Origin of the sequence: Apibacter muscae, from assembly GCF_007845595.1 — a bacterium.
GTDB classification, from domain to species: Bacteria; Bacteroidota; Bacteroidia; order Flavobacteriales; family Weeksellaceae; genus Apibacter; species Apibacter muscae.
On record NZ_SELI01000016.1, the window covers coordinates 230687 to 323727 of the forward strand.

91 protein-coding genes and 1 other RNA gene (1 of these 92 cut by a window edge) are annotated in these 93041 nt (G+C 29.9%); 42 read left to right on the forward strand and 50 right to left on the reverse strand.

What is annotated here, in order from left to right; translation table 11 throughout:
• Positions 1–2143, reverse strand: partial view of a transcription-repair coupling factor gene (gene mfd / locus ETU10_RS04000; protein ID WP_246118416.1) — the 5' portion only. Its footprint begins 1199 nt before the window's first position; 2143 of the gene's 3342 nt are visible here — the first part of the coding sequence; its start codon is at positions 2141–2143; the stop codon falls past the left edge of the window.
• A gap of 104 nt (positions 2144–2247) precedes the next feature.
• Between mfd and ETU10_RS04005 the strand changes: the two genes are divergently transcribed.
• Positions 2248–3093 (forward strand): beta-1,6-N-acetylglucosaminyltransferase, encoded by an 846-nt coding sequence (locus ETU10_RS04005; RefSeq protein WP_146310074.1) that lies wholly within the window; start codon positions 2248–2250, stop codon positions 3091–3093.
• On the forward strand, positions 3090–3422 hold the full coding sequence (locus ETU10_RS04010) for a hypothetical protein (protein WP_146262029.1): 333 nt from the start codon (positions 3090–3092) through the stop codon (positions 3420–3422). Before ETU10_RS04005 ends, ETU10_RS04010 begins: the two co-directional genes overlap by 4 nt.
• Here ETU10_RS04010 and tilS read toward each other — a convergent pair.
• The 4 genes from tilS to ETU10_RS04030 form a co-directional block, all read right to left on the reverse strand.
• The gene (gene tilS, locus ETU10_RS04015; protein ID WP_146310076.1) at positions 3419–4726 is read right to left on the reverse strand and encodes a tRNA lysidine(34) synthetase TilS; all 1308 of its coding nucleotides are present in this window, start codon (positions 4724–4726) and stop codon (positions 3419–3421) included. The genes ETU10_RS04010 and tilS overlap by 4 nt on opposite strands.
• 40 nt (positions 4727–4766) lie before the next feature.
• Positions 4767–5471, reverse strand: coding sequence for a ZIP family metal transporter (locus ETU10_RS04020; RefSeq protein ID WP_146310078.1), 705 nt, complete (start codon positions 5469–5471; stop codon positions 4767–4769).
• A complete protein-coding gene (locus ETU10_RS04025) occupies positions 5471–6193 on the reverse strand; it encodes a class I SAM-dependent methyltransferase (protein WP_146310081.1) in 723 nt (240 codons plus the stop codon). Before ETU10_RS04025 ends, ETU10_RS04020 begins: the two co-directional genes overlap by 1 nt.
• Positions 6194–6295: 102 nt before the next feature.
• Entirely contained in the window at positions 6296–7765 is a 1470-nt protein-coding gene (locus ETU10_RS04030; RefSeq protein ID WP_146310083.1) for an aminotransferase-like domain-containing protein, read from the reverse strand.
• Between the two features lie 75 nt (positions 7766–7840).
• On the opposite strand from ETU10_RS04030, the gene ETU10_RS04035 reads away from it, so the two are divergent.
• A complete protein-coding gene (locus ETU10_RS04035; protein WP_146310085.1) occupies positions 7841–9691 on the forward strand; it encodes a TonB-dependent receptor plug domain-containing protein in 1851 nt (616 codons plus the stop codon).
• A gap of 91 nt (positions 9692–9782) precedes the next feature.
• On the opposite strand, the gene ETU10_RS04040 is transcribed toward ETU10_RS04035, so the two are convergent.
• The 3 genes from ETU10_RS04040 to ETU10_RS04050 form a co-directional block, all read right to left on the reverse strand.
• Entirely contained in the window at positions 9783–10070 is a 288-nt protein-coding gene (locus ETU10_RS04040) for a chaperone modulator CbpM (protein WP_146262023.1), read from the reverse strand.
• A gap of 10 nt (positions 10071–10080) precedes the next feature.
• Positions 10081–10992 carry a DnaJ C-terminal domain-containing protein gene (locus ETU10_RS04045; protein WP_146310087.1) on the reverse strand — a complete coding sequence of 304 codons (912 nt, stop codon included), beginning with the start codon at positions 10990–10992 and terminating at the stop codon, positions 10081–10083.
• A gap of 155 nt (positions 10993–11147) precedes the next feature.
• Positions 11148–11870: a pirin family protein gene (locus tag ETU10_RS04050; protein WP_146310089.1), complete on the reverse strand. Its 723-nt coding sequence runs from the start codon at positions 11868–11870 to the stop codon at positions 11148–11150.
• A 132-nt stretch (positions 11871–12002) separates the two neighbouring features.
• Between ETU10_RS04050 and ETU10_RS04055 the strand changes: the two genes are divergently transcribed.
• From ETU10_RS04055 to dtd, 5 genes are all read left to right on the forward strand, one after another.
• Positions 12003–12560 carry a hypothetical protein gene (locus tag ETU10_RS04055; RefSeq protein ID WP_246118417.1) on the forward strand — a complete coding sequence of 186 codons (558 nt, stop codon included), beginning with the start codon at positions 12003–12005 and terminating at the stop codon, positions 12558–12560.
• 10 nt (positions 12561–12570) lie between these two features.
• Positions 12571–12942 (forward strand): hypothetical protein, encoded by a 372-nt coding sequence (locus ETU10_RS04060; protein WP_146292359.1) that lies wholly within the window; start codon positions 12571–12573, stop codon positions 12940–12942.
• Positions 12943–13024: 82 nt separating this feature from the next.
• Positions 13025–13792, forward strand: coding sequence for an exodeoxyribonuclease III (locus tag ETU10_RS04065; RefSeq protein WP_146310092.1), 768 nt, complete (start codon positions 13025–13027; stop codon positions 13790–13792).
• Positions 13793–13834: 42 nt separating this feature from the next.
• The gene (locus ETU10_RS04070; RefSeq protein WP_146310094.1) at positions 13835–14746 is read left to right on the forward strand and encodes an OmpA family protein; all 912 of its coding nucleotides are present in this window, start codon (positions 13835–13837) and stop codon (positions 14744–14746) included.
• Positions 14747–14833: 87 nt separating this feature from the next.
• Positions 14834–15286 carry a D-aminoacyl-tRNA deacylase gene (gene dtd, locus ETU10_RS04075; RefSeq protein WP_146310096.1) on the forward strand — a complete coding sequence of 151 codons (453 nt, stop codon included), beginning with the start codon at positions 14834–14836 and terminating at the stop codon, positions 15284–15286.
• An 87-nt stretch (positions 15287–15373) separates the two neighbouring features.
• On the opposite strand, the gene ETU10_RS04080 is transcribed toward dtd, so the two are convergent.
• From ETU10_RS04080 to ETU10_RS04110, 7 genes are all read right to left on the reverse strand, one after another.
• Complete coding sequence (locus tag ETU10_RS04080) at positions 15374–16258, reverse strand: hypothetical protein (RefSeq protein ID WP_146310098.1); 885 nt, start codon at positions 16256–16258, stop codon at positions 15374–15376.
• Positions 16259–16324: 66 nt separating this feature from the next.
• On the reverse strand, positions 16325–17158 hold the full coding sequence (locus ETU10_RS04085; RefSeq protein WP_146262015.1) for a hypothetical protein: 834 nt from the start codon (positions 17156–17158) through the stop codon (positions 16325–16327).
• A gap of 52 nt (positions 17159–17210) precedes the next feature.
• A complete protein-coding gene (locus tag ETU10_RS04090; protein ID WP_146262014.1) occupies positions 17211–18110 on the reverse strand; it encodes a hypothetical protein in 900 nt (299 codons plus the stop codon).
• Positions 18111–18621: 511 nt separating this feature from the next.
• A complete protein-coding gene (locus ETU10_RS04095) occupies positions 18622–19452 on the reverse strand; it encodes a hypothetical protein (protein ID WP_146310100.1) in 831 nt (276 codons plus the stop codon).
• Between the two features lie 101 nt (positions 19453–19553).
• Positions 19554–20315: a hypothetical protein gene (locus ETU10_RS04100; protein ID WP_146310102.1), complete on the reverse strand. Its 762-nt coding sequence runs from the start codon at positions 20313–20315 to the stop codon at positions 19554–19556.
• Positions 20316–20413: 98 nt separating this feature from the next.
• On the reverse strand, positions 20414–21283 hold the full coding sequence (locus tag ETU10_RS04105; protein WP_146310104.1) for a hypothetical protein: 870 nt from the start codon (positions 21281–21283) through the stop codon (positions 20414–20416).
• Between the two features lie 1899 nt (positions 21284–23182).
• Positions 23183–24160, reverse strand: a complete 978-nt coding sequence (locus tag ETU10_RS04110; RefSeq protein WP_146310106.1) for a polyprenyl synthetase family protein — start codon at positions 24158–24160, stop codon at positions 23183–23185.
• Between the two features lie 377 nt (positions 24161–24537).
• Between ETU10_RS04110 and porG the strand changes: the two genes are divergently transcribed.
• The 5 genes from porG (at position 24538) to ETU10_RS04135 (ending at position 30317) form a co-directional block, all read left to right on the forward strand.
• Positions 24538–25401, forward strand: a complete 864-nt coding sequence (gene porG, locus ETU10_RS04115) for a type IX secretion system protein PorG (RefSeq protein WP_146310108.1) — start codon at positions 24538–24540, stop codon at positions 25399–25401.
• A 10-nt stretch (positions 25402–25411) separates the two neighbouring features.
• Entirely contained in the window at positions 25412–26170 is a 759-nt protein-coding gene (locus ETU10_RS04120; protein WP_146262008.1) for an isoprenyl transferase, read from the forward strand.
• 22 nt (positions 26171–26192) lie between these two features.
• Complete coding sequence (bamA, locus tag ETU10_RS04125; RefSeq protein ID WP_146262007.1) at positions 26193–28757, forward strand: outer membrane protein assembly factor BamA; 2565 nt, start codon at positions 26193–26195, stop codon at positions 28755–28757.
• Between the two features lie 72 nt (positions 28758–28829).
• Positions 28830–29750 carry an OmpH family outer membrane protein gene (locus ETU10_RS04130; protein WP_146262006.1) on the forward strand — a complete coding sequence of 307 codons (921 nt, stop codon included), beginning with the start codon at positions 28830–28832 and terminating at the stop codon, positions 29748–29750.
• A 30-nt stretch (positions 29751–29780) separates the two neighbouring features.
• Positions 29781–30317, forward strand: a complete 537-nt coding sequence (locus tag ETU10_RS04135; RefSeq protein ID WP_146262005.1) for an OmpH family outer membrane protein — start codon at positions 29781–29783, stop codon at positions 30315–30317.
• A 126-nt stretch (positions 30318–30443) separates the two neighbouring features.
• Here ETU10_RS04135 and ETU10_RS04140 read toward each other — a convergent pair whose 3' ends face one another.
• The 5 genes from ETU10_RS04140 to trpS all read right to left on the reverse strand — a co-directional run bounded on the left by ETU10_RS04140 (position 30444) and on the right by trpS (position 36143).
• On the reverse strand, positions 30444–31727 hold the full coding sequence (locus ETU10_RS04140; RefSeq protein WP_146310111.1) for a UDP-N-acetylmuramoyl-tripeptide--D-alanyl-D-alanine ligase: 1284 nt from the start codon (positions 31725–31727) through the stop codon (positions 30444–30446).
• Between the two features lie 138 nt (positions 31728–31865).
• Positions 31866–32717, reverse strand: a complete 852-nt coding sequence (locus ETU10_RS04145) for a glycine betaine ABC transporter substrate-binding protein (protein WP_146310113.1) — start codon at positions 32715–32717, stop codon at positions 31866–31868.
• A 5-nt stretch (positions 32718–32722) separates the two neighbouring features.
• Positions 32723–33592 (reverse strand): ABC transporter permease, encoded by an 870-nt coding sequence (locus ETU10_RS04150; protein WP_146310115.1) that lies wholly within the window; start codon positions 33590–33592, stop codon positions 32723–32725.
• Between the two features lie 5 nt (positions 33593–33597).
• On the reverse strand, positions 33598–34815 hold the full coding sequence (locus ETU10_RS04155) for a quaternary amine ABC transporter ATP-binding protein (protein ID WP_146310117.1): 1218 nt from the start codon (positions 34813–34815) through the stop codon (positions 33598–33600).
• A gap of 359 nt (positions 34816–35174) precedes the next feature.
• Positions 35175–36143 (reverse strand): tryptophan--tRNA ligase, encoded by a 969-nt coding sequence (gene trpS / locus ETU10_RS04160; RefSeq protein WP_146310119.1) that lies wholly within the window; start codon positions 36141–36143, stop codon positions 35175–35177.
• 94 nt (positions 36144–36237) lie between these two features.
• On the opposite strand from trpS, the gene ETU10_RS04165 reads away from it, so the two are divergent.
• Positions 36238–37563 (forward strand): HTTM domain-containing protein, encoded by a 1326-nt coding sequence (locus ETU10_RS04165; RefSeq protein WP_317129697.1) that lies wholly within the window; start codon positions 36238–36240, stop codon positions 37561–37563.
• A gap of 4 nt (positions 37564–37567) precedes the next feature.
• Here the strand turns inward: ETU10_RS04165 and bla are convergent, their stop codons facing one another.
• The 3 genes from bla to ETU10_RS04180 all read right to left on the reverse strand — a co-directional run bounded on the left by bla (position 37568) and on the right by ETU10_RS04180 (position 40535).
• Positions 37568–38443 (reverse strand): class A beta-lactamase, subclass A2, encoded by an 876-nt coding sequence (bla, locus tag ETU10_RS04170; protein ID WP_146292384.1) that lies wholly within the window; start codon positions 38441–38443, stop codon positions 37568–37570.
• Between the two features lie 31 nt (positions 38444–38474).
• Complete coding sequence (gene hisS / locus ETU10_RS04175; protein WP_146310121.1) at positions 38475–39842, reverse strand: histidine--tRNA ligase; 1368 nt, start codon at positions 39840–39842, stop codon at positions 38475–38477.
• A 144-nt stretch (positions 39843–39986) separates the two neighbouring features.
• Positions 39987–40535 carry a YagU family protein gene (locus ETU10_RS04180; RefSeq protein ID WP_146292388.1) on the reverse strand — a complete coding sequence of 183 codons (549 nt, stop codon included), beginning with the start codon at positions 40533–40535 and terminating at the stop codon, positions 39987–39989.
• 205 nt (positions 40536–40740) lie between these two features.
• On the opposite strand from ETU10_RS04180, the gene ETU10_RS04185 reads away from it, so the two are divergent.
• The 4 genes from ETU10_RS04185 to ETU10_RS04200 are packed head-to-tail and all read left to right on the forward strand — an operon-like array spanning position 40741 to position 44451.
• Entirely contained in the window at positions 40741–41313 is a 573-nt protein-coding gene (locus ETU10_RS04185) for a CopD family protein (protein WP_146310123.1), read from the forward strand.
• Between the two features lie 4 nt (positions 41314–41317).
• Positions 41318–42055, forward strand: coding sequence for an ABC transporter permease subunit (locus tag ETU10_RS04190; protein ID WP_146310125.1), 738 nt, complete (start codon positions 41318–41320; stop codon positions 42053–42055).
• Positions 42056–42059: 4 nt separating this feature from the next.
• Positions 42060–43733, forward strand: coding sequence for a gliding motility-associated ABC transporter substrate-binding protein GldG (gldG, locus tag ETU10_RS04195; RefSeq protein ID WP_146310127.1), 1674 nt, complete (start codon positions 42060–42062; stop codon positions 43731–43733).
• 16 nt (positions 43734–43749) lie between these two features.
• A complete protein-coding gene (locus ETU10_RS04200; protein ID WP_146310129.1) occupies positions 43750–44451 on the forward strand; it encodes an SAM-dependent methyltransferase in 702 nt (233 codons plus the stop codon).
• A gap of 207 nt (positions 44452–44658) precedes the next feature.
• On the opposite strand, the gene ETU10_RS04205 is transcribed toward ETU10_RS04200, so the two are convergent.
• Entirely contained in the window at positions 44659–45486 is an 828-nt protein-coding gene (locus ETU10_RS04205; RefSeq protein ID WP_146310131.1) for an aminotransferase class IV, read from the reverse strand.
• A 79-nt stretch (positions 45487–45565) separates the two neighbouring features.
• On the reverse strand, positions 45566–45946 hold the full coding sequence (locus ETU10_RS04210; protein ID WP_146310134.1) for an START-like domain-containing protein: 381 nt from the start codon (positions 45944–45946) through the stop codon (positions 45566–45568).
• A 369-nt stretch (positions 45947–46315) separates the two neighbouring features.
• Between ETU10_RS04210 and ETU10_RS04215 the strand changes: the two genes are divergently transcribed.
• Positions 46316–46900, forward strand: coding sequence for a sigma-70 family RNA polymerase sigma factor (locus ETU10_RS04215; RefSeq protein WP_146261990.1), 585 nt, complete (start codon positions 46316–46318; stop codon positions 46898–46900).
• Between the two features lie 255 nt (positions 46901–47155).
• On the opposite strand, the gene ETU10_RS04220 is transcribed toward ETU10_RS04215, so the two are convergent.
• From ETU10_RS04220 to tsaE, 6 genes are all read right to left on the reverse strand, one after another.
• Positions 47156–47854 (reverse strand): DedA family protein, encoded by a 699-nt coding sequence (locus ETU10_RS04220; protein ID WP_146261989.1) that lies wholly within the window; start codon positions 47852–47854, stop codon positions 47156–47158.
• A gap of 79 nt (positions 47855–47933) precedes the next feature.
• Entirely contained in the window at positions 47934–49355 is a 1422-nt protein-coding gene (locus tag ETU10_RS11235) for a nucleoside recognition domain-containing protein (protein WP_221410362.1), read from the reverse strand.
• Between the two features lie 24 nt (positions 49356–49379).
• A complete protein-coding gene (gene accD, locus ETU10_RS04230; protein WP_146310136.1) occupies positions 49380–50222 on the reverse strand; it encodes an acetyl-CoA carboxylase, carboxyltransferase subunit beta in 843 nt (280 codons plus the stop codon).
• Between the two features lie 102 nt (positions 50223–50324).
• On the reverse strand, positions 50325–50687 hold the full coding sequence (locus tag ETU10_RS04235; protein ID WP_146310138.1) for a hypothetical protein: 363 nt from the start codon (positions 50685–50687) through the stop codon (positions 50325–50327).
• The gene (locus tag ETU10_RS04240; protein ID WP_146310140.1) at positions 50684–51886 is read right to left on the reverse strand and encodes an alanine dehydrogenase; all 1203 of its coding nucleotides are present in this window, start codon (positions 51884–51886) and stop codon (positions 50684–50686) included. Before ETU10_RS04240 ends, ETU10_RS04235 begins: the two co-directional genes overlap by 4 nt.
• 9 nt (positions 51887–51895) lie before the next feature.
• Positions 51896–52297, reverse strand: a complete 402-nt coding sequence (gene tsaE / locus ETU10_RS04245; RefSeq protein WP_146261985.1) for a tRNA (adenosine(37)-N6)-threonylcarbamoyltransferase complex ATPase subunit type 1 TsaE — start codon at positions 52295–52297, stop codon at positions 51896–51898.
• A gap of 120 nt (positions 52298–52417) precedes the next feature.
• On the opposite strand from tsaE, the gene ETU10_RS04250 reads away from it, so the two are divergent.
• The 3 genes from ETU10_RS04250 (at position 52418) to ETU10_RS04260 (ending at position 55665) form a co-directional block, all read left to right on the forward strand.
• Complete coding sequence (locus tag ETU10_RS04250) at positions 52418–52621, forward strand: C4-dicarboxylate ABC transporter (protein WP_146261984.1); 204 nt, start codon at positions 52418–52420, stop codon at positions 52619–52621.
• Positions 52611–53498: a PstS family phosphate ABC transporter substrate-binding protein gene (locus ETU10_RS04255; RefSeq protein ID WP_146261983.1), complete on the forward strand. Its 888-nt coding sequence runs from the start codon at positions 52611–52613 to the stop codon at positions 53496–53498. The genes ETU10_RS04250 and ETU10_RS04255 overlap by 11 nt, the downstream gene beginning before the upstream one ends.
• A gap of 322 nt (positions 53499–53820) precedes the next feature.
• Positions 53821–55665, forward strand: coding sequence for an ABC transporter ATP-binding protein (locus ETU10_RS04260; protein ID WP_146292413.1), 1845 nt, complete (start codon positions 53821–53823; stop codon positions 55663–55665).
• Here ETU10_RS04260 and bshA read toward each other — a convergent pair whose 3' ends face one another.
• Positions 55666–56805, reverse strand: coding sequence for an N-acetyl-alpha-D-glucosaminyl L-malate synthase BshA (bshA, locus tag ETU10_RS04265; RefSeq protein WP_146310142.1), 1140 nt, complete (start codon positions 56803–56805; stop codon positions 55666–55668).
• 1 nt (position 56806) lies between these two features.
• A complete protein-coding gene (locus ETU10_RS04270) occupies positions 56807–57436 on the reverse strand; it encodes an alpha/beta hydrolase (RefSeq protein WP_146310144.1) in 630 nt (209 codons plus the stop codon).
• Positions 57437–57672: 236 nt separating this feature from the next.
• On the opposite strand from ETU10_RS04270, the gene ETU10_RS04275 reads away from it, so the two are divergent.
• The 4 genes from ETU10_RS04275 to ETU10_RS04290 are packed head-to-tail and all read left to right on the forward strand — an operon-like array spanning position 57673 to position 60129.
• On the forward strand, positions 57673–58383 hold the full coding sequence (locus tag ETU10_RS04275; RefSeq protein ID WP_146310146.1) for an LOG family protein: 711 nt from the start codon (positions 57673–57675) through the stop codon (positions 58381–58383).
• A 49-nt stretch (positions 58384–58432) separates the two neighbouring features.
• Entirely contained in the window at positions 58433–58921 is a 489-nt protein-coding gene (locus ETU10_RS04280; protein ID WP_146310147.1) for a DUF6702 family protein, read from the forward strand.
• 32 nt (positions 58922–58953) lie between these two features.
• Entirely contained in the window at positions 58954–59427 is a 474-nt protein-coding gene (locus ETU10_RS04285; protein WP_146261977.1) for a lipocalin family protein, read from the forward strand.
• Between the two features lie 24 nt (positions 59428–59451).
• Positions 59452–60129 (forward strand): OmpA family protein, encoded by a 678-nt coding sequence (locus ETU10_RS04290; protein WP_146261976.1) that lies wholly within the window; start codon positions 59452–59454, stop codon positions 60127–60129.
• 339 nt (positions 60130–60468) lie between these two features.
• On the opposite strand, the gene idi is transcribed toward ETU10_RS04290, so the two are convergent.
• The 5 genes from idi to porV form a co-directional block, all read right to left on the reverse strand.
• Positions 60469–60990, reverse strand: coding sequence for an isopentenyl-diphosphate Delta-isomerase (idi, locus tag ETU10_RS04295; protein WP_146310149.1), 522 nt, complete (start codon positions 60988–60990; stop codon positions 60469–60471).
• 5 nt (positions 60991–60995) lie between these two features.
• Positions 60996–61631 (reverse strand): DUF6348 family protein, encoded by a 636-nt coding sequence (locus ETU10_RS04300; protein WP_146310151.1) that lies wholly within the window; start codon positions 61629–61631, stop codon positions 60996–60998.
• Positions 61632–61653: 22 nt separating this feature from the next.
• Positions 61654–62208 (reverse strand): FKBP-type peptidyl-prolyl cis-trans isomerase, encoded by a 555-nt coding sequence (locus tag ETU10_RS04305; RefSeq protein ID WP_146261973.1) that lies wholly within the window; start codon positions 62206–62208, stop codon positions 61654–61656.
• A complete protein-coding gene (locus ETU10_RS04310) occupies positions 62195–63208 on the reverse strand; it encodes a DHH family phosphoesterase (protein WP_146310153.1) in 1014 nt (337 codons plus the stop codon). Before ETU10_RS04310 ends, ETU10_RS04305 begins: the two co-directional genes overlap by 14 nt.
• Positions 63209–63296: 88 nt before the next feature.
• Positions 63297–64460, reverse strand: a complete 1164-nt coding sequence (gene porV, locus ETU10_RS04315; RefSeq protein ID WP_146310155.1) for a type IX secretion system outer membrane channel protein PorV — start codon at positions 64458–64460, stop codon at positions 63297–63299.
• Between the two features lie 316 nt (positions 64461–64776).
• Here porV and gldJ point away from each other — a divergent pair, with 316 nt between their 5' ends.
• Positions 64777–66453, forward strand: coding sequence for a gliding motility lipoprotein GldJ (gldJ, locus tag ETU10_RS04320; protein WP_375762811.1), 1677 nt, complete (start codon positions 64777–64779; stop codon positions 66451–66453).
• 64 nt (positions 66454–66517) lie between these two features.
• Positions 66518–67051, forward strand: coding sequence for a Smr/MutS family protein (locus tag ETU10_RS04325; RefSeq protein ID WP_146310157.1), 534 nt, complete (start codon positions 66518–66520; stop codon positions 67049–67051).
• 3 nt (positions 67052–67054) lie between these two features.
• On the opposite strand, the gene ETU10_RS04330 is transcribed toward ETU10_RS04325, so the two are convergent.
• Positions 67055–68230, reverse strand: coding sequence for a cysteine desulfurase family protein (locus ETU10_RS04330; RefSeq protein WP_146310159.1), 1176 nt, complete (start codon positions 68228–68230; stop codon positions 67055–67057).
• 14 nt (positions 68231–68244) lie between these two features.
• On the reverse strand, positions 68245–68697 hold the full coding sequence (locus ETU10_RS04335) for a protease complex subunit PrcB family protein (protein ID WP_146310161.1): 453 nt from the start codon (positions 68695–68697) through the stop codon (positions 68245–68247).
• A gap of 178 nt (positions 68698–68875) precedes the next feature.
• On the opposite strand from ETU10_RS04335, the gene ETU10_RS04340 reads away from it, so the two are divergent.
• Entirely contained in the window at positions 68876–70429 is a 1554-nt protein-coding gene (locus tag ETU10_RS04340) for an anaerobic C4-dicarboxylate transporter (RefSeq protein ID WP_146310163.1), read from the forward strand.
• Positions 70430–70695: 266 nt separating this feature from the next.
• Here the strand turns inward: ETU10_RS04340 and ETU10_RS04345 are convergent, their stop codons facing one another.
• The 9 genes from ETU10_RS04345 to ETU10_RS04385 form a co-directional block, all read right to left on the reverse strand.
• Positions 70696–72363: a ribulokinase gene (locus ETU10_RS04345; RefSeq protein WP_146310165.1), complete on the reverse strand. Its 1668-nt coding sequence runs from the start codon at positions 72361–72363 to the stop codon at positions 70696–70698.
• 11 nt (positions 72364–72374) lie between these two features.
• The gene (locus ETU10_RS04350; protein ID WP_146310167.1) at positions 72375–74048 is read right to left on the reverse strand and encodes a ribulokinase; all 1674 of its coding nucleotides are present in this window, start codon (positions 74046–74048) and stop codon (positions 72375–72377) included.
• A 40-nt stretch (positions 74049–74088) separates the two neighbouring features.
• Positions 74089–74793 (reverse strand): L-ribulose-5-phosphate 4-epimerase, encoded by a 705-nt coding sequence (locus tag ETU10_RS04355; RefSeq protein ID WP_394344702.1) that lies wholly within the window; start codon positions 74791–74793, stop codon positions 74089–74091.
• 3 nt (positions 74794–74796) lie between these two features.
• Positions 74797–75660, reverse strand: a complete 864-nt coding sequence (locus ETU10_RS04360; RefSeq protein WP_146310171.1) for an HAD-IIA family hydrolase — start codon at positions 75658–75660, stop codon at positions 74797–74799.
• A 10-nt stretch (positions 75661–75670) separates the two neighbouring features.
• Complete coding sequence (locus tag ETU10_RS04365; protein ID WP_146310173.1) at positions 75671–77350, reverse strand: ribulokinase; 1680 nt, start codon at positions 77348–77350, stop codon at positions 75671–75673.
• 15 nt (positions 77351–77365) lie between these two features.
• Positions 77366–78781 (reverse strand): sn-glycerol-1-phosphate dehydrogenase, encoded by a 1416-nt coding sequence (locus ETU10_RS04370; RefSeq protein ID WP_146310175.1) that lies wholly within the window; start codon positions 78779–78781, stop codon positions 77366–77368.
• 67 nt (positions 78782–78848) lie between these two features.
• Entirely contained in the window at positions 78849–80264 is a 1416-nt protein-coding gene (locus ETU10_RS04375) for a sn-glycerol-1-phosphate dehydrogenase (RefSeq protein ID WP_146310177.1), read from the reverse strand.
• A gap of 86 nt (positions 80265–80350) precedes the next feature.
• On the reverse strand, positions 80351–81001 hold the full coding sequence (fsa, locus tag ETU10_RS04380) for a fructose-6-phosphate aldolase (protein WP_146310179.1): 651 nt from the start codon (positions 80999–81001) through the stop codon (positions 80351–80353).
• A 28-nt stretch (positions 81002–81029) separates the two neighbouring features.
• Positions 81030–81833: an MIP/aquaporin family protein gene (locus tag ETU10_RS04385; RefSeq protein ID WP_146261958.1), complete on the reverse strand. Its 804-nt coding sequence runs from the start codon at positions 81831–81833 to the stop codon at positions 81030–81032.
• Between the two features lie 386 nt (positions 81834–82219).
• Here ETU10_RS04385 and ETU10_RS04390 point away from each other — a divergent pair, with 386 nt between their 5' ends.
• The gene (locus tag ETU10_RS04390) at positions 82220–83002 is read left to right on the forward strand and encodes a DeoR/GlpR family DNA-binding transcription regulator (protein ID WP_146261957.1); all 783 of its coding nucleotides are present in this window, start codon (positions 82220–82222) and stop codon (positions 83000–83002) included.
• Positions 83003–83004: 2 nt separating this feature from the next.
• On the opposite strand, the gene truB is transcribed toward ETU10_RS04390, so the two are convergent.
• Positions 83005–83700, reverse strand: a complete 696-nt coding sequence (gene truB / locus ETU10_RS04395) for a tRNA pseudouridine(55) synthase TruB (RefSeq protein ID WP_146310181.1) — start codon at positions 83698–83700, stop codon at positions 83005–83007.
• An 80-nt stretch (positions 83701–83780) separates the two neighbouring features.
• On the opposite strand from truB, the gene rnpB reads away from it, so the two are divergent.
• The 12 genes from rnpB (at position 83781) to argS (ending at position 92750) form a co-directional block, all read left to right on the forward strand.
• Positions 83781–84095, forward strand: an RNA gene (rnpB, locus tag ETU10_RS04400) — RNase P RNA component class A.
• A 78-nt stretch (positions 84096–84173) separates the two neighbouring features.
• Entirely contained in the window at positions 84174–84779 is a 606-nt protein-coding gene (locus ETU10_RS04405) for a hypothetical protein (RefSeq protein WP_146310183.1), read from the forward strand.
• A 150-nt stretch (positions 84780–84929) separates the two neighbouring features.
• A complete protein-coding gene (rpmH, locus tag ETU10_RS04410; RefSeq protein WP_146261954.1) occupies positions 84930–85085 on the forward strand; it encodes a 50S ribosomal protein L34 in 156 nt (51 codons plus the stop codon).
• A 327-nt stretch (positions 85086–85412) separates the two neighbouring features.
• The gene (dnaX, locus tag ETU10_RS04415) at positions 85413–86504 is read left to right on the forward strand and encodes a DNA polymerase III subunit gamma/tau (RefSeq protein ID WP_146310185.1); all 1092 of its coding nucleotides are present in this window, start codon (positions 85413–85415) and stop codon (positions 86502–86504) included.
• Between the two features lie 158 nt (positions 86505–86662).
• Positions 86663–87121 (forward strand): hypothetical protein, encoded by a 459-nt coding sequence (locus ETU10_RS04420; RefSeq protein ID WP_146310187.1) that lies wholly within the window; start codon positions 86663–86665, stop codon positions 87119–87121.
• 131 nt (positions 87122–87252) lie between these two features.
• Positions 87253–87480 carry an FKBP-type peptidyl-prolyl cis-trans isomerase N-terminal domain-containing protein gene (locus ETU10_RS04425; RefSeq protein ID WP_146310190.1) on the forward strand — a complete coding sequence of 76 codons (228 nt, stop codon included), beginning with the start codon at positions 87253–87255 and terminating at the stop codon, positions 87478–87480.
• Positions 87458–87736, forward strand: coding sequence for an FKBP-type peptidyl-prolyl cis-trans isomerase (locus ETU10_RS11420; protein ID WP_146310212.1), 279 nt, complete (start codon positions 87458–87460; stop codon positions 87734–87736). The genes ETU10_RS04425 and ETU10_RS11420 overlap by 23 nt, the downstream gene beginning before the upstream one ends.
• 64 nt (positions 87737–87800) lie before the next feature.
• Complete coding sequence (locus ETU10_RS11350) at positions 87801–87929, forward strand: hypothetical protein (RefSeq protein ID WP_262710347.1); 129 nt, start codon at positions 87801–87803, stop codon at positions 87927–87929.
• Positions 87930–88090: 161 nt separating this feature from the next.
• A complete protein-coding gene (locus ETU10_RS04435; protein WP_146310192.1) occupies positions 88091–88840 on the forward strand; it encodes an FKBP-type peptidyl-prolyl cis-trans isomerase in 750 nt (249 codons plus the stop codon).
• Between the two features lie 29 nt (positions 88841–88869).
• The gene (locus ETU10_RS04440) at positions 88870–89658 is read left to right on the forward strand and encodes an FKBP-type peptidyl-prolyl cis-trans isomerase N-terminal domain-containing protein (RefSeq protein WP_146310194.1); all 789 of its coding nucleotides are present in this window, start codon (positions 88870–88872) and stop codon (positions 89656–89658) included.
• Positions 89659–89774: 116 nt separating this feature from the next.
• Complete coding sequence (locus ETU10_RS04445; protein WP_146310196.1) at positions 89775–90911, forward strand: DegT/DnrJ/EryC1/StrS family aminotransferase; 1137 nt, start codon at positions 89775–89777, stop codon at positions 90909–90911.
• Positions 90912–90983: 72 nt separating this feature from the next.
• Positions 90984–92750 (forward strand): arginine--tRNA ligase, encoded by a 1767-nt coding sequence (gene argS, locus ETU10_RS04450; protein WP_146310197.1) that lies wholly within the window; start codon positions 90984–90986, stop codon positions 92748–92750.
• Positions 92751–93041 lie beyond the last annotated feature (291 nt).

A 93041-nucleotide genomic window follows, 5' to 3' on the forward strand; every position in this document is an offset into this window, starting at 1 on the left:
ATTGCAGGGTTCGTGGAATTGGGGTTGCAGTTAGAGTAAGAGTATCAACAGTAGTTTTTAAAGTTTTAAGTTTATCTTTTACAGAAACTCCAAACTTGTGTTCTTCGTCTATAATTAATAATCCTAAGTCTTTGAAAACTATATCTTTTCCTACCAACTGTTGTGTGCCGATTACAATATCAATTTTCCCTTCACCTAAATCATGTATAATTTCTTTTTTTTGTTTAGCTGTCTTAAATCTATTTAAATATTCCACCCGAACAGGAAAGTCTTTAAGCCTTTTAGAAAAAGTTTTATAATGTTGAAGAGCCAACACTGTAGTAGGAACCATAATAGCCGTTTGCTTTCCGTCAGTGGCAGCTTTAAAAGCTGCACGAATGGCAACTTCTGTTTTTCCAAAGCCCACATCACCACAAACCAATCGATCCATGGCAATCGGTTTTTCCATATCCATTTTAACTTCTTGAGTTGCCTTTTCTTGATCTGGAGTGTCTTCGTACATAAAGGAGGCTTCTAGCTCGTTTTGAAGATATCCATCTGGAGAGAAAGCAAAGCCCTCCTTAGTCCTTCTTTCCGCATATAATTTAATTAAATCAAAAGCAACCTCTTTAACTTTTTTCTTGGCTTTATTTTTTAAGTTTTTCCAAGCGGGAGAGCCTAGTTGGTTTAAACTTATTTCTGCACCGTCTTTGCCTGAAAATCTGGAAATTTTATGTAATGAATGAATGTTTACATATAGAATATCATTATTTTTATAAACAAGCTTGATGGTTTCCTGAATTTTATCATCATTTTTAATTTTTACAAGCCCCATGAATTTTCCAATGCCATGATCTACATGGGTAACATAATCTCCAACTTTTAAGTCAGTTAATTCTTTAAGGGTTAGCGATTCAGATTTAGAAAATGAGTTTCTAACTTGATATCGGTGATAGCGTTCAAATATTTGATGATCTGTATAGATAAGAAATTTAGAGTCATAGTCAATAAAACCTTTACTAATATTTACGTGAATTCCTTTAAAAGGAACTTCATGTTCAATGGTAGAAAAAATTTCTTTTAATCGATCTTCTTGTTTTTCAGATTGGAAGGCAATATAATTTACAAAACCACTTTTTTCTTTACTTAGTAAATCTTCTCCTAATAAATGAAATTGTTTATGAAAACTTGGTTGCTCTGTTTGGTTGAGTTGAATCGTTTTAAAGTTTATAAAATGTGGGAGTGACGAAAACTCTATAAATGAAAACTTCTCAATTATTTTTAAAATATCGTTAGAGTCTATAAATAAATCTTTCGGCTTTCCTCTATTTATAATACTAGTAAGTGATGAATATACCTCTTCAGCTTTTTGAAATTTTTTATCAATTACAGATAGAGAAATATCTAAATCTTTAGCAATAAAAATAATATCTTCAGGCAGATATTCTAAAAAATTAATTTTTGATTCTGAGTTATGATAAGAGGCATCAATATTTGGAACAATAGTAAACTCAGTAACACTTTCTTCTGAAAGTTGTGTCTCAATATTAAATTTTCGTATAGATTCAATTTCATTTCCGAAAAAACCAATTCTATAAGGTTTTTCATCGGAGAAAGAAAATATATCTAAAATTCCTCCACGCAAAGAAAATTCACCCGGTTGAGTTACAAAATCCGTTCGTTGAAAATTGAAACTAAATAAAACTTCATTTAAAAAGTCAGGATTTAATTTATTTCCAACAGAAATATTTTGAGTTACATTTTCTAAAGATTTTTTACTTAAAACTTTTTCTGATAAAGCTTCAGAATATGAGATTATAATTTTAGATTCTTTGTGATTTAATATGCTATTTAAGACCTCAGTTCGCAAAACAACATTTGCGTTCTGCACTTCTTCTACTTGATAAGGAGTAAGATGAGAAGATGGATAGAAAAGCACTTTCTCCTTTCCAAAAATACTTTCTATTTCATTTAATGCAAATATAGCTTCTTCCTTATCAGCAAAATATAAAAAAACAGATTTGTCCGTTACAGAATGTAAGTGGCTGTAAAATAAATTAATAAAGGATCCAACAGCACCTTTAACAGATAATTTTAAGATTTTATTTTCTGATAATAAATGAATTTCCTCATCTAAAAGAGTTCCTTTTAAATGAGAGCTCAATAAGCTTTTAATTAAATTAGTTTTCAAAGTAAAGCAAAGGTAGTAATTTTACCTAAAATTTATTTCCATACAAACAAAACTAGTCGTAGGTATAATTCAAAAGAATGAAAAAAATAATTTTGATTCATGCGCACAAGAATTTAGATCATCTTAATAGATTAATTGATGCATTAGACTATCCTGCTTTTACTATATATGTAAACATTGACAAAAAATCGAATATTAACACTGATAAGATATCAAGTAAAGCTATATTAGTTAAAAAAAGGGTTTCAGTGGTTTGGGGTGAATATTCACAAGTTGAATCAGCCCTAAATTCATTAAGGCAAATCATTGAAGAACAAAAAGATTTTTCTCATGTCATCTTTATTTCAGGACAAGATTATCCAATAAGAAGTAATTTTGATATTGATGAGTTTTTTAATAACAATTTAAGTAATAATTTTTTAGTTACTGAGAATAATAAATATCACGAGTATTTATACAGAGTAGACCGTAAACATTATCCTAGTCATAGAATTATAGAGAGAAAATTCCATACTGCTTTTAAATTAATGTATAAATTTTTAACTAAAAAGGAATACAAGATCAAAATGATTAATAATTATACCTGTTATTGGGGGGCTAATTGGTGGAATTTATCCAAGGAAGTTATAGAGTTTTTATTACAGGTTGCCGAAGATAAAAAAATAATCAATTTTTTTAAAACAACATGGTGTTCAGATGAAGTCTTTTTTCAAGTTGTGCTTCTTAACTCTCATTTCAAAGAAAAAATTATTAATAACAATTTAAGGTATATAGACTGGACAAATTGTATAAATAATCCTAGAAATTTAGTTCCTAATGATTTTGAAAAGATTATAAATTCAGAAGCTTTATTTTGTAGAAAAATGGAAATAGGTTTCAGTGATTCACTAGTAGATCAACTTGAAAAATATAGAAATAAATGATAGTTTATTTACCGTTTATATTTATAGGTAGCTTTCAAGGAATGGCAATATTCCCATTTATTTTTGTGCGTTATAAACATATGTTATACGATAAGCGTCTAATTAATCATGAAAAAATTCATTTGAGACAACAAATTGAATTATTATGGATTTTTTTCTTTTTGTGGTATTTGACAGAGTATTTATACAATGTAGTTAAATATAAAAATCTTCAGTTGGCGTATAAGAAAATTAGTTTTGAAAAGGAAGCTTATGCGAATGATTTAAATTTCACATATTTAAAAACACGTAAAATGTGGAATTTTCTTTCTTATTATAAACGGGTTTAATAAGATGTAAGATTTTTATGTAATCTTAAATTTAGTAAATCAGTAGTATTATTGGTTATTTTAAAACGATCGTCTAAACGATAACCAACCAGCCAAATTATTCGATCTAAGCCGTCACATAAAACGAAAGTTTTATTTTTTTCATAATTGGAAATTTTCAGGTCTTTTAAAAATTTACTTACTTTCTTCTTTCCATTCCCATTAATAGGGTAAAAGAAATCTCCAGATTTCCAATTTCTAAAATATAAAGGAAAAGATATTGTGTTTAAATCTAAAATTTCATGGGATTCACTTTTTTCATGTTTCTTTGAGCTATAGAGCGATACATGTAAAGGATGATCAATTTCCCAAGGGATGGAGTTAATTTTTAAATTTATTTCAGATTCATAAATCGTTCTATTTTGTAATGCCTCGACCCACATCTCGTTCCGATTTACCCATAATTTATGGGTTTTAGATAAAAAAATACTGCCTGTTTTTGATTTAAGTATATTTTCACAATCTTTTTTATTTACGAATCCAAATTCAGCCAGTAATAAATAAACTAATAGTGATTCAGCATTTAAAAGTTTATGTAAATCAATTACAGATACATTTGAATCAGTTTTTAAGGTAATATCATCTTTTAAGAGATTCACTTGCTTTTGAATAAATTTTTGAGATTCATCTATAATTGAGAGGCTTTTTTTAGCTAAATATATAAAATTAGGTTTTATGTCTTCTAAATTAGGAATTATTGTATGTCTAATTTTGTTTCTTAAAAAGTCTGTGCTTTGGTTAGTATAATCTTCACGCCAAATTATACCATTGTTTTGAGCATATTCTAAAATTTCTTTCCGAGAAAAATTTAGCAGCGGCCTTATAATATAATCTCTCTTTTTTTTTATGCCGGAAAGTCCTTTTAGACCAGCACCTCTAAATAAATTAATAAAAAAGGTTTCAATATGATCATTAAGGTGATGAGCCGTTACTAGGTAATTATAATTATATTTCTTTATTAATTCTAAAAAAAAATGATACCTTAAGTCTCTAGCAACCATTTCAATAGATTCTTTTTTTTGCTTAATTTTTAAAGTGTCGAAACTTTTTACGTGTAGTTTTATTTTGTGTTTTTCACAATATTCTCGAATAAATGCTTCATCCTTTAATGAATCCTCCTCTCTTAGATTAAAGTTGCAATGTGCTACGCTAAAAGATAAACTTGTTTGTTGAAATAAATGCAAAAGAACCATACTATCAATACCTCCACTTATAGCTAATAAATATGATTTTTTTATTTCAAGCTGATTAATTGATTTCTGCATTTTTTTCAATAATGAATAAAACAGGGTACAAATTATTATATTATCCAAGAGTTATTAAGTATCCCACCAACATGCCCATGAATACCAAGAATAATTTTTGAAAATTCAAATTGTGTTTCTCATTACTTTCAAAAATGATAACTGAGGATATATGTAGAAATATACCAGATACTATTCCAATAATTTCAAGGAAGTATTTGTTTGGTATAATAGAGCCAACTAATGTTCCAATTGGAGCAGATATAGCAAATAATATCAAAATTAAAAATTTATATAAATTTTTAATTTTAAGTGAAAAAACAAAAGTGGAAAGAACAATAGTCTCAGATATTTTATGGATGCTTAAAGCCCATAAAATATTAGAATGTTCGTGGGAGTGTCCATGGTGATGAGCTTCAATGGGTGCACCTTCTAAAAATGAATGAATGAATAATCCAAGCATTACACTTAAAGGAACAATAGAATCTACCTGACCATGGCTATGAGTATGTACATGTCCATGTTCTATGCCTTTAGGTAAACCTTCCAATAACAATTGTAAAAAAACACCGACAATTACCCATAGCCCGGCATTTACTTTTTCATGGGAAGAATACAGGGTTGGAAACATATCTAGAACAGTAATCGCTAATAGAAGCCCTGCACTAAACATTAAAAGTTTTTTACTGAATCTATGGTTATTTTGAAAAAAATATGCAATGACGGCTCCAATAATTACAGCAACTATTAGTACAACATATTCCATTACTTTTCAAATATTAATATTAAACGAGGAGATCTTTTAGAATCAAACTCATTTAGTTGATAGTCACCGAAAACTCTTTTTAACTTAAATCCAACTATCTTTGCTAAATTTTCAAAATAGTCAAGTTTGAAGGTTTTAACCCTTTCCTGAAAGTGATAATCTTCGCCATTGTCACTAAAATGAATGTCTTTTATTATAAAATCATTTTCAGTTTTTCGTTGAAGATGAAACAATATTCCATCCACTTCTTTATCTTCTTTTTCAACCAGATTAGTTTCCGCTAATGAAGCATTCATGAAATCCATGACAAAAATCCCTTGAGGTTTTAATTGTTCATATACGGATTGATAAACTTTTAGGTTATCTGCATCATCACTAAAATAGCCAAAACTTGTAAAAAGATTTAGAATTGCATTAAACTCATTAGGGAAATTAGTTTCACGCATATCTCCTACAAAAAAATGCAATTTTTCATTCTCTTGTATTTTAGCTTCTTCAATACTTTTAGTTGCTAGGTCAACCCCCGTAACATTATATCCCAACTTATTTAAGAAAATACTATGTCTGCCTTTTCCACAAGCTAAATCAAGAATTTTACTATCAATCGGGAGCGAAAGATATTTAATTAAGTTAATTATAAACTCTTGAGCTTCTTCCTCGTTACGATTTTTATATAAAATATGATAATACGGTGTGTTAAACCATTTTGCAAACCAATCCATAAGTCAAATTTATTGAAAATTTTTTGTAACTATAACATTGCTTAAGTGAAAATGTTTGAATTAGTTAGATAAAAACAACCTTTCACACTATATTATAATTTATTAATAGGTGCATAATTTCAATTTTTCTACGATCATTTCCAATTCATTGGTTGAAAAATTACCAAATCCCATACGAAGAGCGGTAACTTTTTTTGATTGATAAAGCAAAGACTTTGGAATAAAAATATTTTCCTTTTTACAATTTTCTCTTATTTGCATTAAGTTAATGGGGGAATTCCATTCTATCCATGTAGCTAAGCCTCCGCTAGGTGGTGTAAACCGTATTTCTTTTTTAAAATGGTGGGAGAGTAGGTGGGTAAGTGAATTTCTTCTTTCTTTATATATATAGGTAGATTTTTTTAAATGTCTATAAATTTCCCCTTCTTCAATCATTTCACCGAGAGATAAATCCATGAAAACATCTCCTTGCCGATCAATAATACCTAATAATTTATTCATTTCATGAATTAAATTTTGTGGAGCTATAATAAATCCTGAGCGAAAACCAGGAGCCAATGATCTTCCAAAAGAGCCTATATAAACTACCATTCCATCCTTATCAGCACTCGCTAGTGGTAATGTACGGCTATTGGTATAATTAAAATCATAATCATAATCGTCTTCCAAAATTATAAATCCGTATTGGGTTGAAAGTTCAAGCAAAGCAATGCGTCTTTCTGCACTAAGCGTTACCGTGGTAGGGTAGTGATGATGGGGCGTTAAGTAAAGCATTCTTATCTTATTTTTTTTACATAAATGTTTCAAAGGCTCAATTAAAATACCCTCTTTATCAATAGGAACAGTTAGTAACTGTGCTCCTGCCTTTTGAAAAATCATATTAGGAAGAAAGTAGCTTAGTTCTCCAACTATTACTTTATCTCCAGGAGATATGAGTATTTCAGAAGATATGTACAAACAAGTTTCAATGCTTCTAGCAACAAGCATATTTTTTTTGGTAATATGCAAGCCACGGGTAAGATTTAGAAAGTTAGATAAATGAGATTTAAAAAAATCTTTGCTTTCATGAAAAGCCCAATCAATATTTTTTTTTCTTTTCAAACTAGTTGAATATAGTTTAGCCAAAGGTTGAATAGGTAACAAACGTAAATCTGGAATTCCATCATTTAGTATAAATGAATATGTAGGAGTTTCAAAAGGCGAATCTAAAATCATAGATTTTTTAAATCTAAACCCTGTTGAATTTGGGTAGGTCGTATACCTAACAGGGGTTGTGTTTTTAATTCTGTTAACTACATTTTCTTCTTTAGCTAGAATAAATGTTCCTTTGTTAGGAATAATTTCAATCCATCCCAAAGAAGCAAGTTCCTCATAGGCTAAGACTAAGGTATTACGATTTACATTTAGAATTTTACTTAAAACCCTTGTACCGGGAAGTTTCATTCCTTTGTAGAGGTATTGTCTTTGAATGGCGTTGATCATTTGGGTTACTATTTGTAAATAAATAGCAGTATTGGATTTACGATCTATTTGAATAAAACTTTGAAAAGGAATTGTATCCGGACTATCCATTTTTAAAAAAGTGGTATGTTTAAATGATCCGGAAAGTTACTTAATTTGTTTTAAATTTTATATTTAAGTCTTACAATGAAATATATCGTTAACTTTTATTCTTTATCAAGATTAATAAATGTTGTTGCATTCGGTCTTGTATTTACCAACCTTACCTATGCTCAAAAGACAGGAGAATTATCAAAGGTTATTGTTACAGGTAAAAAAACGTCACTAAGTTTAGAAAATATTTCGCAGAATATACAAACCATAGAAAAAAAAGAGATTCAAAACAGTCCTGCTTCTACGATTGAAGAACTCTTGTCTTATTATTCAGGAATTGATATTAGGCAGAGAGGTGCACACGGCATACAGGCAGATATAAGTATTAGAGGGAGTTCTTTTGAACAAGTACTTGTTTTAGTGAATGGCATCCCTATGAATGATAGTCAAACGGCTCACAATATGTTAAGTTTACCACTAGATTTGGCATCGGTTCAAAAAATAGAAATTGTTAAAGGGCCGGCAGCACGTCGTTTTGGTTTAAATGCCTATGCAGGAGTGGTTAATATAATTACTCAACCTTCTACAGAAAATAAACTAGGGATATCAATGTCAGGAGGAGATTACGGTACGTATTCTCTATCTGCAAATGCAAATTTAAACGGTGAAAAATTCTCTCAATTTATACAAATAGGAAATGCACAATCAGACGGTTATCGTTATAATACAGACTTTACTAAAAAGAACATATGGTATCAGAACCAATACACTCTAGATAAAGGAGAACTCTGGTTTCAATCTGGTTTTTTTGAGAAAAAATTCGGAGCCAACGGCTTTTATTCCTCTCCTCAAGCCAAAGAACAATACGAAGAAATTCAAACTTCATTAGTTAGCTTGGGTTGGAACCAGCAATTTTCCAACTTTAAATTACAGTCTCATGTTTTTTGGAGAAGATCTCAAGATGAGTATATATTTAATCGTAAAAATCCATCAGCTTATCGAAATTTGCATTTAGGAAATACAATAGGAGCTAAGGCTGAGGCTTCCTATTTATATTTATTGGGTATTGCAAAAGTTGGTGCAGATGTTAGGAGAGAATTTATTAACTCAAAGAACCTAGGGGATAAAAATAGAACCATTAGTTTATTATTTTTAGAGCATCGCTTTTTGTTATTTAATAATGCTTTAGATATTAGTCCAGGAATCAGCTTTGTAGATTATTCGGATCAAGGAAATTTTTGGTATCCAGGAATTGATATGGGATATAAAATAAATTCCAAAAATAAAATTTTCTTAAATGTTGGGAAAACGTATAGAATACCATCATATACGGATTTATTCTACACAGATCCTTTAAACAATGGAAACCCGGATTTAAAGCCTGAAATGGCATGGTCTTATGAAATTGGATATCAAGCTAATTTAAATAAACTAAGTTCTGAAATAAGTTTATTTAGGAGAGAGGCTAATAATTTAATTGATTGGGTTAGAGAAAACGAGGATAGTAAATGGACGCCTGAGAATATTGCTAGAGTTAATACGAATGGAGTAGAAGTAAAAATAAATTATGATTTTGGATATAAACTTTTTTCGTCCATAAATATTGGTTATACATATTTAGATAATAAGCTGGAAAATTCAACAGCTAATTTTTCAAAATATTTATTAGATAATTTAAAGCACCAATTAGTGGTTAAATTTGAGCAAAGATTGTTTAAAAACTGGACTAATCAATGGATTTACAGATATAATGATCGTTTAACCTTAGATAGTTATCAGTTGTTAGACGCGCGTTTATCTTTTAAAAATCGTAGACTAGAATCGTACCTGCAAGTAAATAATATATTAAACACCCAATACACAGAAACCAACTTGGTTCCTATGCCTGGTAGATGGTTAGAAGTTGGATTAACTTTTAATAATTTTTTTATCAATAATAAGTAGAATAAAACAGAGGAACTTTAGAAACAATAGCAAACAATACCAATCACCATTTCTTAAGTTCTACGGTTTTAAAATATGGATCTATATAGATTTATTCGTAAAGATTTAATCGATTGCGTAAATTATTCATTTCGTTTTCTAAAACTTCAATTTTATTGAGTAAGTTTTTTATAGCATCGATGCCAGCGGTATTAATTTCAAGATCGTAATGCATCCTACTATAGGATTCAAGTTCCTTTAATGAATCCATGGATATAAATCGCTCCTCTTCTTGTTTAAAAACGCGTATAAGACCCATTTCTTCTAGTTCATGAATAAAGGAAGATTCCACTTTATAATGAAAACAATATTCTTTAAGATTGATTAATTCATGTTCCATGAGGTAGCTTTTAAGATTTTGCTAATTCTTCAAATAATTCTTTTTGTTTAGGTGTAAGTTGGGTAGGTATTTTAACTTTATAGGTTACAAATAAATCCCCCCATTGATTCTCTTTTTTATAAACAGGAAATCCCTTACCTTTAAGTCTAACTTTGGTATCGTTTTGAGTACCCGGAGAAACTTTTAATTTAACTTTCCCGCCCAACGTATCAACCATTGTTTCGCCTCCAAGAACAGCCGTATAAAGGTCAATTTCAACCGTAGTGTTTAGATCATCATTCAAACGCTTAAAATTTGAATCCTCAGTGACTATAAAAGTGATATATAAATCCCCCTTTGGCCCCCCATTCATCCCTTCACCGCCTTGTCCTTTAAGTTTTATTTGTTGCCCATTGGAAACACCGGCAGGAATAGTTATTCTTATTTGTTTACCATTGATGTTTAGAGTTTGCTTATGAGTGGTTGCTGCATCCCTTAAAGAAAGGTGCAATTCTGTAGTATAATCTTGTCCCTTAAATTGGGAAGTTCTGCTTCTTTGGTTATTACCAGCTTTCGCACCAAATAAATTCTCAAAAAAATCCGAAAAATCTTCAGTTCCAAAACCTTGAGAAAATCCATCAAAAGTGTTACCGGAATTTTCATAATAATACTGCCCGTTACCTCCCTGTTGCTGTTGGGCTTGTTCAAACTGCTCAGCATGTTTCCAGTTTTCACCGTATTGATCGTATTTTTTTCTTTTCTCAGGATCGCTTAAAACTTCGTTAGCTTCATTGACTTGCTGAAACTTTTTTTGTGCCTCTTTATCATTGGGATTTAGGTCTGGATGATGCTTTCTTGCTAACTTTCGATATGCCTTTTTAATATCGTCAGTAGATGCATTTTTATCTAGGCCAAGAACTTTATAATAATCAATAAATGCCATATATAATCAAATCTTTTTATATTAAAATCAAAAAATTAACTTTAATGTGTTAACTAAACTTGTAATATTCGAATGCAAAATTTAAACCAAAATAAACTTTGTCAGGGGTATATATATTAATTAGAATAAAGCTAAAGAATAGCAATTTTATAAGTTTAATTTATAGAAATCATAGGTACTTCTATGAGTAAAATTTTTGAATTTTCACTTGTTGCTTGTATAGTGACAGAGCCAGCTTCCCATATTCCGATAGCATCTCTTTCATTTAAATTTTCTCCGTTAACAGAAAAACTTCCTTCAATTACCATGAAGTATATGCCGTTGCTAGTTTTATTAAGGAAGTATTTTGCATTAAAATCTTTATCAAAACACCCTAAATGCAACCAAGCTTCTTGGTGAATCCATAGATTCTCATCTTTTGAATCTTTAGGAGATACAATAGATATCCATTCATTTTTGATTGAAAAGTTAAATGATTTTTGATCGTATCTAGGTACTACATCCTTTTTATTTGGCAAAATCCAAATTTGAAATAATTTAAGTTCATTAGCTTCATCAGCATTGAATTCGCTGTGTACAATACCTTTTCCAGCACTCATAACTTGTACTTCCCCGGGTTTAATCACCTCAGTGTGTCCCATGCTATCCTGATGTTGAATGCTTCCTGACAAAGGAATTGTTATAATTTCCATATTACTATGAGGATGAGAACCAAAACCTTTTCCTCCGGCAATTGAATCATCGTTGAGTACTCGTAAAGCACCAAAGTTTATACGATCTGGATGAAAATAATTGGCAAAACTAAAACTATGGTAAGTTTTCAACCATCCGTGGTTGGCGTGTCCTCTACTTTCAGATGGGTATAAAATAGTTTTCATGGTTTTTAAATTTTATTTCACAAATATCTGAAAGTAAAAAGTTGAATTTTGTTGATTTAGGATAAGAAATTCTTGACATATTTGATTAAAAGTTGAAAAATTGATAAATTCGTTTTTATTAATATTTTTACAATGAAAATAACCCTTTTACTTCCGATGAAGGAAGAAAAAGAAAAAATGTTAGAAGCTTTCCAGCAGCATTCTTCCTTAAGACATATTTATGAAATAATTGAAACTGGGGTAGGTAGAGAAAATATGGCTAAAGGATTTCTTAAAAAAAAAGAATCAGACTTGACAGTATTGGTTGGGTTTACAGCCATAACAGGAATTGAAAAAACTTTGCCCGTAGAACTAAAAAAAGGAAAACTGGTAGAAGTTACCTCAACTTCAATTTATGGATATAAGGGAGAAGTTTTTGAAAATGGAGCTATTAAGTTAACAAATTCTAGAACTTCATTACCGTGTTTATCTTCTTTAACTACAGATCAATTTATAAGATCTACAGATTTACCTATAGGAACTCTAATTAATATGGAGGATTATACTTTTATGTGTTTAAAAAAGCCCAAGGATTTAATCATTAGAGTTATTTCTGATTTTTTACCTCATAACAAGGAAATTGATTTTTTTAAAGAAATTGAAGATATAAAGTTTTCATCAGTTGTTGAATTGTTAGAAAAATTAAATTAAATAAAAACACATGCAAAAACTAATTACTATTGGATTACTGTCTCTAGGATTAATTCTTATAGCATGTAAAAATTTAAAGGGCATTGAAGTTCCTAGTGATAAAACTAATTATATAGGAACTTGGATATGCCAAGATCCGGAAATTGTATTATCCATTAAAAAGAATGGTTCAGTGAAATACAGTTTTAAGGATGGGAGCCTAAGCAAAAGTATTGAAGCACCCATTCAACAATTTGATAGCAATGATTTTGTCGTTGGAGCTTTAGGAATAACTACAAAATTTAAAGTTTCAAAACCTCCTTATCAAGAAAATGGAAAATGGAAAATAGTAGTTGATGAAAGAACATTAACAAAAGTTGAGAAGGTAAACGAGGATTTTTAGTATAGTATTATTTTTAAATTAATTAAAAATTTTAATTGTATAAATTAATGTTAAATGTGTGTATTACACTTACATTTGTTCTATGAAACTACTAAGTTATAATGTAAACGGTATAAGAGCAGCCTTAAATAAGGATTTTATTACTTGGTTAAGAGCAACAAACCCAGATATATTATGTTTACAAGAAGTTAAAGCCAATGTCGACCAATTTGATGTTTCTCAATTTGAAGAATTAGGATATCATAACTATTGGTTTCCGGCAGAAAAGAAAGGATATAGCGGAGTTGCTATTCTTTCTAAAATAGCTCCGAACTCAATAAAGTGTGGTTGTGATAATGAATTTTATGATAAGGAAGGGCGTGTTATTCAAGTGAATTTTGAAAATTTTTCAGTTTTAAGTGTTTATGTTCCATCGGCAACCAATATAGATAGATTGGGCTTTAAAATGGATTTTTGTGAATATTTTTTGACTTATGTTAAAGAATTGAAAAAAGAATTTCCAAACTTAATTATTAATGGAGATTTTAATATCTGTCATACGCCAATTGATATTAATGATCCGGTTAGAAATTCGAAGGTCTCTGGGTTTTTACCTGAGGAAAGAGAGTGGTTGGATCGGTTTTTACAAGAATGCAATTTGGTGGATTCATTGCGTTTATTTAATCAAGAACCTTTTCAATATTCTTGGTGGACCTATCGCGTAAAGACAGCTAGAGCCAATAACAAAGGCTGGCGTATTGATTACAATTTTGTTACTCGAACTCTTGAAAAAAAGTTACAAAGAGCTTATATATTAACCCAAGCCATCCATTCAGATCATGCTCCTGTTGGAATAGAATTTGAATTGTAAAATTATAAATGAATAATTGAAATCATACCCTACTAAAATATTATGAAAAAAATAGGTATTTCAATCTTTATATTAGTTGCATTGACCGCTTGTGTACCTCAAGCCAAATATAAAGATTTAGAAAAAAAATATTATGCAGCCCTACAAGGAGAGTCTAAGAACAAACAAGAAATTGAAGCGAGAGAAGCAGATTTAAAAGCATTAACCGATCAATTTTCTTCTCTGCAAGCACAACAAGAAGCTTTAGCACAAAAAAAGGTGCAGTTGGATAACGAATATGCAGATTTACAAATCGAATATACCAACAAGCTTAAAGATTTAGAAGATTTAAAGAATAAAAATTCTCAAATTTCTGAAACTGCCTTAAAAGAAAAGCAGAAAATTGAAGGAAAGTTAGCTCAAACACAGGGGCAATTAAATCAAAAGATTCAAAGAATTAATGAACTAGAAGGTTTAATTAATCAACAAAAAGAATCTGTTTCTCTTTTAAAAAAGAATTTGCAAACCGCTTTGAAAAGTTATGAAGGTAAAGGAATATCCGTTGAAGAAAAAGACGGATATATTTACATTTCTATGGATAATAAATTGTTATTTCCATCTGCGAGTTGGACTGTTGAGTCTCAAGGATTAAAGGCTTTACACGAATTATCCAAAGTACTAGCTAAAGATAAAAATTTAAATATTATTATTCAAGGACATACTGATTCAGACAAATACATAGGAAATGGGAATATCAAAGACAACTGGGATCTTTCGGTAATGAGAGCAACAGCAATTACTAAAATATTACAATCGGAAGGTATATCTCCAGAAAAAATGACAGCTTCAGGAAGAAGTCAATACGCACCAATTGCAAGTAATTCAAATCCTACAAGCAAAGCTTTGAACCGAAGAGTTGATATTATCATTGCTCCTAATTTAAGTGAAATTAATAAGCTTTTAAATCAACTTTAATGAGTAAATTATTTAAATTATAAATCTTAAAGTCAATAGATATTCTAAGATTTCATTTGTAAATAATTAGAATTAAACAAACTTTTTATGAGAGTTGTTCTGCAAAGAGTTAGAGAAGCTTCTGTAGAAGTTGAAAATAGGATTGTAGGAGAAATTAATCAAGGATTATTAGTGTTGCTTGGGGTAGAGGACAAAGACACAGAGGAGGATGTAGAATGGTTAGTAAGAAAAATTATAAACCTTCGTATTTTTAATGATCCCCAAGGGGTTATGAATCTATCAGTTGAAGACATACAAGGAGGTATTTTAATAGTTAGTCAGTTTACACTTTATGCTTCTACAAAAAAAGGCAATAGACCTAGTTATCAAAGAGCCTCTAGTAACAAATTTGCTTATCAAATGTATTTAACTTTTTTACAAATGTTAGAACATTCGTTTACAGGCTTAGTATCTTCAGGTAGATTTGGAGAAGATATGAAAGTTTCATTAATGAATGATGGTCCGGTGACTATTCTTATAGATTCTCAAAATAGAGAATAATACTAATTTTATAATGCATTATATTTATAAACACAATACAAATAAGTATTGTGTTTATATATTAGAGTTGAAATAATTCTCAATAGTTTATTGTGTATAAGCGTTTGAAAGAAAATCTACTTTTAAAGTTGAGTATAGTTGATATATGTTGGAATTTATAGGATTTCTCCATGCATATGTTCCTGCAAGAATTTGTAATGATGAATTTCCGTTTCCATCACTTTTACCAAATACTTTAATTTGATATTGATGATTCTCTTTAACACTATAAATAAAGTCAGAAGATACAAGAGCAGGGTTGTTACTCGCACTTCCTGTACCGCCTCCAGGGATTGATATGGATGCTGCAACATTGCTAGATCCAGAGTAAAAATTTGTAGGTGGAGTACCATCAGTAAGGTCTGTAATTTGAATGGTATAAAAAGTAGGTACAGCTGTAAAATCTGAAATTGGACCTATAGTTATTTTAGAATATATAACTGTTGAAATATAAAATTTTCCATCTTTAGGTGCTTGAACGATAGTTCCTAATGGAACTATTTCTTGATCTATACTATTTAATAAAACAACATTTTTTTGGTCATAAGTTTGAGTTGTGCTAGTATTATCATTGGTTTTATTATTAACTAAATTTATGAAATCTTGTTGTAAACCGTCGTTATTGTATATAATAGTATTCCAATTAGTCCCGTCCCATATATATAATCCCTTTTTAAGTAAAGTATTAGGATTGGTATTAAAGATTAAAGTACCTTCCATAATATCTAGATTTGATAAAGGAGAAGGGTCGTCTGGTTTTAATAATGAGACTTTGTTAGTTAAAAATCCCTTATTATTAGAACCCAATGTTAAATCGGCATTTATTTCAGGATTTTCAGTATTTATACCCACTTGAGTTTTATATATAGTGGGCATTAGAATAAATCCTAATAGAATAATTAATCTTAATAGTATATTTTTTTTTAGATACATAATAATCGTATTAATGATAAATATTATTTTAATTTTATAATTTTTGTTAAAATTGAGGATTTTAATTTAATGAGGATTGGATATAAAATCAACTTTAACCGTAGAATATAGATTATTTAGAGGGGAAGAATTATTGTTAAATGTTCCTACATTTACTTGTATAAATTGATTCCAACCTTCTACTCCCGTTATCTTAATTTCATAATTATAATCTTTTTTAACCTCTAATTTTGAAATTGAGGGAGCTGTAACTGGAAAATTTCCAACAAATAAATTTGTAGTTGGATTATATATAATTAAGGGTGTACATCCTGAATAGAAGGTTGTAACTTTACCAGTTTCAATTTCTGTAGTATTAATAGTAAAGAATGTATTCCCAATAGATGAAAAATTGTAATTGGGGGGAGTTATAACATTGGCATAGGCATAAATCAAAGTAGATATATATACTAAACCATCCAAAGGAGCTTGAAAATTGGTAGTTAATGAACTTATTTCTTGAGGTATATCTTTAGTAAGACTTGTAATGTCTGTAGGTCCTGTTTGTTTATAGACTAGAGTTTGATAATCCTGTCTTTTACCAGGATCCATTAATAATCGATTCCATTGTGTGCCGTCCCAAACATACAATCCATTACCAAGTTCAGAAGTTATATTTGTATTATAGACCACCCCGCCTTCTTTTATGTTAGGAATTGTTTGAATATCATTTAAACCGGTAAGAGAAACTCTATTGGGAACGAATCCTTTATTATTAGAGGTTAAAGTAAGGTCAGTGGATGGATAAGGTTTAACGTTAGGTGTTCCAATTGCCACTTGGCAATTAAATGTTTGGGATATAAATATAAAAATATTTAAAAGAAATAATTGTTTTTTGTTTTTGTATAATTTTATAAACATAGTAAAAATTTTATATATAATTTATAATTAATAATTTTATGATTAATAAATTTTAATATGGATCTGATTGAAAATCAATTTTTAATACTGAATTAGCATTATAAACTAAGCTTGCTGAAGGTCTCCATTGAAAAGTGCCAGCTTTTATTTCAGCAGCTGAGTTCCAGCCTTCTTGTCCTAGTACTTTTACTTCATATGAATGTCCCTCAGTAACTCTCATAGTCGAAAATACTATAGCACTTGTTGGATTATTGTTTATACCTGCTACTGATGCTCCAGGAGTTTGACGCATAGAGATTGGGGTACAGCCAGTATAAAATTTTTGAATCTTTCCCTGATCTGGTGAATTAGGAGTTATATCTGTAACCTGTATGGTGAAAAATGTATTTGCAACTTGTGAGACTCCATATGTTTGTACGTACATTTGAACGTAGATTAAAGCATTAATCATAATATTGCCATTTTTGGGCACAGTAAAATTTGAAGTAAACTTTGCAAGTTCAACACCTGGGCTTGTAGTATTAACATAAGGGATGGTAGTTATGTCATCAGCCCCTACATTATCTCCTGATCCAGTTTGTAAATAAACTAAATTTGAATAATCCTGTCTTTTACCAAGTTTTGTTAATAAAATATTCCAACGGCTGTCTTGCCATACGTGCAATCCTGCTGATAAACCAGGAGCATCAGAGATATTATACACAATAGTACCTTCTTGAATACCTGTTAAATCTTGAGCTAAAGGTAAAGGTGAGTCTAGTGAGATTAATGCCACTCTATTGGGCATGAAGCTTTTATCAAGAGAATTTAAAATTAAATCAGCAGAATTAGACTGCGATATTTTTAGGTCATCTTTAGTTGATGAATTAATAATTATTTGACTAAATAAGGTTGGAGAAATTAATCCCCAAAAAACTGAAAATAAAACTAAACTAAATTTTTTCCTACACATAATTATAATTTTAATTGAGTGCGGTAAAATTATAAATTTTAAATTATATATTAATTATATTGAATATATAAATTATATATTTTTTTTTAATATAAAATAAAAAAAAATTATAATGAATGTTTGTATTATAATTTATTATTTTATTAATAATTAATTAGTATTAAATCAAGGAAAATTAAATTAAAATATTCTATAATTTGATTAAAAAATCATTTATTAACACATACAATATGTTTATAAAACATTTAAATAATTTTTAAAGTTTAATTTTTTGTTTAAATGATGAGGTGTAATTATTAAAAAAAATGTTAATGGAATGATTTTATATTGATTTGCAGAATGCGAAATTCGATGTCTTTGAATTTAATTTGTAAGAATAAATTCTATTTAATAGATATATTACTTAACTTTTTAAGTATAGAATGGTGAGAAATAAATTTGCTCAATTTTAAAAATAAAAACACAATGCCGAATAAGCATTGTGTTTTTATTTGTTGTAATTTTATATAAATTACTGAATGAAGGAATCTGATAGGAAATCAACCTTTAAGTTTGAAAAAAGCATATATTTGTTATTATTCATTGGATTTGTCCAAATATAGGTTCCTGTGTAATTATTTATATAATTTATATTATTGATATCATCTGGCGATCGTGTAGCTATAACTCTAATTTTGTATTGATGTCCACCTTTTGCTGTCGCAATGAAATCTGAAGAAACACTGCCAGGATTACTTCCAGCACTACCATATCCATTAATGGACCCAGGGATTGAAGCAATAATATTAGTGCACACGGAATTAAAATTTACTGGAGGAATTGTAGAATCGGTTAAGTCTGTTAGTTCAATTCTATAAAAAGTTTTTGCGGTCATTAAATCATATGCAACTCCAGTTGTATTTTTAGAATAAAAAACGGTTGAAATATAAAATTTTCCATCTCTTGGAGCTGTTAATGTGTCACTTAAAGATTTGATTTCTATGCCATCTGTAGTTGTAAGAATGTATAATTCTTCACTAGGATCAGTACCAGTTTGTTTGTTTACTAAATTTATAAATTCTTCTCTTGTTCCATCATTAAACAAGATAGTATTCCATTGAGTACCGTCCCAAACATATATTCCTTTATTTAAGGTTGCATTAGTATTATAAATAGTTGTACCCTCCTTAATATCTGTACTTGATAAGGGCGCAGAATTGTCTATTGAAACTAAATTTACTTGGTTAGGTAAGAAACCCTTATTGTTAGACCCTAACGTTAAATCCGTGCTAGAATCTGGATTTAAAGTGTTAATACCTACTTGTGCTGAATTAATGATCGGCAGTGTAGAAAATAACAACAAAAATGACTTTTTTTTGAGAAAGATATTTTTTTTTAAGAACATAACTATAATTATTAAAAGTGAATAATATTTTCTTATTTAAATTGGATGTTTATTAAGGTTTAATGAGGGTCAGAAATAAAATCAATTTTAAGGGTAGAAGAATTATTTTTATTGTAAGTACCTGCATTTATTATCATATCAGCATTCCAACCTTCAATTCCAGTTATTTTAACACTATAATTATAATCTTTAACCACCCGCATAGTTGAAATTGAGGACGCAGTTGAAGGGAAACTTCCTTTAAAAACTTTTGCTTCGACATCATACATAATTACAGGGGAACATCCTGAATAAAAGGTTGTGACTTTACCCGTTTCTACCTCTGTTGTGGTTATTGTGAAGAAAGTATTTGCTACTGTTGAATATTTATAGGTGGGTGTATCAATAAAATTAGCATAGGCATAGATCAAGGTTGAAATATATATGATACCATCCCATGGAGCTACAAAAGACGTTTGTAAAGCTTTTATTTCCGTAGGATTTGGAGTCATCTTTCTAAAAGCAACCACATCACTTGGTCCCGTTTCCTTATATACTAAAGTTTGGTAATTTTGTTTTTTTCCATATTCCATAAGCAAACGATCCCATTGAGTTCCATTCCAGACATATAATCCTTTGCCAAGATCAGCAGTCTCTTGAATATTATAAACTACAGCTCCCTCTTTAACATTAGGTACTGTCTGTGAATCTGTTAAACTCTTAAGAGAAACTCTATTAGGAAGAAATCCTTTATTGGGTGAAGTTAAAGTTAGATCAGTAGAAGAATTTGGTTTTATGTCTTTATCACCAATAGTTATTTGAGATTGCAGTAATTGAGACATGAAGAATAAAAGGTTAAAAATAGTTATATGTTTGATAGATAGATTGAAATTTAATAACATAGTAAATTTTTTTTTTTTTTTAATTTTAAAACAATTAATTAATAAGCATCAGATTGGAAGTCTATTTTAAGAGCAGAATTTGCTTCATATATATTCCATTCAAAATTACCCGCATATACAGTTGCTGCTTGATTCCATCCCTCTTCACCTAAAACTTTAACTTCATAACTGTGATTTGCAATTACCCTCATAGAAGTAAATGCAGTAGCACTTGTTGGGTTATTGTTTATACCAATAGAAGAACTTCCTGGAATGGGTCTCATAGATAGTGGAGTACATCCAGCATAAAATTTTGTAACAGTTCCTTCTTCGGCTGTTCCTGGAGTTATATCAGTAATTTGTATTGTAAAGAAGGTATTGCCAATTTGAGCAAATGTGCTAGCATCTGCAGACATTTGTGTATAAATTAATGTAGAAATTAGTATTGTACCATCCTTAGGTACAACAAATTTCTCAGTAAAAGTTGGTATTTCAATTCCTGCACCATTACTACTTACATAGGGTAATTTATATAGTTCTCCTTTCTTTGTTTGTTTGTAAACTAAATTTGAAAAATCTTGTTTTTTACCATGACTAGTTAGCAATACATTCCATTTATTATCTTGCCATAAATATAATCCAGAGGAAAAGCCAAGGTTGGTTGTGGTATTATATACAATTGTTCCGTTTTGAATTTCAGTTAAATCTTCTGCCAAGGGTAAAGGAGAATTCAAGGAGGATAAAGCCACTCTATTAGGTAAGAAACTTTTATCTGGCGAATTTAATATTAAATCGGCAGATTTAGAAGTTGTTTTACTATCAGCATTGACATTTGAAGAAGTTATAATAACTTGACTTAATAAGGATTGAGAAAATGTTCCTCCCCATAAAAGTGTTAATAATATAAGTTTAATTTTCTTTTTATACATAATAAGTGATTTATTGAGCGGCTGTAAAATTACAATTTTTTAATTATGTGTCAATTTATTTTTATTTATTTTTAAGTATGCAAAATTTAAATTATTGTTTAAAATAGTTGCAATATTGTGGAATTGAATATCAATCTATGTTATACAAAAAAAAATAAATTAAATCATCAATATAAAATTTTATATACATAATAGTTCTCTATTTCTTGTTTGTCTTAAATAGATCAACAATAAATAATAACTATTAGTTAGTATTATAAATTTAGAATAATCTAAGTTGAATTTTTTTTAATGATTTAAAATGTTATCTTATAAAATAAACATTTAGATAATATTATCAAATTATTTAATGTAAATCGTAATCTTATAATCATTGATGGCTGAAAATTTATAAAAATATATAAATTTGATTTTCTTGAAGAATTATAGCCTAATTCACAAGAATAAACTACATAATTATATCTAACTAATGAAGATTTCCTGACGATTATTAGTAATTTAAATATTTTACTTAAATCTTTTTAAGTTCGCTTTTTATTTGACAAATTTCTGATTTTAATTATTATATTAAGTTTTTATAGGAATTGAATTATTGTAATCATCTGTCTCCTTTAAAATAATAAATTTATTGTTTTTTTTGCAACAATTTTAAAGTTATTGATATTATAAGCTATATTTTTTTTGAATTAGCTGTGTCTATTTTTATATTTATTACTTTTTAAATATTCTCGATTTGTAATTTCACCTAATAAATATGATTTGAAATTAGACTAACCTTGATTTAAAATGAAACAAAATTGTATGATAACTTAAGCTTAGTTGTGTTTAATAATATTTCCAATTTAAGATGCTATAATTTTGAATTTTATCGGTATAAACCTGTAAATGTTTTAAATAAACGAGATTAACTTTGTTAAGTTAGAGACTTATAAAATATGTAGTAATAAAATTAGTTTTATTAATAAGTTATTTTTAGAGAAGATGTAAAGTGAAAATATAAGGTTGTAGTTCTTATTTGTTTAAACTTCAGTCAAAGTTAAAGTGATATTTTTAGAGTAATGGTTGTATAAGTAGGTGCTTAGTTTATCTTAAGCTGGAATATATGTATATTTAAATTTATTTATTGAATATAATATATAAACTATCTATTCTTTATTAATTAAATCATTAAATTCTGTTTGATTTTTAGATATAATGTTGATATTCTGAATTTGTATATGTTTTTTAATATTTAGAAACTGAATGTAAATTTCATCAACCAATTTTCAAATAGTCTATAGGTAGAATTTTCTTAAATCTAATTTTAGGTAAAATTGGTGAATAATGACTTCATATTTAATTGATTATTGTTTAATTCTATTATAATGATTAAAAAAAAACAATCCCAATATAATCCATCATTTAGTTTAAATCTAAAATTATTATTTAATAATATATTTTCAAGGAAAATCAATTTATTAGATTAGATTTATTTAATCTTGATAAATTTTCTTAAACAAGGCTCTTATAAGTCTATATGAAATAACATTTTAGATTGTATTTTTTGGATAAAGGAATACTTGTTTCAATAATATTTTTATGAAGGCTGTATAATTTTTAGGAGAAAAATTTAATCTAAAGTTGTTTTGATTTTATTAATAGTTATATCAGTGAATTTGGTCATAAAAAATAAGCTTCCTAATTATAAATGAAAATAAATATGATTTTAATTTATGTAATTAGCAACAATCAGTGAAGTTATAATGATTCGTTAAAACATTGTTACTAAAAAAAAGCTTACTCAAGTAATTTTTTTTAATGTATAACTAATTTTTTTTTTAAAGAAAAATGCTAATATATCAATTAATTATAAAAAAAGTTAGTTTTTAATCCTTTTAAATATGATAAATCTTATGTTAATTAGCTATTTCTATGAATTACATAATTTAATAATAATTCAAGGGAATCTCTACTGGAATTTTTTGGGAATGAATATAAAATATTTAAAGCTTTTTCTTTGTATTCATTCATTTGTGAAGTGGCGTACTTCAAACCGCCAGACTCGATAACATAAGCTATAATTTCCGATATTCTTTTTTTGTCTTTATTGTGATTTTTAATTGAATTTAAAAGCCACTTTTTTTTGGTAGTATCTGCATTATTAATGGCATAGATTAATGGTAAAGTCATCTTTCTTTCCTTAATATCTATACCTACCGGTTTTCCGATAAAACTTTTACTATTATAGTCAAATAAATCATCTTTAATTTGAAATGCTATTCCTGTGTATTCACCAAACAATCGAAGTTTATGAATAGTTTCATCATCCGCATTGGTGGAACAAGCTCCAGACTCGCAACAAGCAGAAATAAGAACTGCAGTTTTCTGTTTAATAATGTTAAAATATACCTCTTCAGTGATATCTAATTTTCTGCTTTTTTCTAGCTGTAACAACTCACCTTCAGCCATATCTCTAATTACTCTAGATATAATCGATAATAAATCAAAATCCTTATTATCAGTCGCAAGCAAAACACTTTTAGATAGTAAATAATCTCCTACAAGAACTGCAATCTTATTTTTCCAAAGGGCATTGATTGAAAAGAATCCTCTTCTCATATAACTTTCATCCACTACATCGTCATGCACTAAAGTAGCCGTGTGTATGAGTTCAATTAAAGAAGCAGCTCTGTAAGTTTTGTCAGAAATTTCTCCTGTCAACTTAGCGGTTAAAAAAACAAACATTGGACGCATTTGTTTACCTTTTCGTCGAACAATAAATTGGGTAATTCTATCCAAAAGGGGAACCTTACTTTTCATAGATTGATAAAATCTTTTTTCAAAAAGCAACATTTCTTCTGCAATAGGAATTTTAATTTGTTCAGCGATTTTTGACATTTATGGAATTAGATAAGAATTTTTAGATTGATTTCTAGATTTATTTTTATCAAATATAAAAATAATTTATTTACCTAATTTTAGCTATGTTTAAATATAAGAACGAATAAAAGCAAATAAAAATAATTAATTCAGAATTAAAAAATAGATTAGTACAAAAAAATGGCTTCTATTTATGATTTTACCTATTAAGTAAATGTTAAAATAATTATATATAATGTAGGCTAAATACTTTACCAAAAAGAATTTATTATATTTGTCTTCAAAAAAATTAAACCTAATAAGGCAACAAATTTTGCTTGTTTACGTTTTCAAGTGAGATGAAGATAAATTTAAGTGATAAACATGGCTTTATTCATTTAGGGAATAATTAAAATATGAAAAATAAATTCTTATTAGTGCTATTAATATTTATGTCTTTGAATGCATGGACAAATGCTCAACGCCACGAAATAGGAATTTCTTTAGGTCAACCCAATCTTATTGCAGATATAGGTAAAACTAATTTTATACAGTTTAAGGCTGATGGTGCAAATACTCCAATATCCATTGGTATGCTATATAGATATAATTTAAACAATAGACAAAGTTTACGTTTTAATTTATCATATAACAAAGTCTTTTTTGATGATAATGAAGCTTCTGAAGGTTATAGGATTGATAGAAAGCTTTCAGGGACGAATGATATAATTGAAGCTTCTTTATTATTTGAATATTATTTTTTTGATATAAATAATATTCAGAAATTTGCTAGCTCTCCTTATATATTTGCGGGTTTAGGGGTTTTTACTCATAAAAACCCAAAATATGCTATCAATTATCAATTAATAAAAAATGCAGATGGCACTTATAAACCACCAATGAATTCCAGCGATTTTGAATCTTCTATTGAAAAGAGCACTTCCACAAAATTAGATGTAAGTATTCCTTTTGGAATTGGTTATAAATTTAAATTTAATTATAATTGGTTGTTAGGATTTGAAATAGGAGCTAGATATACAACACAAAATAATTTGGATTACAGTAATTTGGCAGACAAAAATTTTACTAGTAATATAGATCCTAGGTTATTACAACAAGGCAATTTATCTTCGTCCATTCAAGAAGAAATTAATAAAAGAAATTCAGATATTAAAGAAAGCTATCAAACAGGAAATACTTTTAAAAGTAATGATTGGTATTTAGTTTGGGGTGTAAATTTAACCTATACTTTTGGCAGACCTCCGTGTCTATGCAATTAAAAATTAATTAATGTTTAAGAAGAAAGAAAAAGAAATCGACATTACTAAAACTGAAATGCCACGACATGTAGCTATTATTATGGATGGCAATGGCAGGTGGGCAAAAAAGAAAGGGATGATTCGGTCGTTTGGGCATCAAAGCGCAATTAAATCCGTTAGAGATTCCATTGAGTTTTGTCAAGATATGAAAATTCCTTATTTAACCTTATATGCATTTTCATCCGAAAATTGGAATAGACCAACTTTTGAAGTGAATGCACTAATGTCGTTATTAGTAAACACTATAAAAAAAGAAACAAAAACTCTTATTGAAAAAGGGGTAAGAATCAAAGTTATAGGTAATATAACCAAGTTGCCTAAAGATGTTTATAATGAATTGGAATCATTAATAAGAATTACAGAAAATTTGCAAAATGGGACCTTAATTTTAGCTTTAAGTTATGGAGCTAAAGAAGAAATTATAGAAGCAACAAAAAAAATAGCGTTGGATTTTGCAAGTAATAAAATCACAGAAGATCAAATTAATGAAGATCTTTTTAGCAGTTATTTATATACCAAAGATATTCCTGATGTAGATCTTTTAATTAGAACCAGTGGGGAATGTAGGATTAGTAATTTTTTACTATGGCAAATTGCTTATTCAGAATTATATTTCACAGATGTATTATGGCCAGACTTTAATAAAGGAGATTTTTTAGAAGCCATTAAATATTATGCTACCAGAGAGAGAAGATTTGGAAAAACCAGTGAACAATTAAAAGTTAAGTAAAAAAAGAATCGCAGATTAAATTATGAAGAAATTATTGGCCTCAGTATTAGGCATATTACATATATTCATATTTGGACAAATTAAAGATAGTATTCAGACTCCGCCGTCCATTTCAGATACCGTTACTATAGATAATGATACACTTAAAGAAGAAACTTCATACCTTGAGCCACAGGAGAATTCTTATTTGATAAAAGAAGTTAATGTTACGGGTACTACCCAGTACACAAAAAATCAAATAATGAGATATACAGGATTGTATGAAGGAGAATATGTTGAAATTCCTGGCATGCAAATCAATATGGCAGTAAAAAAATTATGGGATTCTAAATTGTTTTCTGATGTAGAAATTTATCTCTCAAAAATAGAAGGTAAATCGGTTTATTTAAGAATTAATTTGCGAGCTCTGCCAGACTTAGGGAATGTGAAATTTTATGGAATCAGCAAATCAAAAGGAGAAAAATTAATTAAACAAAATAATTTAAAAACAAAAACGAAGATAACCGATGATTTACGCAGTAAGCTTCAAAATTCTTTAAAAGAAGAATATACTGAAAAAGGCTATCCGTTCCCAATTATTCAAATAAAAGAACAGCCAAATAAATCTGATGCGTCTTTAATCAATTGGAATGTAATGGTTAACAAAGGGCCTAGGGTAAAAGTAGGTAAAATTATTATAGAAGGCAATGAAGTTTTAAAGCCTTCTAAAATAAAGTCAAAAGCATTTAAAAATACTAAAGAAAAGAAATTCTTTAGATTTTGGAAAAAATCCAAATATGTACCAAAAAAATATGAGGATGATTTAAAAAAAGTCATAGAGACTTTCCAATCCTTTGGCTATAGAGATGCTAAGATAGTATCAGATACAGTTTATAGAAAAGATGACAAAGATTTTGAAATAAAGGTAGATATTGAAGAAGGTAAGAGATATTATTTGGGAGATGTAACTTTCTCAGGGAATTCAAAATATTCCAGTGAATTGTTATCTAAAATTTTAGGGTACAAAAAAGGAGATCCTTATGATGCCGTTGGGATTAATAAAAAAGTTACAGGTTCTGAAAAAAATGATGATATAGCTACTTTATACTATAACAATGGATATGTATTTTCAAACGTTGTACCTATTGAAAAGGCTGTAAGAAATGACACTATTGATGTAGAAGTAAAGATAAGAGAAGGTGAACAAGCGTATTGGGACAAGGTAACCTTTACGGGAAATACTAAAACCCATGATCATGTAGTACAAAGATCCTTAAGAACGGTTCCAGGTAATTTATTTTCAAAAGAAGAAGTGCAAAGAACTATGATGGAATTGGCACAAATGCAATATTTTGAAGCTCAAACATTAGTGCCTGAAATAACTCCTAATCCTGAGACCAAAACGGTTGATGTCAATTATAAATTAGAAGAAAAAGGAACGAATAGTCAGATTGAATTGCAAGGGGGCTATGGAGGAAATAGATTTATAGGTACTTTAGGACTTACTTTTGGTAATTTTTCTTTTAATGATTTCTTTAAGAAAAAAGCATGGAAACCCATTCCAACCGGAGATGGACAAAGTGTTTCTTTAAGAGCTCAAGCAGGTAGCAATTATCAAAATTATAGTATATCGTTTACTGAACCATGGATTACTGGTAAACGTCCAACCTCTCTTTCTGTATCCTTTTATACCACATTTTTAAATTATAGAGATTATTATCAGGAAGGTAAAAACAGATTAGATATATATGGAGCTCAGGTGGGCTTAACTACACGTCTGAACTGGCCGGATGATTATTTTAGACTTTCTTATGGTATAAATTATCAATTGTACTCCTTTCACAATTATCCGTTCAATGTATCAAATACCACTTGGTCGAATGGTCAAAGTAATAATTTTAGTTTTTATGCTTCTATAGGAAGATATTCGGCAGGATTAGACCCTATTTTTCCAACCATGGGGTCTGAATTTGAATTATCATTAAAAGCTACACCGCCTTATTCATTGTTTAATAATGAAGATTATAGGAATAAAACAGATAATGAAAAATACAAATGGCTGGAGTACTTTAAAGTAAAATTAAAAGCCTATTGGTATCAAGAATTAGTCGGTAAAGCAGTTTTAAAAGCTGGAGGGGAACTTGGGTTTTTAAGTGATTACAATTCTAAAGTAGGAATTCCTCCATTTGAAAGATTTTACTTAGGAGGAACAGGAATGTACGGGAATAGATATGACGGTAGAGAAATAATTCCTTTGAGAGGGTATAGAGATCCTACCGCTTTTGGAGGTCAGCCCAATGAAGATATTACTCCGTTAGGAGGAGGAACGTCTTACGCTAGATTTTTAATGGAATTGAGGTATCCATTATTGTTGGGAGGAGCAACAAAAATTTACGCTTTAGCATTTGTGGAGGCAGGAAATGTATGGTCCAATAATAACTCATTTAATCCATTTGAATTAAAAAGATCTGCCGGAGTTGGATTTAGAATATTTATGCCACAGTTTGGAATTCTAGGTTTTGACTTTGCTAAAGGTTTTGATCCAGCAATCAATTCAACAGGAGCAAGTGGATGGCAAACACACTTTGTATTTGGTCAACAGCTATAATAGTAATAAATTTTAGTAATGAAAATAGAATAAAAATTGGTACGATTTTAGAAATACTTTAAGATATTTATAATGAAAAAACTACTTACTTATATTTTTTTATTTTTGCTCTTCTATTCTGGCACTGCTCAAAAGATGGCTTATGTAGATACTAAATATATTTTAAATCAAATGCCTCAGTATCAACAAGCGCAGCAAAGGTTAGATAATGAAATTAAAAAATGGCAAACGGAAATTCAGAAAGAACAATCTAAATTAGATCAGCTAAGAGTTGAATATGAAAATGAGAAAATATTATTAACGGATGATCAGCAGAAAAATAGATTGTCTATCATTGATAGTTCAGAGATTAAAATTCGGAACTTTATTGATAAAAAATTTGGATCCGAGGGAGATTCTTTTCGATTAAGAATGAATTTTGTTAAACCACTACAAGATCAGATTTGGAATGCTATAAATACTGTCGCATCCAGAGATAAATATGGACTTATCTTCGACAAATCATCTGATTTAATTATGGTTTTTACTGATCCTAAGTACGACATTACGGATAAGGTTTTAAAACAAATGGGTTTAGATGCTAAACAAAGTAAGAAAAAGGAATCTCAAACCAATTCTAACTCACCATCGAAAATTTCTAAAACCGAGGATATAATTCAGGAATCAAATGAGGATAACAATGAAATTAATGTAAAAGAAAAGTCAAACAAAAAAGATCAAACGAAATCTGGATACGGAAGTAAATATGTACCTAAAAAGAAAAAACAGGCAGTTGAGATCCAAGAAAATGGAGATAAAGAGATTGATAAAACTAATAATAAATCCAAAGAAAATAAACTTAATAATAATAAAGAGGTAACTGATACTGCTGAAGCCGAGGTGGAGAAACCCAAAGAAAATCCGGAGGTTAAAAAAGCGACTACCGCACAACCCAATAAAGGCTATGGAAGTAAATATGTTCCAAAGAAAAAGACTGCAAACAGTAATAAGTAATAAAATTTAAACATAATTAATACATATAAAATGAAAAAAATCACACTAGTAGTAATGTTATCCGCATTCGTAGGTATTTTTCAGTTAGCAAAGGCACAAACTGGAGATGCAAGTAAAATTGCTTATATAAATTCCATGGAATTATTAAACTCCATGCCTGAAAAAAAAGCAGCGGATGAGCAATTAAAAAAATTGGCAGACCAAAAGAAAGAAGGTATTAAAAAACAAGAAGAGGCTCTAGCAGCTAAGTATAATAAAATTCAAGAAGATTTGAGTAAAAAGTCTCAGACTGAATTGGATTCTATGAAAGATCAACTTCAGAAATACGAACAAGAATTACAATCAGATCAGCAAAATTTAGCTACACTTAGAGAAGATGCAGCGAATGCATTGGATAAAAAACAAGCGGAGCTGTACGATCCAATAATGAAAAAAGCTCAAGAAGCGGTAGATGCAGTAGCAAAAGAAAAAGGTTATCTATATGTTTTTGATACTTCTCAACCTTCATTGATTTATGCCGCTGGTCCAAATATTTTGGCAAGTGTAAAAGCTAAATTAGGGCTTTAAATACTAGTCTAACAATCAATACAAAATAAAAAAAAAGGAGTTTTAATGAAACTCCTTTTTTTTTATTATCCATCTTAATTTGTCAGGAAACCAATTAACATTTATAAATTTAATTGGTTTATAATATCATTCTTTAATTACATTTAATAATTTTTCAAGAGCCATTCCTCTAGATCCTTTTAATAAAAGATTTTTAGTAACAATTGAATGTTCCTTGAAATAATTTTTAGCTTCCTCCGTGGATTTGAATTTTTTAATTTTAAAGTCATCTATAGTAGTTGAATAAAAATTCTCCCCCACTAAGAATATATTATCAAAGTTTGTATTTAAAGCTAGAGAAACAATTTTACTATGTTCATATGCAGACTCCTTGCCCAGCTCAAACATATCTCCTAGAATGATAGTTTTTGAGCCTTCAAACACAGAAAAATTTTTTAAAGAAGCTTCCATGCTACTTGGATTTGCATTGTAAGTATCTAAAACCAAAGTTTTATTACCCAGTTTAACGATTTGTGAACGTTGATTTTGTGGAAGATAATTTTCAATTCCAACTTTAATTTTTCCAATCTCTATTCCAAAATATAAACCTAGAGTAGCTGCAGCACAAAGATTGGTATAATTATACTTTCCAGTTAATTGAGAATTAATCAAGCAATTTTGATATATAAGACTAATCGTATGATTGCTATTTTCTTGATAAGAATAAGTATAATCTCCTTCTGTGCCAAAGGAGATAGAATCAATCCCATTAGATAATTCCATCTGTTTAGTGTCATCAGTATTAACAATAACTTTTCTATGGTTTTCTCTAAGAAAAGAATATAATTCCGATTTTCCTCTATAAACCCCTTCCATACCTCCAAAACCTTCCAAATGAGCTTTTCCAAAGTTAGTGATATAACCGATGGTGGGTTGACATATCCCTGAAAGTAGTTCAATTTCCTTTAAATGATTGGCTCCCATCTCAACAATAGCAATCTCATGATTTTGATTAATGCTAAGAAGAGTTAATGGAACACCTATATGGTTATTTAAATTTCCTTGAGTATACCATACGTTGAATTTCTCTTTTAAAATACTAGCCATCAATTCTTTGGTGGTTGTTTTACCATTACTACCGGTTAAGCCAATAATAGGAATATTTAATTGTTCTCTATGATAGCGGGCTAGATTTTGTAAACAAAGCAAGCTATTTTCAAAATAAAAAATTCCTTTACTAGGATTTGATAAACTTCTATCATCAACAACAGCTACTAACGCCCCATGTTCAATGGCCTCATTGGCGAATAAATTACCATTAAAATTTTCACCTTTTAAAGCAAAATAGATGCTTTTAGAGGTTATTTTTCGCGTATCTGTGGTTACTCCACTAGATTGTAGATATATAGAATATAGTTCTTCAATAGTCATTTTAAAATTTGCTATAATTTAATCTAAACAAATATAAAACTTTTATAAGTGGAATGAATTTATATCCTCTGTAATGAACGAACAATTAAAACCTATATAGTACGAGGATAATATATATTATTAAATACATTTATAAAATTAATTTTGAATTTTTGGTTTTAACCAATGGCTTAAAGAACTTTTATATTTCTGATAAAATTTCTTAGCACCAATATTGGGGTCATTATTCTCAGATACTGTACTCATTAATTCGTTAAGCATATCTTCGTTCAACTTAAAATTTTTAAAAAATTCAGTAAGTTCAGGTTCATCTTTATCAAACTCTTTTCTAGAAATTATAGAAATTTTATCAGTAGGGAAAATGTTTTTGGAATCCTTTAAAAGTTTTAAATGGAATTGAGACCACATAAAATGAGGTTTCCATCCAGTAATCACTATCCATTCTTTCTCGTTTATAGCCTTTTTTAAAGCGGCTACCATTGAAGTTTCGGAAGATGGCAATTGGGAATATTCTAAACGATATTCTTTGATAGCTTTATTTGTATTTGCAAAAATTCCAGCACCGGAAGATATTCCGTAAATTTTACCGTTAAATTTATCTTTATATTTATTAAGTTCTTCAATATTTTGGATAGTAACATATTCAGGAACTACAAGCCCGGTAGAACCATCGTCAAAGACAGAACCTAAAAGGTCAACACGATCGCCAAATCTGTCCCAGTAATTTTTATGGGTATATGGCAGCCAAGCATCCATATATATATCTTCATCACCCCGTGCAATAGATGCAAATATAGGCCCTGGTTCTAATCTTTTCATACTTACTTTATATCCTTTATCTTCAATGATGTTTTTGGCAAGATAAGTAATTGCGATTCCGTCGGCCCAATTGGGGTAAAGAAGAGAAACATCATATTTTTTTACTCTTTTACATGAAGTAAAGCCCAGAGCTAACACTATCGTGAGTAGAATGTATTTATATTTAAACATGTTTATTACTTTTTATTTCCAAGTGATTGTGTCATTCGATCTAAAATTATTGCTAGAATTACAATACATAACCCCGCTTCAAAGCCTAAAGCAACATCGGCTTGTTGTATGGCAGCATAAACGCTTTCTCCAAGACCTCCGGCTCCAACCATGGATGCGATTACTACCATTGATAATGCTAGCATAATTACTTGATTAACTCCTGCTAAAATGGTTGGTTTTGCCAAGGGAAGCTGAACTTTAAATAAAGTTTGAGTTTTCGTACATCCAAAGGCAATGGAAGCTTCAACCGTTTCTTTAGGTACATCTCTAATTCCTAAGGCCGTCATTCGTACCGCAGGGGGGAGTGAAAAGATAACAGTAGCTATAACTCCGGGAACATTTCCAACTGAAAAGAATAATATGGCAGGGATAAGATATACAAAAGCTGGCATGGTTTGCATAAAATCTAGTAAAGGTCGTACAAGTAAGTTCACTTTTTTGTTCCTTGCGCAAATAATACCTAGAGGAATACCTATAATAAGAATTATAAAGGTGGAAACTATGACTAAAACAAGAGTATCCATAGCTTCTTTCCAAAATCCCATCCAATAAATGAGAACTAAACCTAATAAGGAGAACAATGGTAATTCTAAAAGGTTTCTAGCATTACTAGATGTTAATTTTATATTTTTAAATCCCTTATTTTTTAGTGCAAAAGATAGTAAAACTACCAATAATATAATTATATAAAAAGGCAAACTAAGCAAAATGCTTTGTAAAACGTTTATGCAATTTTCAATAATAATTGTAATTTGTTTAAAAATGGGTGCTCCTTTTATAGAAACAACATCAACAAATTTTTCAATATATTTTCCTAAATCAAGTTTTTCCATAATTTTTAATTTGCATTATCAATAATTGTTTTTACTTCCTCTTCATCGTAGCCAGTGACTAAGGATACAACATCAGAATAACTAATATATCCTAAAGGATAATTATTTTCATTCACCACCGTTAATGGATAATTTTGATTGATAAATAGAGGTAAAGTATCAGAGACTGACATATCTTCTCTTATTCTAGGAATTTCAATAAGAATAGAATTTAAATCCGTGGATTTTGATAGAATCAGATTCGAAATATCTTTTTTTCTAATATATCCTAAAAACTCTTTATCTTTACTTATTACAGGTAAAAGACGAGTATTTAGTCGTTCCATTAATCTATAAATTAATGCCGGTCCTTCTTTTCCAATGGTGATTTTAACTCTAAAAGGTTCTGCAATGGAAGAAGCAGTAATAACCTTAGACATGTCTACATTGCCAATAAAGTCTTTCACATAATCATTCGCAGGATTTAACAAAATATCTTCTGGCGCACCTTGTTGCACAATTACTCCATCTTTCATGATCACGATGGTATTGCCTAGTTTTAAAGCCTCATCCAAGTCATGGGTAATGAAAATAATCGTTTTTTTTAATTTCTGTTGAATTTCCAGCAGATCGTCCTGCATTTGAGTCCTTATCAGAGGATCCAGCGCACTAAATGCTTCATCCATTAATAAAACTTCAGAATCAGCCGCTATTGCACGTGCAATTCCTACTCTTTGTTGCATACCACCACTTAGCTGATTAGGATAGGAATTTTCATAACCATTTAAACCCACTAGGTTTAAAACTTCTTTTGCTTTCGCGTATCTATCTTGAAGTGGAGTGTTTTGTATTTCTAAACCAAAAGCTACATTATCTAGAATGGTTTTGTGAGGCAATAAGCCAAAATGTTGAAAAACCATACCTATTTTTTTTCTTCTTAGATTCAAAAGTTGCTTACGATCCATTTTTGTTATATCTTCACCGTCAACAAGAATAGAACCGGAAGTAGGAGTGTTTAACATGTTGAAGCACCTTAATAATGAAGATTTGCCACTACCTGAAAGTCCCATAATTACAAATATTTCACCTTCTTGTATTTCCAAGTTAGCATTATTAACGGCTACAGTACATTTGGTTTTTGAATGGATTTCTTTTTTGCTTTTACCTTTCTTAAGCATTTTCATTGCCTGATTTTTAGCAAATCCAAAAATCAGGTACAAATCTTTTACCTTGATCTTGCTCATAAATAATTTTATTTATACGATTTATATTATAAGATAATTTTTATAATGAAAGCTAGGCTTTGTAGGGTGAGAATTCACCCAATGTTCGATTAGAAAAAATAAAAATTATCTGCACTTCACTAAAGATAATCTGTTTAAGATGTAAAATTGAAAACAGTAAAATATAATTTCACCTAAAACTTTAGTGCCCGCACTATACGGAGTTAAAAATGACTTTGTTAATTAATGTATGGCAAATCTACGAAAAAAAAATAAAATAAACCAATATTGGGGTGTATTTTATGAAAATGGAATAAAATATATGTAAAAGAACCTTCTTTTTTAAAATTAATAAATTGTAAAAAAGAAGGTAAAGACAATTATGAAAAATTTAAGGAAGTTCTAATTTTCTGTAGGTTTTGTGAAGCTATTTTTCTAGTTTTATTAGCTCCTTCGTATAAGATTTCATCTAGAATGTTTAAATGATTCATGTAATAATCATATTTTTCTCTTATTTCAGAAAATTCTCTTAGAATAACATTTAACAATTCTTTCTTAGCATTTCCATATCCATATCCACCGGCTAAATATTGTTCGCGCATATTATCAATTTCATGATCTTTTGCAACTAATTTATAAATAGCAAAAGCGTTGCAAGTTTCGGGATTTTTGGGTTCTTCAAGTGGAGTAGAATCGGTTACAATGGACATAATTTGCTTTTTCAAAGTTTTTTCAGGAGCAAAAATTTGGATGGTGTTGTTTCTAGATTTGCTCATTTTATATCCATCTAGTCCAGGAATATACATAGTGTTTTCTTGAATTTTTGCTTCTGGAATAACCAAAAGATCAGGATGAATTTGATTAAATTTCTGAGCAACATCTCTGGTCATTTCTAAATGTTGCAATTGATCTTTACCTACCGGTACAATTTGAGCTTCGTATAGTAGAATATCGGCGGCCATTAGCATAGGGTAGGTGAATAAACCTGAATTTACATCTTCCAATCGATCTGCTTTGTCTTTAAACCCATGAGCAAGAGCTAGTCTACTATAAGGAAAATAACAAAGTAAATACCACATAAGTTCAGTTACTTCAGGGATGTCAGATTGTTTATAAAAATAAGTTCTTTCAGGATCTAAACCACAGGCCAACCAAGAAGCAGCAATTTCGTAGGTGTTTTGTTTGAGAATATCTGCATCTTTTATTTGCGTCATAGAATGCAAATTAGCAATAAAAAAGAAAGATTCATTCTTAGGATCTTTACTTAATTCAATCGCTGGCATAATGGCTCCTAAAAGATTTCCTAAATGAGGGGTTCCTGTGCTTTGTATCCCCGTTAAAACTCTCATATGTATATTTTTATATATATTCAATAGCAAAATTACATAAATTAACTAAGAAAATTCTTAGTTTTATTCCAATTAGAAGCGTAATTTTAAATCCGTGGAAACCATAAATAAGAAACTTTTATTGCAGATTGATAATTCTCCGTTAATAATTTTCCGAATCTTTTTTGGATTTTTACTTTCAGCAGAAACTTTTGGAGCAATTCTTACCGGTTGGGTGAAGGAAAATTTAATGATTCCTAAAGTTTTTTTTCCATTCATAGGTTTTGAATGGTTACACCCATTGCCGGGCTTTGGAATGTATATTTATTTTTTTACGATGGGAATTCTCGGTATTTTAGTCATGATTGGTTACCGATATAGACTTAGTTTATTATTGTTTACTTTTTTGTGGACGGCACAATATTTAATGCAAAAAACCTCTTATAATAATCATTACTATTTTCTACTATTGGTCTGCATTATAATGTTATTATTACCGGCCAATGCCTATGCTTCTTACGATGTAAAACAAAAAAGAACTCTAAAATCGTATACTATGCCCCAATGGTGTTCGTATGTAATGATTTTCCAAGTTTCCATTTTATATTTTTTTGCAACTGTAGCAAAGCTATATCCGGATTGGTTAAATGGTACTTTTACACAGATTCTCTATGCCAATAAATCACATTTACCCATAATAGGGGAATGGTTTAAAGAAAAGTGGTTCTATATACCTATAGCCTATTTGGGGTTAATGTTTGACGGATTGGTAGTTCCTTTTTTACTATGGAAAAAAACAAGAACTTTTGCTTTGATTGCGAGTTTGATTTTTCACCTTTCTAACTCTTTAATACTTCAAGTGGGTATATTTCCATATTTTGCCTTAAGTTTTATCGTGTTTTTTTATTCACCAGAAACTATAAGGAAAATATTTTTTAAAAAACACCTAAAAATTGAGCCCCAAGAGTATGTGAAATCAATACCGTATTTTACAAAGTATTTCTTTGCGCTATTTTTCACCTTACAAATTTTACTCCCTCTTAGACATTATTTAATTAAAGGAAACGTTTTTTGGACCGAAGAAGGCCATCGTTTGAGTTGGAGAATGATGCTACGGCAAAGGAGCGGTAGCACTTATTTTAAAATTGTTGATAAAAAAACGAAAGAAATAATTTCTTATAATTTAAATGATTTATTTACCCCTAAGCAAATCAGTAGAATCAATGCATATCCTGATTTTATTTGGCAGGCGGCTAGATATATAAAAGATGATTTAGCTAAAAAGGGGCATGAAGTAGAAATTTTTGCCAATTCGTACGTATCCGTTAACAATCATAGCCCTAAAATGTTTATAAATAAACAAGTAGATTTATCCCAGGCGCATTGGTATTATTTTAGTCATTCTCCTTGGATTCTCCTAGTAGAGGATTATAGAGATTAATAAACTATAATTGTGAATAATAATTATAAATTAGTTGAGAGATCTTTGCAATTATAGATGCATTTACCTCATCAGTTTCTTTAGAATTCATAATAAAAATAGCTAAAGTATACTTTTTTCCATTAGGAAGTAAGACAAATCCAGCGTCATTATCTGCCACCTTAATACCATTGTCTCTATAAGAATTCCCTGTTTTATGTCCCACAATTAAATCCTTAGGGAGCAATCCTTTAATTTTATTTTCACCCGTATTGGTTTTTATAAGAGTTTCTATGAGGAAATCTTGGTATTCCTCTTTAAAAATCTTTTCATTTAAGATTTTATTAAACAAAATTGCTGTAGCCAAAGGTCTAGTCCAATTTAAATACTGATTGTCGTGGTTTTGGCTCATCTCTTTTTCTGTACGTTTAATGCTGATCTCATCCGTGCCCAGACTTTTAATATAATCTTCGGTTTGTGCAGGGTTGACAAGATATCTAAATAAGTAGTTACTTACATTATTATCACTTAAACAGATGCTGTAATATAATAAATCTTTTATAGAAATATTAAAATTACCCTCTGGTCTTTCTTTAAACAAAGGACTGTAAGTATTAGGGTCAAGATCTTCTTTTTTTATAAAATATGTGGTGTTTAATGAAAGTTTATTTTTTTCTAAATAATTCAATATTGCCAAGGCTTGATGAAATTTATATACACTCATTGTTGGATAGAGATACTGATTGTTAATACTAAGCGTATCATTGTTATGGTATATAACTCCAACCCCTACCGTTGCTTGCTTATCTTTAATTACATTTTGTATGGAATCAATTAAGATTTTTTGAGAAAAAAACAAATTGATGGATAGTAAAAGTAGCAGAGTGATAAATTTCTTCATTTCCTAAAATTTTATATTAAATCTGAATCACCTAGTCATTTAAGTAATCAGACAATTGATCAGTAGCTATAGTTTCTTGTTTGCCAGTGATTATATTTTTGATTGTGATGGTTTGATTTTTTATTTCTTCCTCCCCATAAAACACAACATATTCAAAATTATTTTTTTCAGCAAAGGAAAATTGTTTTTGTAATTTTGTCTTTTCAGGATAAAGGTCACAAGCAAAACCCATCAATCTTATTTTTTGTATAAGCATTAAGGCATGAATGCTTTCACGATCTCCGAAGTTAAAGAAAAGTATTTGTTTATTTTTTTGCGTAGATTTAGGAAATAGATTAAGTTCTTCCATAACTAAATATATACGATCTAAACCAAAAGAGATACCTACACCAGACATATTTTTAACTCCAAAAATTTCAGTAAGGTTGTCGTATCTACCTCCTCCGCCAATGGAACCCATGGCTACATTTTTAGATTTTATTTCATAAATGGTTCCGGTATAATAGTCTAAGCCTCTAGCAAGTGTTAAATTAAATTGAAGATCAGCGGTTTGCAAACCTATTTGCATAGTAGAATTATAGATAAATTCTAATTCTTTAATACCTTCTAAACCAATTTCAACATCTTGAAATATTTCCTTGAGTTGAATTAATTTTTCTTCAAAAGAACCGGAAAGGTTAATTATGGGAACAAGTCTATCTAATGATTTTTGTGATATTCCTTTAGAAACCATTTCCTCTAATATTTTATCCAAGCCTATTTTATCTAATTTATCCAGGGCAACGGTAAATTCAATCAATTGGTCTTCAATCTCAGCATATTCTGCAATGGCAGCTAGTAGTTTTCGGTTATTTAAATGAATTTCAACAGGCAATTGAAGTTCCGTAAATACGGAATCGTACAGCAGAATAAAATTAACTTCGTACCATAAACTTTCAGAACCAACAACATCGGCATCGCATTGAAAAAATTCTCTAAATCTACCTTTCTGAGGTCTATCTGCCCGCCAAACGGGTTGAATTTGATACCTTTTAAAAGGGAAAGTTAATTTTCCATGATTCATCGCAACATATCGAGCAAAAGGTACGGTCAAATCATATCTTAAAGCTTTTTCAGAAATTAGAGGTATGATATTTTTTGAGTTCCAAGTAGAAACTTCAGAATCCTTCTCCTTTACATTTTCTAGGAAGTCACCACTATTTAGAATTTTAAAGATTAAACGATCTCCTTCTTCTCCATATTTACCAGTTAAGGTTTGCAATTTTTCAAAGGAGGGGGTTTCTAAAGGGTTAAATCCAAATTTTTCAAAATTAGATTGTAAAACAGAAATTATATGTCTTCTTTTATAAATTTCTTCGGAGGAAAAATCTCTAGTACCTTTAGCTATACTTGGTGTCATATCTCTTTATTTTGAAAAGTCTAATGTGAATAACAAATATAGAAAAATGTTTAATGACAAAAAAGTAATTTAGTTGATAAATAAAAAAGACCTTTAGATTTATATTCTAAAGATCTTTTTTATATCTGAGCTAGATAAATATTTCTATCTAAAAGGAGAAGTTAAAGGAATTTCAACATCTGGTTCTTTAGTTATTCTATTCCTTAAATCCCTACGGAAGATTTCTATTACCCAAGTCCAGAGGATATGACCAAATAATTCTGAAAAATGTTCTTCTAGGGGTTGATTCCATGGTGCAGGAATGGTTCCTAAAGCAGGCATAAGAATGATATGAAATAGGAAATTTAGAAATATACCGTAAAGAGTTCCTTGCCATAATTTTATTTTAGGGTAATATTCTGCGACCACACAATACACAACAGCAAAAAAAATAGCGAATAGAAAATGAACAATAAAGCTCATTATAGGTCTAGGGTTTTCATTGAAATAATATACAGCATGAGATAAATCGTAAGGCATCCCCAGTTGTTCAAGCAATTGTTGAGGTGGATTGGTCAAATCTCTTTGTGGAGTTCTAGGGGGGAAAGGAACTTCCCAACCAAACTTAATAATTGCACCAACAATTCCGCTAATTATCCCCACCCATATAGCAACTTTTAATCTAATTCTTGAAGGATCAATCTTACAGTTCATATTACGTTTTTAGGCAAAATTAATATTAAAATCGATTTTATAAAATTTAAAATCTTATTATTTATATGAATAATAACGTTAATCTTACTTAATAGATAAGGAAATGTTAGGTAATTAAAACTTATAGAACATTTTAAATCATCGATCAATCACAGCATTCAATTATTTAAATATTATTAAATTCGCATGATATAATAAATATTCAATGCATATTCCAGATATACCCAGTTATTACGCTCTAAAATCAATACATATTATCTTTATGGTTAGTTATTTTGCGGGGATATTTTATTTAATAAGGCTTTTTGTCTATTATATAGAGACGAAAGAAAAGCCGGAATTGGAAAAACAAATTCTACAAAAACAGTACATATATATGATTTCCCGTTTGTGGGACATTATAATTATACCGGCAGGAATCATCATGACGCTAACAGGCTTATTTATGGTAGCCAATACAAGAGGAGACATCCCTTTTTATATTTTGACCCAAAAATGGTTTCATATAAAAATAGTGTTTCTTATTGGATTAGCTTTTTACCATTATTGGAGCTGGAAAAGTATTAAAAAAATAAAAAATGATCAGTTCACTACAACGTCCATAAAATTAAGGATGATGAATGAAGTAGCTACCATTATATTGTTTGCTGTAGTTTTTATTGTAATGTTCAAACAATTTTTTATGGGTATGTGGGTTAGTTTACTAATCAGCTTCATTATATTGGTTCTAACAATTATGTTAGTGGTTAAATTTGTTAATAGAAATAAGAAAAAATAATTCAATGTTTTCAATTTTAAAAAAAGAACTTTGGGCATATTTTGGAACCTTAGGTGCTTATATAGTTGCAGTTGCTTATATACTAATAAGCTCTTTGTTCTTATGGTTTTTCGATAGTAAATTTGATACTTTTAATATATTTAATGTAGGGCTGGCTTCCTTAAATAATTTTTTTGTATTATCTCCTTGGCTATTCATTTTCTTGATTCCTGCTTTGTCTATGAAATCCATCGCAGAAGAGGAACAGACGGGTACATTGGTTTGGCTATTTTCTAAACCTTTATCTATTGAATCTATTATAGCAGGTAAATTCTTAGCGATTAGCATATTAGTCATTTTTACACTTTTCCCAACACTTATCTATGTTTTTACCATATATAATATCAGTATGCCTGAAGGGAATATTGATTTAGGGGCTATTTACAGTGGCTATGTTGGATTAATATTTCTAAGTACCGCTTTTATTTCTATAGGAATATTTGCTTCCTCTTTGGTTAAAAATCAAGTTCTGTCTTATATAGTTGGGGTCTTCCTTTGTTTTTTTTGCTTCTACGGGTTCGAAAACCTAGCTTCCTATAACTTATTAGGAAATTATGATTATTGGTTACAAAGAATAGGATTCTACCAACATTATACGAGTTTTACCAAAGGAATTATTGACACTAGAGATATAGGTTATTTTCTATTTATAACTACTTTATTCATATTTGCATCAATTCAATTAGTCAAATTAAAAAAATAATAAAATGAGGTTTATAAAAAATAACATCATAGTTTTGATATTGATGTTCATAGGCATTCTTTTAGCCTCCGGAGTTTATTATAAAAGATATGATTTAACCTCTGACCAAAGATATACATTGTCTGAAGCTACTAAAAATGTACTTGAAAAAATAGATAAACCTATGGAAATAGACGTTTATCTAGAAGGAGATTTTCCTGCAGATTTCAAGCAATTACAATCAGAAACGCTGACTCTTTTAGATGAATTTAAACGAATAAATCCTAATATATCTTATCAATTAATTGATCCGGTAAAACAAAAAATATCCCAGGATACTCTGGAATCCATGGGGATGTCTCCTTCTGCTTTACAAGTTGAAAAAGAAGGAATATCCACTCAAATCATATTATTTCCATATGCGACAATTAAATACAAAGGATATGGACAAACGGTTCCCTTAATTACTCAACAAACTGGAATAAATGCTGAGGAACAAATGACTAAATCAATGGAAGGTTTAGAGTTCGGATTCATTAATTCAATAGACAAATTATCCAATGAACATTTTAAAAATGTCGGTATTTTGGTTAATCAAGCAGAGTTAAACAAATTAGAAATGTTTAGCTTGGCTGACAGAATTCATCAAAATTATAATTTTTTCCCTATTTTTCCTAAAGATGAACAATCTCTTAAAATTCAAGATTTACCCACTTTAAAAAAGTTTGATGCGATAATAGTTGCTAAACCAAGAAAGGCTTTTACTGATGAAGAAAAAGTAGTAATTGATCAATACATCATGAATGGTGGCAAAACACTTTGGGCTATTGATCAAGTAAATGCTGAAATGGATACTTTATTAAAATCTAGTAAGATTTTAGCTTATCCTTACGATCTTAACTTAACCGATTTATTGTTTTCCTATGGTATAAGGGTTAACTCTTCAGTGGTTAAAGACTTACAAAGACCTGATTATATTAATTTGCAAGTAGGATCGGTACAGGGAAATCCTCAAAATAGGAGAGTTCCTTGGGTATATTTCCCATTAGCCTTTCCACAAAAATTGAGTCATCCCATAACTAAAAATTTAAATCCTGTACGTTTTGAATTTCCTTCTTCTATAGATACCTTATCAACCCCAGGTATTAAAAAAACTGTTTTATATCAAAGCTCACCTTATAGTGGAGTACAAGGAATACCATCATACATATCTTTGGAAGAAGCAAAAATTTCTAATATAGACAGTGTAAATGTAAATTTGTATAATAAAGGACCCCAAATATTAGCGGTTTTATTAGAAGGAGAGTTTACATCTGCCTACAAGGACAGAATTGAGTCATCTCAAGTAGAAGATTTTAAAAATCAATCCAAAAAAAATAAAATGATAGTAATTTCTGACGGAGATGTAGCTAGAAATCCTATCATCAAAGGTCAGCCTTTGCCACTTGGTTTTAATATATCTACAGGTAATATGGATTATGGAAACGAAGAATTTTTAATAAATTCATTAAATTACTTATTAGACGATAATGGTTTAATGTCGTTAAGAAATAGAAGTGTTGAATTGAGAATGCTAGATAAGCAAACCATAGTGATGGATAAATCGTATTGGCAGTGGTTGAATTTGCTACTTCCTCTAGTAGGAATATTTATGATTGGTGGAGTATTAATATTCTTAAGAAGAAAAAAATTCAGATAATTTTATAAATAAATATATGGCTGTTTTATATTTGCTACCTGCTTATTTAGGGGGAAATTCATCATCAGAAATATTCTCACAACAATTAAAAAATGTTTTAAAAGAAATTAAATTTTTTGCTTCTGAAAATGAAAAAACAGCGAGGAAATTTATAAAATTTATTAGTCCGGATATTGATCAAAAGAGTTTGTCTTTTTCTATACTAAATAAGAGAACTTCCGATGAGGAAATTTTGCAGTTGGCTGAGCCATTGGAAAAAGGTATTGATATGGGACTTATTTCGGAAGCAGGTTTGCCTTGTATTGCAGATCCTGGCAATAAGTTGGTCATGTGGTGTCATCAAAACAAGATTAAAGTAGTTCCAATCAATGGTCCATCGTCTATCCTTTTAGCTTTAATATCAAGTGGGCTAAACGGACAGAATTTTTCGTTTCATGGATATTTGCCTATCGAAAACAATGAGAAGAAGAAAGAAATTATAAAGCTAGAAACATTAAGTAGAAAAGATGGATCTGCTCATATATTTATGGAAACCCCATACCGGAATCAAAAAATGTTTGAAGATTTATTAAAATATTTATCACCATTAACAATGCTTTGTATAGCTACCAACCTTACATTACCAGATGAAGCAATTCAAACTTTATCATGCAAGCAATGGAAAACTGTAAAGCCTGATATACATAAAAAGCCAACCATATTTATAATTCAAAGCTAAAAAAAAACATAAAATAAAAACTTACATAAAAAAGAAAATTTAATAAAAATTTCTATTGTAGGTATAAATTTATTTTATAATATAAGTGAAGATTATGCAAATTTTGAAGTTAGATTTGCATCAGAAAGTAAGAGATATTTTTTGTATAAAAATCTCTTTCTCATTTTTTTGTGGTTTTAGTTTGAGGTCGCATTCATGCGACCTTTTTTATTCATCTTTATTGGTGGAAATAGCATAACCAATAAATTTCTTCATTAGTAGCTCTGTTTGATGGGTTGAAAAAGAATTTTTTCTACTTTTTAAGATAGATATTGCACCAGTTTTATCACCCAGTATGAAAACTTCAGCGGAAGATTGAACACTGAAAGGAGACATAGGCTCCTCTTTGTAAATAAAGCTTGTTTTTTCTCTTAAAAATTGAATAAAATTTTTTCTTATTGAAGATATCATTGCTCCCTCAGAAATAGGTGGAGAGTAAATAATATTCTCTCTTATTAAAAAAACATTTCCCTTCATACTTCTTGCAATTCTCTTTTCATTATTTAGAAGAATTACGTCAACCATTTCATTTTCTTTAGCATATTGACTTGCAACTTCATTTATAGGATGGAAAATTTCTATAGCTGATAATAAGTTTGGGTATATAAGAATTTCTTTGAAAAAATCTATTTCACTTGATTTTGAAATAGATAAGAATTTTTCATCAATTAATTCAATGATAAAGGATATTTTTTCTTGTCTTGAATCATCTCTAAAAGCAGAAATTTTAGCTAGCCCGTTCGATAATGATAATTTTTCTGATAATAAGAGTATTTGGCTCTTAAACATCTCAGGAGTAAAAGAAATAGGAATTTCCATTCGCATCTTTCTTAAAGATGCCATTAATTGAAAATATGTATCCTCCCAAAATATCAAATCTCCTTGAAAAAGCCAGCAGAAAGAGTTAACGTAATAACCCGAAAAAATTGATTTTTTAGTATTATTAAAGAAAACTGAGCCTTCTTCTAAATATTCTTGATTAAATATAATCGCCATATATCGATTGGTATACCTAGATATTTGTATTTTTATTATAAAATATCAAAATGATTTTACAATATGTAAGAGATAAAAATTATGAACCAATAATTTTTTTTAGGTCATCAATAAGATTTTCCCAATAAAGTTTTGAATGATCTAAATCACTTTCATCAGCAAAATCAGTAACTACAAGCGCTACATCATTAGTAACCTCATCTACATGAATTGCTAATTCCCAATAATACTTAGTACCTTCATCTTCTTCCCAACGAAAACGCACAAAAGACTCTTCTTTATATTTAATTAAGTTTGCAATTTCGCTCTGGTCTCCCCATATAAAAGTAAATTCATCACCTCTTTCAATAACATCATCTGCAAGCCATTCACTCATACCTGACGATGTGCCTATATATTCAAAAAGAAGTGTAGTAGAACACTTCATGTCAAATTCTAATTGATATTTATTTTTATTCATATTTTTTTAGTTCTTACAATAGTTTCTTTTAATGGTGCAATATATAAATTTGTTGCATATTTAAAAAATATTAAGTTTAAAGATAACCTTTTATCCAAACAAAATATTTAAATTTTTATTACCATTTATAAATAAAGTAATTATAGCAACAAAAATTTAAGATTAATAGATCATAGGAATATTCAGAATAATTAATTTAGATAAGAGAATTAAACAATTAAATAAAATTACAAAGTTTTTTAAATTAGTTTTAATTTCATTTTAAATGATGTATTTAAATAAAAAAGGCGTATTTTTGCACAAATAAAAAAACAATACTATTGATATATAATTTTACTCTATTTAAATAAAAATTTAAATTTTTAGAGTATGGTTAAGAAAACTGATTGCCAACTTGTTAATGCCTATATGAATGGGCATGAAAAAGCTCTTGAAACATTGCTTTATAGACATAAGTTAAAGATATATAATTATATAAACAAAAAGGTTAATAATTCTGAATTGGCCGAAGATTTATTTCAAGATGTCTTTATAAAGGTTATACTTACGCTTAAAGAGAAAAAATACAACGAAGAAGGTAAATTCCTTCCTTGGGTATTAAGAATCTCTCACAATTTAATTGTTGACCATTTTAGAGTCTCAGGAAAAACTAAACTTGTCAATGAATCTGTAGGTAATGATGATTATAATATTTTTGATTTTGTGAAAATTTCAGAGTTATCTATAGAGGATTTAATGATTAGTGAACAGACTAAGATTGATCTTAAAAGACTAATTGAGCTGTTACCAGACGATCAAAAAGAAGTTTTAAAACTAAGATTTTATAAGGAACTGAGTTTTAAAGAGATTGCTGAGGAAACTAAAGTTGGTATTAATACAGCTTTAGGAAGAATGAGGTATGCTATTATTAATTTAAGAAGATTAATTGAAAATAAAAATTTAACATTTTCTTGATAAAATAACTAAGATTGAATTACGTTATACATATAAAGAATTTTTTTATATGTATTTCAAATCTATAAATTTAAAAGAAGGTTCTACAGGTCCTTCAGACTATACAATAAAATTTTTATTGGATTTTTCTAAGAGTTTAAAAATTATTGATTTAAAAAGTATAAAAAAAATAAGGATAAACTGCAATTAGTAGTTTATCCTTGTTTTTTGTTTAATCCAATTTCTAAAATAGAATAGATTTAATGTATTAGCAATTTAATCATTTAAATTCATTTCACCTTTCTTTGTCTCTTTTTTAAAGAATATTTTATATAAAACTGGTGCTGTGGTAACCAATACCATTATTAAAACGATCATCTCAATATGTTGTTTTAAATCGAAATTAAATTCTTTTAAGAAAAAATGATTTAGATAGTGTCCAGCAAAAATTAAAGAAAAAGACCAAGCTACAGATCCAATTACGTTATAGAGAAAATACTTTCCTTTGCTCATTTGTACTATACCTGCAATTATAGGAGCAAAAGTTCTTAAGATAGGTAAAAATCTAGCTAGTATTATAGCCATTCCTCCGTGTTTATCGTAAAATTCTTTAGCCTGAAATAAATATTTTTTCTTAAATAAGAATGTATCTTTTTTTTGGAATAGGTAAGGACCGCTTTTTTTTCCAAACCAATATCCAATTTCATTTCCTATAATCCCTGCGGTTGCTACAAGACTACTTAACAAAAACACATTAAGGAAATCGGAATCAATCGATACAAATTCCTGAATTAGTTCTTTACTATAAATGCCAGAAAGAAATAATAGACTGTCACCAGGTAGAAAAAAACCAGCAAAAAGACCAGTTTCTGCAAAAATTATAAAAAGAACTAAATACAATCCACCCAATTTTATGTAAAATTCCGGATTAACTAACTGCCCCCAAGTAAATTGGCTCCAATCAAAATTATTCATTAGATTTATTAAAAATATTAATACAAATATATTAATATTTTAATAAATCATAAGATTTTTTAATATTAACCACAACCAATTAGAAGAAATAATAAGTTATTAAAATAGAAGTTATAATTCCTAATAAGTCTGTAAGAAGCCCCGCCGAAAGAGCATAACGAATTTTTTTAATTCCAACACTACCAAAGTATAATGCAATAATGTAAAAAGTGGTATCTGCACTACCCTGAAATATACAAGCTAATCTACCAACAAAAGAATCAGCACCATAATTCTGCATGGCTTCAATCATTAATGCTCGGCTTCCACTTCCACTTAAAGGTTTCATAAAAGCTGTGGGTAAAGCGGGTATGAACTCTGTATTTAATTTTAAAGTGTAAAATAAATAGGCAACGCCATCAAGTAAATAATCCATGATTCCACTAGTTCTTAAAAGACTGATAGAAGCAAGCATTGCTATCAGATAAGGAATAATTTTAACTGCTACATTAAACCCATCCTTAGCTCCGTCTATAAAGCTTTCAAATACATTTACTTTTTTAACAAATGCACCTGTAATAAAAGTTACAGGAATCAATAACAATAAAATATTGCTCAAGACACGTGAAGCTGTAGCAGATTCAAAATTTATATATTCTCGATTGCTCTTTGCTATTAATTCAGGTGTTAGACTTTCTTTCTTATGATTTTTTTCAAATTCTTTTTGAAAAGAGGAAGGATAAAGATTTTTTAAATCCTCTGTATTGCTTATTTTATAATTTATTAAATCTGGGGTTATTTTATTTACATACTCACTAGCTTTTGCTTCATAAGTTGCCGAAGTTTTTTTTATATAAAATGACATTGAAATTATAAAAAGTAGACTTAGACCCAAACCTAATATAATATTTCGGGAAAATAAGTTTATCTTCTGTTTTAAACTGACAATAATAATTCCAAAAAGAGTGGTACAAAAAGTTGCGACAATACATGGAATAAAAATATCCGTAGGGTTTTGAGCTCCATTCAAATACCTGTAAAGCATAATGGAAGTAGGTATTAATGTAAGTCCAGAAGTATGGAGAACTAAAAACATGATTTGTGCATCTGTGGCTGTATCTTTTTTAGGATTTAATGTTTGTAAGCTATCCATAGCCTTTAGTCCTAAAGGAGTTGCAGCGTTATCCAATCCAAGTAGATTAGCACTAAAATTCATCATCATATTTCCAATAGCAGGATGATTCTTAGGAATAGAGGGAAATAATTTACTGAGAAAGGGACCTACTAGTTTGGATAGAAAACGTATGGCTCCTGCGTTTTCCCCAATTTTCATTATACCTAGCCAAAATGTCATCATTCCAGCCAATGGTAAAGCTATTTCCATTACAGATTGTTTGGTCGTGCTAAAAAGCCCATCGACCATTTCTTTGAAAATTAAAGTGTCTCCTAAAAATATAAGTTTGATTAACCCAACTATAAAAGATAATACAAAAAAAGCAATCCAAATGTAATTAAGAGCCATAGTTAACCAATATTGTAATAAGTATTATTTTGTATTAGTAAGCATGTCTACACATTTGTATATGGTATCTTTTAAATCTCTACGATGAGAAATGATATCTACAAACCCTTTTTCCAAGAGAAATTCTGCAGATTGAAATCCTTGTGGTAAGTCTTTTCCTATGGTTTCTTTTATTACTCTTGGACCTGCAAATCCAATTAAAGCACCGGGTTCAGCAATAATTAAATCACCGGTTGATCCGAAGGAGGCCATTACACCACCGTACGAAGGATCTGTTAATACAGAAATATACGGAAGTTTTGCTTTGCTTAATTGGGCTAATTTAGCTTCTACTTTTGCCATTTGCATAAGGGATATTCCCGCTTCTTGCATTCGTGCTCCTCCAGATTGGCAAATAATAACGTAAGCGAGTTTATTTTCTAAACAATAATCAATCGCTCGTCTAATTTTTTCCCCCATAACCGAGCCCAGAGATCCAGCAATAAAACTGAAATCCATGCAAGAAATGCAAATTTCCAGACCATTAATCTTACCAACGGCGTTACGTATAGCATCTTGGAGCTTCGTTTTACTATTAGCTTCTTTAAGTCTGTCTTTATAAGATTTTGTATCTGTGAAATTTAAGGGATCTTTACTAGTAACTTTTTCATCTAATTCTTTAAATTTTCCTTTATCAAAAAGGATTTCGAAGTATTGTTTACTACCAATTCTTACATGAAAATCATCTTCGGGGCTAACGTAGAAATTGGCTTTTAATTGATCTGTTTCAATAATTTTTCCAGAAGGTGTTTTGTACCACAACCCTTTAGGGACATCCATTTTTTCGCTAGTGTTGATGTTTTTTTTACTTCTAGTAAACCATCCCATAAATTTATTATATTTATATATTTAAGGTCGTAAAGATAGTAAAAAATTAAAAAATCTATTTTTTATGCAATAATATTTAATTGGCTTAAATTTTAACCGCAATTATTTATGATTAAGAGAGTTAATAATAACCGAATCCTTGCATTTAGTGAAAGTTACCTTAATGTTATGATGGTATAAAGTGTAGTAAGGGCAAGGTTTATTTTGTGCATTACTCTCATTAAAATTTATAGATCCTTTAACTAGTACTGTATCTAGAATAAATGACGTTGTTAAATTATTTTCAATTAAATAACTTTCACTTTGCGGAGAAAAACTAATTTTTTTTAATTTAATTTCTGCCAGTACTCTATCATTAGGTAAATAAGACCAGGAAAAAACCTTATCTCCATACATAAATAAAAGGAAGATTAAGCCTAAGAAAACGCCAGATAAATATAACCTTAGCCTTTTAAAAAAATTCATAATTCAGTGATTAAAAGATTAATATCTTGGTAGGGTAAAGCAAACCATTGAGATATTTGCTGATTGGTTATTCTTCCTTTATACATGTAAATTCCTTTACATAAGCCTCTGTTTTTCGTAAATATCGTTTCAAATCCACCTTGATTGGTTAAATCTAAAAAATAACTAAGAAAAAAATTGCTTAATGCCTTTGATGTCGTTCTAGCATATTTAGAAGTAATGTTTGGATTACAATAATGGGTTACGTCATGTTCAGTATATGATTGACCGTTTGTTTTTTTAATTTGAGAAGTTTCAAAAATACCACCGTTATCAATGCAAACATCAATAATTACAGCTCCTGATTTCATTTGTTTGACCATAGATTCTGTAACTATAATGGGAGAGCGGTTCTCTCCTCGTAAACACCCTATTACAACATCACAACGGAGAAGTGCTTTTCTTAATTCTTTAGGATCTAAGGTAGAAGTATATATCTTTGTTCCTAATATCTCTTGGCATCGCCTTAAACGTTTTATAGAATTATCAAAAATTTTTATGGTTGCGCCTAAGCCAAGGGCAGATCGAGCTGCATTTATACCAACATTTCCAGCCCCAATAATTACAACATTGGTAGGTCTAACTCCTGCAATTCCACCCAATAATAAACCATTGCCATTCGCGGTTGACGATAATAATTCTGCGGCAATAAGTATGGATGCCATACCAGCAATTTCACCTAGTATTCTTACTATAGGAAATTCGTTGTGATTATCTTTTATGTATTCAAAACCAAGAGCTGTTATTTTTTTACTAGAAAGCTTTTCAAAAAATTCTTTGGTTTGTGTATTGATCTGAACCGAAGATATTAAGTAGGAGTTGACTTGCAATAAGTCTATTTGTTCTAAGGTAGGAGGAGCTGTTTTTAAAATTATTGGTTGTGAGAAAACTTCTTTGGGATTCTGACTTACTTTAGCTCCGGCATTTGAGTATTGAATATCCGTAAAATGAGCTCCTTCTCCAGCTCCTTGCTCAATAATGACCTCAATGCCGTTACAAGTAAGAGTAGAAACAGCATCTGGGGTAAGAGCAATTCTGTTTTCATAGACTTCGTCATCCTTAGGTATTCCTATGCTAATTTTTCCACCTTTTTTAACCACCTCAATTTTCTCTTCTTGAGGTATAAGTTCATTTGCAGTAAAAGGTGAATAAATGCCCATAAATATTTCCTAGCTAAAGCTTAATTGCCTTGTTTGACCTTCCAAATTTAAAGAAATTTTATGATGCTCTGCCAATTCATTTTCGGATATTTCCGGCCATTCTATAAAACAATAATTTCCAGAATTAATGTATTCGTGAAATCCTATATTTAAAAGTTCTTCAATATGTTCTATTCTATATAGATCAAAATGATAAATTTTTGAAGTAGGACAAGTATATTCATTGACAAGTGAGAATGTAGGACTCGTTATATTATCTTCACAGTTTAAATATTTACATAAAAATTTTACCAATGTAGTTTTTCCTGCACCCAAATTACCCTGTAAAGTGAATATTTTAAATTTTGAATTTGTAATGATAGATTCGGCTACTTGTTCCAATTCATTTAAATTATGAATTAATTTATTCATAGTATATATACATTAAGTTTTAGGTATAAATTAAATCTCGTCTGTAAAATATAAAGTATAAAGAACAAAAATACAATAAATTTATTTTTGTTGTACTTTTGAGAGAAAATAAGATTCACAATGAAATTTAAATGGGATTACAAAACCCTTTCTTTGCTTATAGGTATTTCATATATAGTTATTGGGGGGCTTGTTCTATTATACAAAAAATTTTTTTTACCACTTTCCAATCAAGGAAGTTTAGCTTTAGGATTATTATTAGTGATATATGGTTTATATAGAGCCTATAGAGCATTAAAATATATGAAGAATAATGAAGAATAATTTTTATAAAATATTTATATATAGTTTAGTAATAATAATTTTTAATTCTTGTTCCAAAGAAGAAAGTAAAGAACAATATTATAAAAAAGGAAAAGTTGATTTGTCGGTTGATCCTTCATTTTATGAATTGGCATTATCTTTAAATCAAGTCTTTAATACTGTTTATCCTAAGGCTATTATTGATGTTCAACCACAGGCTGAGGCTCTAGCAATTAATAATTTTATTAATGGCAATGCAACCGTAATTATGGTTGGAAGAAATTTAACCGATGAAGAAGCAAATTTTATATTTAATCGCACAAAGAAAAAATATAAATCAGCTCAAATCGCTTGTGACGGAGTCATCTTTATTACTTCCAAAAAAAATAACATTAGCGAATTATCTATACAGACATTGAAAACAGATATAGTTTCTGAAAACAGTAAGTATGTTTTTGATGGAATTTATACAAGTAATTATAATACGTTGAAAAATATATTAAAATTTAAATTTAAAGAAGGAGAAAAGATCAATTCATTCAAAGATGCCCAAGAGTTAATAAATTATATTGATAATAATCCTTCCTACATTGGTATAACCGGACTTTCAACTTTGAATTATTCTAATGATGAGAATTTTAAAAAGATTTTGAATAATATAAAGATTTTGCCAATTAGATCTAAAGATGGTGAAATAATATCTCCTAATCTAGAAAGCTTCAAATCAAATAAATATCCGTTTACCCGAAGAATCTATCTTCTTAACGCTGAGAATGGTTTTGGTATAGGCAGTAGCTTTCTTCGGTTTAGTACTTCTCAAAGGGGACAATTAATCGTCTCAAAAGAAGGGTATCAACCCTACTATCTCTACGAAAGAAATATTAATATTACTAAATAAGTAAATAAAAGATATGCTATAAATAATGAAATAATTAATTATTTCATTATTTTTTGATATTAATAAATCAAACTTTAAAACTAGTTGGTTAGATATTTATGCAAAAGGTTAGATTTAATTTCTTTTTCGGATGAATTTTTATCTCTAAGTATGCAAATTCAAACATTTAAGTAATGTTTGCTAGAAAAGATTTAATTATTTAGAAAGCAAAATATTAGTTACTAATGCAAGGAATTTGTATTAAATTTATCCAAATGGTTGAAGGGACTAATTTTAAAAATTTAACTACTTTTGTCAATGACCACAGATTATACAATTTTAAATGAAATCATTAAAAAGAATTCTTAAGCAGTTTGCATCTCCATATAAAAAAGATTTTATATTAGGTATTACATTTAATATTCTTTATTCACTATTTTCAATTGTTTCGGTAGTATCAATTATGCCCATATTAGATATGTTATTGGGAGGAAGTGTTAAGCAAAAAGAAACTTTAGATCATGTAAAAGAACAAGCGGAAAATGGTTTTTTTTCTGAACTAAAGTATCAAATTTATTTATTTCTTCAGAACAATATACATAATATGGGAGAAAAAAAATTTCTAAGTATTCTCTGTGTATCAGTAATACTTCTTTTTTTTCTTCGAAATGTGTTTAGGTATTTAGCACAGTACTTTATAGTATTATTAAGAAGTGGAGTATCTAAAGATCTTAGGTCTGCTTTATATAATAAAATATTGACTCTACCAGTTTCTTTTTTCACTGAAAAGAAAAAGGGAGACATTATGGTTCGGTTATCCAATGATGTTACTGAAATAGAAGGGAATACATTAAATGCTATACTAGAGCTATGGAGAACGCCTTTCTCCCTTATATTTACCTTAATAACCTTATTAATCATAAGTCCATCACTCACCTTAATTGCCTTAATTGTTTTGCCCTTTATGGCTTGGATAATATCTTCCATAGGAAAAAGTTTAAAAAAAGATGCTAGAAAAGGATTAACAGAATCTGGAAATGTTTTATCAATAATAGATGAAACATTAAATGGAGCAAAAATTATAAAAATTTTCAATGCCGAAGAATCTATGAAAAATAGATTCCAAAAAAGCGTAAGCAACTTAAGAAAGTTATCGATAAGTATGATGAAAAAATATGAGTTGGCTTCTCCTTCATCAGAATTCTTAGGATCGGTAGCTATGATTTTTATCACTTGGTATGGAGGAGTCTTAATTTTGGATGGAAATAAAGGACTAGATTTAGCCTCTTTCTTAGTTTATATAGCCTTATTTTTTCAATTGTTAGAGCCAGCCAAAACCTTGTCAACCTCAATTTCAAATTTGCATAAAGGTTCAGCCTCTACTGACCGATTAGTGGAAACTTTAGATACGAATATACAAATACATGAACCTGAAAATCCTGTTAAATTAACGGGACTAAAGGATAGCATATCTTTTAATAATATATTTTTTCAGTATCAAGAAGATCATCCTATTTTAACCAACGTTTCCATAGAAATAAAAAAAGGTAAAACAGTAGCTATTGTTGGGCAAAGCGGAAGTGGTAAAACAACATTGGTTAATTTGCTAGCTAGATTCTATGATGTAGATAGCGGTTCAATACTTATTGATGGCCACAATTTAAAATCGTTGGATCTAAAGGAGTATAGAAAATTGTTGGGAATGGTAACCCAAGAAAATATCTTATTTAATGATTCTGTTATCAATAATATAAGGCTTAGTAATCCCAATGCTACAATGGAAGAAGTGGTTAGTGCGGCAAAGGCGGCAAATGCTTTGGAGTTTATTGAGCAATTGCCAGAGGGATTTGAAACTTCTGTAGGAGAGGGGGGGATGAAACTTTCCGGAGGACAAAGGCAAAGAATTACGATAGCCAGAGCCATATTGAAAAATCCTCCCATCATGATTTTAGATGAAGCAACAGCTTCTTTAGATACTAAAAGTGAGCGTGTAGTACAAGAAGCCTTCGAAAATTTAATGTCTAACAGGACATCTATTGTTATCGCACATAGACTATCAACCATTGTTAAGGCTGATATCATAATTGTAATGGAGCATGGGAAAATTATGGAGCAAGGGACTCATCAAGAACTTTTAGCCATTGATGGTATTTATAAGAAATTAATTGATATGCAAAACTTCTCCTAATTAAATATTTGGTTTTAGCTTTTGATTTAAGGCTCTATTATACAATTCCTTATACTTGGGTATAATTGTACTATTATCAAAAAGTAAAGCTTCATTCTTAGCTTGTTTTTTGAATTTAAGCAATAAATCTTCATCTTTTAGAAGTCTTATGGCATTTTTAGCCATTGATTCCACATCTCCTATAGGAGAGACAAAACCTGAATACCCGTCTTTGTTTACTTCTGTGATTCCCCCCGCATTGCTGGATATTACAGGTACTCCGCAAGCCATAGCTTCCAATGCAGCTAAACCAAAACTCTCTTGTTCCGAGGGTAGTAAAAAAAGATCTGTAATGCGAAGAACATTTTGAACATCTTGAATTTTTCCGAAATTTTTGACTTTCTCGCCTAATTTGAATTTATAAGTATATCTGTCGATAGTCTCAGCTTCCGGACCTTCGCCCACGATTAATAATTTTGATTTAACTTCTTTTTGTACCAAATTGAAAATTTTCATTACATCATCTATTCTCTTTACTTTTCTAAGATTTGACACGTGTACCAATAATTTTTCATCATTGCTAACAAAATTTTTCTTTAAACAATGGGCATTTTCCTTTATTTCAGCGTTATTTATAAAGTTAGGTATTACTTCAATTTCTTTATGAATATTAAATTGATGGTAAGTTTCCTTTCTTAAACTGTCTGATACAGAAGTTATATAATCGGATTGATTGATTGAAAATTCTACAGCAGATTTATAAATTGGGTGTTGACCAACCAAGGTTATATCTGTACCGTGCAACGTAGTAATTACAGGTAGTTCAATGCCTTTTTCTTTTAATATTTGTTTAGCAAAATAGGCAGCATACGCATGTGGAATGGCATAATGAACATGCAATAAATCTAACTTATACGTTTCTACAATGTTTACAATGGTTGTTGAAAGTGCTAGTGAAAAAGGTTGGTATTCAAAAAGGGGATATGGTTTAACATTTACTTGATGAAAATAAATATTAGGAAGAGTAATATCTAATTTAGCAGGTAAACTATAACTTATGAAGTGTGCTTCATCCCCTTGGGAAGCCATTTCCATACCTAATTGTGTAGCAACTATTCCGCTTCCACCGTACGTAGGATAGCAAACTATGCCTATTTTCATTTTATTGAATGAAATTTAATAAATCGTAATAATTCTCAGAATTAATACCGTGCCCCTGATGATATTCATGGTATTCAAAATGTAGATCAAGCTCTTCAGCGATGGATTTAAATTGTCTAGCCCATTGTACGGGGATGATAGGGTCTTCAATTCCATGAGAAAAATAAAATTCTAAATCAGAAAAGTCTGAACCCATATCAACATCTGCAAGAAGATCAGGATCTGGATAACCACTTAAACAAAGAATTTTTTTAAATTTATGGGGATTATGAAGTGCTAAAGAAAATGATAGAATAGCACCTTGGCTAAAACCAATTAATGATATGTTATTTTTATCGAAAGGATATTTATCATGTATCTGATCTATAAACTTTAAGATTTTATCTTGAGATTCTTGAGTTTGCTCAATATCTAAGATACGTACATTTTTATTTAAATCTAGATCATACCAACAATATCCGCCCATGGGAAGTTTTTTTATAGCTCTAAGACTTATTACATAAGCATCGTCTGGTAGTTCATCAGCAAAACTAAATAAATCTTTTTCGTTACTTCCATATCCATGCAATAAAAGAATTAAAGATGGATTTTCAATGGCAGATTTAGGTTCACGTACTAAATAATCGATCATTTATAATTTTTTTCTAAACAAAGGTAATTAAAAATATAGATTTCATTCAATCAGATAAAAATAAAGATGAAACAAGAACCGTAAATATATTCAGAAATATATTTTCAAGTAAATAACATTACTACAATTAAAAGTTTAACCTTGTTTACCCTCATGATTGATGAATATAAAATTCAAATCACAATAATTTATTCTTATAATTTTATTTAAGTGTATTTTTGTTAAAAAGTAAATGCATGGATGAATCAAATAAAAATTTTATATCTACCAATTTTAATCAAAAAAATTGGAATGAAATAAAAACAAAAGATAGTTGGATGTTGTTTAAAATTATGGCTGAGTTTACCAATGGTTTTGAGACCATGACTAAAATAGGACCCTGCGTTTCTATATTTGGATCAGCCAGAACACCAGCGGATAATAATTATTATAAGTTAACAGAAGAAATTGCTTATAAACTAACGGAAATTGGCTTTGGTATTATTACAGGAGGTGGTCCAGGGATTATGGAAGCTGGAAATAAGGGGGCGAAAGCTGCTGGTGGAAAGTCCATTGGATTAAATATTGAACTGCCTTTTGAAACCGGAAGTAACCCGTATGTAGACCATAAACTAAGTATGGATTTTAATTATTTTTTTGTTAGAAAAGTTATGTTTTTAAAGTATTCGCAAGGATTTGTTGTTATGCCTGGAGGTTTTGGTACATTGGACGAGCTTTTTGAGGCTTTAACACTGATACAGACAAAAAAAACGAGTAAATTCCCTATAGTATTGGTAGGTGCAAAATATTGGAAAGGTTTGTTTAATTGGTTGAAAGATACAATGTTGGTGGAAAAAAATATTAATGAACAGGATTTTTCACTGTTTAAAGTTGCAGATACTGCTGATGAGGTTGTAAATTATATTCGAGATTTTTATGATAAGTATAGCATTAAACAGAATTTTTGATTCCATATTGGCATTAAATTTGTTTCAAAGCATAAACATAAATAATTTTATGAAAAAGAAATACTTAAGTAAAGCTATTTTAATATTATTACCTTTAATATTTTTATCGTTTTATAAATTAAACTCAGATCAATTTCATACCTCTATTACAAAGGTTGAATATATTCAAGGGAATAAAACTTTAAAATTGTCAACAAAAATTAATACCGTAGATATTGAAAAAATTTTAGGTGTAAAAGCAAGTACTAACACGTTTAGTTCAAGTTTAAGTAAATATTTGCAACAGAATGTTAAAATCTCTGTAAATGATGTACCTGTATCCTTCAATTTCTCTTCGTATAATCCTGATGGGAACGTAATTTGGGTTTATTATGAAGCAACTAATTTAGAAGGTCTTATTAACTCAATAACCATTAAAAATTCTATACTTATTAATAACTTTCCAGACCAACAGAATTTTATAAGTTTTTTAGTTAATGGTAAGAGAAAATCATTAGTTTGTAAAAAAGGTTCAGAAACAGGGAGAGTAAATTTTTAATTTAATAACCTATAGATATAAGAATTTAAATTATGAAAAAGTTTATTTTATTAGGAGTATTGAGTATGTTATTTTTTTATTCTTGCTCTACTAGTAACAACGATGCTGTAAATCGATCCTCTCAAAGAATTGTTAGAGGAACTTGGAACTTAGATAAAGTTACATATTCTGAGAATATGGTTAAAGTAAAGGCATTTGATGAATTTGATGCACAATGTTTAACCAATAGTACATGGTATTTTGTTTCTAACAATTATACAGGTAATTTTACACTTCAAGGGGGAAATAATTGTCCAAGTGGAGTTCAAAGTTTTTCTTGGTATATCAATAACCAAGATGCTTTGGTTTTAAAATTATTAAATGATGGAGATAAAGCAAGAAAAGTAACTACAGGAACTATTTATCAGTTTCAAAGTTCTTCAGAAAATGAGTTTACATTAAACCAAGTGATTAACGGAGTAAAAATAAGTTATCATTTTACAAGATTATCTACTGGGAAATTATAAAATTAAAATTAAATTATTTAAATTATGAAAACACTTTATTCTAAAATAACTTTATTTATTTTATCTATAAGTATCTTATTAGTATCTTGTAATGCAAACAATACTCAAAAAGGTGCAGGATTAGGTGCAGTTGCAGGAGGAGTATTAGGGGCGGTTATAGGTAACAATATTGGAAATAAAAATAATGCAGCTTTAGGTGCCGTTATTGGCGCAGCTGTTGGTGGTACAACTGGGGGTGTGATAGGTCATAAAATGGATCAACAAGCTCGTCAAATACAGCAAAGCATACCAGGGGCTTCTGTGGAGAGAGTAGGAGAAGGGATTAAAGTTGTATTAAATGAAAATGCTATTCGATTTGATTTTGATAAATCTACACTTACTTCTTCGGCTCAGCAAAATTTAGATAAAATTATAACTGTGTTTAAACAATATCCAGATACTAACATAGGTATTTATGGGTATACGGATTCTAAAGGGGCAGACCAATATAATTTAAATTTATCTGAAAGAAGAGCAAAGAGCGTTGCAGATTATTTAATAGCTCATGGAATTGCAAGTAACCGTCTATCAACAAAAGGTTTTGGGAAAGAAGATCCTATTGGAGATAACAATACTGATGCTGGAAGAGCTTTAAACCGTAGGGTTGAATTTTCAATTACAGCAAATGATAAAATGATAAGAGATGCACAGACCAATCAATAAAGAATATTGAAAATTTATTATAGATGGAAGGTATTATTACCTTCCATTTTTTATATATAACAATGATATTTCTTTTTTAATATATTTATGATTCAGACTTATTAGATGGTTCAATAAATTTTTTTGAATAATTGTTTGTTAAATGCTTTCTTCACAGATTCTATTGATAATAAAATGATTATATTGGAAAAATAATTTATATATAGGAATTACATATAGAATAACCTAGTTAAATATTGTAGCTACATATAATATTTTTATAAAAGAATATTATATTAAAAAATTTACGTAACTAACTATTTATTTTAAGTTTTATAAAAGAAATGAAGGGGAAATATGTTAGAATTTATGATACTGAATTTGGTATTCGTATTGATTAAAAATTATTTTAAACCATTCAGTATAATTGTTAGGGTTTAGTTTTAAATCGATTTTTAGATCCACCAAGCTCATCCATTTTACTAAAGCTACTTCATTTTTATTAAAAATTATATTGCCGGAGTATTCACCGAAAAAAACTCTATCAAATTCATGTTCAATAAGTCCGTCTCCAACATCCGCTTTATAAATAAAATTAAATTTTTCATACAAATCACAATCAAAATTTAATTCTTCTTGTAATCTTCGATGGGCTGCTTTAAGATAACTTTCTCCTTTTCTAGGGTGACTGCAACAGGTATTTGTCCATTTTAATGGAGAATGATATTTGGTAGAGGCTCTTTGTTGTAATAATAATTCTTGATCGTTATTAAAGATAAATACGGAAAAAGCGCGATGTAAAACTCCTTGGATATGAGCTTCTAATTTTTCCATTTCACCAATCACTTCATCTCTGTTATTAACTAAAATTACATGCTCCATATTTGCTATACTTTTTTTATCAAAATAAAATTTCTAAGACTATAAAATTTATCAGAATCTTCCCACTGTACTTCGTTTTTGACACTATCTTTTAAATCATTCCAATCCTCATTATTCTTTAAGGCCTCTATCATAATCTCACCCGTATTTAAATGAGCATAGTAGAAACGAAACCAATAAATATCTTCAGTCAAACATTCATTTTTTATAACCTCTTCAATAGTTTTAAATAAATTTGAAGGAATATTAAAATCTCCTTTACAAGTAAAATTACCGATATATATGTTCCAATTGTTATTATTTATTTCCCAATTCTCAATACCAACTTGGTCATCTTCCCTTATTTCCCAAAAAGATGCTAAAAAAATATAAAAGGAGTTTGATATAAAATTTTGAAAAGCATTTTGTATAGCAGCTTTTTTATCTTTACCTATCCCTGGATAACTTTCATTAATAACCTTCTTATCCGCTAGAAGTACACTAATATCTAAACGAATACTAACCCCTTGGTCGAACTCTTTATATCCTTGGGTATTTGCTCTAATAGCTGGAAGCTGTTCGTTAACAAGAATCCAATCATTATATTCAAGAATGGCTAGATCGTAAGCTTTCAGTAAATTTGATAAAATTTCTTTTTCCATAGTTGGGAATATAATTTAAGGATTATTTAAATGGTAAGGTTTTTACATCATCTAAGGTTAGTAGAACAAGTAAAGGAACATTTGCACCTATTTTATTTTCATCTCCAAAAAAACCATAGGCTGTGAAAGAAGGTAGAACTAATTCAACAGTTTCTCCTTTTCCCATGAGATATAAAGAGCTTTCAATCCCTCTTATATCTTTGAATTTGCCCATTACACCCTCTTTAAAACCAAATTCCTGAGAGTTATAAATAGTTTCGCCTGTCAGGGTTTTAATTTCAGCAGAATATTTAACGAAATTATTTTTTAATGCTCTTGGGTTATTGTTTTTAGTTATAAATCGAATCCAGAAACCAGAGGCGGTAGGCATATAAGCGATACCCAATGAATCTTTTTGGTTATTTATCCAATCTTGCAAAAAATTTCTTTCTTTTTCCTCTCTTTGTTTAGAATACTCTTTAGATATATTTATGAATTCTGAGGCGGATTTGCTTTTAATTGGTTGAAAAGCCTCTTTTTTATGACAGGAAAAACAAAGAAGAATCAAAAGAAAAGTTAATAAATTAAGAGATTTCATCAATTTCTGTGTTGATTATATTTTTAAACTTTTGTAAAGTGTCTTTCATGTCTAAATCGCTTCTACCCCCAGCCGCATTCATATGCCCTCCACCGCTAAAATATTTTCTTGAGAACTGATTAACATCAAAATCACCTTTGGATCGAAAAGAAATTTTAATAAAATTATTATGAATATCTTCCATGAAAAAAGCGACAAATTTAATACCAATTATGGAAAGTCCATAATTAACAAAACCTTCAGTGTCACCTTTTTGATAGCCAAATAATTTCAATTGATTGCGTGTTAGTGATAAAATTGCTGTATTTTTTTCTGGAATTATTTGTAAAGAATCCAAAACCGTACCCAAAAGTTTAATTTTTTCAGGCGTATTATTATCCAATACATTAGAAGCTATTTCATCAGGATAAATACCTTTCTCTATTAAATTAGCAATAATCATGTGAGTTTCTGCGGTAGTATTTCTAAATCTAAAACTACCTGTATCAGTTAAAATTCCTGTATATATACAAGTCGCTATATTTTTATCAATTAAACTATTTTCTCCTAAGGCATCAATGAATTTAAATATCATTTGACAAGTAGCTGGTTGGGAAGTATCCGAATATATGTAATTGAAATCATCTGGCTGCTGATGATGATCAATTAAAATTTTAATAGCTTTAGATTGACTTAATTTATCCTTTAATTGATTAATTCTAGAAGCGCTATTAAAATCTAAACAAAATATTAAATCAGCATTTTCAAATGCTATTTCTGTAAATTTAAGACGCTGTTCAGCAATAACAATATTTTTAGCTCCTGGTAACCATTTAAGAAATTTTGGAAACTCATTAGGTACTATAATAGTTGAATGAACACCTAAGTTTGAAAGTAATAGATTTAAAGCCAAAGAGGATCCAATAGCATCTCCATCAGGATTATGATGTGATAAAATTAATATATTTTTACTTGTGTTTATGAGTTTATTTATTTTAGATAATTCCTCTTGTGAAAACATATACTAAATTTTTTAAAAGAATATTATAATAAAAGATCACTTTTAATTATAAAAAGTGATCTTTTAATTAAGTTATAAAAGATTAGAATTAATAGTTTTCGGTAGCGTTTGAACTTTCTCCACCAAAATCCCAAGTCAATCCAAACCTTAAAGTATTATCTAAGGCATTATTAATGCTTGCAGTAGTTATTAAATAAGAAAAGTCAATTCCAAAAGATTGATATTTTAGACCAGCTCCTAGAGTTATGTATTGTCTAGCACCTTTTTCAGGGCTTTCATGAAAATAACCCGTTCTAAAAGCAAATGCATTTTTAAAGGTATATTCGGCACCTATGCTATAAGTAATCTCTTTACCCACATCTTTATTACCAAAAGAACTGAACATTCCCGATAGGAAACTTTTATCAGGGATTTGGTAATAGACAGCACCATCAGGATCAGTCATTTTCTCAGGAGCAGGGACCAATAATTTACTAGCTTCAACGGTTAAACCTAATTTATTATCTTCATCAAAATATAAATCGTATCCACCTCCTAAACGAAGTTGAGTAGGTAAATAACTAGAATTTTGGCTACTGTTGGAATAATCTAATTTAGGACCCATATTAAAAATTCCCCAACCGGCTCTCCATCTGCCCTCATACCCACTAAAGGAAGATCCTTTTTCTGATTGAAAGTAACCAGTAACATCAACAGCAAAAGTATTTGCTGCTTTCGTTTGAGCGTATGAATTATCCACATTGTTAAATAAATCTGAGCGTATATATCTTGCAGTAACAGCCATTGAATAAACATCTGCTAGTTTTAAGCCATAAGCAACATCAATTGAAAATTCGTTGGGTTTAGAAATCCCTTTTTCAACAATATTATTACCCATAAGCTCATTTAATTGGATTTCACCCATATTAAAGTAATAAACACTGGCGGATAATGTACTTCTTTCTTCCTCACCTAAGAAAGTGTAAAAAGTACCATTTAGTAAAAAAACATCATTGGTTAGCTTATTCATGTACGGAGTATAAGACACTCCCAATCCGGAATAACTAGTATTAAAAGAATATTTAGACGGGTTCCAATACTGGGAAAAAGCATCCGGAGAAGTGGCTACCCCTTGGTCACCCATACCACCAGATCGAGCATCCGGAGATATCCTTAAAAAAGGAGCACCCGTTACAATTGCGTAATTCCTATTTTGAGCTTGAAATAAAGACGAGACACTAAGTAGAGATAGAAATAATAATTTTTTTTTCATGAATTTTAATTAAATTAAAACAATTTAGGAGTTAATTTTTAACTCAAATTAAGGCTATTTTTTATTATAGTTAAATTTTTTATAAAAATAATATTTTTTAGAATACAGATAGATACAATTTATTACTTTACTTAAAAAGTAACGTAAGATAAATATAAAAATTGTTTAACTGTAATATTTAATTGAATTATAAATTAATTTTAAATGCAAGCATACAATAATTAGTTTTACATTAACGTTTAATGATGGTAATAGTGGAAAGTGAAAAAAATCAAATTCTAATAGAAAATATATATTACTTTTGCTTACTTAAAAGATGAAAATAAATACAATGAAAATAGGAAAATTCATTTTGTTATTAGCTGCTGTATCTCCTTTATTATTGACTCTAGCAAGTTGTGGTGGAGGAAGTGGAAGGTCAAAACCTGGTGGAGGTACAAGGAATACTCAAAGTTTATCCGGATGGAAACCCAATGATAAAAATGGTTGGTTTTTTAGTAATAAAAAGAAAACCGAGAAAGGATGGACCGGTATGGTATTCGTGGAAGGTGGTACTTTTACAATGGGTTTAGTTAAAGACGATGTTATGCATGATTGGAACAATACTCCCACAAGAATGCAGGTAAGATCTTTTTTCATTGGAGAAACCGAAGTAACCAATTATGAATACAGAGAATACGTAACTTGGCTTAAGTATGTTTATTCACCTACAGATCAAAATTATAAAGACATATATTTTGGAGCATTGCCAGATACCTTAGTATGGCAAAATAAATTATCAAGAAACGATATTTATTCAGAAGATTACTTCAGAGCCCCTCAATTTAACAATTACCCAGTGGTAGGTGTAAGTTGGTTGCAAGCACAAAGATATTGCGATTGGTTGACGGATAGAGCAAATGAAAGAGAATTGATGAATCAAGGAATAATTCCTAAAGATTATTATTCTAATCCAGAAAATAATGTAGGATCTAATTCTTTTAACGTTGAAAAATATAAGTATAACGATCCATCTTTGGAAGGAATTGTAAATCAAGAAAAAGTAGCTAAACGAAGTGGTATAACCAATAAAAATGAAAGAATAATATCGGTAAATAAAAGTGCCCAAGGAAATTTAGTACAAAAATTCAGATTACCTACCGAAGCTGAATGGGAATATGCTGCATTGGCAGAAGCGGACAATAGGCAATATAATTTAGTAGAAGGTAAAGATGTAATGATTAATCGTCTGAGAGGTAAGAAAGGAAGAAATAGAGGACAATTCTTAGAAAATTTCAAATCAGGAGGAAGAGGAGATTACTCAGGTATTGGTGGATTTGGAAATGATGGTAATGCGATAACCTCCGACGTAAGAGCTTATCCATCTAATTCCTTTGGTCTTTACGGAATGTACGGGAATGTTGCAGAATGGACACAAGATGTTTACCGACCACTTATAGATACTGATTATAACGATTTTAATTACTTTAGAGGTAATGTTTATCAACAGTTTATAAATGACGAAAGTGGAGAAGCGGGTAGATTTAAAAAAGTAGATGACGGTTCTATACAATACGATACATTAGCAGATGGACGTTTAGTTTACAAAAATTTACCAGGTAAATTTGAAACGGAAGTTGTGGAAGATGCAAGAAATTTTAGAGATGGAGATTTACAATCATCTTTAGAAGCTGGAGCAGGAATATCTAATGAAGGAGGTAGTTATAACTTTTACAATTCACCAATTAGAAATTGGGTGGTAGATGAAAAAGGAAGAGTAGTACTTCAAAAAGATACTAAGTCTAGAACTTCACAAATTAGCAATGATTTAAGAGTGATAAAAGGTGGATCATGGAACGATACGGCTTATTGGTTAGATCCGGGACAAAGAAGATACATGAGTGAAAATGAATCAGCAGTTTGGGTTGGTTTCCGTGTAGCTCAAGACCATAAAGGAAAAGAGTCCTCTTCAACTAGAACACAAAGAGGATCTAAAAATAAAATTCCTAAATAAATATACAATTAAAAATAAATCAAAGGCTATCCTTAAAAGATAGCCTTTTCTTGTATTTTTCACCATGAAATTAAGTGTAGGAAATAAGGTTTCAATCGTAGATGAACAAGAACATTATACGGTTAAAAAAATAAATTCTGATAAGGTGATTGTTGTGGATACCTATGGATTTGAGCATGTATACCCCAAACATAAATTATTGGTTGTTGAAAATAACAAAAACCTATATTATGAAACATTAATTAATGATTCAATTACATGCAAAGATAGTAGTGAATCCAAAGAGAAATATAAAAATATTCTCAAGAAAGAAGTACAAGTAAGAGAGATTGATTTACATATTGGACATTTAATCGATAATATAAAAGATATTCCTCCTCATAAAATCCTACAAAGACAAATTAATCAAGCTGTAATTGAAATTGAAAAGGCTAGAAAGGATAATTTAAACAAACTTATATTAATTCATGGCAAAGGGAAAGGAATACTAAAAAAAGAAATTTATGAATTATTAAAAACAATTCCTAAAATTGAATTTTTAGAGGCTGATATAGTTAAGTATAGGTTTGGAGCGGTTGAAATTAGATTTAAAAAATAGTTATTAAGATTTATGAACCCGAGCATTGGATTTATCTTGCTCATAAATATTTTTTAAAGCCATAACCAAATGTTCAATATCTTCTTTAGTATTAAAATGACTAAATGAGATCCTAAGAATACTACAAGAACTTAGTTCTTCAACTGTAAGTAATTCTTGAATCGTGCTGCTAGGACTAACTGCACCTGAAGAACAAGCACTTCCTTGTGAGACTGCAATACCTTTCATATCTAGTTGAAAGCCAATCATAGAATTTGAAACTGGAAGTAGAATACTTATTAATGTATAAATACTTTGATTGAGATCATCGCTATTTCCATTAAATTTAATGTTGGGAATATATTTTTTTAATTGGGTGATTGCGTATAATTTTAATTCTTCAATAATTTTTTTCCTTTCTTCTAACTCTATCATGGCTAATTGAAAAGCTTTACCTAAACCCACAATTCCAGCAATATTTTCAGTTCCTGAACGCATACCTCTTTCTTGTCCACCCCCAGTTTGAATTGCTTTAATTCCTGTTGATTTTCGTATGTAAGCAAATCCAATTCCTTGAGGACCATGAAATTTATGAGCGCTACAGGATGCGAAATCAATGGGTACATCTGAGAAATTCATAGAATAATGTCCCATGGATTGTACTGTATCTGAATGAAACCAAGCGTTGTATTTTTTGCAAAGATTCGCCACTGATTTAAGATCTATTAAATTTCCAATTTCATTATTGGCATGCATAAGTGTAACTAAAGTTGGGGTGCCGTCTTGTAAAAGATTTTCTAAATCTGAGAGTTGCCATTCACCCTTATTGTTAACGGGTAAATAAACAATATCCAAATCATGTTTATTTTTTAAATATTTAATCGTTTCACCCACACTCTTGTGTTCAATTTTGGTGGTTATGATCCTTTGTATATCAAGATTTTCTATGCAAGATCTTAAAATAAGATTATTTGCTTCTGTACCACAAGAAGTAAAAATTATTTCAGAAGGTAGTGTATTTAACTCTTTTGCAATAATTTTTCTAGCTATTTCAATTTTAGATTTACTGGTTTGTCCAAAACTATGACTGGCGGATGGATTTCCAAAATTCTCTTTCATGGATTCCCATACAGTCTCAATAACTCTAGGATCCATAGGTGTGGAAGCAGCATTGTCTAAATATATTTTTTTTGTAGCCATAAAATTACTTAAAATTAATCATTAGTTAGTAGTACATTTATATCATTAGCTTGAGATTTACCTATTTTTAACACAATAAATGGATGAGAAATAGCCATAGTACTTATTGTAGGTATATCATCATTTTTAACAACATCTAAGTAAATATTTATAGAATCATTATTTTGTGTAACATTAGTAACTTTATAATTTAAACCTCCAGAGGCTTGTTCTTTAAAGAATATAAAAATATAGCTACATTCTATGGAATAATCAAAAGGTACTTTTATATCTGTACCATAGATTTTAGAAAAAAGCAAATCAAATTCTTTTTGATCATTGACTAATTTAATACTTTTATCAGCAACATTGCTATAAGAACCAGAATCTAAAACTTGAAAAGAAATATTTTTAATTTTTTTTGATTGGCTTACCATATATCCTTGAAAAATAAAAAATGTTATAAATAAAACTAAAAATTTTCTCATAGTGAATGTAAACTCATTAACTTACAACAAAATTAGTTAATATATTTTTAAATACTTTTAAAAGATTTTAAATTATAAGTAAAAATATTGATTAAATATTTTATGCGATATATCATGTTATTTCATGATTTATAGACTTATTTCGTTGAGTAATTTATAATATTTTTACACGAAAAAGATGAAAACAAAACTACTTTCATGTTTTAGCCTTATTATATTTTTATTGCTTTTTACTTTACCTAGTAAAACTTATTCTTTAACACCTCAAACTATTGTATCCATACAAAATGTATCTTCTATAAATACAGATACAAATAAGAAGGAAACTATAAAAACAGCTTCAAATTCCAAGGAAGAAACATCTAAAAATTCTATAAATCACGAAATTCCCAAAAATGCTCCCATAAAATTTGTAGTACAAGTTATATTTTTATTAGTAATTATCTATTTTGGGATTAAAAAAGGAGGAGTATCTTTAGGATTATTAGGAGGATTCGGAGTAGCTATTCTAGTGTTTGTTTTCCGAGATATACCCGGTATGCCCCCCATTGATGTAATGCTAATAATTTTAGCGGTTGTTACTACCTCTTCAACCCTTGAAGCCACAGGTGCTTTAGGTATGTTAGTTAAATTCGCCGAAAAAATTTTAAGGAAAAACCCTAAGTACATTGTTTATTTGGCTCCAATGTCTACATTTTTATTAACCATGTTAGTAGGAACTGGACATGCAGTTTATCCTTTACTTCCTGTGATTTATGACATAGCATACAAACAAAAAATAAGACCGGAGCGTCCTATGGCAGTTGCTTCAATTGCTAGCCAGATGGGAATCACCGCTAGCCCTATAGCTGCAGCATCTGCTGCAATGATAAGTGTAGCGCTTGCTTCGGGGGTAACTATAAGTTTGCTAAGTATATTAATTGTAACTATACCTTCTTGTTTTATAGGGATGATCTTAGCAGCCACATGGAGTTTAAATAGAGGTAAAGATTTAGACAAAGATCCTGTATATTTAGAAAAAATGAAAGATCCAGAACAGAGAGCTTACATAGTAGGAAATCTAGAACAAACGTCTAATGAAACTCCATCTAAAGATGCAAAAGTATCTTTGTCGTTATTTTTCTTAGGTATACTATTTATTATTATAATTGCGTTGTTTCCAGATTCCATTTTACCTAAAAATAATGGAAAGCCTTTGGCTATGACCAGTGTTTTGCAATTTGTAATGCTGGGAGTAGGAGCTGTAATAGTATTTTGTACCAAGGTTAAAGCAAAAGCAATTTCCGATACAAAGGTTTTTAACGCAGGGATGATTGCTGTAATTATGATTTTTGGAATTGCATGGATGAGTGAAACAGTTATAAAAAATAATGAGAGTTACTTACTATCTCTAATAAGCGATGCTGTAAGGGCACGTCCTTGGACTTTTGCGATAGCTATGTTTTGCGTCTCTATGTTTCTTAAAAGCCAGGCAGCAACTATTTTAGTAATGATGCCCTTAGGTTTTATGCTAAACATTCCAATAGCGACTTTAATTGGTTGTATACCGGCATCCTATGCTTATTTCTTCTTTGCCTTTTATCCTTCAGATTTAGCAACCATTAATTTTGATCGTACTGGAACTACCCACATTGGTAAATATATATTAAATCACAGTTTTATGGTTCCAGGGCTTATAGGGGTTATTTCAGCAACAATTATTGCCTTATCTTTATCCAATATATATAATTAAAAAATTGTTATCCATCCTTTATTTTTTAGGATGGTGCCTATTTTTATAGCTAAAATTTTTAACTACTCAAAAGTTAAATAATTGTAATGTCTTGATTTTAATTTAGTATTTAATTGTTTTTTATTAAAAATATAGGAATGAATAGGTGATTTATAAAATTTTAGTTTATACATCATTTTAAATGAACTTGATTATTTAAAAGTATAAAAAAAGAACCTATGAATTCATTCATAGGTTCTTTTTTAAGAATTAACTGAAAATTATAGTTAATGAATAATATCCTTTATTTTTTCCAGTTGAAGGTATTTATCAAATTCTATTTTATAATGTTCATGGTGTTCTTGATTTGGATAATAAATGGTTGAAATTTCCATGCCCATTTTTTGTTGTGCCTCCTCAATATTTTTATAAATTCCTGCTACTACAGATGCGCACATGGCAACACCTAAAGCACAAGCTTCACGAGTAGCAATAACTTTTATTGGCATACCAATGACATCTGCCATAACTTGCATAACATACGGTGATTTTTGTGAAATTCCACCTACTGCAATAATTTCATTCAGTTCAACACCATTATTTATAAAACGATCAATAATATTTTTAGCTCCATAAGCAGTAGCTTCAACTAAAGATTTGTAAACCAAAGGAGCAATGCTTGATAGTGCTAGTCCAGTAATGGTGCCTTTTAGTTCATAGTCAACATTGGGTGATCTTCTTCCATTAATCCAATCGGTAGCAATTATATGGCTATCTTTAGGAGGTATAGTTTTAGCAACCTTAGCCAGTGCTGGAATCATTTCTGCATAAACTTCATCTCTCAATTCTTTACGGGTTTCAGCGTCGCTAATGTTAGAATTAAGCATAATATTGTCTAATGGCCACATTAGCAATTTTTTAAACCAAGCGTAAAGATCTCCAAAGGCAGATTGACCAGCTTCATAACCTACCAATCCTGGAAGGATAATATCGTCCGCCTGTTGTGGAATTCCAGGGACTAATTTATTACCTAAACTTTTGGGTCCTACCGTTATAGCACATGTAGATGTACCTACAATTTCTACCATAGATTTATCTTTAACACCTGCACCAATCGCTCCTGCGTGACAATCCAGATTCCCTACAGCTATTTTAACATTTTTGGGTAAACCTAAACGATCTGCCCATTCAGCAGTTATGGTGCCAGCTTCTTGGTCGCAAGTGTAAGCTTGCTTATTAAAAGTGTCAACCAATCCATCTAAAACAGGATCTAAAGTTTTAAAAAATTCGTTAGGTGGGTAACCGCCCCAATCTTTATTCCACATTACTCGCGAACCTGCGATGCCCATCCCTCTTTTTATTTCTTCAGGTTTAGTAATTCCACAAAGAACAGCTGGTAACCAGTCACTAGACTCTACGAAAGAATGTGCTACGGATTTTATTTCAGGAATTTTGAAAATATGTAAGGCTTTAGTCCAAAAATGTTCCGTTGAATAATCTCCACAACCTGTTGATTTGGTATAATCTATATGCCATTTTTTACTAAAATCGTTAATATACTCATTTTCCTTTTGCCCAGTGTGATCTTTCCATAAGATGAACATGGCATCCGGATTTTCTTCAAATCCTTCCAATAAGGATAATGGAGTACCATTTTTATCAACAGCTACTGGGGTTGATCCGGTCATATCAACACTGATTGCTTTAACTTTTGCCGCGGCACCTGGAACTCTTTCTAATACATCTTTAACTATAAATTCTAGTACTTCTATATAATCTAAAGGATGTTGTCTAAATTGAGATTTAATAGGATCGCAATACATCCCTTTTTTCCATCTAGGATATTCTTTGATTGATAATGCTAATTCCTTACCGGTTTCAGCATCCATTAACATTGCTCTTCCTGAGTCTGTTCCATAGTCTAGTCCAATGACTAAATTATCTGATAGTTTCATTTTTTATATTTTTATTGAGTCAATTCTTTTACAGAATCTAATTTTTTATATTTCTTATATTCGTTGTTGTAATGGGCGTGATTGTCTGGGTTAGGAGTGTAAACGGTAGATATTCCCATGCCCATTTTTTCTTGTGCAATTTCTAATTTTGGATATATTCCGGCAGCTACCGAAGCACACATGGCAACTCCAAGAGCACAAGCTTCTCTAGTCGCTATAACTTTAATAGGCATTCCTAATACATCTGAAAGAACCTGCATAACGTAAGGCGATTTTTGAGAGATTCCTCCTACAGCAATAATTTCTTCAATTTCAATTCCATTGTTTATAAATTGTTCAACAATTGCTCTTGAACCATAAGCGGTAGCTTCAACAATTGCTTTATAGATAAGAGGGGTTGAGCTGGAAAGAGCTAATCCTGTAATTGTACCCTTTTGGGTATAATCTACATTAGGAGTTCTTCTTCCATTAATCCAATCAGTAGCTATAATATGGCTATCTTTTGTAGGTATTAATTTTGCTTGTTCTGCCAAAGCAGGAATCATTTCTGCATACACCTCATCTATAACTTTTTGTTTCGTTTCCTCATCTACCAAAGTAGTTTTAGCAAATATTTCTCTAAGAGGCCACATTAAAACCTTCTTAAACCAAGCGTAATAATCACCATATACGGATTGTCCGGCCTCATAACCAATCATTCCTGGAATAATTGAATCATCTGCTTGTCCTGAAATTCCGGGTATAAGTCTATCTCCGTTACTTTTAGGACCTACAATAATATCGCAAGTGGATGTACCTATAATCTGTACAATGGCTTTATTCTTGACTCCGGCGCCAATTCCCCCGGCATGAGCATCAATATTACCGGCGGCTACTATAACATTTGTAGTTAAGCCCAGTCTATTTGCCCATTCTTCCGTTAAATGCCCAATTGGTTCAACACAGGTATAAACCTCTTTGGAAAAGGTATTTACTAAACCATCCAATACAGGATCCAAAGCTTTAAAATATTCATTGGGTGGATATCCTCCCCATTCTTTATTCCAAAGAACTTTAAAGCCAGCAGTACAAATATTTCTTTTTAATTCTTCAGGTTTATTTATACCCACAATAACATTTGATAGCCAATCACACGCATCAACAAAAGAATGTCCTACTTTACGAACATCAGGATCAGTTTTAAATACATGGAGTGCTTTTGCCCAAAAATGTTCAGCAGAATAATTTCCACCTCCACCGGCATATTTAGTGTAATCGGTATGCCATTTCTGTGAAAATTCATTGATATGATCGCACTCCTCTATACCGGTATGGTCTTTCCATAGGATGAACATCCCATTGGGATTTTCTGCAAAGTCTGGTCTTAGTGATAAGGGAGTACCTTCTTTATCAACAACAATGGGAGTTGAACAGGTAACGTCAATGGCTAGTGCTTTCACCCTGTCTCTTGAACCAGGTACCTTGTTAATTACATCATTTATAATAAATTCTAAAGATTCAATATAATCTAAGGGATGTTGGCGGAATTGATAATTTACAGGATCGCAATACATTCCTTTTTTCCATCTTGTATATTCTTTGACGGATAAGGCTAGCTCTTTCCCAGATTCTGCATCTATTAATATAGCTCTAGCAGAATCGGAACCGTAGTCTACTCCGATAACTAAGTGATTAGAAATACTCATTTTTTATATAGTTTTAAATTGTTTTCAAGTAAAGAAGGCTTTAATTTTGTCCATAATAGGCATTTGTCCCGTGTTTTCTTTCATAATGCTTGTTTATGAGAGCATCTTTTAATCTTGGAGCGTTTGGATTTATTTGTTTAGTTAGGTAAGCCAACTTAGCAACGTTTTCTAATACAGCACTATTATATACTGCTTTTTCAGCTGATTTACCCCAAGTAAATGGAGCATGATTTCCTATTAAAACCATCTCCATTTCTGTGTGAGATAATTTTTTTTCTTTTAGAATGTTTAAGATTTGAAATCCAGTTTCATATTCATAGTTTCCTTTGATCATCTCATCACTCATTGGAGGTGCACAAGGAATATCTGAGGTATTGTGGTCAGCGTGGGTAGTTCCTAGAATAGGAATATCTAATTGTGATTGTGCCCAAGCGGTTGCGTATGTACTATGGGTGTGTACAATGGAATTTACATCGTTCCAATGTTTATATAAAACAGCATGGGTAGGTGTGTCTGAAGAAGGTCTAAGTTTACCTTCAACAACATTTCCTTCAAAGTCTACAATTACCATTTCTTCTACTGTAAGATTTTCATAAGGAATACCACTAGGTTTTATAGCGAAAACCTTTTCACTATGGTCTGCAACACTTACATTTCCCCATGTAAATAATACTAAACCTAATTTTGGCAATTGTAAATTTCCATGATAAGCTTCTTCCTTTATACGATTGTATTTTGACATGATGTATTATTTAGAATGAGTAATTTCAATTAAATCTCCTAGTTCTTTAATGCTTGGAAGGATGATGTCTAATTCAGGATTAGCATTTTTAGCATCATCTAAAGTAGCTTCACCAGTAAGAACTAAAACTCCGAATGCACCGGCGTTGTATGCCATCATCATATCTGTATAGATACGGTCTCCAACCATGGCTACTTCCTCAGGTTTTAATTTTTTAGATTCTAAGATACCATCAAGCATTTCTTTTTGTGGTTTTCCTAAAACAAGATCTGGTTTTCTACCAGTCGCTGTTTCAATGCAGGCATATATAGATGCACAATCTACTAAGACTACCGGTTGATCCGTAGGACAAACTCTATCCGGGTTGGTAGCTAAATATAATTTTCCTTGCTTAGCCCACCAAGCAGCTCTACATAATCTTTCATAAGTCAAGCTCATATCAAAGGCTACTACAAGTGCATCTGGTTCATCATCAGCAGAATCTTTCGTTGAAATATAACCCGCGTTTTCAAACTGCTCTATCATACTTGGGGTTCCTAATAGAAATAACTTTTTAACTTCAGGGTGATTATTTTTTAGATAGTCTATAGTAGCTACCGCAGAAGAATACATTTCTTCTTCGGTTGCAGGAATTCCTAAATGTTCTAATTTTTTTAAATAATCTGAAATACTTTTGGATGGATTATTCGTTAGGAATGAATAAGTTACTCCTAGTTGTTTCAATTGGTTAAGAAAACTAATCGTATATGGAAAAAGGGTAGAACCGTTGTATATAGTACCATCCATATCTAGAGCTACATGCTTTATTTTTTTTATTTTTTCAAGAATTTCTTGAGGTACTGTCTTAATATCGGTAATATGATTTTTCATGTTTATAAATCTAATTATTATTATTTATAGTTAAAGTAGAGTTTTTTTGTATTTTCTTTAATTGATGCATAATTTCGGGCTGTTTCTCACCAAACAAAGTATATAATGCAGTGTATTGTTCATACAATAAATCATAAGCAGCAGCTTTTTCTTCATTGGGCTTAAAAACATTAGGAACTTTATTTCCCATGGCATCGGAAGCAGTTGTGATATTTGGATAGCAGCCAGCGGCAACAGCGCCATATATTGCAGAGCCAAGAGCTCCTATGGCATTAGATTTTGTTATGGATATTGGCAGCCTGGTGATATCACTTAACATTTGCATAAAAAATTTATTTTTCAGCATACCTCCAGCAACAACAATTTCATTAATTTCAAGTTCATATTGATTCATGGTTTCAATAATTTTTCTTGCACCAAATGCACAGGCTTCCATTAAAGCACGATAGATATCTTCCGGTTTGGTTGTTAAAGTGTGACCAATAAGTAAACCTGATAAGGAAGCATCGCATAAAATAGATCTATTACCATTATTCCAATCCAAAGCTATAATCCCATGTTGTCCTATTTTTTGAGTTGAACATTTACGAGTTAAATATTCATGAAGATTTAAATTCAGCTTTTTGGCTTCTTCTTGATATTCTGAGGGAACAAAATTTTTCGTAAACCAAGCAAAAGTATCGCCGAAAGAGGTTTGTCCAGCTTCAAAACACCACAAATTCTCTACTACACCTTCATAAACAATCCCTAACATTCCTGGAACTTCTTTAAACTTTTCTGAATTTATAAAGTAACAACCAGAGGTTCCTAGAATAGCCGAAAGTATACCCGGCCTTACCGCTTTTACAGCAGCAGGGGTCACATGTCCGTCATTTAGACCAACGGCAACAGAAATTTCAGGATATAAACCTAGCTTTTCTGCCATTACCTTACTTAGTTTTCCAGCTTCTGTGCCTATGGCTTGTATAGGAGCATTCATCTTTTCTTTATACATATTTCCAAACCCCTTTGATACGGATTCTAAATAATCATAACTTGGATATTTACCGTTTTGATAATTTTTTTTAAAACCTGTGTCTGCAGATGAAAATATTAGTTGGTCTGTGAGTTGCCATACAATCCAATCAACAGCATTTACAAAATTGGTTGCTTGATCATATATTTCTCTATCTTTTTCATAAGTTTCCATTATTTTACAAACAGTATTTTCCGCAGATAATCCTCCTCCATAAAAACTTAACCAATCTTCTTTTCTATCTTGTGCTTCTTTTAATAAACGTTTAGCTTGGTCATCTGCTGCATGATGTTTCCATAGCTTAGCATAAGCGTGGGGCCGATTTTTGAATTCGAGAAAATTACATAGAGGTACTCCCATGGAATTTGTTGCCAATACAGTAGGGGAGGTGAAGTCAACTCCAATACCAATAATATGTTTAACTACAACACCAGAGTCTTTGACTGCTTGATTTACAGATTCAATTAATGATTCAATATAATCAGTGGGATTTTGAAGTGCAAAATCAGGGGGAAGTGGCTCATTTTCACTGGCCGTGAGATTTTGATCCATCACCTGATGTTTATATTCAGAAACTGCTGTACCACGTTCAAATCCGTCTCTAACTCTTATAACACTACTTCTAACCGATAAGGTTCCAAAGTCTATACCTACAATGTATTGGTCTTTTTCCATGTGAGCATTGTTAAATTATTTAAAAATTCCTTTGGTGAATAAATGTTCTACCCAGTCTTCAAAATACCCCGCTCTATAAGCAAAATCAAGAATTGTATATCGTGCTCTTAATTTATGCGCTTTATAGAAACATAACTTTAGGTCTTCTTTCGTTAGTCCGATTTCTTCAGGTTTAGTAGGTGCACCTACTTGCTTAAATCTTTGAACAGTTTCCTCAAAAGAGATTAGTTGATTTTGTAATCTTTCTTTTATTTTAGGCCAGTTATTTTTAATCTTAGTTAGTTGTTCTCTTAAAATCTCTTTACTAACATACTTACTTTTAGTTTGTTTAAGTGCGGTAGGTAAGATATCTGAACCTTTAAATAATTTTTCAATTTCTAGATTTTGTTGTTCTAAATTTGGCCAATTTTCTACAGCCTTTTCTATGTCCAGATTTTCAACAGGTGTTTGAAATAATAATTCGTAAAAGGCAAGAGTTGCTAATATACCTATGCCAACTTTAAAACCGTGAGAGGGAGATTGCTTGTCTTTATGCGGATAAATTCCAAATTTTTTAGCCATTTCTCCTTGAAATGTATGATGTTCCATTTCCCAAATATGGCTGAATAAATGTTCAGCCCCTGAGGCTGGTCGGCTAACTCCTAATCCCCATTCTTTCATTTCTTGCATTGCAAATCCACCTAGCATAAGCCCCTCTACTAATAATTGTATAGCTTTATGTTCTCCTCTTTTAGCTCCTTCTGGATCAGCCAAGGCTTCGGCTAAACCGTCTTGTACGGTATGCCATGCCTCAGTTATAGGCTCTATTCCTTCTAAAGGGTTATTCTTATCATACAATTCGGAGGCGAGAATCCAATCTGCACCTGCAGGTACTTTAGCATATAGATCTACGTATCCAGATGCAGTCATTAAACTCGGTGCTTTAGATATTATGTTTAAATCTGCAACAATTACTTGTGGAGCTTCACATGGATGAGTGGTTTTAGAACCCTTATTTGTTAAAGCTGCGCCTGAAGAAGAATATCCATCCATAGAAGCAGCAGTAGCTACTACCATGTATGGGGTCTCTAATTCAGAAGCTGCTCTCTTGCATATATCGTTGATAACGCCAGATCCAACCGCAACTATTATTAAACCTTTACCTTTCAAATGCTCTCTTAGCTCTTCAACATATATATAATCACCATAAAGATTAGGATCTTTCAATATATAGGTATTTTCCCCTAATAAATTTTCTTTTTCTAAATCTTTGGTAATTTTTTCACCTGCAATAGCATAAGTTGTAGGATCAGCTATTATAATAGCTTTTTTATCAGGAAATTGTATTTTAAATATTTCTGCAACTTTATTTATTGCTCCTGCTTCAATAAGTAAAAATTTAGTTTCGGTAGCTTTGGATAAAGCTTTGTCAATTCTATTTTGAGAGTTCATATTTTTGTGGTTTTTAAGTAAATTTCAGTACATAATCTTTTTAATATGTACTGAAATTTTAGATTAATTATCCTTTTAAAACGCCAGAATTAAAGAGCTCATCCACCCATTGATCAAGATATCCAGCCCTATAAGCAAAGTCTAGAATGGTATATCTACTTCTAATTTTATGTGCTCTGTAAAAACTTTTTTTCAATCTATCCCTGGTAATACCAATTTCTTCAGGTTCTACGGGAGCTCCAACTGCAGACAAACGTCTTTTTGTTTCGTTAAAAGGAATAATTTGTTTTTGAATTTTCTCTTTTAATGAAGGCCAGTTATTCTTAATTTTAGTTAATTGTTCTCTAAGCTCTTCTTTCGTAACATATTTATCGGTAGTTTGGTTGATTGCAAAAGGTAAAATTTCTGTTCCTCCAAACATTTCATTAATTTCACTTAGCTGATCTTCTAATGTAGGCCATTTTTCAACAGCAGCTTCAATGTCCAAATTTTCAATTGGAGTTTTTAATAAAACTTCATATAGAGCTGTAATAGCTAAAGTACCAATGCCAACTTTAAATCCATGAGAAGGTGCCTGTTCATCTTGATTAGGATATAAACCGAATCTTTTAGCCATCTCTCCTTGGAAAGTATGATGTTCCATATCCCAAAGATGACTGAATTGGTGTTCTGCACCTGAAGCTGGTCGACTAACTCCTGCACCCCAAGATTCCATGGATTGCATTGCGAATCCCCCCAACATTAAACCTTCTGTTAATAATTCAATGGCTTTGGCATTTCCATTTTTTGCACCTTCTGGATCGGATAATGATTCTGCCAATCCATCTTGAACGGTATGCCAAGCGCTAGTTAAGGGTTCAATACCTTTTTTAGGATTTTTTTTATCGTACAATTCTGCAGCAATTAACCAATCTGCGCCTGATACAACTTTTGCATATAAATCAGCGTAACCAGATGCAGTCATTAATGGTGGGGCTGCTGCAATAATATCTATATCTGCTACTAAAACTTGTGGAGCTTCACATGCGTGTGTAATTTTAGCTCCTTTATTTGTTATTGAAGCACCAGCTGATGAATATCCATCCATTGAAGCAGCGGTAGCAACACACATATATTTTCTTTTTAATTCAGAACTTGCTCTTTTTACAAGATCATTGATAACTCCTGAACCAACAGCAATAGGGGTTACATCCTTATCTTTTAAATAATCTCTTATTTTTTCTACAAAAATATAATCTGCATATAAATTAGGATCATCTAAGATATAAGGGCTTTCACCTTCTAATCCTGCTTTTTTTAGTTCTTCATGTATTTCTTCTCCAGCAACCCGGTAGGTGTTAGGATCAGCAATAATAATTCCTTTTTTACCAGGGAATTGTTCTGAAAAAATTTTAGGAACTTGATTTAGTATTCCAGATTCTATTTCTAAGAATTTGGTTTCGGTAGCTTGTTTAAGAGCAGAAGCTATACTTTCTTTAGACATGTTTTTTCAATTTATAATTAATCAAAATGAATTTAAAACCGAAAATTGCCCTATGTAATTTTAGAGCAATTTTCAGTTATTACAATTTATAATTTTTTAGCATCCTCAATAAATTGAGCTAAACCACTATCAGTTAGAGGATGTTTTAATAAATTAATAATAGAGGCTAAAGGAGAAGTAATTACATCTGCTCCAATTTTAGCACAATTAATAATATGCATAGGAGATCTTATAGAGGCAGCTAAAATTTCAGTAGTATATCCATAGTTGTCATAGATGGTTCGGATATCTTCAATTAAATTTAATCCCTCTGTAGAAATGTCATCCAGTCTACCAAGAAATGGAGATACATATTTTGCTCCTGCTTTAGCTGCAAGAAGTGCTTGACCAGGAGAAAAAACTAATGTACAGTTGGTTTTGATTCCTTTGCTAGATAAGTATTTAATTGCTTTTACTCCATCATAAATCATAGGGACTTTTACCGTAATCTGATTATCTATTTTTGCAAGTTCTTCTCCTTCTTTAATAATTCCGTCATAATCAATAGAGAGTACTTCTGCACTAACATCTCCATCAACTATATCACAAATTGCTTTATAATGTGCATGAATCTTATCCTTGCCAGTAATGCCAACTTTTGCCATTATAGAAGGATTGGTAGTTACTCCATCAAGAACTCCTAAATCTTGTGCTTTTTTAATCTGATCTAGATCAGCGGTGTCGATAAAAAATTTCATTTTATTATTTTTAAAGGTTGTATTTATTTTAACCAAAATATGGTTTTATAATTAAATATATTCCTGCAGCTAATAAACAGCCAATCATAGGTGCTATAGATGCATATACAATTCCATATCCCCAATCACTATCTCCTTTACCTTTTAAAGGTAGAATTTGATGAACTAAACGCGGCATTAAATCTCTTGCAGGATTTAAAGACCATCCGGTTATACCACCGAAAGCCATTCCTATAGCAAAAATCATAAATCCGGCAGGGATTGCTCCTAACGAACCAAACCCAACTACAGAATGTGTGAATTGAGGGATTCCAGTGGAATTTTCGATAATTACTCCTGCATGATTTGCTCCCATACATAAACCTATTAATATAAGGAAAAAAGTAGCTAAAAGTTCGGATGAAAAATTTTGGATTTTATTTTCTCTAATAGATGCATTAGTTGCGTAAACACCTAATAATTTTGCTGGCTCACTAGCAGTTTGATCTAGGTGTCCTTTATAAATAAAGGATACAGCCAATGCTCCCAGAAAACATCCAATAAATTGAGCGGTGAGGTAGGTTAATATCCATTCTTTAGGGAAAACGCCCGCAGCCCATTGACCAATAGTTACAGCGGGATTGAAATGTCCACCGGTATCAAAAGGAGAGGATACAATTACAGCCATCGCAACTGCAAAACCCCAAGCTAGAGGTCCTGTTACTGAGGATGTGTTTCCTTCACCATAAGATTTCTTTAATGTCAAATTCATATTTATACCACATCCTAATGCGATTAGTGTGAAAGAACCTAATAGTTCTCCTATAAATTTAGTTGTTAGTACTGAGTCCATAATTTTGTATTGGTTTTAGTTAATAATTTTGAGTTTTAGTTGATGTTATTTTTAATAATCTAAGTATAGCAAATATATTTACTAAATCGAAACAAAACAATAATAAAACGCAATTTTTTTTATGCATGCAGTAAATTTTGTTTGTAGTTAGTTAGGATTCTTATTTTTAATCATTTATTAGCATTTAACTACATATAGTAAAATAGATTTGAGCGTTTAAGATTTCAATAACGAAAATTATTTCACCTAAATTTGCTCAAATATTAGCACTAAACTTTCATTTTATATAAAAATTACTATTTTTGCATAGTAATAATTTAGATTTTATTTCTTATTAATTGAAAAATAAAAAAATTATTAGAAAATTAATTATACTTGATGAATATATGAGAAGCCCTAATAATATTAATAATATCAGACAGCAAGAAATATTAGATGAGTTAAAATACAACAATTATGTTTCTGTAGCAGATTTATGTAGAAAATTAAATGTTTCTGCTGTAACCATACGAAAAGATTTAACTCATCTTGAAAAAATAGGTAAGCTTTATAGAACACATGGAGGCGCTACTAGAGAGTCGTTTATTGTACAAGAAAGAAACATAAACAAAAAAGAGACTCTTCAAGTGGAAGAAAAAACGAAGATTGCAAAGGCTGCATTAAGTTTAATTGAAGAAAATGATTTTATCACTATATCCTCGGGAACAACTACTCAAATGATTGCTCAAGTGATAGGTAGTCAGTATGAAAAACTTACGATTCTTACGTCGTCTTTAAAGCCGGCTCTATCATTGTACGGAAATCCTAATTTTAATGTCATTCAACTGGGGGGGGATGTGAGAACCAAATCCGGCTCAGTAATGGGCCCATATGCAGAACTTATGATTAGTAATTATTCTTGTAATAAGCTATTTTTAGGAGCAGATGGAGTGGATTTTGATTTTGGTCTATCTACGTCAAGTACGATGGAAGCTAAATTAAATCAAATGATGATTGAAAACTCTGAAAAAGTAATAGTTTTAGCTGATTCTACGAAAATTAGCAAACGTGGATTTGGGAAAATTGTAGAACTTGAGAAAATTCATGTATTAATTACAGACGATGGTATTTCAACTACTGATTTACAAAGACTTGAAGATATAGGGATTGAAGTAATTATAGCTAAGTAAATTTATGAGAAATAATCTTCTTTTACTAAAATTAAATTATTAGCATTTTCAACATCAAAATCCCCAATTTTCTCACGATGAAGTTCTGTAAGATATCCTCCACAACCTAATAAGTTTCCAAAATCGTGAGCTAGCGATCGAATATAAGTTCCTTTGCTACAATGAACTTTAAATTTTATAAAAGGTAATTGTATCTCTGTGATGGTAAAATCGTATATATTAATCTTCCGTGCAGATATATCAATAGATTCTCCCTTTCTAGCTATTTCGTAATATCTTTTACCCTCTTTTTTTAAAGCAGAATATAAGGGTGGGGTTTGGTTAATTTGTAAACCAATGAAACTTTTGGTAGCATCATTAATAGATAATTTATTTAAATAAGAATAATCTTTAGGATTTATTTCATTAGTTTCAGAATCATAAGAAGGAGTTTGAACTCCCAATTTAATAGTACCAGTGTAAACTTTAGTAGCATTTTGTATTTCCTGTATTTTTTTAGTGTATTTTCCAACACAAACAATTAACAACCCAGTAGCTTTAGGGTCTAAAGTTCCGGCATGTCCGACTTTTATTTTTTTTACATTAAAATGTCTTTTAATTCTCCATTTAATTTTATTTACTACATCAAAGGAAGTCCAATCTAGAGGTTTATCAATTAAATATATAATGCCTTCTTGAAGCTGCTCTAATGTGTACATGTAAATTTTAAAATTTAAACAAAAGTAATTATTTTGATTAAATATTAGATTCAGAAATTCTAATAATGTATTTTTGCAAAAAAGCAAATCAACCTTGTTGCTTTTACTCATTAGTAAAAGAGGAAAGTCCGGACACCGTAGGATATTATAGCGGGTAACGCCCGTCCACTGTAAAGTGAGGACAAGTGCAACAGAAAGAATGTACAGTTAGGCTGTAGTGAAATCAGGTAAACTCTATAAGGTGCAATGCTATGTATATCAGCTTTTAAGGGTGATCCGCCCGTTGTTGAGGGGTAGGCAGTTCGAAATAAAGAGTAATCTTTATTCTAGATAAATAACAAGGCTTTTTTAGAAATAAAAAATGACAGAATCCGGCTTATTGATTTGCTTTTTATATTTCAACTAATTCAAAATTTATTTAAATAACTTAACTTTATAATTATATTTGTTAAATAAAATTTAACTTATAAATTATGAAATTTAATAATATATTGATTTATAGTATTTCATTTTTATTATTATCATGCAATTCTAATAATAAAGATTCTAGTCCTGCTGATTTATCTTCAAAAGAAATAACTTCATCAAACAGTTTAAGCGATGAGGTTGATTGGGAGAATGATTTCAAACCCTTTGAAAATAATAATAACTTAAGTGCTGAAAAGAAATCGCAAATTGCAATTCTTAAAAAAGAATTGGGATTCAAAATGAAAGCAATAGGTATGGATCCTAAACTTTCAGGTTATCAAAAAGGGGTGGAGAAGAGGAAATTGAAATCTCAATATTTAAGTGAAATAAATAAATTAATAAATGGAGAACAATCAAATTTGAATTCTGCATCTTATGATAATCCTGAATTGGCTCAGCAATATCAAAAATTTAATGAGCTTGAGTTACAATTAGAAAAGTTAGAAAATGAATATGATCTACAAAAAGATCAGTTAGAGAGACAAGAAAATAGTTTATCTAAAAATGAATATAAAAAAAGAAAGGAAGAATTGAAATCTAATTACAAAAGAAAAAAAGATTATCTAAAAATGAAAATGGATAGTATTATACTCATAAGTACAAACAAATAATTGACTTTAAAAATAATCTATACTTAATTTAACAATTATTTTTTCACATTTGAATAAAAAAATAGATTTAAGCAGTATTATTAAAAATTAATATTATATTTGCACCCTTGAAAAGTTTTAGAAACGAATAACGATATAAGATAATATACAATGAAACGTACATTTCAACCTTCAGAAAGAAAGAGACGAAACAAACACGGGTTTCGTGAAAGAATGTCTACACCTAATGGAAGAAAAGTTTTAGCAAGACGAAGAGCTAAAGGCAGAAAACAATTGTCAGTTAGTGACTATAGAGCTAAAAGATAATTAATATAAAATATATCAATTTTTTATTGTTAAAGTTAGTGCATTGTACTAACTTTTTTTGTTAAAAATTCCTATACAATTAATGTATTTGTACTGAATATTTTGTTTTATGGTAAATTTTTATGTATTATTTATAATGTTAGAAATTTTAAATAGTATATGTATTTGCCGGATTATTAATTAATGAAAATTTCAGGGTTCATATTTAATATTTATTGTTATCAAATATTATCTATCTTTATTAGATTTTATTAATATTAAAGTACAAATACAGAAATATTTTTCATATTAAACACAATTTAAATTAAAATAGTACCTTTGTAAGGTATGGATAATTTTGTTGTTTCTGCAAGAAAATATAGACCTTTAGAATTCGATTCTGTAGTAGGACAAAGTCATATTACAGATACTTTAGAACACGCTATTGAAAATAATCAATTGGCTCAAGCTTTACTCTTTTGCGGACCTAGAGGTGTAGGAAAAACTACTTGTGCACGTATTTTAGCAAGAAAAATTAACGAAAAATTTGGAGAGACTGATGAAAATGACTTTGCTTTTAATATATTTGAGTTAGATGCAGCTTCGAATAATTCTGTGGATGATATACGTAACTTAATTGAACAAGTTAGATATGCACCCCAAGTTGGTAAATATAAAGTTTATATAATTGACGAGGTTCATATGTTATCCAATGCAGCTTTTAATGCATTTTTAAAAACATTGGAAGAACCTCCGGCACATGCCATATTTATTTTAGCTACGACAGAAAAACAAAAAATAATACCAACAATTCTATCTCGTTGCCAAATTTATGATTTTAAAAGGATTGAAGTAATCGATATCAAGGAGCATTTACAAAAAATCGCTATAAAAGAAAAAATTAATTACGAAGAAGATGCTCTTCATATCATAGCTCAAAAAGCAGATGGAGGCTTAAGGGATGCATTATCAATTTTTGATCGATTAGTTACATTTACACAAAAAAAATTAACCCTGTCAGCAGTAACTGAAAATTTAAGCATATTAGATTATGATTATTTTTTTAGAATTACAGATATGGCTTTAAATAATGATATACCAAATTTACTACTTGTTTTTAATGAAATTGAAAAAAAAGGGTTTGATCCTCAATCATTTATAGCATCTTTAGGTAGTCACTTTAGAGATTTGATGGTTGCCCAAAACCCTCAAACCATATCATTATTAGAAGTTGGGGAGTCTACAAAGAAAAAGTATATCGAACAAGCGCAAGTATGTAAACCTAAATTTTTAATAAATGCTATTGAAATATGTCATCAAGCGGATGTAAATTATAGAAGTTCAAAAAATCCAAGGTTGTCTATAGAAATTGCTTTAATGCAACTTGCATCCATAACTACTGACGAATCTACTTTGAGTAAAAAAAAAAGTTTAGAATAATTTTACCACAAAGATTAAGAAATTTTAATTCGGTAAAATCCGTTCCAACAGAAAATCAATTAAATGCTTTAAAAACTTCACAGGTTATAAACCATACCATTGAAGAAAAACGCAAGGATATTGAACTACCCCAGCAAATAAAATTACCTAAAAGTAAATTGTCAAATACTAACTCTTTACTTTCAATTAAGAACATACTAGAAACTACAGAAGAAAAAATTGATAAAAATTTAAGTTTAGATACCTCGCAAAAACCAAAAGATGAGTTCAATGAAGAGCAAGTTATATTATTTTGGAATGACTATTTAGAAAAATTAAAATTAGAAGAGCCAATTCTCTTTAATGCTTTAAATTCAGCTAAATGCAATTTAAAGGACAAATATTTAATTAGTTTTGAATTTCCTTCAAATTCTTCTTACGAAGAATTTGAGACTTTACGAGAAGATTTTTTTCAAAAGTTGAAATATAAATTAAATAATTTTTCCATTGAATTTACCTACCATATTAAACAATCAACTATAAATATATCATTGTCAGAAAAAGACAAATACAAGAAAATGCTGAAAGAAAATCCCTGGCTAGAAAAATTAAAAATTGATTTCAGGCTTGATTTCTAAACAAAAATTAAAATATAATAAATGAAACTAACTATTTATTTGCTTTATTATCAACAACTTTTGTCTTATCCCAAAGGTTATTATTATTAAACACCAATGATGAAAAAGCATCTTATATTATAGGTTCAAATATGGCTCTAAACCTTAAAGATCAAGGTTTTGATAAAACTATCAATTGGGATGTCTTTATGCAAGGAATCAAAGACAAATTAGAAGGAAAAAAATCCTTGTTTCCAGAAGATTCAATACAATCTTTCATGACAACGTATAATCCAGATCATGCAGAAAAAGTTAAGAAATTAAATGCAGAAGAAGGGAAGAAATTTTTAGAAGAAAATAAAAAAAAAGTCAGGTGTTAAGACCACACCATCCGGTTTACAATACAAGGTAGAAAAAGAAGGTACAGGAGCAAACCCAAAGAGCGAAGACATAGTATATGTCAACTATGTATTTAAAACTATTGATGGATATTTAGTGGATGATTCAAAAATCAATGGTAAACCTGTAGACATTCCACTATACCAATTAATTCCAGGATGGCAGGAAGGCGTTAAATTAATGAACAAAGGTAGTAAGTATATCTTATATGTGCCTGCTGAATTAGCTTATTGGTGAAAATAGTTTTGTAGGACCCAATCAAACACTTATATTTGAAGTTGAATTGGTTGATTTTATATCCATGCCTAAACCAGAGGAGCAAACAGTTCCAACAAAAAATGCGGAGTTAATTCAACAATATGAAGAGCAGATAGAACTATATAGAAAACAAATTGAAGAATTGGAGGATTTAATAGAACAAAGTAAATGATATAATTATAAATTAATTTAATATATAATTTTAACAAATCAATAAGGTTTTGTATTAAACGCTTGGCATATTATTTGACACTTAAAAAATACGTAAAATTTAAATTCTTAACTTATCATTTAAACGTAATTTAGGAATTTATAAATATTAATAAAAAATAAATGAAGAAAAACATCATTGCGGTAGCATTATGTGTATATGCACTACCGACATTTGCTCAAAAAACAACAAAAATAACTACAGATAAAGAAAAGCTTTCTTATTCTATAGGTGTTAACATAGCTGAAAATTTAAAAGCACAAGACTTATCTGAAGATGTTGATGTTACAGTTTTAGGTCAGGGGATGAATGACGTTTTTGCTGAAAAACCATTGCTATTTACCCAAGACTCTATAAATGTTTTCATGCAGAAATTTGGTCAGAAAAAAATGGCAGAATTACAGCAGAAAAGAGAAGTTTTAGGAAAAAAAAATAAAGAAGAAGGATTAGCATTTTTAGCTACGAATAAAAAGAAAAAAGGAGTTATAACTACAGCTTCAGGATTACAATATGAGGTTCTATCCAAAGGTACGGGTAAAGAAACTCCAAATGCTACCGATAAAGTAAAAGTTAAATACACCGGGAAATTGTTGGATGGAAAAGTATTTGATTCTACCGATAAAAGTAACAACGGACAACCTGTAGAATTTATTTTAGATAAAGTTATACCAGGATGGACTGAAGGAGTTAAACTTATGAACAAAGGTTCTAAATATAGATTTTATATTCCTTCGGAATTGGGGTATGGAGAAAATGGAGCAGGTTCAGAAATTGGTCCTAATTCTGTATTAATCTTTGATGTTGATTTAGTGGATTTTCAAGCTCAACCACAAGATTCACAGGAAGTGCAAGGCATACAGAATAACAAATAAATAATAAAATCATTTAAATATTTTCAACAATGATTAAAAAAATATTCTTACTAGCAGTCGTAGGTATGGCTGTTGTTTCTTGTGATAAGAAGTCAGGAAATTCTTCTTCCGTTAGTACTTTAAAAACCAATGATGAAAAAGCGTCTTATATTATAGGATCAAATATGGCTCAAAATCTTAAAGCTCAAGGTTTTGACAAAACTATCAATTGGGATGTCTTTATGCAAGGAATCAAAGACAAACTAGAAGGAAAAAAATCCTTATTTCCGGAAGATTCAGTACAATCTTTCATGACAACCTATATTCCAGATCATGCAGAAAAAGTTAAGAAATTAAATGCTGAAGAAGGGAAGAAATTTTTAGAAGAAAATAAAAAGAAATCAGGTGTTAAGACCACACCATCCGGTTTACAATACAAGGTAGAAAAAGAAGGTACAGGAGCAAACCCAACTAGCGAAGACATTGTATCTGTAAACTATGTACTTAAAACTATTGATGGATATATAGCGGATGATTCAAAAAAACTTAATGGTAAGCCTGTAGATATACCGTTAAACCAAGTAGTGCCAGGATGGCAGGAAGGCGTTAAGCTAATGAATAAAGGTAGTAAGTATATCTTATATGTGCCTTCTGAGTTGGCTTATGGAGAAAATGGTCCTGTAGGTCCTAATCAAACGCTTATATTTGAAGTTGAATTGGTAGATTTTAAACCAGATTCTAAGAAAGATCAACAAGCGATTCCTCAAGGAGGTATAAAGCAAATGGATGAGGAACAAAATAAAGATTTAAACGTTCAATCTCAGCAACCAAAAAAATAAATTAAAATTATTACTAAAATAAAAAACTCTTATAAATATTTATAAGAGTTTTTTATTTTAAACTAAAGCAGTTGACAATCATTTAGTAAATTTGTATTAATAAATGCAATCTGAAGATGAAAAAAATACAAATGGTTGATTTAATTAGCCAATACAAACATATAGAAGAAGAAATACAAATAGGATTTGACCAAGTATTAAATACAGCATCATTCATAAATGGACAACAAGTCACACAATTTGCAAATAATTTGGAAAATTATTTACAGGTTAAAAACGTTATTCCTTGTGCCAATGGTACAGATGCGTTACAGATTGCTTTAATGGCTTTAGATTTAAAACCCGGAGATGAAGTAATTACAGCAGATTTTACTTTTGCAGCTACTGTAGAAGTGATCAACCTTTTGAACCTTAAATCCGTTTTGGTTGATGTGGATTACAATACATTTACAATTCATCCAGAAGCAATAAAAAAAGCTATTACCTCCAAAACAAAAGCTATTATTCCAGTTCACTTATTTGGACAATGCGCCAATATGGAAGAAATATTGAAAATTGCCCAAGAACATAATCTATATATTATTGAAGATAATGCACAAGCCATAGGAGCAGATTATATATTTAGAGATGGAACAACTAAAAAATCTGGAACTATAGGTACGATTGGAACCACTTCATTTTTTCCATCTAAAAATTTAGGTTGTTATGGAGACGGAGGAGCTATTTATACTAATGATGAAAATTTGTCACATAAAATTAGGGGAATAGTAAATCATGGAATGTATAAAAGATATTATCATGACGAGGTAGGAGTTAACTCAAGATTAGATACCTTACAAGCCGTAGTATTAAATGCAAAGCTACCACACTTAGATGAGTATAATAAAAAACGAAAGAATGCTGCGGACTATTACGACAAAGCATTTGCTAACCATCCAAATTTGCAAGTACCAACGAGAGCGGAATATTCAACTCATGTATTTCACCAATATACTCTTAAGATTGTAAATTCAAATAGAGATGAATTACAAAAATATCTACTTGAAAAAGAGATTCCAGCCATGATATATTATCCAGTACCATTGAGAAAGCAGAAAGCCTATTTTAGTGAGGATTATAAAGATCAAGATTTCATAATTACAGATCAATTGATTAATCAAGTGATCTCATTACCTATGCATTCCGAGTTAGAGGAAGAACAATTAAAATATATATCAGACAATATATTAATGTATTTCAATACTAAAAATTAGATTAAATCTACATTAAACTTTTAATTATAAAAACAGAAAAAATTTTTAAGTTTTAAATAATATTATAAAATAATGAATCCCAAATCTCTATTAAAAAAAATATGCACTAAAGCTATAGAAAGAATATTCGGATTAGAAATAGATACAATAGAAATACAAAAAACCAAAGAGGAATTTGAAGGAGATTATACCTTAGTTGTTTTTCCCCTAGTAAAATATTTGCAACAAAAGCCAGAACAAATTGCAAGTACTATTGGAAATTCTTTACTTGAAGAAAACGAGATAATACACACATATAATGTTGTTAAAGGATTTTTAAATATTACCCTACAAGATAAATTATTCATAAATTTTTTGAATAACAACTATTCCAACCCAGAATTTGGTATAAAGAAAGAGCTTGGAAATAAAATAATGGTAGAATATTCATCACCAAATACAAATAAACCAATTCACTTAGGGCATATTAGAAATAATCTATTAGGGTATTCCATTAGTAAAATATTAAAGGCAGCAGGTAATGAAGTCATCACTTCGCAAATAATAAATGATCGAGGAATACACATCTGTAAATCTATGCTAGCTTGGCAAAAATATGGAGAAGGAGAGACGCCAGAGTCGTCTAAACTTAAAGGAGATCATCTGGTAGGAAAATATTATGTAATCTTTGATAAGGAATATCAAAAACAAGTGAATGAACTTGTTACCAAAGGGTATGAAAAAGAAGAAGCTAAGAAAAAAGCACCAATTTTATTGGAAGCTCAAGAGATGTTAAGGAAATGGGAGGAAGGAGATACTGAAATTAGAGAATTGTGGCATACAATGAATCATTGGGTTTATCAAGGATTTGAAATGACTTACAAACAGTTAGGGGTATCCTTTGATATAATTCAATACGAAAGTAATACCTATCTATTGGGTAAAGATATAGTTGAAAAAGGATTAGAAAAAGGGATTCTTTTGCAGAAAGAAGATGGATCCATTTGGGCTGATCTGACTGAAGAAGGATTAGATCAAAAACTATTACTAAGAGCAGATGGGACCTCAGTTTATATGACTCAAGATTTAGGAACTGCAGTAGAACGTTTTGCTAAATATAAATTAGATCAGCTAATTTATACGGTGGGCAATGAACAAGATTATCATTTTCAAGTTTTATTTTTAGTGCTAAAAAAATTAGGATACACATGGGCGGATCATATGTATCATCTTTCATATGGAATGGTAGATTTACCGAGTGGAAAGATGAAATCTAGAGAAGGAACAGTCGTTGACGCAGACGAATTAATGCAGGAAATGATTGAAACAGCAGAACAAATTTCAATTGAAAGAGGAAAATTAGAAGAATTTACACAAGAAGAAAAATCTAAGATAAATGAATCAGTAGGATTAGGAGCCTTAAAATACTATATATTAAAAGTAGATCCCAAAAAGAGAATTTTATTTAATCCCGAAGAAAGTGTAGAATTTAATGGTAATACAGGTCCATTTATTCAATATACGTATGCAAGAATACAATCTATATTAAGAAAAGAACAGCCTCAAGATACTGTTAATAATGATAATAAATTGAATGAAGTAGAAAAAAAATTAATAATTCAATTATCATATTTTCCAGAAGCAATTGAAAAATCAGCTCATGATCTAAATCCATCTATCATTGCCAACTATGTATATGAAGTAGTTAAAGAATTTAATCATTTATATCAAAACTATCCCATATTAAATTCAGAATCAATTGAACAAAAACATTTAAGATTAGAACTAGCACAGTTCACAGGACAAGTAATAGTATTAAGTTTATATTTATTAGGAATTGAAAGTCCAAATCGAATGTAATTAAAAAAATAAAAAAAAAAGCAGGCTGTCTTATCAGCCTGTTTTTTTTGGGGAGGGATTAGCAATTAAAAAGCGCATATAAAATATATAGAGAAAAAGGATTAGAACAGATGAGAATAAAAATCAAAAGAAAGAGCATAACAGGAACAATAAAATAAATAAAATCAAAAGGAAATGAAAGATACGAGATTAGCTCAAAAGAGAGTAAATAAATTAAAAAGAAATCAGAGAAAGAGAGAAAAAAGCTAAAAGAAAAAAAACAGGCCAATAACAATTAAGAAAAAACAAACA

Bases quoted from the DNA above. Each gene is read 5' to 3' on its own strand.
- ETU10_RS04005 (WP_146310074.1), top strand. From the start codon at position 2,248: ATGAAAAAAATAATTTTGATTCATGCGCACAAGAATTTAGATCATCTT.
- ETU10_RS04010 (WP_146262029.1), top strand. From the start codon at position 3,090: ATGATAGTTTATTTACCGTTTATATTTATAGGTAGCTTTCAAGGAATG.
- tilS (WP_146310076.1), bottom strand. From the start codon at position 4,726: ATGCAGAAATCAATTAATCAGCTTGAAATAAAAAAATCATATTTATTA.
- ETU10_RS04020 (WP_146310078.1), bottom strand. From the start codon at position 5,471: ATGGAATATGTTGTACTAATAGTTGCTGTAATTATTGGAGCCGTCATT.
- ETU10_RS04025 (WP_146310081.1), bottom strand. From the start codon at position 6,193: ATGGATTGGTTTGCAAAATGGTTTAACACACCGTATTATCATATTTTA.
- ETU10_RS04030 (WP_146310083.1), bottom strand. From the start codon at position 7,765: ATGGATAGTCCGGATACAATTCCTTTTCAAAGTTTTATTCAAATAGAT.
- ETU10_RS04035 (WP_146310085.1), top strand. From the start codon at position 7,841: ATGAAATATATCGTTAACTTTTATTCTTTATCAAGATTAATAAATGTT.
- ETU10_RS04040 (WP_146262023.1), bottom strand. From the start codon at position 10,070: ATGGAACATGAATTAATCAATCTTAAAGAATATTGTTTTCATTATAAA.
- ETU10_RS04045 (WP_146310087.1), bottom strand. From the start codon at position 10,992: ATGGCATTTATTGATTATTATAAAGTTCTTGGCCTAGATAAAAATGCA.
- ETU10_RS04050 (WP_146310089.1), bottom strand. From the start codon at position 11,870: ATGAAAACTATTTTATACCCATCTGAAAGTAGAGGACACGCCAACCAC.
- ETU10_RS04055 (WP_246118417.1), top strand. From the start codon at position 12,003: ATGAAAATAACCCTTTTACTTCCGATGAAGGAAGAAAAAGAAAAAATG.
- ETU10_RS04060 (WP_146292359.1), top strand. From the start codon at position 12,571: ATGCAAAAACTAATTACTATTGGATTACTGTCTCTAGGATTAATTCTT.
- ETU10_RS04065 (WP_146310092.1), top strand. From the start codon at position 13,025: ATGAAACTACTAAGTTATAATGTAAACGGTATAAGAGCAGCCTTAAAT.
- ETU10_RS04070 (WP_146310094.1), top strand. From the start codon at position 13,835: ATGAAAAAAATAGGTATTTCAATCTTTATATTAGTTGCATTGACCGCT.
- dtd (WP_146310096.1), top strand. From the start codon at position 14,834: ATGAGAGTTGTTCTGCAAAGAGTTAGAGAAGCTTCTGTAGAAGTTGAA.
- ETU10_RS04080 (WP_146310098.1), bottom strand. From the start codon at position 16,258: ATGTATCTAAAAAAAAATATACTATTAAGATTAATTATTCTATTAGGA.
- ETU10_RS04085 (WP_146262015.1), bottom strand. From the start codon at position 17,158: ATGTTTATAAAATTATACAAAAACAAAAAACAATTATTTCTTTTAAAT.
- ETU10_RS04090 (WP_146262014.1), bottom strand. From the start codon at position 18,110: ATGTGTAGGAAAAAATTTAGTTTAGTTTTATTTTCAGTTTTTTGGGGA.
- ETU10_RS04100 (WP_146310102.1), bottom strand. From the start codon at position 20,315: ATGTCTCAATTACTGCAATCTCAAATAACTATTGGTGATAAAGACATA.
- ETU10_RS04105 (WP_146310104.1), bottom strand. From the start codon at position 21,283: ATGTATAAAAAGAAAATTAAACTTATATTATTAACACTTTTATGGGGA.
- ETU10_RS04110 (WP_146310106.1), bottom strand. From the start codon at position 24,160: ATGTCAAAAATCGCTGAACAAATTAAAATTCCTATTGCAGAAGAAATG.
- porG (WP_146310108.1), top strand. From the start codon at position 24,538: ATGAAAAATAAATTCTTATTAGTGCTATTAATATTTATGTCTTTGAAT.
- ETU10_RS04120 (WP_146262008.1), top strand. From the start codon at position 25,412: ATGTTTAAGAAGAAAGAAAAAGAAATCGACATTACTAAAACTGAAATG.
- bamA (WP_146262007.1), top strand. From the start codon at position 26,193: ATGAAGAAATTATTGGCCTCAGTATTAGGCATATTACATATATTCATA.
- ETU10_RS04130 (WP_146262006.1), top strand. From the start codon at position 28,830: ATGAAAAAACTACTTACTTATATTTTTTTATTTTTGCTCTTCTATTCT.
- ETU10_RS04135 (WP_146262005.1), top strand. From the start codon at position 29,781: ATGAAAAAAATCACACTAGTAGTAATGTTATCCGCATTCGTAGGTATT.
- ETU10_RS04140 (WP_146310111.1), bottom strand. From the start codon at position 31,727: ATGACTATTGAAGAACTATATTCTATATATCTACAATCTAGTGGAGTA.
- ETU10_RS04145 (WP_146310113.1), bottom strand. From the start codon at position 32,717: ATGTTTAAATATAAATACATTCTACTCACGATAGTGTTAGCTCTGGGC.
- ETU10_RS04150 (WP_146310115.1), bottom strand. From the start codon at position 33,592: ATGGAAAAACTTGATTTAGGAAAATATATTGAAAAATTTGTTGATGTT.
- ETU10_RS04155 (WP_146310117.1), bottom strand. From the start codon at position 34,815: ATGAGCAAGATCAAGGTAAAAGATTTGTACCTGATTTTTGGATTTGCT.
- trpS (WP_146310119.1), bottom strand. From the start codon at position 36,143: ATGAGAGTTTTAACGGGGATACAAAGCACAGGAACCCCTCATTTAGGA.
- bla (WP_146292384.1), bottom strand. From the start codon at position 38,443: ATGAAGAAATTTATCACTCTGCTACTTTTACTATCCATCAATTTGTTT.
- hisS (WP_146310121.1), bottom strand. From the start codon at position 39,842: ATGACACCAAGTATAGCTAAAGGTACTAGAGATTTTTCCTCCGAAGAA.
- ETU10_RS04180 (WP_146292388.1), bottom strand. From the start codon at position 40,535: ATGAACTGTAAGATTGATCCTTCAAGAATTAGATTAAAAGTTGCTATA.
- ETU10_RS04185 (WP_146310123.1), top strand. From the start codon at position 40,741: ATGCATATTCCAGATATACCCAGTTATTACGCTCTAAAATCAATACAT.
- ETU10_RS04190 (WP_146310125.1), top strand. From the start codon at position 41,318: ATGTTTTCAATTTTAAAAAAAGAACTTTGGGCATATTTTGGAACCTTA.
- gldG (WP_146310127.1), top strand. From the start codon at position 42,060: ATGAGGTTTATAAAAAATAACATCATAGTTTTGATATTGATGTTCATA.
- ETU10_RS04200 (WP_146310129.1), top strand. From the start codon at position 43,750: ATGGCTGTTTTATATTTGCTACCTGCTTATTTAGGGGGAAATTCATCA.
- ETU10_RS04205 (WP_146310131.1), bottom strand. From the start codon at position 45,486: ATGGCGATTATATTTAATCAAGAATATTTAGAAGAAGGCTCAGTTTTC.
- ETU10_RS04210 (WP_146310134.1), bottom strand. From the start codon at position 45,946: ATGAATAAAAATAAATATCAATTAGAATTTGACATGAAGTGTTCTACT.
- ETU10_RS04215 (WP_146261990.1), top strand. From the start codon at position 46,316: ATGGTTAAGAAAACTGATTGCCAACTTGTTAATGCCTATATGAATGGG.
- ETU10_RS04220 (WP_146261989.1), bottom strand. From the start codon at position 47,854: ATGAATAATTTTGATTGGAGCCAATTTACTTGGGGGCAGTTAGTTAAT.
- ETU10_RS11235 (WP_221410362.1), bottom strand. From the start codon at position 49,355: ATGGCTCTTAATTACATTTGGATTGCTTTTTTTGTATTATCTTTTATA.
- accD (WP_146310136.1), bottom strand. From the start codon at position 50,222: ATGGGATGGTTTACTAGAAGTAAAAAAAACATCAACACTAGCGAAAAA.
- ETU10_RS04235 (WP_146310138.1), bottom strand. From the start codon at position 50,687: ATGAATTTTTTTAAAAGGCTAAGGTTATATTTATCTGGCGTTTTCTTA.
- ETU10_RS04240 (WP_146310140.1), bottom strand. From the start codon at position 51,886: ATGGGCATTTATTCACCTTTTACTGCAAATGAACTTATACCTCAAGAA.
- tsaE (WP_146261985.1), bottom strand. From the start codon at position 52,297: ATGAATAAATTAATTCATAATTTAAATGAATTGGAACAAGTAGCCGAA.
- ETU10_RS04250 (WP_146261984.1), top strand. From the start codon at position 52,418: ATGAAATTTAAATGGGATTACAAAACCCTTTCTTTGCTTATAGGTATT.
- ETU10_RS04255 (WP_146261983.1), top strand. From the start codon at position 52,611: ATGAAGAATAATTTTTATAAAATATTTATATATAGTTTAGTAATAATA.
- ETU10_RS04260 (WP_146292413.1), top strand. From the start codon at position 53,821: ATGAAATCATTAAAAAGAATTCTTAAGCAGTTTGCATCTCCATATAAA.
- bshA (WP_146310142.1), bottom strand. From the start codon at position 56,805: ATGAAAATAGGCATAGTTTGCTATCCTACGTACGGTGGAAGCGGAATA.
- ETU10_RS04270 (WP_146310144.1), bottom strand. From the start codon at position 57,436: ATGATCGATTATTTAGTACGTGAACCTAAATCTGCCATTGAAAATCCA.
- ETU10_RS04275 (WP_146310146.1), top strand. From the start codon at position 57,673: ATGGATGAATCAAATAAAAATTTTATATCTACCAATTTTAATCAAAAA.
- ETU10_RS04280 (WP_146310147.1), top strand. From the start codon at position 58,433: ATGAAAAAGAAATACTTAAGTAAAGCTATTTTAATATTATTACCTTTA.
- ETU10_RS04285 (WP_146261977.1), top strand. From the start codon at position 58,954: ATGAAAAAGTTTATTTTATTAGGAGTATTGAGTATGTTATTTTTTTAT.
- ETU10_RS04290 (WP_146261976.1), top strand. From the start codon at position 59,452: ATGAAAACACTTTATTCTAAAATAACTTTATTTATTTTATCTATAAGT.
- idi (WP_146310149.1), bottom strand. From the start codon at position 60,990: ATGGAGCATGTAATTTTAGTTAATAACAGAGATGAAGTGATTGGTGAA.
- ETU10_RS04300 (WP_146310151.1), bottom strand. From the start codon at position 61,631: ATGGAAAAAGAAATTTTATCAAATTTACTGAAAGCTTACGATCTAGCC.
- ETU10_RS04305 (WP_146261973.1), bottom strand. From the start codon at position 62,208: ATGAAATCTCTTAATTTATTAACTTTTCTTTTGATTCTTCTTTGTTTT.
- ETU10_RS04310 (WP_146310153.1), bottom strand. From the start codon at position 63,208: ATGTTTTCACAAGAGGAATTATCTAAAATAAATAAACTCATAAACACA.
- porV (WP_146310155.1), bottom strand. From the start codon at position 64,460: ATGAAAAAAAAATTATTATTTCTATCTCTACTTAGTGTCTCGTCTTTA.
- gldJ (WP_375762811.1), top strand. From the start codon at position 64,777: ATGAAAATAAATACAATGAAAATAGGAAAATTCATTTTGTTATTAGCT.
- ETU10_RS04325 (WP_146310157.1), top strand. From the start codon at position 66,518: ATGAAATTAAGTGTAGGAAATAAGGTTTCAATCGTAGATGAACAAGAA.
- ETU10_RS04330 (WP_146310159.1), bottom strand. From the start codon at position 68,230: ATGGCTACAAAAAAAATATATTTAGACAATGCTGCTTCCACACCTATG.
- ETU10_RS04335 (WP_146310161.1), bottom strand. From the start codon at position 68,697: ATGAGAAAATTTTTAGTTTTATTTATAACATTTTTTATTTTTCAAGGA.
- ETU10_RS04340 (WP_146310163.1), top strand. From the start codon at position 68,876: ATGAAAACAAAACTACTTTCATGTTTTAGCCTTATTATATTTTTATTG.
- ETU10_RS04345 (WP_146310165.1), bottom strand. From the start codon at position 72,363: ATGAAACTATCAGATAATTTAGTCATTGGACTAGACTATGGAACAGAC.
- ETU10_RS04350 (WP_146310167.1), bottom strand. From the start codon at position 74,048: ATGAGTATTTCTAATCACTTAGTTATCGGAGTAGACTACGGTTCCGAT.
- ETU10_RS04360 (WP_146310171.1), bottom strand. From the start codon at position 75,660: ATGAAAAATCATATTACCGATATTAAGACAGTACCTCAAGAAATTCTT.
- ETU10_RS04365 (WP_146310173.1), bottom strand. From the start codon at position 77,350: ATGGAAAAAGACCAATACATTGTAGGTATAGACTTTGGAACCTTATCG.
- ETU10_RS04370 (WP_146310175.1), bottom strand. From the start codon at position 78,781: ATGAACTCTCAAAATAGAATTGACAAAGCTTTATCCAAAGCTACCGAA.
- ETU10_RS04375 (WP_146310177.1), bottom strand. From the start codon at position 80,264: ATGTCTAAAGAAAGTATAGCTTCTGCTCTTAAACAAGCTACCGAAACC.
- fsa (WP_146310179.1), bottom strand. From the start codon at position 81,001: ATGAAATTTTTTATCGACACCGCTGATCTAGATCAGATTAAAAAAGCA.
- ETU10_RS04385 (WP_146261958.1), bottom strand. From the start codon at position 81,833: ATGGACTCAGTACTAACAACTAAATTTATAGGAGAACTATTAGGTTCT.
- ETU10_RS04390 (WP_146261957.1), top strand. From the start codon at position 82,220: ATGAGAAGCCCTAATAATATTAATAATATCAGACAGCAAGAAATATTA.
- truB (WP_146310181.1), bottom strand. From the start codon at position 83,700: ATGTACACATTAGAGCAGCTTCAAGAAGGCATTATATATTTAATTGAT.
- ETU10_RS04405 (WP_146310183.1), top strand. From the start codon at position 84,174: ATGAAATTTAATAATATATTGATTTATAGTATTTCATTTTTATTATTA.
- rpmH (WP_146261954.1), top strand. From the start codon at position 84,930: ATGAAACGTACATTTCAACCTTCAGAAAGAAAGAGACGAAACAAACAC.
- dnaX (WP_146310185.1), top strand. From the start codon at position 85,413: ATGGATAATTTTGTTGTTTCTGCAAGAAAATATAGACCTTTAGAATTC.
- ETU10_RS04425 (WP_146310190.1), top strand. From the start codon at position 87,253: ATGGCTCTAAACCTTAAAGATCAAGGTTTTGATAAAACTATCAATTGG.
- ETU10_RS11350 (WP_262710347.1), top strand. From the start codon at position 87,801: ATGCCTAAACCAGAGGAGCAAACAGTTCCAACAAAAAATGCGGAGTTA.
- ETU10_RS04435 (WP_146310192.1), top strand. From the start codon at position 88,091: ATGAAGAAAAACATCATTGCGGTAGCATTATGTGTATATGCACTACCG.
- ETU10_RS04440 (WP_146310194.1), top strand. From the start codon at position 88,870: ATGATTAAAAAAATATTCTTACTAGCAGTCGTAGGTATGGCTGTTGTT.
- ETU10_RS04445 (WP_146310196.1), top strand. From the start codon at position 89,775: ATGAAAAAAATACAAATGGTTGATTTAATTAGCCAATACAAACATATA.
- argS (WP_146310197.1), top strand. From the start codon at position 90,984: ATGAATCCCAAATCTCTATTAAAAAAAATATGCACTAAAGCTATAGAA.